The organism is Clostridium grantii DSM 8605 (assembly GCF_900129965.1).
Classification (GTDB): domain Bacteria; phylum Bacillota; class Clostridia; order Clostridiales; family Clostridiaceae; genus Clostridium_AF; species Clostridium_AF grantii.
This window is the reverse complement of sequence record NZ_FQXM01000006.1, coordinates 1-115,343: the sequence shown is the minus strand read 5'-3', so window position 1 is coordinate 115,343 and position 115,343 is coordinate 1. Positions and strand designations below refer to the sequence as shown.

Sequence of the window (115,343 nt, the reverse complement as noted above, 5' to 3'; positions counted from 1 at the left end):
TTTCTTGAACAAAGTAGTAAATTGGCTACTATTAGAAAAACCACATTCTTGAGCGATGCTTGCCATGGATAAATCAGTGTTAAGAATTAGATTTTTTGAATGTTCAATCTTTTTTTCAATAATATAATTTATGGGAGAAAGTCCAGTTTTATCTTTAAATATGTGCCTGAAACGATGGTAGCTATAACCAGAAATTTGAGAAAGAACTTCCATGTTGATTTTTTGATTGTAGTTTTCATCTATAAAGTTAATTATAGAATTCATTTTATCTAGTTTATGATTGTTTGAATTTTCAACTCTTTTAATTTCAATTAAGAGTTCGTTTAAAACTAGTTCAATTTTCTTTTTATAAAAATAATCTTTATTAATTAATTCGACTTTTATTTTTTCTAAGTATTTTAATATGTTTTTTGTTGCATTATCAAAAAAAACACCGTTTTTTAATTCAATAGATGAAGAGTTGTAAGTAAAGCCAATATATAAAATCTTAGTATCTTCTATGGTTGTTTGATCATGAGTTGCACTAGGTAAAATCAAGGCAAAAGACCCTGGAACAAATGAATGAGTTAAAGAATCTATTTTCGTAGTTCCAGCACCCTTTATATAGTAAACTAGCTCATAGCAGTTATGTTTATGTAAGGGATAGTAAGAAGAGGAAGAGTGACAACCATAATTTATATAAGCTATGTTGTAATTCATTTAAAACACCACCTTTTAATAGAATTAAATTTTAGCCAAAAAAACAATTTTCGATATAAATAAAAATATTAAAACTCATTTAATATTATACAAAATTAATTCTAAATGTGCTATAAACAAAATGATTATTTTCACAGTAAAATTAGAATGAAAGATTCTTGAATTAATACAAATATATTAATAGCCAAATAGTATAAAAAATAGGCCAAATAACTATATAAAAATAGTTGAAATAATTATAAATTCAATAGGTAGAGGTATCCCAGTTCAACTATTAATTTATACATGCCCCAAAACTCATAAAAGCCTGAGATTTTGGAACAAGTATAAATTGAGTTTCACAGTGGGATCCCTATAGATATTTAATTAAAAACTTATTTAACAAGTGTTTTTGGAGGAAGTTTTATGGGTATTAAAAGTGTTATTAACAAAGTTTATTTTAAGGAAGAGGAATTAAAACAAAGAGACTATGAAAAAAGTAGAAAACTTTTTATAGCAGAAAGTTCAGCAGCGGTAGGAATATTTTCTTTGACCAGTGGAGCTTTTCTTTCAGGGTTTGTAAAATATTTGGGTGGTTCTGATGAGATTAATGGAATAATAGGGGCTATACCGGCTATGGCGGGGGTAATTCAAATTCTATCTTCTCTTGTATTTGAGAAATTAAGGCATAGAAAATTTTTAGTTGCTATTTTGTGTTTTTTATATAGATTTACCCTTGGAATGATGTTTTTTGTGCCTTTTTTTATAAAAGGACAAACACATAGAATTATTGCTGTAGCTACATTATATTTAATTGCTTATTGTTTAGCAGCTTTTATAACACCAGCTGCATCAACATGGATTACAGATTTGGTTCCTATGAAAATGCGAGGAAAATATTTTGCTACAAAAGATAGTATATCATTAGCAGTTTCTACCCTTATAGTACTAATAATAGGAAGAGTTATGGACTTTTATAGGGGAATAAATAGTGAATATAGTGGATTTTTAGTATTAGCAATTATAGTAATAATACTTTCATTTATTAACTTTTACTTTTTAAGTTCAGTAAAAGAACCTATTGGCAACAGACAAAAGGTAGAAATAAATTTAAAAGATATTGTTAGCATGGTAGGAAGTAACAAAAGATTTAGAAAGATGATTGGTTTATCATCTCTTTGGAACTTGGCATTGCAAATTGGAGGACCTTATTTTGCAGTGTATATGGTTACGGGATTGGAATTAAGCTATAGTTATATAAATATAATAGGGGTTATTGCAGCGGTTTTTAGAGTTTTGGTAATGAAATATTGGGGTAAACTTGCAGACAAGTATTCCTGGTTCTTTTCTACCAAATTTTCTATTGGTTTATTAGGAATAGTACATTTTCTATGGGTTTTCGTTGATAAAGGTACATATCCAGTGCTTGTTCCTTTGTTAAGCATTTTGTCAGCTTTAGCTTGGTCTGGTATTAATATTTCATTATTTAACATACAATTTTTATATGCACCTGAAAAAGGGCGTACAGCATATTTGGGTGTGAGCGCTGCAATTGGTGGAATTATAGGATTTTTAAGTACTTTACTAGGATCATTTATATTGAGAGGCCTTAAGAATTTTAAATTTACACTAGGTTCAGTAGTTGTAGGAAATATGCAAATAGTATTAAGTTTATCAGGGGTTTTATTAATAATTACAGCAGTATATATTCATTTTATAATGGAAAAAACTTATTATAAAAAAGTATAGCTGCTTACTAGTTTACAAAATTCATTAATAATTCCATGTTTTTAATTATGATTTTTTTAGTACCAATAACTTCAATTATGTATTCGCTTTGAAAGGCACTTAATTTTCGGCTTAGAGTTTCACGAGTTAAACTTATATAGTTAGCCATATCTTCGCGACTTATAGGTAGTGAAATTTCTATGCCGAATTTTGTTTCTACACCATAATTTTCACTTAAATTTATTAAAAGAGCAGCTAGTCTAGTGTCTGCATTTTTTGTGGTAATTGTTTGTACCAATGATTCAAGAGTAGAAATTCTATCGTGAGCATATTCTAAAACTTTCATAATAATACTTGGGTTTTCATGAATTAATTTATCAAAGTCATTTTTATCAATAATGCAAAGATTAACTTTTTCTAAAGCAACTCCATTAAATTTAAAAATTCCTTTCTTTAATAGATTTAAATCACCAAGAAAGTCCCCTTCATTAAGCAAATATAGAATTTGTTCTTTACCTTCCTTTGTGTATGTGAAAATTTTCATTGTTCCACTATTTAAAATATATAACTTATCAGATACATCTCCTAAAGAAAAAATTTGGTCCCCCTTTTCATAGGATTTTCTTGTTATTAAACTTGTAACTTGATTTAATTGATCATCTGGTAAAGCTGAAAAAATAGTAACTTTACTAGCACAATTTTTGCCTGAGCAAGTAGCACAATTATGAGAACAACAGGTTTCGTTAGACATAATAACCTCCATTAAATAAGTTCATCTTTTACATTTATTATACAACAATTTGATTTAAATCACATTATTATATCAAAAGTCAGGGTAGAATAAATACATAGAGCAAGAGAGATTATAAGGAGGAAAAAAATATGGGATTTAAAATTAATGAAAAAGTTACTTGGGTAGGCAAAATTGACTGGGAGCTTAGAAAATTTCATGGAGATGAATATTCAACTCATAGAGGATCTTCATATAATTCTTATTTAGTAAAGGATAAAAAGATAGCTTTGATTGATACTGTTTGGCAACCATTTTCAAAAGAATTTGTAGCTAACTTGAAAAAAGAGGTTAATTTAAAGGATATAGATTATATAATTGCTAATCATGGAGAGATTGACCATAGTGGTGGTTTACCAGAACTTATGAAAGAGATTCCTAATACTCCAATATATTGTACAAAAAATGCTGTTAAATCTTTAAAGGGTCAATATCATCAAGATTGGAATTTTGTTGAAGTTAAAACAGGGGATACTTTAGATTTAGGAGAAAACAAGTTAGTATTCATTGAAGCGAAAATGCTACACTGGCCAGATAGTATGTTTACTTATATGACAGGAGAAAATATATTATTTAGTAATGATGCTTTTGGACAACATTATGCATCAGAGTTAATGTATAATGATAAAGTTGATAATTCGGAACTTATGCAAGAAGCAATTAAATATTATGGTAATATACTTACACCATTTAGTCCATTAGTGGTTAAGAAAATAGAAGAAATTTTAAGTTTTAATTTGCCGGTAGATATGATTTGTCCAAGTCATGGAATTATTTGGAGAGAAAAGCCTTTACAGATTGTAAATAAATATATGGAATGGGGTAAAAATTATAAAGAAAATCAAATTACAATTATTTATGATAGTATGTGGAACAATACAAGAAGAATGGCAGAATCAATTGCTGAAGGTATAAAAGAAGCGGATAAAGATGTAACTATAAAGATATTTAATTCTGCGAAAGCTGATAAGAATGATATTCTTGGGGAAGTATTTAAATCAAAAGCTATACTTGTAGGTTCATCTACTATTAATAAAGGGGTTCTTTTTTCTACAGCGGGACTTCTTGAAATGATAAAAGGATTAGAATTTAAAGAAAAGAAAGCAGTAGCTTTTGGAAGTTATGGATGGAGTGGAGAATCAATAAAATTCATCACTAAAGAATTGAATAGTGCTGGTCTAGAAGTTATAAATGATGGAATTAAAGTGTTGTGGAGTCCAGATGATACAGAAATAGAAAGATGCAAAGAGTATGGAAAAAAATTAGTAGAATTAATATTAGTAGAATTAATATAAGAAGTATTTGAAGAAAATAATAAATAGAATATAAGTAGTGAAGGTAAGGTGTATATGCTTTACCTTCAATTTTTTTGCTTTTTTTATCATTAAAAATTTACGTTGAATTTCACTTAGGAATAATGAGTTGAAAATTATGGATAGTGATATTTTGGAGTATAATTTAATGCAATAAAAGAAAAACTAAAATATAAGAGTTGACTTAACCTTAATTATCATCACAATAAAAACTTTAGTAAAAAAATAATAAAAATTTACTGATTTAGTTTTGAATGCAACACTATAAAATTATAAAATCAATTATATGTGAAAAATACTTGTAGAATATCATAGTTATTAGGCGATTAACATGTTAATATACACATATAAAGATAAAAAAACAGTAGATATAATAAAAAAAATAAAAAAACAGTAAAAATTTTATTGAAAAACTATTGCTTTTTTACTAAAAAGCTGATATTATTAACTCATAGGTTGTCAACGATTACACAACCACATTAGGGGGGAAACTATGAAAAGAAAATTTATCAAATCAACTATTGCAATGATGTTAGCTACTGGAATGTTAATACTTGTTGGATGTAGCGGAAACGATGGAAGTAACACTTCAAACTCAGGAAACGAAACAAGTGGAGAGAAAGTAAAATTAAGTTTTGCTGTTAACTTTACTCAAACAGAAGTTACTTACAAAAATCTTGAAGAAATCGTTGCCAATTTTGAAAATGAAAATCCAAATATTGATATTGAATTAGCAAATCTTCCAGATTATGAAGCAACAATGAAAACTAAAATGGCTGCAAACGATTTACCAGACCTTTGGACAACACACGGATGGTCAGTAGCTAGATATAGTGAATATTTACTACCACTTACTGATCAACCATGGGTAAGCAAAATAGATTCTTTAATTAAACCAGTAATTACAAATGGTGACGGAGATATATTCGTTCTACCAATGGATTATGATGTAGCTGGTGTAGCATTCAACAAAACTGTATTAGATGAAGCAGGAGTTGATCCATTTGCCATCAAAACTTGGGATGATTTTAAAGCAGCATGCGAAAAAGTAAAAGCGGCTGGAAAAACACCTCTTTATGTTGGAGGAGCAAAGGATGACTGGACAGTTGGAAACTTCTTTGACTGGGTTGCACCATCATTCTTAATTACAAATGAAGCTAAGAACTACAGAGCTGAATTGAAAGATGGTTCATTTGATTGGAACAACTACAAACCAGCAGCTCAATTATTTGCTGATTTATTAGATGCAGGATATGTTAACAAAAACGTAGCTGAAGGTACTTGGCCAGAAGTTGGGGAGCAATTAGCTAAAGGTGAAGCAGCATTTGCTTTCTTTGGTAACTATGTTATAGGCGAAGCACAAAAGTTTAATGCAGAAGGTGATTACGGATTTATTCCAGTTCCAGCAGCATCAGCAGATGACGAACCTACTGTTATCACTGGAGAAAGAACAACTGTAGGAGTATGGAAAGATAGCAAACACCAAGCAGAAGCTTTAAAATTTGTTGAATACTTAGCTCAATCAGAAAACATTAACAAAGTAGCTACAGGAAACTTAGCGCCTACTGGATTATCAGGAGAAGGATACTCAAGTGATACTGGAAACTTAGCACCATACTTCGAAAATGCTACTAAGTTCAGAGGATTTGGATACTTTGACCGTGAATACCTTCCAAACGGAATGTGGGATTCATTATGTAAAACAGGAACAGGTATTATTTCAAAAACAATGACTATGGATGATGTAGTAAGTAAATTAAAAGAAGATTATGACAGACTGCGTACACAATAATTCGGGAGTAATTTAGGTAAACAAATAGAAGCAGGATATTTTATATCCTGCTTTATTTAAACAAGGGGTGATATTTTGAAGAAATCAATGAAGTGGACAAATCTTATGTATATTCCAGCAATATTATTGTTTATAGTTTTTGTTGTTTATCCTTTTGTTAGTGGAGTAAGAATTGCTTTTACTAACTGGAATGGATATTCTCAAAGTTTTAAATATATTGGATTCGCAAACTTTAAAACAATGTTTGCTGATAAAAATGTATGGACTGCTTTTGGTAATACATTGATCTATGGTGTAGGAAGTACTTTCTTCCAACAGTTATTGGGCTTAACTTATGCACTATTACTTAATAATTATTTTAAAGGTAGAGGATTTGCTAGAACAGTAGTATATCTACCAGTTTTAATTTCAGCAGTAATCATGGGTTACATGTGGTATTTCTTATTGAGATATGACAATGGTGCATTAAATGATGTTTTAAAACTATTTGGAATGGAGCCAAAATTGTGGTTATCAGTTCCAAGTACAGCTATCGCAACTATGGTAGGTATAAACTCATTACAATTTGTGGGTATTTCAATGGTAATTTATCTTGCAGGACTTCAAGGAATACCAACTATGTATTATGAAGCAGCAGATATAGACTGTGCGGGAACATGGGCTAAATTTAAAAATATTACGCTTCCGCTTTTATATCCTTCAATAGTAACAAGTGTTACTTTAAACTTAATTGGTGGACTTAAATTATTTGATGTAATCAAAGCATTAACAGGCGGTGGACCAGGATATACAACTCATTCATTATCAACATTGATACATTCAACTTATTTCTTAACTCAATCAGCTGGATATGCATCAGCAATTGGATTGTTGTTATTTGTATCTATCTTGGCATCCACATTGGTAATTCAAATAATCTTTAATAGAAAGGAAGTGGAATATTAATGAAGAAAAAAACGACTTGGAAAACTATTGTTGCTACACTAGTAGCACTATTTCATATAATACCAATATATATCACTTTAGTAGCATCAGTAAAAGAGCAATCAGATTTTTCATCATATTGGATATTCCCCAAAAAACTTTTCTTTGAAAACTACAGTATTGCTTTAAATAGTGGGGGTATGTTATTAGCATTTAGAAATACAATAATTATTACATTAATATCAGTAGTTTTAATAGTATTTGTAGGAGCTATGGCATCATATCCACTTTCAAGAAATAATACTAAAATAAATGTTTTTATAATGACATTCGTTCTAGCAATTATGATGGTACCGCCACTTAGTTTGTTAGTACCGTTATATAGCTTTATGGCAAAACTTAAGGGAATAAGTACTTTCTGGGGAATAATTGTTGTTCATGTAACATTCCAATTGCCTTTAAGTATATTTCTTTACACTAACTTTATAAAAACTATACCATTAGCATTAGATGAAGCAGCAACAATTGATGGATGTAGTAATTTTAGTATCTTCTATAGAATTATATTACCATTGCTAAAACCTATTACTGCTACAGTAATTATTTTAACAGGTGTAAATATATGGAATGATTATCAGTTTTCACTTTATTTCTTACAAAATCCAAATATGAAGGTAGTTACATTAGCAATATCTTCTTTCTTCGCAATGACAGGAACAAACTTAAATGCAGCAGCAGCATCAGCAATAATGGGAATTTTACCTATTTCCATATTATATATTGCTCTACAAAAATACTTTGTTAAAGGTATGGTTGATAGTGCAGTTAAATAGGGTGATTAAATGAAATTTACTCAAAGAGAAGTATTTGAAAATAAATTTTTAGAATACGGAGAAACAACTTTTTATATAATGGTTTTAAGCTGTTTGGTAATAGTATCAGCAGTGCCTATAATTACAATAGGTGCTGCTTTAACAGCAGCTTATGCAACTTTTGACAGAATAGAAAAAAGAGATGGAAGTATTTCTTTAAAAGAATTGATTTCAGTGTTTTTTAAGACTTTTGTGAAAAAATTTTTACCAGCTACAGGAGCTACTATATGGATTATAGGTATAGGCGCTTTCATAAGAATATTGAGTAGAAATGTTAATGGTAATATTTTCATACTTGCTTTATTGATTTTCATAGCTATAGAAGGCGCTATTTTCTTTCAAACTATATTTTATGTTATAGCTAAAGGTGAATATTCATATTTACAAGCAATAAAAAAAGCATTATATATTGCAAATTTTAAAATTAGTAAAAGTATATTATTAATAATGATTTTCTCAATAATAGTAGTTATTGTTGCATATAAAGCTTGGATGATAATCTTAGGTGTAGGATTACATGTATTTATAAACAATAAAGTATTATCTAAAATAGCATAAAAGATATATTAATAAAATGATTAAAGATAGGGATCAATAATGACATTTAAACAGTAGGGGAGAGTAAGTACAATGGCTATTACTTTTAATGAAAGAACTAAAGAGTTTCATTTGTTTAACAATGAAATAAGCTATATTATAAATATTTTGAAAAACAATCAATTGGGAAATCTTTACTTCGGGAAAAAGTTAAATGAAAGAGATTCCTTTGAACATTTTTTACAAACTGAGGCAAGAGCTTTGACTTCCTGTGTTTTTGAAAAAGATGGAGCATTTTCTTTAGATATAATAAAACAAGAATATCCTTCATATGGAACTAGTGATTACAGAAATCCAGCTTATCAAGTAAAACAAGTTAATGGAAGTTCAATAACAAATTTTGAATATAAAGATCATAGTATATATAAAGGGAAAAATAAATTACAAGGGTTACCTGCAACATATGTTGAGGCAGAAGACGAAGGGACAACACTTGAGATACATTTAGAAGATGGGGTTATTAACACTGAATTAGTATTATACTACACAATTTTTGAAAAATACGCAGCAATTGCAAGAAGTGCTCGCTTTATAAATAAGGGTAAAGAAAAAATTCAATTAACAACAGCTATGAGTATGTCTTTAGATTTACCGGATGATGATTATGAAATGATTCATTTAGCAGGGGCATGGAGTAGAGAAAGACATGTTAAAAATAGAAAATTAGAAACTGGAATTCAATCAGTTTATAGTGCTAGAGGAGCAAGTTCTGCTAATCATAATCCTTTTATAGCATTAAAAAGACCAAATACAGATGAGTTCAAAGGAGAAGTTATAGGCTTTAGTTTGGTGTATAGCGGTAATTTCCTTGCTCAGGTGGAAGTTGATTATTTAGCAACATCTAGAGTAACTTTAGGAATTAATCCATCAGGATTCACATGGAATCTTGAAGAAAATGAAGAATTCCAAACACCAGAAGCTGTTATGGTATATTCTGACAATGGATTAAATAAAATGAGTCAAGTTTATCATGAACTTTACAGAACTAGACTTGCAAGAGGATATTGGAGAGATAAAGTGAGACCTGTTTTGGTGAATAACTGGGAAGCTACTTACTTTGATTTTGATGAAGATAAAATTTTAGCTATTGCAAAAGCCGCTAAAGAGATTGGAATTGAAATGTTTGTTTTAGATGATGGATGGTTTGGTAAAAGAAATGACGATACAACTTCTTTGGGGGATTGGTTTGTTGATAAAAGAAAATTGCCTAATGGAATTACTTCTTTAGCTAAAAAAATTGAAGAATTAGATTTAAAATTTGGTCTTTGGTTTGAACCAGAGATGGTTAATAAAATAAGTGAATTGTATGAAAATCATCCTGATTGGGTAATTTCAACACCTAATAGAAAAGATTCACATGGAAGAAACCAATTTGTACTAGATTTTTCAAGAAAAGAAGTAGTGGATTATATCTATGTTATGATGGAAAAGATTTTATTGGATGCTCCTATTTCATATATTAAATGGGATATGAATAGAAATATAACAGAAGCATTTTCTTCAGCTTTAAGTGCTGATAAACAAGAAGAAATAATGCACAGATATATTTTAGGGGTTTATGATTTATATGAAAGACTTACATCAAAGTTCCCAGAGGTTTTATTTGAATCTTGTGCAAGTGGTGGGGGAAGATTTGACCCAGGTATGTTGTATTATGCACCTCAAGCTTGGACATCAGATGATACTGATGCAGTAGAAAGATTGAAAATACAATATGGAACATCATTTGTTTATCCAATTAGTTCTATAGGATCTCATGTTTCAGCAGTTCCTAATCATCAAGTTTTAAGAGAAACAGGAATTGATATGAGAGCAGACGTAGCTTATTTTGGAACCTTTGGATATGAACTTGATTTAAATAAGCTCTCCGATGAAGAAAAGGAAATAGTAAAAAAACAAGTTACATTCTTTAAGGAAAATAGAGAATTAATACAAAAGGGAGAATTTTATAGAATAGTTAGTCCTTTTGAAAATGATGGAAATGTGACAGCTTGGGCAGTAGTGTCCAAAGATAAGAAAGAAGCTATAGCTGCATATTATAAAGTTTTAAATGAACCAAATCCTAAGAGATTAACTTTAAAACTTACTGGATTAGAAAGTAACACTAAATATTCAGTTAACGGAAGTGACGACTATTATTGGGGAGATGAATTAATGAATTTTGGTATCCCTGTAGGTAAATTGTTCACTGGTTCACTTGATGATGCTCATGGAAAAATTGTTAAAGATTTTTATTCAAATATTTTCAAAATAAAAGCTATATAATAGTAGTTATTTTATAAAAGTATTTTAGTGGAACTTCTAGCTTGAAAATCAACATTATAAATTGATTTAGCTTTTAGTTCCACATATACTTTAATGATAATGATTTAAATATTTCATTTATTGATAAATATATCATTTTTAGTAATTTTAAATATGTGATATAATTATCAATGAATGAAAAAATATATATAAAAGTAGTTAATAAATGATGGGTTGGGGATAAAATGGCAACTATAAAAGATATATCAAAAAAAGCAGGTGTATCAATAGCCACTGTTTCTAGGGTTTTAAATTATGATGACAGTTTAAATGTATTAGAAAGCACAAAAAAAAGGATATTCAAAATAGCAGAAGAATTAGATTATGTAACATTGAGACAAAGAAAAACAAAAAAAAGTTCTTATGCTATTGGAATTGCTCATTTTTTTTCAGAAGAAGAAGAATTAGGAGATCCATATTTTTTATCTATTAGATATGCAATTGAAAAAAGATGTCTAGATGAAAACATAAAGTTTGTAAAAATAAGTAGGGCTGATCATTTTAGTAAGGAAGAGGAATTAGATGGAATTATAACTATCGGAAGATTTGATAATTCAGATATGGAAAATTTCATGAAAAACTCAAGTACTATAGTGACAGTGGATTCCTCTCCTAATGAAATTTTATTTGACTCTGTGGTTGTAGATTTTAAAAGAGCAGTTACTAGTTCTTTGGATTATCTTAGCTCCCTTGGACATGAAAAAATTGGGTTTATAGGTGGAGAAGAATTTATAAATTCTGGAAAAGAAAAAACAGTTAATTATCGTGAACTTACCTATAGAGAATATTTTGAGAAAAAAAATATATTAAATGAAGATTTTATTAGTTTGGGAAGTTATAGTTATGCTGATGGATATAGGTTAATGAAACAAGCATTAGAAAAAAAACAGGTGCCAACTGCATTTTTTATTTCCAGCGATCCTATGGCTATAGGAGCTTATAAGGCTATAATGGAAAAAAACTTAAAAGTACCGGATGATATTAGTGTTATTGGTTTTGATGATATAATAACCGCTGAATATTTGGTTCCAGCTCTTACTACCACTAGAGTTTATACTGAATTTATGGGTGAAACTGCAGTGGAGCTAATTTTAGAAAAGCTAAGGAACAATAGAGAAATACATAAAAAAGTAGTTATTCCTACTGAATTAATAATAAGAGATAGCTGCAAAAAAATAAATAATTCAATTAAATAAAAAATAAAAGCTACGAAATATTCGTAGTTTTTATTTTTTGTATTATAATAATTTTATAGAAATTAAAAATCATATATATAGATATAGTAATTATGAAAAATATAAATTTGATGATATAATGAAAGGTACAATAGGTTAGTTATTAAGGAGAAAATATATGATAGAATTTAAAAATATTAATATGAAATTCAATGAAAAGCAAATTTTTAGTGATTTTAATTTAAAAATTAATAATAAAGAAAAAGTATTGTTAAATGCTCCTTCAGGAAAAGGTAAATCTACTTTATTTAAATTTATTTTAGGGATAGTTCAACCAGATGAGGGACAAGTATTTTTAAATGGTAAAGTTATTGATAAAAAAAATATAAATGAAGTAAGAGAGCAAATATCATATGTAAGTCAAGGCATAGAGTTTAGGAATGAAGTGATTTTACAACTTATTGAAGAAATTTTTTCTTTTAATGGTAATAAAGATAAAAAGTTAAACTATGAAAAATTAAAAGAGTTAATGGCATTTTTAAATCTAGAAGAAGAAATTTTAAGTAAAGAATTTGAACAACTTTCGGGGGGGGAAAAACAAAGAATTGGAATAATAATTGCTTTGTTATTAGATAAAGAAATTTTATTACTAGATGAAGCAACTTCAGCTTTAGATAAAGAATTAAAGGAAAAAGTTGTTGAATTTATAGCTCAAAGTGATAAAACCATTGTTGTTATATCTCATGATGATGTATGGAAAAATAATAATAAATTTAAATTAGTAAGGTGGTAAGATAATGGGTACTAAGGATATAGGATACGGTTCCTTATTGATGTTGTTAATATTAGTTGTGCCTATAATGGCAATAAATTGGAAGATGAAATTAAAGATAAATAAAAGTTTGACATATTCTATAGTTAGAATGTTAATACAATTGTCTTTAGTGGGGATTTATCTACAATACATATTCACATTAAATAATTCTTTTTTGAATATAGCTTATTTAATAGTTATGATAGTTGTAGCATCTGTTTCTACTATTAATTCTTCAAAGTTAAAATTAAAAAAATTCTTTTTTCCTATATTTTTTTCCATTTTAATTCCTCAAGTAATTATACTTTTATACTTTAATTGTTTTATTGTAAGATTGGACAATGTTTTTGATGCAAAATATATGATTCCTATTGGGGGAATGATATTGGGAAATTGTTTGAGTGGCAATATAGTTGGGCTGAATTCTTTTTATTATAATATTAAAAACAATGAAAACCAGTATATATACTCTATTACTTTAGGAGCCACAAAAGTTCAAGCATTGATACCTTATTTTAGAGAGGCTATACTAGGGGCAATTAATCCAACTATAGCTTCTATGGCCACAATAGGCTTAGTATCATTACCAGGAATGATGACAGGGCAAATTCTTGGAGGTTCAGTGCCATTAGTAGCAATAAAATATCAAATTGCCATTATGCTAGCTATATTTATTGCTAAATATTTTAGTACAATGTTGTCTATCATTTTTTCAGTAAAAAAATCTTTTAATGATTTTAATATGCTGCAAAAAAATGTATTTTTATAAGGTGAGATAGAGGAGAAGAAGTATGGATAAGTCAAGCATTATTTACAAATTAGTAGTTTTTCCTACGGAAGCATTATGTGTATTAGTAATATATTTATTATTGGCTAAAAGAAAAGTAAAAAATTATAAAGATATCATTAGAATAATAGTTTATGTTATCATGAGTTCTCTATTTGCTATTTGGATTAGGGAAGAAGTTACTTTTGGATATCATACTATATTTATAGTGGTTTTTTCTTCAATGTTGACATCTATACTTTATACATCAAAATTATGGGTTGCTTTTATAAGTAATATAATTTCCACTATTTATCTTTTGGCTTTTGAGTTAATTATACTAATAATTGCAACAAAGGTTTTAGGTATTAATATGCTTGATAAAACAATAATGGAGAAAAGTGGAGTAACTGTTTTTATTATTATCAGGGGTATGGAGTTTATTGGATTAGGAATTATATTTAAATTAAGACATAAATTAAAAGGTTTTGCCTCAATTGACGTAGAGGATAATACTTTAGTGTATAATGCGTTAGGAGTTTTTTTTATAGCTATTTTAATTTTGAATTTGCAAACAAAGAGTGCTAAATATGGAGAAATATATGGTACAAATATGCTTATATATGTTGTATTTGTAGGCTTTATCTTAATCAATATATTGGATTATAGGAAAAAAATAGAGCTTATGAATATTAAGAATAAATATGAGGTTAGAGAAGATTATATAGAAAATCTTCAAACTGTAGTGGATATAGTAAGAAAGGAAAAGCATGATTTTGCCAATATTATAAACACCGTTTATGCTCAAAGTGTTCTTAATAAAGAGGATTCAATAGAAAAAATAAGAACATATCTTAAAAGCACTATAAATTCATTGGATAAAATAAATATTTTTTATGATACAGGTAATACTTATGTAGATGGATTATTGGCAGTTAAAAGCAATAATATTTCAAAAAATAACATTCATTTAGATGTTGATTTTGAGATTTCTTTAGAGTTTTTAGAGTTTAGTGATAATGATTTTATAGCGGTATTGAGTAATATTTTAGATAATGGAATGAATGCTTTAAATGAAATTGAAACAGAAGATACAAAAGTTATTTCATTATATAGTTATGAAGAAGAGGGAAATTATTATTTGGCTATTTCCAATAATGGACCTGCAATACCAAAGGAAAAAATTAATAAAATATTTGAAAAAGGATATTCTAGTAGAAAATATAATAAGGATGATCATGGTTATGGATTGTTCATTGTGAAGAATTTAATTCTTAAAAATGGAGGAGATATAACTGTAACTAGTGATAAAGAGAGTACTGAATTTTTGTTGAAACTAAAGTTGAGTAAAAATTATAAAGAGAATTATAATGAATATGCATATATTCCTTTAAATATATTAAAAGAAGGATCTTTTGAAAAATAAAAATGCAAACAAATGGTAGAATGTTTTTATACTATAAAATTAAATATTAGTTATTTTAAATAGAGTTCAGTTAATTTTAAGCTGAATTCTTTTATTTTTAATTGAAATGATATAAAATAGAAAATGAATAATTATACGTTGATGAGCTATCAGTTATATGGAGTAACAAACTAAATTTAGTGGGGTGTTATTAATGAAATATTCAATGGGGTATGGGAAAAAAATAGTGGATTTTAATATTGAAGAAAATAAAGTTCTGAACATATTAAAACCTAATGAAGTTAAAATTGACCTTAGGGGAGAAGAAGAAGTTAAAAGAGCAATAGAAAATCCTATAAATTCAAAAAGATTAAAAGATATAGTGAATAAAGGAGAAAAAGTAGTTATAATAACAAGTGATATAACAAGGCCAATGCCATCTAAAAAAGTTTTACCATCTATTATTGAAGAACTTAATATGGGTGGGGCATTAGATAAAGATATAAGTATTATATTTGCATTGGGCAGTCACAGACCTCACACAAAAGAAGAAAAAATATATTTGGTTGGAAATGAAATCTATGATAGAATTAGATGTGTTGATAGTGATGGAGAAGATTTTATTCACTTAGGAACTACAAAAAATGGAACACCTGTGGATATTTTTAGAGAAGTTGTGGAAGCAGATAGAGTGATTTGTCTTGGAAATATTGAATATCATTATTTTGCAGGGTATAGTGGGGGAGCTAAGGCTATTATGCCTGGAGTTTCAACAAAGGCCGCAATTAGTGCCAATCATTCTAGAATGGTTGAAGAAAAAGCTAGATGTGGTAATTTGATTACTAATCCTGTACGTATAGATATTGAAGCTGTTACAGAATTTATTAATATAGATTTTATTCTTAATGTGGTTTTAAGTGAAAAAAAAGAGATTATAAAAGCTGTAGCAGGGCATCATGTGGATGCGCATAGAGAAGGTTGCAAATTTTTAGATAGTTTTTATAAAATAAAAATAAAAGAAAAAGCGGATGTAGTTATAACTACACCTGGAGGTTATCCTAAGGATTTAAATTTATATCAAGCGCAAAAGGCCCTTGATAATGCAAAACATGCTGTAAAAGATAAGGGTATAATCATTTTTTTAGCATCTTGTAGTGAAGGATTAGGTTCTCAAATTTTTGAAGAATGGTTAGTAAGTGCTGAAAAATCAGAAGATTTAATTGATAGGATAAAGAAGGATTTTAAACTTGGGGGACATAAAGCTGCGGCTATTGCGGTTGTTCTTCAAAAGTGCAAAATATTTTTAGTATCTGATATGAAGAAGGATTTTGTAGAAAGTATATTCATGGAACCATATAATGATGTTCAAGAAGCTATTGATAAGGCTTTAAAGGAACAAGGAAACAATGCTAAAGTTATTTTAATGCCTTATGGGGGTTCAACACTACCAGAAGTATAAAAATTTCATATATAAAACTATAAATCGTGTAGAAAAGGAGTAAAAATATGTATCCATTAAAGTTTGAAAATTATTATGTAGAAAAAGTTTGGGGTGGAAGAGATTTAGAAAAATTCAGATATAATCTTCCAGAGGGACAAATCGGTGAGAGTTGGGATGTGGCATGCCATAAAAATGGTATGAGTATAGTTGAAAATGGGGAATTAAAGGGAAAGTCACTTCAAAATTTAATTGATATGTATGGTGAAGAATTATTAGGAAAAAAGATTTCAAAAGATTGGTTCCCTTTATTAATAAAGTTTTTAAACACTAGTGATAAATTGTCTGTTCAAGTTCATCCAGATGATGAATATGGAAAAAGAGTTGAAAATGATATGGGTAAAACAGAAGTTTGGCATGTTGTGGATGCTAATGAAGGTGCTACTTTAATAGTTGGACTTAAAGAAAAATGTACAAAAGAAGAATTAAGAAAAGCAGTTGAAGAAGGAAAAACAGAAGATTACATGAATGTTGTAAAAGTTAAAAAAGGAGACACCTATTTTATTAAAAGTGGATTGATTCATACTATAGGAGCTGGTATTGTAATTGCAGAAATACAACAGAATAGTGATACTACTTATAGATTCTATGATTACAATAGAGGAAGAGAAATCCATGTTGAAAAAGCTTTAGATGTTATTGATTTAGGATTAAAAGGCGAAAAGTCTGAAGGGCTTACTATTAAAAGAGATGGATATTCTAAAACTTATTTATGTTTGTGTAACGAGTTTTCATTAGAAATGTATGATATTAATAACGCTTGTGTTGAAGAAGCAGATGAAGATAGATTTTATATTTTTACTTGTGTTGAAGGTAACGGTATAATCACATCTAATTGGGGTGTGGAAGAAATTAATATGGGAGATAGCATTATGATTCCTGCTACTCTTGGGCAATACCAATTAAAAGGAAATATGAAATTGCTTAAGAGCTATGTTCCAGACGTTAAAAAATTAGAAAATGAAATTTTATCAGAAGTAAGACAATAATAGAACAGTTTACAGTAAAGGAAAGCTTTCGCTTAAGCGAAAGCTTTTTATTTGATTAAAGAGGTATAGGCTGCTAGGGTTGATTGAGCAGTTTTTTTCCAAGTATATTCATTGCTTTTAATAAATCCATTAAATATCATTTTTTCTCTTAGGTCTACATCCATCATTACCCTTTCAATTGCAAGGGACAATTCATCTATGTTATAAGGATCTATATAATAAGCTGAATCTCCTAAAATTTCAGGAATGGAGGTTACGTTGGAAGCTATGATAGGTGCTCCACATGACATTGCCTCCAAAGGGGGGAGTCCAAAACCTTCATAAAAAGAAGGGTATAAAAATATTTTACATCCATTATAAAATATTGGCATATCTTCTACGGGAATAAATCCTGTAAAAATAACTTTATTAGCTATACCTAATTCTTCAGCTCTTTTTTTATAAATTTCATAGGATTTACCCTTTCTTCCAACGATAACAAGCTTTAAATTACAAGAAGCTTTATTGATATAAGTACTAAAAGAGTTGATTAGTCCAAGGATATTTTTACGAGGACTAAAACCACCCACATACAATAAATAATCATAATCAATTGAGTATTTCTTTTTTAAGACTTTTTTGCAGAATTCTTTGCATAAAGGCTTATATATTTCTTCATTAGCTAGATGAGTAACAAAAATTTTATCTCTTGGGTAGTTAAATTCTTTGATAATATCCTCTTTAGAAAAATTAGAAACGGTTATAATTCCATCTATATTATTAAGAATGTTATTTATTTCTATATTAAAAATATTAAGATAGCAATCACTTACTGTACTAGGCATTCTACGGGGGATGATATCATGTAGAGTAATTATATTTTTGAATTTACTATTCAAAGGAATGCCTATACCATTTTGCGGGGTATGCAGAATATCTAAGCTACTATCTATTGGGTGAAGTGGGTTGTTTACATTCTCCCAAAAAATATTATTAGTACAGTTATTTATATAGTTTATATTTAATTTTTCATCTACAGGATAATTATATTCATAGTTAAAAGGAGCATAAAGCATATATTCATTTTCTTTACTGAAGTTTAGTAAAGAATAAATAAGCTCATAAGTATAGGTTCCTATGCCTGTACCTCTATACCAATAAGCCGCACGACCATCTAATCCAATTCTCATTTTTTTTCCCTTCATAAAAATAACTATACTCCATTATATTAGAATAGTGATTAAATTGTTAATACACAACGACATACTTTGTAGTAAAACTTTATATTTGTGTGGAGCGCAATATTTTATGATTTAGTATTTTTATGAGACTTTAATGTAATATGTTTTCCTAAAGTAGGTATTCTAAAAAAAGAATTAAATACATATAGTTTTATATGGAGGTGGTTATATTGATGAGGGAATTTGAAATAGAAAGACAGTTTGATATCCATATTGAAAGTATGAAACCTAAAAAAGGAGTTTACTTTTTAAAAACAAATAAAGGGAATAGATGCTTGAAGAGAATTAATTATGGAGTCCAAAAATTATATTTTGTATACGGGGCAAAGGAACATTTGCTAAGTAATGGATTCGAAAATATCGACAAGTATGATTTGAATACAGAAGAGGAACCTTATGCGGTAGTTAATGAAGATATATACACTCTTTCTCAGTGGATTGAAGGAAGAGAATGTGATTTTCATAATGATGAGGATTTGATTGTAGCTACAGAAAATTTAGCTCTTATGAGTATTGCAAGTAAAGGCTATGAACCACCAGAGAACAGTAAACTAAAAACAGATTTAGGAAGATGGCCACATTTAATGGAAAAAAGAGTAAGTTCCTTAGACAAAATGAAAAGTATGTGTAGAAAAAGGCATAGAAAGACAGATTTTGATTTTGAATACATGAAGAGCATGGAGTTTTATAAAAAAATTGGAATAAGATCAATGGATATATTGAATAGTTCAAACTATATGGAATTATGTCAATTAACTGAAGAGGAAAAGAGTTTTTGTCATCACGATTATACTTATCACAACTTAATTATAGGTGATGATAATAATCTTAATGTTATAGATTTTGATTATTGCAAAAGAGAGCTTAGAGTGTACGATTTATCAAATTATTTAATTAAGGTTTTAAAACGTAGGGACTGGGATATTAAATATTGTAATTTAGTTATAGATACTTATAATAAGATAAATCCATTAAAAGAAGAGGAATATAGAGTTTTATTCGCATTTCTTTTATTCCCACAAAGATATTGGAGATTAGCAAACAGGTATTATTATAATGAAATAAGTTGGGGAACTGCTGCCCTGCACAAAAAACTAAAATCATTAAATGATGAGCAAGAATTATTTAATAAATTCATTGAAGAATTTAAAAAAACTTATAATCAAAATGAATAAAATATAAAACCATGTAAGTGAGGCTTGCATGGTTTTATATATGAAAGGTTTTCTTGTAATTATATTGAAGTTATTGTAAAATTATAAAGAGTAATTACAAAAAATAAAGTAAGGGGGTAGGGCAATAGCCTGGCAAGACTATGGAGTATAATAAAGAAAAAATTAAGAGCATTGGGGAAATTAAAAGAACAGCACGTCAATCATTAAGCGGAAGATGGGGTATGGCAATTTTAGTGTGTTTTATTTTTACTATTATAACCTCAGGAATTTCAGTTGTTGTAAGTATAACTAGCATTGGAGATACAATCTCCTCGTTTAATTATTTACAAACACAGGATGTTGTAGGAATGAACACAAGCAATGGGCAAGTAGTATCAAATTTAAGTTCCTTAGTTAATTTTATAATAGGAGGTCCATTATTATTTGGTTTATCTACTTTCTTTTTAAATTTAATTAGGAATAATAATAGTAAAATTGAAGATTTATTTAGTGGATTTGCAAAGTTTGGGAAAACATTTTTGTTGAATTTATTGATTTTCATATTTTCAATACTTTGGGCATTTGCAGTATTTGTGCCAACATTAATAATTATAGGTATTATATCCGTACCAGCTATAATGAATTTATCTAAACAAAATTTTACAGGGAATGAATTGCAAGATTTTGAAAGTATTTTACCTATCATTGTAGGGAGTATAGCAATTGGGGTTGTTATTTTTATTATAGCATCAATCATATATGGAATTATAGTATATAAATATGAACTTGCTTTTTATATTTCAATTGATAATGAAGATTATGATGCTATGGAATGTATTTCTCAGAGTAAGAAAATGATGAAAGGTTTTAAAATAAAACTGTTTTTATTATATTTAAGCTTTATAGGATGGAGCATATTAAGCTTAATGACCATTTGCATAGGATTCCTTTGGTTAACGCCATATATTCATACATCTAAAGTTGCTTTTTATGAAAATTTAAAAGAAGCTTATTATGGAGATGAAATGGAAAACAATGAATTGGTAATAGAATAATTTTAATTTTGTTAAGAAAATAAAAGTAAAAACTAAATAGTTATTGATAGAAAAGAACACTTTTGATTAATAAAGGTGTTCTTTTTTATAACACATTAATGAATAATAATGGGGAATAGTTGAACTTGAATACCTATAAAATGAAGTAATCTGTAACCTATAGCATATATTAATCATAGTATATAGTATGACTTTTTAGGAGATGGTTTATTGGACATAGGAGATGTAGTTGTAAGAAAATCTTATGGAAAAGATATAACATTTAAAATTATAGATATAAAAATAATTGAAAATAAAACTATTTACGTTTTAAAAGGACTCAACTTAAGAATTATTGCAGATTCTCCTGAAATGGATTTAGAACTTGCAACGAGAGATTGTGTGAAAAAGAATGATGAAGTTTTTGATAAAGAGATAAATAAAAATATAAAGAAAATACTTATGAGTAGAGGGGAAGAAAATAGTCACCCAAAGCTAATGGTCAGGAGTAATAAAAATATAAAAGTTGAGAATAGTTTATTGTTTGGAAGACCGGGGAAAATACTTCATATAGATGGAGATGCAGAATATTTAGATGTTTGTTTAAAAACCTATCTACAATTAAACTTAGAGGTTGTAGGTAAAGTTATTAATGAAAAAAAACAACCAGAGCAGGTTTTGCAATTAGTTAAGGAACATAGACCGGATATTGTGGTTTTAACAGGTCATGATTCTATAGTAAAAAAAGCAAGAGATTATATGGATATTGATAACTATACGAATTCTAAGTACTTCGTACAATCAGTTTCTATATTGAGAGGTTATGTTACCGGATATGATGACTTGGTGATTTTTGCAGGGGCTTGTCAATCTTGTTATGAAGCTATATTGGATGCAGGGGCTAATTTTGCAAGTTCGCCTAACCGGGTTTTGATTCATTGCTTAGATCCAGTTTTTTTAACTGAAAAAATTGCTTATACAAATGTTGAAAAAGTAATTTCAGTTAAAGAAGTTATAAAAGATACCATAACAGGAATAGATGGAATTGGTGGCTTACAAACTAGAGGTAAATATAGAGAAGGTTATCCAAAATCAAAGTTCGCTTAATAAATATTCTAGTAAAATAAACTAATAAAAAGTGAATAAAAATAAGGCTATTGACAATAATAAATAGTATAAGGTGATTTTCAAAGTAAATCTTTACATTTGAGAGAAAAGCGCTGATTTATTGGAAAAAGTTCATAAAAAATTAATATTGACAAAACAGATAAATTAGTGATAAAATATTTAGTTTGCTTGACATCTTTGTTTATTTATAGTATAATAGATGATGTAGAGAGAGGGTGTTTTATTTGAAGAAGGGAAATGTCTTAGTTTCAATTAAAAACGAGATAGATAATCATATTGGCGAAGAAGTTACATTAAGAGCTAATAACGGCAGAAGAAAGGTAATAGTAAGTAACGGAGTTATTGAAAAAACTTATCCAAGTATATTTGTTGTAAGATTAGGAAGCGACACCCAAAGGACAGTGACATATAGTTATTCAGATATTTTAACAAAAACAGTTCAAATAGAATTTGCTGGTTAAAAGTAGTGCTGAATTTTTAGTATTACTTTTTATATTTTAATTTTAAAGAAAAATTAAAACTAAAGGCCCAAGGATTAAAACTTGGGCCTTTAGTTTTTTTTGCGTGATAAAGTCACCAATACTGTACACTGTCAATTGTCAACTTTTTTTAAAACTGTTACATTCTATTAAAAACTCTCAACTATCTTGTGTTGTCTTTTACATTTAGGAAGTATTAACTCTATAAAATTTTCCTGAAAATATTATTAAAAAAATAAGCATAATTCAATACATACATATATATATATTAGATAGTAGGTATTATAGGGAGGTTAAAGAATATGGCTATGGACTTAATTAAAGAAAATATACAATGTGAGTATAAGTTAGGCACTGATATTCAAAATTCAGTAGTTAAAGAGGAATATGTTATTCCAGATACTGAACCGGATGTTTATAAAATACTATCTTTAGATGCTAAACCTTATATTTCAAGTAAAGAAATTGTGCAAGGAAAGGTTCATATACAAGGAACTATGAAATATAATGTTATGTATATGGCTAAAGTAGATGATAAATATCAGATTTGTAGTGTTTTATATTCAAGTGGTTTTTCTAGCTATTCCAATATTGATGGCACTGAAGGTGGTATGGAGTGCAAATGCTATTGCACAGTAGAACATATAGAGTGCAAAGTTATAAATGAAAGAAAAATAGGAATAGATGGAGTTTTGATGGTAAAAGCTACAGTTTACAATAACTCAGAATTTGAAATAGTAAATAGTATAGATGATAATGAAGATATTCAGATATTAAAAAAATCTATATCTATGGATAAGGTTGTAGTAAATTTAGAAGAAGAATTGGTATCCAAGTGTACTATGCAGATATCATTAGATAATCCTGAAATAGGGAGAATTTTAAAGTGTGAAGTTTGTGTTCACAAAAAAGAAGTTAAATTATATGATGACAAAATTGAAATAGAGTGTTTTGCTTTGTTTAAAATTTTATACAGATCAGTAGGTCAAGGAGAAGTTTGTTATATTCAAGAAGAAGTTTTAATAACAAAAGAAGTTTCTTGTGATGGAGTAGATTCTTTTATGGACTCAAGAAGTGAGTTTATGGTTGAAGGCACAGAATATGATATAAAAGAAGATGATTTAGGTGAATATAGAATAGTTGATGTAGAATCCCTTATCAAAGCAGCAATTAGAATAACAACCAAAAATGATATAGAAACTATTGAAGATGCATATTCACCAAATAAAATACTTAAAATGGAAAAGAAAAATTATGATTTAAACATTGCGCTTTCACATAAATATACAGAGGCTATTGTAAAAGAGAATTTAGAAGTGGATTTAAAAAATGGAAAACCGTTGAAGGTTCTTATGACTACAGGAGAAGTATGTGTAACTGATAAGAGAATTGTTGAAGGGCGAGTTATAATTGAAGGATTAGTATGGACTCATGCGGTATATAGTAGTGAATCTGATACGGGGAATGTAGAAGTTGTTTCAGAAGAAATTCCTTTTTCCACAGCCATAGATGTGCCGGGAGCTAAAATTAATATGCATTGCAGTGCTAATGTTACGTTAGAAACTATGGAAGCTATGGTTGAAGCTAGTACCATTGGAGTAAAAGCACTTGTTTTAGCTGATATATGTGTATATTATTCAGAGTCAAAGGAATTTATAGTAGACATTGAAGAAATAGAAGGGGAGCCTGTAAATAAAAAAGCAAGTCTTACAATTTATGTGGTTCAACCTGGGGACAGTTTATGGAAAGTTGCTAAAAAATATTATACAACTATAGAGTCTTTAGCTAAGGTTAATGAGCTTGAAGAAGACAGTGGATTGAATATAGGGGATAAATTGATTATTCCTGGTAGAGCAATAATTTAAATTTGTATTATGAAATAAGCCTTTCTCTTGAGGAGAAAAGCTTATTTTCGTGTTATAATATAAATGAAAATGTTATTGCCTTAAGGAGGATAAAATGAAAGTTAAAGCCTACGCGAAGATAAATTTAACCTTAGATATTACAGGGAAAAGAAAAGATGGATATCATTTGTTAAGAATGATCATGCAGAATGTTGATGTGTATGATGAGATAGAGATAGAAAAAATACAAAGTGGAATTATTATTGAAGCAGATAAGAATTATATACCTACAGATGAAAGAAATCTTGCTTATAAGGCAGCGGAAATTTTTATGAATGAGTTTAATATAAGTGAGGGTGTTAAGATTAAAATAACAAAGAATATACCGGTAGCAGCTGGTATGGCAGGCGGGAGCACAGATGCTGCTGCTGTGTTGAAAGCTATGAAAGATTTATTTGAAATTAATGTATCAGAAAGTAAATTGATGGAAGTAGGTTTGAAATTAGGAGCAGATATTCCTTTTTGCATAAAGGGGGGCACGGCTCTTTGTGAAGGCATTGGGGAAATTATAACACCACTAAAACCTTTTAAGGGTCATATGTTGGTTATTGTAAAACCTAATTTTGGATTATCAACAAAGGATGTATACAAAGATATAGATGTACAAAAAATATTTAAACATCCTAAAACTGAGGAAGTTATTCAAGCTATAGAAGGAAATAATGTTGCTTTTGTAAGTGAAAATTTAATGAATGTATTAGAAAATGTATCTTTGAAAAAACATAAGATATTAAGAGAAATTAAAAATAATATGCTAAATCAAGGAGCTTTAGGGGCACTTATGACTGGTAGTGGACCAACCATCTTTGGAATTTTTGAAGATGAGAGTAAAGCTGAAAAAACATATGAATATTTTAAAAGTAGATATGACCAAGTATATTTGAGTAAAACTATATAATATGTTTGAGTAAAAAATATATAAAAATAAAATTGAGAATGATAAACCGTAGGATTTAAATCTTGCGGTTTTTTTATGTATAAATTATTTTGTTCAGCTAAAAATAAAATGTGATAGGAGGGTTTATATGAAAGTATTAGATTCATTTGGAATATATTTTATTTTTATGATGATTATTCAAGGAGTTATTGTTGGATTTTATGATTCTACAAAATTTAAGAAATTAAATTTGGAAAGAGACTTTAAAATAGCTAGATTTATTGGAATAGGGGCTATAGTCGTATCTTTAATTTTATTCTCAATAAAAAGTATTTTAACATAAAAAGGGTGTGATAATTTGAAAGAATGGGTTAAGAAAGAAATATCAAAAGAAGTAGATAATAATATTAGTTATTTGAAAGAGATTTTAAAAGATAATTCAGATATTGTTTTTAGAGAATTTTATATGGGTAAATGGAAGGCAGCTTTTGTTTATATTGATGGAATGGGAGATAAATTATTACTTGATCAATTTGTTATGATTCCTTTAATGAAAAATGCGGATGAATTAAAGGATGCAGAGGAAATGAAGGATAAAATATTAACCATTTCAGATTTGAGAGAGGTGGAGGATTTTTCAAAGGGTGTTGATGCAATGTTATCAGGTGATACATTGATGATGCTAGAGGGAATAAACAAAGCTTATGTTATAGCTACTAGATTTTGGCCGGCAAGAGGGGTGTCAGAACCTTCAGGAGAAACTGTAGTTAGAGGGTCAAGGGAAGGTTTTACTGAAACTATAAGATTTAATACTGCCCTTGTAAGAAGAAGAATCAGAGACACTAGGTTGAAGGTGGTACCTAGTTCACTAGGAGTTCGTTCTAAAACTGATGTGGTGGTAATGTACATGTCTGATTTAGTTAATAATCAGGTTCTTGAGGAACTCAATAAAAGGCTTCAAAAAATTAATATAGATGCTGTGCTAGATAGTGGATATATTCAACAATTTATAGAAGATGATATATATTCCCCTTTTCCTCAAGTTCAAAGTACTGAAAGACCTGATGTGGTAGCAGCAGCTATTTATGAAGGAAGAACAGCTATTTTAGTAGATAATTCTCCTTTTGTTTTAATTGTTCCTGCAACATTAAATAATATTATTCAGTCTCCTGATGATTATAATCAAAGATGGATGCACGCATCCTTTGTACGAATAACAAGAGTATTTGCTCTTTTTATTTCTTTGATTTTACCCTGTCTTTATATAGCAGTTACTTCTTTTCATACAGGAATTATCCCTACTAAATTGGCTTATTCAATAGCTGCTTCAAGAGAAGGGGTTCCATTTCCGGCATTTGTTGAAGTGCTTATTATGGAAGTGAGTATGGCTTTATTGCTTGAAGCTATTGTTAGGCTACCAAGGCCTATTGGAGCTACGATAGGAATAGTAGGCGGGCTTATTGTAGGCCAGGCGGCTGTTACAGCGGGAATTGTAAGTCCTATAATGATTATAATAGTTGCAAGTACAGCTATTACTGAATTTGTGGCTTCTAGTTATGAAATTACTTCTGCTATAAGAATGGTTAGATTTGGACTTATAATAGCAGCGTCAATAATTGGACTTTATGGCATTGTTTTAGGGATTATACTTTTAACGTGTCACCTTATTAAACTAAAAAGTTTTGGAATTCCTTATTTGGCTCCAGCAGTGAATCCAAATCTTGAGGACCAAAAGGATTATTTAATAAGAATGCCATTGAAATTCTTTAAGAAAAGACCTATTTATATGAATTCAAGAGATAAAATAAGGCAGAAATAATTAGTGGGGGCATTAAAATGGACCATAAAAATAATATTAGCAAATTCGATTTATTTGCCACTGTAGTGGTTACAGTAGTGGGGACAGGAATATTCTCTTTACCATCAAATTTAGCCGAAATTTTAGGCAGTGAAGGATGGATAATGGTTTGGGCGATTGGAGTTTTAGTTGCTTTTTTTGTGTATATACAATGCAAGGTTATAAAAGTTAATAATTTTGATAGGATTGATATAATACTAGAGAATAATTTTGGTAAGTTTCTTGGGAAAATAATATGCTTATTAATTGTTATAGCAGGATGTTTTATTATTTCACTTGAACTGAGAACTTTTACCGAAGTACTGAGGATGTATTTACTTGAAAAAACACCTACAGAACTAATAATGGTATTAATGATATTGACAGGGGTTGTACTTATTAGAGGAGAACTAGAGGGTGTTGTTATGTTTAATGAAATAGCTTTCTATTTGATGTTTGTTCCGGTTATTATAGTTATTCCTTTTGTATTAAATGGAGCAGATATAACTAATATTTTTCCAGTTTTAACTCACAAACCTATGGAATATATTAAGGCTATAAATGGTGAGTTCTTTAGTTTTGCGGGATTCTTTATTATATATATGATTCATCCCTTCTTAAAGGAGAAAAAACAAATAACAAAGGTAGCTTTAAAAAGTATTATTTTTATCACCTTATTCTACAGTATTATCGTTATGGTATCCTTAGCGGTTTTCCCAGAAGAATACAACAAAAATCTTTTGTGGCCAACGATATCAATGGTTTCTATCGTTAATATCCCAGGGGCTTTTATAGAAGGGTGGGAAGGTGTGGCTATGATATTTTGGATTTTCTTTTATTTTACTACTTTTATAAATGTATTTTATTTTAATTCGGAAATTATAAAAAATACATTTAATTTAGGAACTGTAAAGATTTCATCATTAATTATTATGCCTATAATTTATATTTTAGCTATGTATCCTGATAATATAACTGAGTTATTTTATATTGAAAGAAGCATTATGGCATATATTTACATACTTGTTATTGGTATGATGCCGTTAAGTCTTTTATTCATTAATTTTATTAAGAAAGGAAGGAAAAGAGATGAAACTAACTAAAATAATTTCTTTAGCATTCATACCTCTTTTTCTTGGAGGGTGCTGGGATAAAGTAGAAATAGATAGAAAAAGTTTTATCTCTACTATTGCCATTGATGTATCTGAAAATATAGGTAAGGAAGAGGAGCTAAAAAAAATAAATCCATCAGATGAATTTCAATCCAAAGGAGTTAATAAACTTAAAATAACTTTTGGATTTCCAGACATTAGTGAATTGGGTGTTAATAAGGGAAGTTCGGCTAAAGAAAAATTTATAACTACAGAATGCTATTCCATGCAGAATGGAATTGTAAATATGGCATCTAGAACAAGTAGATCCATTTATACCTCCCATACAAAATTATTGATTATTAGTAGTGATTTATTGCATTATCCAGAAACTTTTAAAGAGGTTATGGATTACTTTCAGAGAAATCCCAATATAAACAAAAAAATGAAGGTGGTAGTGGCTAATGGAGAAAGTAAAAATTATGTTTCCTATGAACCTTTGATGGAAAAAAATATTGAAAGTTATATTAATGGATTAACAGAGAATAGCAATAGAAATGCTAGTATTTTACCTATGACATTAAATGAGTTATTAATACTTCTGAATCAAAATGGAAATGCCATTATTCCAAGTATAGATTATGATAAATTGGAGGATCAAGTGTTTTTATCTGGATTAGCTATGATTAAAGATTTTGAAATGGTGGGAAGTTTAGATCCTATTGAAACATCAGGCCTAGCTATTTTAAGAGGAAAAATGAAGGGTGGAAATAAAGTTGTTTTTATTGATGGTAATCCTGTGGATTTTGAAATTGACGGAATAAATAGGAAAGTGAGTATAGTAGAAATAAATGATGATTCATTTAAAGCAAAAATAAATATAGTTTTAGAAGGACAATTGAAAAATTTTCAAATGGGCAAAAGTGTAATTGAAAAAGGAACAATAAAACAAATAGAGGGAAATTTTAATAGCTCAATCGAAAAAGAATGTGAAAAAATAGCTAGAATAACTCAAGAAAATTTTTCTATAGACCCTATTGGTATTAGAGAGATGATAAAAAAATATCATCCAAAGGAATGGAAAAAAATTGAGAAAAATTGGGATGAAGTTTATAAAAATTCAATTATAGATATTTCTGTTGCAACTAATATTAGAAGATATGGAATAATAAAATAGCAGAATTAAAAAACTGCTATTTTTGTTTTTTAAATATTTTAGTATAAAATAAAATAGTTTGTCCATAATCTAAATATAAGAGGGAATATAAAAAAATATTTTGATTTGGAGGAGAATTAGTTGAAAAAAATATGCACATTGTGTTTTTTTGGAATAATTATAGGATTTATATATTTGAATTTTAATCAACAGAGTACAAATTCAATTGAAAGTATATCAAATAAAATTATTAGGTTTCATGTTATAGCAAATAGCGATACTACAACAGATCAAGCTTTGAAATTAAAGGTAAGGAATGCTGTACTGGAATTTGCAGAGCCTAAATTAAGAAACTCAAAATCTATTGAAGAATCAAGAAAAATATTAAAGGAAAATGATGAGGAAATAAAAAAAATAAGCGAAAATATTATTAAAGAAAATGGGTATCAGTACAGCGTTATAACAACATTGGATAATGAGAATTTTCCAGTGAAAACCTACGGGAATATTACTCTACCAGAAGGGAAATATGAGGCTTATAGAATTGTCATAGGCACAGGAGAAGGTCATAATTGGTGGTGTGTTATGTTCCCACCTTTATGTTTTACAGATATTACAAAGGGGGAAGTGGCTTATGAAGAAACTGAGGAGAAGATGAAAGAATATTTAACTGATGAAGAATATAATATAGTTGATAATGAAACAGGTTTAAATAATAATAGTATAGAAACTACTAAAATAAACGGTGAAGAAGTAGTTATAAAGTTTAAAGTAGTTGAAATTTTTCAAGAGGTAAAAGAAAAAGTTGGAGAATTAATAAATAAAACAATGGATAAAATTTTTAGTGATAAATAATGCATAATATAGATTTCTTTGTAGATATTAATAGTATATGTATACGGGGAGGTTTCTATTATGAAGGTTACAAAAAAAAGAATAATGTATACTATTGCGGTGGCTTTTATAGTTGTATTTTCAACTACTTTTTCTATATTAATGACATTGGAGAGAATGGATTATAGAAATTATTTACAGGCTCAGTATAGTAAAAATATGTATCAGTTGATAGATTCGGTAAACAATATAAAAGTTGATTTAAGCAAATCGGCTATTGTGGGCTCAAGAGAACAAAGTATAGTGGTATTTCAAGATATTTTTAGGTTTGCATCTATTGCCAATGATAAAATTCATTCAATTCCTGTGGATCAAGAGTATATAGAGGACACTAGTAAATTTTTATCTCAAGTTGGAGATTTTTCTTATAGTTTATCTAAGGTAGCTTCTGAAGGTAAAGATTTGAGTGAAGAGGATTATAAAAATATAGAAACATTAAAAGGCGAAGCAGATTATTTATTAATACAATTAAATGAAGTTCAAGCAGAAATAAATTCAGGAAAAGTTAAATGGGGGGAAATTAGAAAAAAAGCAAGTGTTGCATTGGCAAAGGATGATAAAAATTCTATTTCAGATAAATTTAAAAGCATTCAGAAACAAGTGGCTCAGTATCCAGCATTAATTTATGATGGACCTTTTTCGGATAATATTATGGATATTAAACCTAAAATTTTAAAAGAAGAAAAAATAGACGTGAAAAAAGCTAAAGAAATTGTGACTCAATTTTTTGGGGAAGATAAAATTGAAGATTTGAAAGAAATATCAGGGGACGGGACTACTAAAATACCAGCTTATAGATTCGAAGTTTCTTTAAAAGATGATGAGCAAAAGATTGCTCTTGAAGTAAGCCAAAATGGTGGGAAAATAGTGTATTTACTATTGAATAAATCAGTAGAAAAAGCTAAAAAAAATATTGAAGAGGCAACCAAAATTGGAGGAGAATTTTTAGAAGGAATAGGATATAAAAACATGAAAGCTACATATGCTTTGAATTATAATAACATTGCGGTTATAAGCTATGTATATTATCAAAATAATGTGGCCATTTATCCAGATCAAATAAAACTAAAGGTGGCTATGGATGATGGAAGAATTGTAGGCATTGAAGCTGAGAAGTATTTGATTAGTCATGAGAGAGAAAGAAAGATTGAAGATGTGCTTGTATCGGAAAATGATGCTAGAGAAAGAGTGGGTAAAAGATTAAATGTTGATTCAGTCAAATTAGCTTTAGTTCCTACAGAGATAAATAAAGAAGTACTTTGTTATGAGTTTAGTGGGAATTATAATGAAGAAAATTTTATTGTTTATATAAATGCTATAACAGGATATGAACAAAAAATCTTACAGATAATTAATACGCCTAATGGACAATTAACTATATAAAGGCATGAGATTTTCTCGTGTCTTTATTTTTTTTATTCACTTATTTATTCACTTGGTATATAATTTGAAGTGAGTTAATTTTGGTGTAAAGATAACTTTGTTTTAAATAAAAATATATTCAGGTATGTTGGTACATTAAGAATTAAGTTTACTTGGGTTGTGTATAATAATAAAAGATTATGATTAAGCGAGGGAATGTTTATGAAAAAAAAAGTGGCAGTATTATTTGGAGGACAATCTACAGAACACGAGGTGTCTAGAGTTTCGGCTACATCAGTATTGAGAAATATTGACCTTAGAAAGTATGAAGTATATCCTATAGGAATAACTAAAGATGGAGTGTGGATTGAATATAAAGGGAATTATGATAATATAGAAAATGGTGCATGGGAAAAGGATGAGTTTTACAAAGTGCCAGAAGGACAAAAAATACTTTTTAATAAAGAAGTGGATGTTGTTTTACCTATTTTACATGGATTGTATGGAGAAGATGGAACTATACAAGGATTATGTAAATTATTACAAATACCTTGTGGAGGACCTGGAGTTTTATCTTCGGCATTATGTATGGACAAGGTTTATACAAAGTATGTATTAGAGAATTTTGGCATAAAACAAGCGGATTATGTAGTTGTAGAAAAATTTATTTTTGAAAAAGATAAAGAAGAAATAATAAATAGAATTGAAAATAAATTAGGGTACGATGTATTTATTAAACCTTCTAATAGTGGCTCATCTGTGGGAATTAGTAAAGCTCATAATAGAGAAGAACTTATAAAAGGATTAGAAGAAGCCTTGAAATTTGATAGAAAAGTGCTTGTAGAAGAAGCTATAAATGCTAGAGAAGTAGAAGTTGCTGTTCTTGGAAATGATGAACCTATAGCTGCAGTACCTGGTGAAATAATACCGGCTAATGAATTCTATGATTTTGAAGCTAAATACACTAATGCAGAATCTAAGTTGCTGATACCAGCAGGGATAGATGAACTTGCTTTGGAAAGTATAAAATCTGAAGCTATAAAAATATATAGAATTTTAGATTGCGCAGGGATGGCAAGAGTTGATTTTCTTTTAGATAAAGTAACAGGAGAGTTTTACTTAAATGAAATAAATACTTTGCCTGGATTCACTAAAATTAGTATGTATCCTAAAATGTGGCAAGCTTCTGGTAAGAAATATTCAGATTTAATTGATGATTTAATTGAACTGGCAATAGAAAGAAATAATAATTAAGCAAAGAATATTTTAGATATTCTCATGCAAAAGAGAAGGGAAGAAAATTATGGCAAGAGCTTTGGCATTATTATCTGGAGGATTAGATAGCATTTTAGCGGCTAAGCTAATTAAAGAACAAGGAATAGAAGTTATAGGAATTTGTTTTAAATCTTATTTTTTTAATGAAGATAACGCTATAAGAATGGTAAAACAAATAGATATTCCACTTGAAGTAGTGGATTTTTCAAAAGAGCATATGAAAATGGTGAAGAGTCCTAAAAATGGGTATGGCAAAAATATGAACCCATGTATTGATTGTCATGCAATGATGATGAGATATGCAGGAGATTTATTAGAAAAATTTAATGGTGATTTTATAATTACTGGGGAAGTTTTAAATCAAAGACCTATGTCTCAGAATAAATCTAGTCTTGATAAAGTATTAAAGGAATCGGGCATATCATCAAAAATATTGAGGCCTTTATGCGCTAAGTTGCTACCAGAAACGGAAATGGAGAAAAGTGGACTTGTAAATAGAGACAAACTCATGGATATTTCGGGTAGAAACAGGAAAATACAAATGGAACTTGCAAAAGAATGGAATATAGTAGATTATCCATCACCAGCTGGTGGCTGCAAGCTTACAGAACCGAATTATTCAAATAGATTGAGAGATTTACTGGAATACAATAGAAATCCTGAAGAAAGAGAATTAGAGTTATTAAAATTTGGTAGACATTTTAGATTATCACCAAATTGTAAAATCATTTCTACAAGAACTGCAGATGAAGCAGATAATATAAAGAAAAATATAAGCGAAGTAGATATTGTGTTTTTAGTAAAAGAGTTTAAAGGTTCAATGGTATGTATAGTAGGTAATCCTAATGATGAGGAGCTTGAATTTGCAGCTAAAGTTGCAGGAAGATACTCTAAAGGAAAAGATGAAGAATGCTTAAAGGTTATGTATGGTTATTATAAGAAACCATTCACTAAACATCTACAAGTTTCTAAACTTGAAGAGAAAGATTTAAATAAATTTATGGTAAAATGATAAGCTTATAGATGTATAATCATTAATAGCAATCATTTGATAGAGAGGTTAAATATTTATTATGAAGAAAGATGCGGTTATTAAAGTATTTAGTTGCCAAACAGACAATGAAGATGAAGCTATAGAAATTGTAACTAAAGGAGAATTTTACAAGAAAGATGATAGTTTTTTTGCTGTATACGAAGAAACTAAAATTTCTGGTATGGAGGGAACTACTACTATTTTAAAGGTTAAAGGGGATGAATTTTCTTTAATTAGAAAAGGAACAACCAATACTAAGATGAAATTTATAGATAAAGATGAAAGTATATCTTTATATAATACACCTTACGGAACTTTAGAACTAATTATATGCACTAATAAACTTGATATTCAAGTAAATGAAGATGGCGGAGAAGTTTCAATTGATTATGATTTGATTGTGGATGGACAAAAAACTTCAAAAACAAAGTTGAAAGTGAATATAACAGCTAAAAACTAAATAAAGGTATCCCAGTTCAACTATTAACTTATACATGCCTCAAAACTCCCAAAAACCGGAGATTTTGAAACAAGTATAAATTAAGTTTCGCAGTGGGATCCCTATAAAAGAATTAATTAAAACATAAATGTGTAAAAACATTTATGTTTTTGTTTATAAAAATAAATTAAAGGTAATACTTTTATTGAGGTGATTGCTTTGTTTATAAAGGAAAATTATGAAACTATTATAAAAGTTATATGTGACATAAAAGGAATAAAAAGAAAAGAAATAATCAAGATTCTAGAAGATAGAGAATATAGATATTTGTTATTTTTGGTTTTGTATAAATACAATTGTAGCGAAATAAAGGGGTTATCAAGAGATTTTATAAGAATAGATAAAAGAAAACTAAGGTATAACATAAAAAAAGGAGAAGAACGATTATTAGTAAACAGAAATTTCAGACAGATGTATTTTGAAGTAGAAAAGAAAGTGAAAAAATTAATATAAAATAAATATAAAAAAAACTAGATTTTATGTATTTAATATGATATGATAAGTGATATGTTTATTGAGACAATAAAACACCCATTATATAGGGTACTTTCTATTTTAACAGGGAAACTATACCCTGTCAAGGGTTTTTTATAAAAAAAGGAGGAAGAAATTTGAGCACAAAATACGTATTTGTAACAGGTGGAGTTGTATCATCTTTAGGTAAGGGAATAACAGCAGCTTCTTTAGGAAGATTACTGAAAAATAGAGGATTAAAAGTATCAATTCAAAAATTTGATCCATATCTAAATGTTGATCCAGGAACTATGAGTCCATATCAGCACGGAGAGGTTTTTGTAACAGATGATGGAGCAGAAACGGATTTGGATTTAGGTCATTATGAAAGATTTATAGATGAGAATTTAGGTAAGTTTAGTAATGTGACTACAGGTAAAATATACTGGTCAGTTTTATCTAAAGAAAGAAGAGGCGATTATTTAGGTGCAACAGTTCAAGTTATCCCTCATATAACTAATGAATTAAAGGATAGAGTATATAGAGTAGCAAAAGAGAAAGATGTAGATGTTGTTATAACAGAAATAGGTGGAACAACAGGTGATATAGAATCACTACCTTTCTTAGAAGCTATAAGACAAATCAAATATGATGTAGGAAGAGAAAATGTTTGTTTTATCCACGTTACATTGGTTCCATATTTGAAAAAAGCAGGAGAATTAAAAACAAAACCTACACAACATTCAGTTAAAGAGTTAAGAGGCATTGGTATTCAACCAGATATTATTGTTTGTAGAAGTGAACAACCATTACCAGCTTCAGTTAAAAAGAAAATAGGACTTTTCTGTAACGTAGATGAAGAAGCTGTAATACAAAATCTTGATGCAAGAAATTTATATGATGTACCTTTGATGATGCATGAAGAAGGATTAGACACATATGTATGTGAAAAATTAAAATTAAAATGCAATGAAATAGATAATTCAGAGTGGATTCAATTAGTAGAAAAAGTTAATAATTTATCTAAATCTACAACAATAGCATTAGTTGGTAAGTATGTTGAGTTACATGATGCATATCTTTCAGTTGTGGAAGCTTTAAGTCATGGCGGATATGCTAATGATGCAGATGTAAAAATTAAATGGATAAATGCTGAAGAAGTAAATAAAGAAAATTATGAAGAATTACTACAAGATGTTGATGGAATTTTAGTTCCAGGAGGTTTTGGGGATAGAGGACTTGAAGGAAAAGTTTTAGCAGTAAGATACGCTAGAGAAAATAAAGTTCCTTTCTTTGGAATTTGCCTTGGAATGCAATGTGCTGTTATAGAGTATGCTAGAACAGTATTGAATTTCACAGATGCAAATAGTTCAGAAATAAATCCAGAAACTAAGTACCCAGTAATTGATTTAATGCCTGATCAAAAGGATGTAGATGAAAAAGGTGGTACTATGAGATTAGGATTATATCCTTGTAAGTTGAAAAAAGGTTCTAATGCAGCAGCAGCTTATAAAGAAGAAATTATTTATGAAAGACATAGACATAGATATGAATATAACAATGAATATAGAACTCAAATAATAAATGCTGGTTTAGAAATAACAGGAGTTAGCCCTGATGATAGATTAGTTGAAATTGTTGAAGTTAAGGATCACCCATGGTTTGTTGCAACACAATTCCATCCAGAATTCAAATCAAGACCAAATAGACCTCATCCTTTATTTAGAGATTTTATTGAGGCAGCATTAAAAGAAACTAAATAGAATTAATTTTGATAAACTTTCGTAGAAATCCTATGAAAGTTTATCTTTTTATAGTATGATTATAAAGTGAAATTAATTTAATATCTTAAATTTCTAAAAGAAACATATCATTTCAGTTTTTTCTAAATGAAATCATATAAACCTAATATTCTTTATTAATTCTTGAAAAATTCCTTAAATTAAAAAATTAAATATAAAGATGTTGTGGTTACTTGAACATTCACACAAAATTTTGGAGGTGCAAAAAATAAATGAATGAAAACCTTGATGGTAAGACCGTCAGTGAGTTAAGAGATATTGCAAAGAAACTTGAAATAAAAAATATTTCTAAACTAAAGAAATCAGAATTAATAGATATAATAAAAAGTAAAGAAAGTTTTTCTATTGAAAAAGATGGGAAAGTTTTAACAGAAAAAATTAAAGTAAAAGATAGCAAAGAAAATATAGTAAATGAATTAAATCAAGAAAAAAAACAAGAAACAGTAATAAGTGAAACTTCAAATAAGGAAAATAAGAATTCATTTAATAATAGAAATGATAGAAGTGATAAATCCTCAGGTAAAAATCTAAAAGAAATAATAGATTACTCTGTAGTAGCTAAAGGTGTACTAGAGATAAATGAAAGTAACAATTTTGGATTTTTAAGAGGGGAAAACTATTTAACTACACCAGATGATATTTATGTTTCTCCTTCTCAAATAAGAAAGTTTAATTTGAAAACGGGTGACCAAGTTACTGGAAAAGTTAGAATTCCTAAAGAAGGAGAAAAATTTAAAGCTCTTTTATATGTTGAAAAAGTTAATGGTGAGATGCCACAAAAGGCTATTGGAAGACCTAGATTTGAGAGTTTGACACCTATTTTCCCGACGGAAAGATTAAAATTAGAAACCAGCAAAGATAAGTTATCTACAAGGCTTATGGATATTATGAGTCCTATTGGTAAAGGGCAAAGAGGATTGATTGTAGCTCCTCCTAAAGCAGGTAAAACCACAATTCTTAAGGAAATAGCTAATAGTATAATTTTAAATAATCCAGAAATAAAATTAATAGTATTACTTATTGATGAAAGACCAGAGGAAGTTACAGATATGCAAAGGTCTATTCAAGGGGAGGTTATATATTCTACTTTTGATGAAGAACCTATTCATCATACAAAAGTGTCTTCTATGGTGCTTGAAAGAGCTAAAAGAATGGTAGAACAAGGGCAAGATGTAGTTGTTTTATTAGATAGTATCACAAGATTATCAAGAGCTTATAATTTGACTATTAATCCTACAGGAAGAACTCTTTCAGGTGGTTTGGATCCAGGAGCTTTGATAATGCCTAAGAAATTCTTTGGTGCTGCTAGAAATATAGAAGAGGGTGGAAGTCTTACTATACTAGCTACTGCGCTTGTTGATACGGGAAGTCGTATGGATGATATGATATTTGAAGAATTTAAAGGTACTGGTAATATGGAAGTTCATTTAGATAGAAAACTAGAGGAAAGAAGAATATTCCCAGCAATTGATATTTATAAATCAGGAACAAGAAAAGAAGATTTATTATTGAATGAAGAAGAAAAAGAAGCGGCAATAGCAATGAGAAGACATATGTATAAAGTGGGTAATTCTGGAGAAATATTAGAAAAATTAATTTCAGTGTTATCTAAAACAGAGGATAATAGTGAGTTTTTATCAATAATAAACAAACAAAAATGGGAAAGATAATATCTTTCCCATTTCTAATTATTTTTCGTCCATTTTTAAATTGAATTTTTTCATGAACTTCTCTACTCTTCCACCTGTATCTAACATCTTTTGCTTTCCAGTATAGAAAGGATGACAGTTAGAACAAACTTCAACTTTTAATTCTTTTTTAGTAGAACCAGTTTGAAAAGAATTACCACATACACAATGAACCATTGCATCGTGATTGTATTCTGGATGTAAACCTTCTTTCATTTCATTCACCTCACTTGTAAGTTTTGGGTGGTTATAGCAATAAAAATACTGTCGCTGAACTTGGTTTATTAACTATAGCTCAACTTACTTTTATTGTAGAACCTTAGTGAAACTGAATAATTCAAATACACTTACAACTTCGTAGATTATATCATATTTGAATGCTTTAAGTCAATATTTTAATTGAAAGCTTTTATATGTATTTTAATTAAAAGCTTTTATATGTATCAAAATTCTGATACAATATATTTGTTGAATTTTTTTTGGAGGTATATTTATATGTATGGACCTAAAGATCATGGTTGGATTGAAGTTGTAGTGGGACCCATGTATAGTGGGAAATCTGAAGAATTAATTAGAAGAACAAAAAGAGCAAAGATAGCTAGACAAAAGGTTCAGGTTTTTAAACCGGAGATTGATAATAGATTTTCTAAAAATGACGTAGTTTCACATAGCGGAGACAAAACGTGTGCTATAGCTGTTAAAAGTAGTAAGGAACTTTTTGAAAGCGTTCATAAAGATACTGATGTTATTGGTGTTGATGAAGTTCAATTTTTTGATGAAGGAATTGTAGAGGTTATAATAAAATTAGCTGACTCTAACAAAAGAGTTATATGTGCAGGCCTTGATATGGATTTTAAAGGAGAACCTTTTGGACCTATATCTAAAATATTAGCGGTTGCAGAATTTGTGGATAAAATAGGGGCCATATGTATGGTTTGTGGAAATCCTGCCACAAGAACTCAAAGGCTGATAAATGGGAGACCAGCAAGATATTCTGATCCAATTGTTTTAATAGGAGCAACAGAATCGTATGAAGCAAGATGTAGAAAGTGTCATATTATACCTAGAGAAGAGGAATAAAATATGAAAAAACAAGCTAACGTGGGTGGTCAAGCGGTAATTGAAGGGGTTATGATGAGAGGTAGCAAAGGACTAGCTACAGCTATTAGAAAACCTAATAATGAGATAGAAGTTCAATTTGAAGATAAAAAGCCTTTAACGAAGAAAAATAAAGTATTTTCCTTACCTATTATAAGAGGGTTTATATCTTTATTAGATTCTTTAATTATAGGGATTAAATCTTTAAACTACTCGGCTTCTTTTTTTGAAGAAGAGGGAGAGCTTTCAAAATTTGATAAATGGTTTGAAGGTATTTTTAAAGACAAAACTAATGATATAATAATGGGATTTTCATTAATATTATCTTTAGGTTTTTCCGTGTTGTTGTTTTTTTTATTGCCTACTTATACAGCTAGTGCATTTAAATTTTTAAATGTTCAAAATACTTTAGTATTGAATATAATAGAGGGTATAATAAGAGTGGGTATATTTATCTTATATATTTATTTGATTTCTAAGATGGAAGACATTAAAAGAGTTTTTCAATACCATGGTGCAGAGCATAAAACTATTTTTTGCTATGAAAATGGAGAAGAATTAACTCCGGAAAACGCTATGAAATATAAAAGATTTCACCCTAGATGTGGAACTAATTTTATGTTTTTGGTGATGATAGTTAGTATAATTGTTTTTTCTTTAACAGGATGGAATTCAGTAATTGAAAGAACTATATATAGAATTGTTTTATTACCTGTTATTTCAGGACTTACCTATGAAATTATAAGATGGATGGGTAAAAGTGACAGTAAATTATCTAAAATTCTAGCTTATCCAGGGCTAAGTTTGCAAAAACTAACAACTAGAGAGCCGGATCTTTCACAACTTGAAGTAGCTATTAAAGCATTAAAAGTTGCAGAAGGACTAGAAATAGTTTTCCAAGAAGATGAGGGAACAATAGAAATGTTGTAGTTTTTCATAGGTAAGAAACTTATAAAGGTTTTAAACTTAAGGAAAACATAGGAGTGGTAATATTGAAAATAAGTCAGTTGATTATAGAAAGTAATGAAATTTTGAAAAATTCTAACATAGATAGCTATAAATTAGATAGTCAACTTATTTTATCTAAAGTAATTAATAAGGATAAACTTTTTATCTTGATTAATAGAGAGTGGGAAGTAGAAGATAAACTAGTTGATGAATTTTTTTCTTTGATTAACAAAAGAAAGAATAAAATGCCTGTAAAATATATTTTAAATGAATGTGAATTTATGGGGTTGGATTTTTGGGTTGAGGAAGGGGTGCTTATTCCTAGACCAGATACAGAGATTTTAGTTGAAAAAGCTATTGAAGAAATAAAAGAGAATAAGTTTAAAAAGATTTGTGATGTTTGCTGTGGTAGTGGGGCTATTGGATTATCTATAGCAAAATTATTAAATGATTTGGAGATAACACTATTTGACATAAGTGAAAAAGCTATTGAAGTAACAAAGAAAAATATGCACAAATTTGATTTAGAAAATAAAGCTGAAGTATATTATAGTGATTTACTAAAAGAAGCTAAAATAAATAATATGAAATTTGATATGATTTTATCAAATCCTCCTTATATAAGAAAATCTATTATTCCAACATTAATGGAAGATGTAAAAGATTATGAACCTATGATGGCATTAGATGGTGGGGAAGATGGCCTAGATTTTTATCATAGAATTACTTTAGATAGTAAGGAAATTCTTAATGAAAATGGAATGATTATTTATGAAATTGGCCATGATCAAAAAGAAGATGTTATGAATATTTTAGTGGAAAATGGATTTTGCCAAGTTGAAGGTATAAAAGATTTAGCGGGAAATGATAGAGTTGTGTTGGGTAGGTTAAAAGAGCCTTAGCTATTTAACATAATCATTTTAAAGCTAAAAGGAAAAAAAACAATATAGATATGGAGTGATTTTAATGTTAGATAAATTAGAGTTTGTAGAAAATAAATATGATGAGTTATCTATGAAAATAAGTGATCCGTCAGTTATGGCCAATCAAACTGAGTGGAGAAAATTGTGTAAAGAGCATGCTGGATTAGAGATAGTGGTAAATAAATATAGAGAATACAAAGAAGCAAGTGAAGAATTAGAAACAAATAAAGAAATGTTAAAAGAAGAATCAGACAGAGAATTAAGAGAAATGATTCAAGATGAAATTAAAGAACTTGAAGCAAAAACTGTTGACATTGAAGAAGAAATGAAAATACTTATGCTACCAAAAGACCCTAACGACGATAAAAACGTATTTATCGAAATAAGAGGTGGAGCAGGTGGAGATGAGGCAGCTTTATTTGCAGCTACTTTATTTAGAATGTACAACAGATATGCAGAACGTCATGGATGGAAATCAGAATTTATCAGTTCTAATGAAACAGATATTGGTGGATTTAAGGAAGTTGTATTTATGTTAAGAGGAGATGCAGCTTACAGTAAATTTAAGTTTGAAAGTGGAGTTCATAGAGTACAAAGGGTTCCAGATACAGAATCAAGTGGTAGAATTCATACTTCTACGGTTACAGTTGCTGTTCTTCCAGAAGTGGATGATGTTGAAATCAATGTAGATCCTAATGATGTAAGAATAGATGTATTTAGAGCATCTGGTAACGGTGGACAGTGTGTAAACACAACTGACTCTGCTGTTAGAATTACTCATATTCCATCCGGTATAGTTGTATCATGTCAGGATGAAAAATCACAGCTTAAAAATAAAGAAAAAGGTATGAGAGTTTTAAAGGCTAGATTATTTGAAGCGGCTGAAAGAGAAAGATCTGCAGGAATAGCAGCTGATAGAAAGAGTCAAGTTGGATCTGGAGATAGAAGTGAAAGAATAAGAACTTATAATTTCCCACAAGGAAGAGTTACAGAGCATAGAATAGGTCTTACATTATATAAATTGGATTCATTTATTGATGGAGATATGGATGAAGTTTTAGAAGCTCTTATTTCTACAGAACAAGCAGAGAAAATGAAAGATTTAGGAAACTAAAAAATATATATAAAAAGGAGAACTTTATTTAAAAGTTCTCCTTTTTATATTATAGGAAAAGATTATGAAGGTAGGTCATAATTGAGTTAAAAAGCGAAGAAACTATTTGTAGGGGTGGGTTTCCATGCCCGCCCGCTGTAGTCTCCCAATTAAATTACAATTACAGAAAAATCATAATAAAAATATTATACTACCTTCTGTATTTTGTATTTTTTATCAATATTATATATGTAATTTATAGGCATAGCGGGGCGGCGTGGAAACCGCCCCCCTACGAGTTAGTTCATCTTTTTTCTCTGAGTTGAAACTTCAATATATATTGCTATTCTCTTCTAATTAAATTGCATAACTAATATTATAAACTAAGATGAAAATTATATAGTATTATTTATGAAATGAGTGAAGGAGTTGCAGGTTAATATGGAAGTAGTGTTTTGGGCTAGTATGATTTCCGCACTAGGGACTTTAATAGGAGGAATAGTAGGTATTTTGATTTCAAAGCCTTCTAAAATAATGGTGTCTAAGTTAAATGGTTTTGCCGCAGGGGTTATGGTGGAAGTTGTTTTCATAGAAATTATACCTTCGGCTTTAGAAAAAATAGCTTTAAATATAGTGATAGTGTATTCTTTTTTTGGACTTATAGTTATGATATTATTGAGTAATTTGTATGAAGAAAGAAAAAAAGAGAAAGACTTGTTTCTAAAAATGGCATTATTTACGACTTTGGGGATTATGGTACATAATTTTCCGGAAGGAATTATAATGGGGGTTGGATTTGCATTTAGTACTGGGCTAGGGGCCAAAATGAGTTTGATAATAGCTGCACATGATGTACCCGAGGGATTAGTGGTAGCGGCTTCTTTGAAAAGTTGTAGAATTAATACATATAAAATAATAGCATTATTAATTTTGGTAGCAGTTCCTACTGTATTAGGAACTTTTATAGGCATACAGATGGGTTTTATTTCAGAGATATATTTAGGAATATTATTATCTATTGTATCGGGTATAATGCTATATATAACGTTTTTTGAATTAATGAAATCAAGTATAGTTTTAAGTGATTATTATGTAACATTTAAAAGTATTGCTTGTGGAATAATATTAGGACTTGTAATTAATATATTCTTATAATAAAATACAAAGTAATGGTATAATATGTGGAGATGTGAGTAATGAAAACGAAAATTGTAAAAATAGAAAATGAAAATTTACTGGATAAAGCATTGATTGAAGCAGCAACTATATTGAAAGATGGTGGTTTAGTTGTATTTCCAACTGAAACAGTATATGGGCTTGGGGCAAATGCTTTAAATAGCAAAGCGGTTCAAAGTATATTTGAAGCAAAGGGAAGACCTCAGGACAATCCTTTAATAATTCATGTAGCTAATAAAAATATTGATTTTTTGGTTAGTGAAATTACTTCTTTTGCCAAGAAATTGATGGATAAATTTTGGCCAGGACCACTTACTTTGATTATGAAGAAATCTGATATAGTGCCCAACGTTACTAGTGCTGGACTTGAAACAGTTGGAATTAGAATGCCTTCAAATTTGATAGCTAGACAATTGATAGAAAGTGCAGGAGTGCCTATTGCAGCGCCTTCAGCAAATTTATCAGGGAAACCTAGTCCTACAACATTAGAAAGTTGTGTAGAGGATTTAAAAGGTAGGGTTGATTTTATTATTGGAGGAGAAATGTCTAAGGTTGGATTAGAGTCAACCATAGTAGATTGTACTGTTGATCCGCCATGCGTTTTAAGACCAGGTGGAATTACTCTTGAAATGCTAAAAACTGTTGATGAAAGAGTATATATAGATTCTGCTATTTTAAATAATATGAATCAAAATGAAAAACCTAGAGCGCCGGGTATGAAATATAGACATTATGCACCAAATGTGCCAATGAAGATAATTTCGGGTGATTTAGATAATATTGTTGAATATATAAATAAAATGTGCCAGGAATATAGAAATAATAGTATTAAAGTGGGTATAATAGCAACAGAAGAAACTAAAAATAGCTATAGCTATGGAATTATAAAATCCCTTGGAACAAGAAAAGATTTAAATACTGTTAGTTATAATCTTTTTAATACATTAAGAAGTTTTAATAATGAGGATGTTGACTTAATATTAGGGGAAAGTTTTCTCGAAGAAGGAATTGGAATTGCTATAATGAATAGGCTAAAAAAAGCAGCAGGATATGATATAATTAAAGTGTAATTAACATTTGAAAAAAATAAATATAAATGAGATAATTAAGAAAAGTTGTATAAGGTAATAAAGTTCATGGGGGAAGGTGTGCTAAATGCAACTGTTATTTGTGTGTACAGGAAATACATGTAGAAGTGTTATGGCTGAAGCTATATTTAAAGAACTATCAAAAGAAAAGGGTTTAAATGCAAAAGCTATATCTGCAGGAATATCACCCATACCTGGTAGTTTAGCTACAAAGAATGCATCAAATTTAATATTGAGGAGATTCAATTTAGATTTCAGCGAAAGGGAAGCAGTAAAGCTTAAAGATGAACATTTGGATAATAGTTTTTTGATTTTGACAATGACAGAATATATTGCAGAAATATTAAAAAACAAATATCCTCATATTGAAAAAAAGGTTTTTACAATTAAAGAATTTTTAGGTGAAAAGGGTGATATTATAGACCCTTTTGGCGAAAATATAGTTGTTTATGAGGAAACATTTGATATACTTTTAGAAAAAATAGATAAAATAATAGATAAAATTGCTTATATTAGTTAATTAAATCTATAAAGGGAGGTACAAAAAATGAAAGTAGCATTAGGAAGCGACCATGGTGGTTATAGTTTGAAGGTTGAGATTATTAAACATTTAGAAAGCAAAAATATTGAGTTCAAAGATTTTGGGACTTACACAGAGGAATCTTGTGATTATCCGGATTATGCAGAAAAGGTTGCTGTAGAAGTATCAAATAAAAATTATGATTTTGGTATTCTTATTTGTGGAACAGGAATTGGAATTAGTATATCTGCTAATAAAGTACCAGGAATAAGGGCGGCTCTTTGTCATGATACATTTAGTGCTCATGCTACTAGAGAGCATAATGATGCAAATATTCTTGCAATGGGTGAGAGAGTTGTTGGTCCTGGTCTTGCTATAGACATAGTAGATACATTTTTAAATTCCCAATTTGAAGGGGATAGACATGCACGAAGAGTTAATAAAATTACAGAAATAGAAAAAAAATATTGCAAATAATGACTTATAGGTTATTAAATAAATAATAGGAGGTATTATCATGAGTAAAGTTACACAAATAGCACATCCACTTATACTACATAAACTTGCGTTTATAAGAAGCGTTGAAACAGGGTCAAAGGACTTTAGAGAATTAGTAGAAGAGGTTGCAATGCTAATGGCTTATGAAGTAACAAGAGAATTACCATTAGAAGAAGTTGAAATTGAAACGCCTATATGCAAAACAAAATGTAAAATGCTTGCAGGTAAAAAATTAGCTATAGTTCCTATATTAAGAGCAGGTTTAGGAATGGTAGATGGAGTATTGAAATTAATTCCAGCTGCTAAAGTTGGTCATATTGGTATGTATAGAGATGAAGAAACTTTAAAACCTGTAGAATATTTCTGCAAATTGCCACAAGACATTGATGAAAGAGATATTATAGTTACAGATCCAATGCTTGCAACTGGTGGATCTGCAATAGATGCTATTGATGCTCTTAAGAAAAGAGGCGCTAAGAATATCAGATTAATGTGTTTGATTTCTTCTCCAGAAGGAATTAAAGCTGTTATGAATGCACATCCTGATGTTGATATATACGTAGCAGATATTGATGAGAAGTTAAATGAGCATGGATATATTGTTCCTGGTTTAGGTGATGCAGGAGATAGATTATACGGCACTAAATAATAAATTCGTAAGAATTTGAAAGATAATACAATAAAGATGATTTTAAAAATCTCAGTATAAATTCAAAATTATACTGAGATTTCTTTTGTTAAGATTTAGTTAAATATTTTTATTTAGCATAAAATTTTTGCTGAAAATTAAATAGATTATATTTAAAAGCTTTAATTTGTTGATATTTTCGTTTATAATAATTGTAATTTGCAAGGGGAGGCGAGCAGTGATGGAAAGAAGAGATAAGCATAATTACTATTTAGATATTGCGGAAACGGTGCTTGGAAGAGGAACTTGTTTAAGAAGAAATTATGGTTCTATAATAGTAAAAAATGATGAAATAATTTCAACAGGATATACGGGAGCACCGAGAGGTAGAAAAAATTGTTCTGATATGGGAGTTTGTCGTAGACAGGAACTAAACATTCCAAGAGGAACTCACTATGAATTATGTCGTTCTGTACATTCAGAAGCTAATGCTATAATAAGTGCATCTAGAAAAGATATGATAAATTCAACTTTATATCTTGTAGGGAAAGATGCAACAACAGATGATTTTGTTGAAAATTCCAATTCATGTACTTTATGTAAAAGAATGATAATAAATTCGGGTATTGAAAAAGTTGTAATTAGAGATACAAAAAATGAATATAGAGTTATAAATGTTGAACAATGGATAGATAACGATGATTCGTTATTTGATGATGTAGGTTATTAAAAAAGCAAGTTTTTTTATAAAACTTGCTTTTTTTTTCTAAATAATTAAATTTTAGAAAGGTAAGAAAGTATATTTTGATTTATAAAATCCTGCATAATTTTAATTTTAAAAACAGATTTTAAATAAAAATTGATATGCTAAGAGGGGTTATATAAGCAATAATACAGTAAAAATAACTGTTTCTAAACAAACGTTTACAAAAAGTGATTTTATATATTTTCTAAAATATTTTTTGAATAATGGAGTAAATGGAATTATAAGCTATTAATATTTAGATACGATAGTAAAAAGTGATAAAAAACAATTAAATTAATTAAATATCATAATAAATGATAATTTATCAAGATTAAACAATTTTTATTATTTCAATAATTAATATATAATTATGAATGTTATCAATTCGCATATATACTTGTATGTAACTTGCTTAAAAATCACAGTGGTTTCTAAACTTTAGTTTAAAAAATATTTAATGTAAAAAGGGAGAGTATATGCATAATGACAAAGATGTAGTATATATGTGTAAGATTTTAGTAAAGTATGATTTGGTCATTTCACTTATTGTAGTGTTACTTTTATATTTTACATATCCGGAATATATATTTCCAGTATTAATTGGAATTTTTGTTGCTTGCATAAATTTTGGCGTTAATACTTTAATAACCACCAAAGTATTAAAATCAAACAAATTTAAAAATGTACCCGTAATTATTTTAAGTTATTATTCTAGAATTATTATAATTGTAGGTATAGCAGTATTAATTTATCTTTCAAAAACAAATTATTTATTTGCTTTTTGTTCAGGATTCTTATTACATTTTATTTCTATTATTTTATATCCATTTTTAAATAAATGTGATTAAGACAAGGAAGTGATTTTATGGAGGAAATTGTACCAGTTTTTACTTTGTTTAATGGTAAGTTGGGTTTTACAGAAGGAATCATTGTTCAATGGGCAATTATTATTTTGTTTTTTATTTTTTCTAAAATATTTGTGAGAAACTTAAAAGAAAACCCAGACAAAAGACAAAGTGTTTTAGAAATTATAGTTGAATATATTAATAATTTAGTTAAGGATAATATGGGGGAAAAAAGGAAAGGATTTGCTCCTTTTATAGGTGCTTTAGCAGCCTTTATATTGTTAATGAATTTATCGGGAATGGTAGGAATAGCACCGCCTACAAGAGATTTAAGCATTACTTTATCTTTAGGAGCAGTTGTGTTTATTGTAATACAAGCATACACAATTAAAGAGCATGGAATAAAGGAATATTTTGTGGGATATACTAAACCAGTTGCGGTAATATTACCAATAAACATAATGGAACGTATAATGCTACCTATTTCACTTAGCCTAAGACTTTTTGGAAACATTGCAGCAGCCACAATTATTATAGAATTGATATATGATTCTTTAGGTAATATAGGATGGATTGCTCAAATTGGAATACCAATCCCGTTTCATTTTTATTTCGATATATTTGATGGGGCTATACAAATGCTTATATTTATTATGCTGACTATGATTAATATAAAAATTATAGCAGAACACTAATAAAAGTAACAATCATCTTAAAAAAATGAATTACAATAAAAAATAGGAGGTTTTAAAAATGGATTTTACAGCAGGTTTAATAGCTATTGGAGCAGGCATAGCAGCACTATCTTGTATTGGTGGAGGTATTGGAACAGGTAATGCAACAGCTAAGGCAGTTGAAAGTGTATCAAGGCAGCCAGAATCAACAAATGATATAATAAAAGTATTAGTTATAGGGGGAGCTTTATCTGAGGCTACTGCAATTTATGGATTTTTAATAGGTATTTTATTAGTTTTAAAAGTTGTTATTTAAAATATTTATTGTTAATAAAAATGTTTATTTATAGAAAAATAGGAGCAAAGGAGGCTTTGCGATGATTGATTATCGGACAACTATAATGGCAATCATTAACTTTTTGATTTTTCTTTATGTTTACAAATATTTCTTTCATGAAAAAGTAAATAAGATTCTTCTTGAAAGAAGTAATAAGATAGATAAGGATATAAATGAAGCGAAAAAAAATAAAGTTAAGTCTGATGAGATCCTTGCAGAAAACAAGAAACTATTAGTTAAGTCAAAGAAAGAAAGTAAACTAATAGTTGAAGAGTATAAGACCAAGGCTCAAAAGGTATATGAAGATATTGTTATGGATGCCAAAGTAGAATCTAAAAAGATAATTGAAAGAGCGAACTTGGAAATAGAAAGAGAAAAAGTAAAATTAGAAGAAGAAATAAAAAATAAATCTATTGATTTAGCTATTACACTATCTACCAAGGTTTTAGAGAAATCCATTGATGAAGAAGAACATAGAAGGCTTATTGATGATTTTATTTCTAAGGTAGGTATTTAGTTATGTATGAACATCTTGATCGACGTTATGCGTTAGCTTTATATGAAGTAGCTGAAGAAGAAGGTAGATTAGAAGAATTTCTTGAAGATTTAAAAGCTTTAATTGCTCTTACAAAAAACAACAAAGAATTTATGGAAATAATAAAACATCCTCAGATTCCTACTGAACGGAAAATTAATATTATTAAGAATATTTTTAATGATAAAATTCATCCTAAATTATTAAATTTTATTATTGTTTTACTAAAAAAAGATAGAATACTATTTTTAGAAGAAAAGTATAGAGAAATGGTTAAAATCTATTTAGAGCGACATAGTACAATTGTTGCACATGTTAAAACAGCAATAAAGTTAAATGATTCTGAAAGAGATACTCTTATAAATAAATTGGAAGAAAAGTATGATAAAATCGTTCTTTTAAAAGAAGAAGTGGATGAAAGTCTTATAGGCGGAGTTTTCCTTAGAATAGGTGACGATGTAATAGATAGCAGTATTAAAACCAGGTTTGCAGAAATTAGACAACTGGTTGGAGGACTTTATTAAAAGAAAGAAGGTGTTCTCGTGAATATCAATCCAGAAGAAATCACATCCATTATTAAACGTGAAATTGAAGGATATAAGAATAAAATGGGAACAGTAGATTCAGGAACTATTATTCAGATAGGGGATGGAGTAGCAAGAGTATATGGATTAGAAGACTGCATGGAAGGTGAACTGTTAGAATTTCCAAGTGGTGTCTATGGTATTGCGCTTAACCTTGAACATGATAATGTAGCATGTGTTCTACTGGGTTCTGAGAAGGGTATTAGAGAAGGAGACGTAGTAAAAAGTACTGGTAAAATTGTTGAGGTACCTGTTGGAGAAGAATTAATCGGAAGAGTAGTTAATTCTCTAGGAAAAGAAATTGATGGTAAAGGGCCTATAAAAACAAAACAAACTAGACCAGTAGAAGGTCACGCACCTGGAGTTATTGATAGAAAATCTGTAGATGAACCGTTACAAACGGGGATAAAAGCTATAGATTCTATGATACCCATTGGTAAAGGACAAAGAGAGTTAATTATTGGAGATAGGCAAACAGGTAAAACAGCTATTGCTTTAGACACAATATTAAATCAAAAGGGCAAAAATGTTATTTGTATATATGTAGCTATAGGTCAAAAACAATCTACAGTAGCTCAACTTGTAAATACTATGAAGGAACAAGGAGCATTAGACTACACTATAGTTGTGTGTTCTACAGCTTCAGAATCAGCTCCATTACAGTATTTGGCACCTTTTGCTGGATGCAGTATGGCAGAGTATTTTATGGAAGAGGGAAAAGATGTTTTAATAGTTTATGATGACTTAACAAAACACGCTGTATCCTATAGAACTATGTCACTATTACTTCGTAGACCGCCAGGAAGAGAAGCTTATCCAGGAGATGTTTTCTACTTACATTCAAGATTACTTGAAAGAGCTGCAAAGTTATCAGATGAATTAGGTGGAGGATCAATTACTGCTTTACCTATTATTGAAACTTTGGCAGGCGATGTAACAGCATATATACCTACAAATGTTATTTCAATAACAGATGGACAAATATTCTTAGAAAGTGAGCTTTTTAATGCAGGTCAAAGACCGGCAGTAAATGCAGGAATATCAGTATCTCGTGTAGGTGGTAAAGCACAAATAAAAGCTATGAAACAAGTTACGGGAACATTAAGGCTTGAATTAGCACAGTATAGAGAATTAGCTGCTTTTGCACAATTGGGATCAGATTTAGATAGTGTAGCAAAAAATCGACTTGAAAAAGGAAAAAGATTAGTGGAGATTTTAAAACAAAATTCATCTAGTCCTATGAAAGTAGAAAAACAGGTTATGATTCTTTATGCAGGTGTTAATAACTATTTGAGTGATATAAAAGTATCTGACATACGTCAATTTGAAGAAGATTTCTTTGATTTCATGGATACACATCACAGAGATATTGCTAAATCAATTATAGAAAAACAATCTTTAACAGAAGACATAAAATTAAATTTAAATAAAGCTATTGAAGAGTTTAAGAATATTTTCTTGGCTACAGAATAGATGATTGCATCTGGAGGTGAAACATGTCAGAAACGAGTTTGGTTTCATTAAAGAGGCGTATAAAATCAATAAAAAATACTCAAAAAATCACTAGAGCCATGGGATTAGTTGCAAGTTCTAAACTTAGAAAAGTATCATCAAAATTACTTGTAAATAATCAATTTTATAGAAGTTTTAGTCATACTATTGATCAAATAATAACTTATGGTTCACATATTGATAATAAATACTTTGAGTGCTCTAATTGCAAAAAAAAATTATATATTGTCTTCAGTTCTGATTTAGGCCTTTGTGGATCGTTTAATGCTAGTGTATTTGATAAATTAGTGAAAGAAATTGGTGGCAACAAAGAAAATTGTCAAATAATAACTATAGGCCAAAAAGCTAGAGGTATGTTGAGAAAAACAGGACTAGCCAGTGTGGCGGAGTTTGTAGATATTTCCGATGTACCTGAAGAAGAAGATGCAGATGTTATTGCTACAAAAATTTTCGAAATTTTTGATGAAGGCGAATTTGGTGAGGTTTATTGCATATACACAAAATACTTTACACCTGTCAAGCAGGAGGTTTTGTTGAAGAAACTTTTACCGATAGAAAAGGAAAAAGAACCAAAAGAGGCTATAAAAACTACATTTGAATTTGAACCAGAAGAAAAAGAATTCCTCACTAATATTTCACATTTTTACATAAAACAGTGTATCTATAATTTCTTCTTAAATAGTCGTGCCAGTGAGCAAGGGGCTAGAATGTCAGCAATGGATGCAGCAAATAAAAATGGGAATGATATTATTGATAAACTTCAGTTGAAATATAATAGAATAAGACAAAGTGCAATCACTGAAGCTATAGCTGAAATTGTTGGTGGTGCGGAAGCTCAGAAATAGGAGGTGCAGATCTTGGTTGAAAATTACGGTAAGGTTGTTCAAGTTATTGGGCCTGTTATCGATATAAGATTTGATTCTGATAATTTGCCAGATATACTTAATGAAATAAAAATCGACATGGGAGATAGAATACTTGTAACTGAAGTAGAACAACATGTTGGTGATGATATTGTAAGAACTATAGCTATGGAAGCTACAGAGGGTTTAAAAAGAGGTATGAAAGCGTTAGATACTGGAATGCCGATTTCAGTTCCTGTAGGGGAAGAAACATTGGGAAGGTTATTTAATGTACTTGGAAATACAATAGATAAAGAACCAGAATTGAAAGTGGATAAATTTTATCCTATTCATAGACCGGCTCCTTCTTTTGTAGATCAAGCGGTGCAGCCAGCAATGTTTGAAACTGGAATTAAAGTTATAGATCTTGTTGCGCCTTATAAAAAAGGTGGTAAAATTGGTCTTTTTGGAGGAGCAGGGGTAGGTAAAACAGTACTTATCCAAGAATTAATAAATAATATAGCTAATGAGCAAGGCGGATTATCTGTCTTCACAGGTGTTGGAGAAAGATCAAGAGAAGGAAATGACCTTTATTATGAAATGAAAGAATCTGGAGTAATAGATAAAACAGCTTTAGTTTTTGGTCAAATGAATGAACCGCCAGGAGCAAGAATGAGAGTTGCTTTAACTGGATTAACTATGGCTGAATATTTTAGGGATAATGGGCAAGATGTATTGCTATTTATTGATAACATATTCAGGTTTACTCAAGCAGGTTCAGAAGTATCAGCTATATTGGGAAGAATACCTTCAGCAGTAGGATATCAGCCTACTTTAGCAACTGAAATGGGAGCATTGCAGGAGAGAATTACTTCAACAACTACAGGTTCTATAACTTCTGTTCAAGCAGTATATGTTCCAGCAGATGATTTGACAGACCCAGCTCCGGCAGCAACATTTTCTCATCTAGATGCTACTACAGTATTATCTAGAAGTATCACTGAATTGGGTATTTACCCTGCAGTAGATCCTTTAGAGTCTTCATCTACTATGTTGGATGAAAAAATTGTTGGAGAAGAACATTATAAAGTTGCTATGAATGTAAAACACATTTTGGAGAGATATAAAGAATTGCAAGATATAATTGCTATTCTTGGAGTTGATGAGCTTTCAGATGAAGATAAAACTATTGTTTCAAGAGCAAGAAAAGTACAAAGATTTTTATCTCAACCATTTAAAGTAGCAGAGCAATTTACTGGAATGACAGGTAAATTTGTACCAATCGCTGAAACCGTGAGAGGTTTTAAAGAAATACTTCAAGGAAAACATGATAGTGTTCCTGAATCTGCTTTTTTATTTGTGGGTTCAATTGATGAAGTATTAGAAAAAGCAAAGGAACTATAAGTAGGTGAAAAATGGATAAGTTATTTGAATTAAAGATAATTACACCTTTTAGTGAGTTTTACTTTGGAAAAGCTAGCAGCTTAAATACTGAGACATATAAGGGCAGAATAGGAATACTGAAAAATAGAGTTCCTTTAATAGCTGAACTGAAACCAACTATAACAGAATTTATCCAAGAAGATGGGAAAAGAATAAGATTTTTTTCTTCAGAGGGAATACTTAAAGTCGTAAATGACAAAGTATATATGTATTGTACTTCTTGTGAAAATAAGGATGATATAGATTTAAAACAAGCCAAAGAATCAAAATTACAGGCTGAGGAGCAATTGAAAAACTTAAAAGAAAATGAAAATATAAGTTTAATAAAATTAGCTCTAGAGAAAAATATAAAAAGAATAGAATTAGTAGAAGGTAAGCATGAATAACTTTAAGTTATTCATGCTTTTTTTATTATTAGCACATTTTATCCTTTAAATCAATATATTAATAATATGAATAATAGATAAATAAAGGAGTATAGTAAATAGATTTTTTGTCCATAATTTACAAGTGTAGGGGGTGAAAAATCGTGGATGGAAAAAAAATCGCTATAATATGTCTTACTATAATAATTATTATAACAAATGTAAAAACTTCATATGCTTTAAGAAACAATGATTTGATAAAGGATATTATAGAGGAGAGCCAAGCAGAATTATTAGAAACAGGAGTAGATATAATATTTGAAAGTAAAAATTCAAATATAAAAAATTCTGAATTAATTGATATTGTTTCAAATATAATAGAAAGTGAAGATTTTAATTGGTTTGATGAGGATGAAGGTATAAAGTTTTCATTTAATAATGGTGAGGGCTACATAAATAAGGATATTTATAAAAATAATTATAGATACCATATTTCATTAATCAAAAAAGGAATTGAATATAATAGTTATGATATAAAAGAAAAATTTTATAATATGACAAAGCAATTTGAAATAAAAAATTTGGAAGTTTTAATTTATGCAAAAGCTAAATTAAGTGAGAAAACAGATTTAAAGATTCGCAATGATGAAATCATTAATGTATTAAAAGGTTATGGGGCAGAAGATTTTAAAACAGTAGAAATAAATAATGGGTTTAGTACTACCACTAATACACACAGATATAGTGGTAAAAATATTAATAGAAGGTCGTTTGATTTAAATTTTGCTGTGTGTAAATATTCATCGGGAAACTATTTGATAATAGGAACTCCAGAAATAACAAAATCTTATTAAGCAATCTAAGAATGGAGGATAAACATGGAGAAGTTTATAATAAGAGGTGGCAATGAACTGAGTGGAGAAGTTGAAATAAGTTCAGCAAAAAATGCTGTTCTTCCATTAATATCAGCATGTATTTTAAGTTCAGATAAATGCATACTTGAGAATGCCCCTTTTTTACAGGATGTATTTGTATTGAATGATGTTCTTAGGAGCATTAATTCATCAATTGAGATTAAAGATAATAATATGGTTATTGACACATCGAGGATTAATAATACTGAGCCAGATGGTGAATTAGTTAGAAAAATGAGGGCATCATTCCTAACAATGGGACCAATGATGGCTAGATATGGTAAATTTAAAATTTCCTTGCCAGGGGGATGTAATATAGGTACTAGACCTATTGATCTTCATTTAAAAGGTTTTAGTGCATTAGGTGCAGATATAAGGATTGGCCATGGTTATGTGGAAGCAAGAGCAAAAAAATTAATTGGAAATAAAATTTATCTGGATTTTCCTTCAGTAGGTGCAACTGAAAATATAATGATGGCTGCAGTACTAGCAGAAGGAGAAACAGTGTTAGAAAATGCTGCTGGAGAGCCAGAAATTCAAGACTTAGCTAGGTTTTTAAATAAAATGGGTGCATATATAATTGGTGCAGGAACAGATACAATAAAAATTGTAGGGGTAAAAGAATTAAAGGGAATCAAACATAGACCTATTCCGGATAGAATAGAAGCAGGTACATTCATGACTGCAGCTGCAATTACCAGAAGTAAAATTAAGGTTAATGGAATTATTGATTCGCATTTAAAACCTGTAATAGCAAAATTAACTGAAATGGGATGCATTATTGAAAAAGACCAAAATAGTTTAGTGATAGATGGAAGGAATTCATTGAAAGCAGTGGATATAAAAACTCTTCCTTATCCAGGGTTTCCAACAGATATGCAGGCTCAAATAATGGCGTTAATGTGCACAGTTAAAGGTACTAGCATTTTCACAGAAACTATATTTGAAAATCGTTTTATGCATGTTTCAGAGCTTAAAAGAATGGGTGCAAATATAAAGATAGATGGAAGATGTGCTGTTATTGAAGGCGTTGAAAATTTGATGGGATGTAGAGTTAATGCAACAGATTTAAGAGCAGGTGCAGCAATGATTTTAGCTGCTTTAGCAGCAGAGGGAGTAAGTGAAATTAGAGATATATTCCATATAGATAGAGGATATTATCATATTGAAAGAAAATTAATGAAATTAGGGGCTAATATCGAAAGAATAAAAAAAATGGAAGATTAAAATATTATATAAATTAAAAGCATGATACTGTCGTGCTTTTTTTGCATATATTAATTTTTTTGGAGTACATATTTAATAGTGAATAAATTTAGATGAATGGATGTGCTACTTATGAAAAGATTATTTTTAGGTGTTTTTATATTTTTATTTTTTATATTTGGTATGGCAAGGATAATGGTAGGTTGTGATCAAAACACAATTAAAGCTGATACAAATTTTAACTTAAAAAAAGAAGAAATCAATGAAAAAACAGAGGAAATTGTATATAAAATAAACCAATCAGCTAATGAAATTACAGTTGGGTTGTTTATTACAAAGAAAAATAAAATTCAAGAAATAGGTTTGGAAGATTACGTGGTAGGTGTAGTGGCAGCTGAGATGCCGGCAAGTTTTGAAATGGAAGCACTTAAAGCACAAGCAGTAGCAGCTAGAACTTATGCTGTTGCTCATTTAGAACAATTTGGAGGTAACAGCAGTAAGGGAGCAAAAGGAGGTAATTTGACAGATACTACAGATTGCCAGGTTTACATAACTAAGGATGATAGATATAATTCTTGGCCAGCCAGTAGTTGTGATGAATATTGGGAAAAGATAAAAGAAGCAGTTCAATCGACTTCTGGACAAGTATTAACATATGAAGGAAGTTTAGTATCATGCCCTTATTACTTTTCAACAAGCAGTGGAAACACAGAAAATGCAAAAGATGTTTTTAATACTAATGAATCTTATTTAAAAAGTGTTCCCAGCGAAGGAGAAGAAAATTCACCTAAATTTAAAACTACAGTTTCCTTTGGAGTGAATTCCATAGCAAATACCATTAATGCTAATTATGAAGATGCTAAAGTTTCTGGGAGTAAATTAAAAAAACAAGTAAAGATAATTAAAAGAAGTGAAGCGGGAACTGTAAAAGAAATTCAACTTGGAGAAAGAATAGCTACAGGAGCAGAAGTGAGAAAAATATTTAGTTTAACATCTTCTAATTTTGATATAGATATAGATTCTAATTCGGTTACTTTTACTTGCTATGGATACGGTCATGGAGTAGGTATGAGCCAATTTGGTGCAAATGCTAGGGCTAAAGAGGGCAAAGATTATATTGATATATTGAAACATTATTATACTGGGGTTGAAATAGGAGTAGTTGAACAATAGAGAAAAAAGACGAATTAACTCGTAGGGGGCGGTTTCCACGCCGCCCCGCTATGCCTATAAATTACATATATAATAATTACATATATAATATTGATAAAAAATACAAAATACAGAAAGTAGTATAATATTTTCATTACGATTTTACTGTAATTGTAATTTAATTGGGAAACTACAGCGGGCGGGCATGGAAACCCGCCCCTACAAATAGTTTCTTCGCTTTTTAACTCTATTGTATAATATAAAAAACTAAAGCAACGCTTAATTAGCGACTTTAGTTTTTTTGTTGTGTCGAAATTTATAGAAATATAAGGAAATATTTTTTTCATATATATGTATTTTTTTGTGACTACCGGACAAACTACAAAACAGGAGGTGTTTTAAATGGAAAATAAAGATAATAATAAAAAGAAAGGTAATATTTTCAAAAATGAGACGTTTTATTTATCCTTGTTTGTATGCTTGTGTATAGCAGCAACAATTGCAGCAGTAACTACAAGTAAAAATTTCACTGCTGATAATAAAAAAGCTGCAACAGAAAAATCAGAGGTGGCGGAGCTACAAGAACAAAAAATTGAAGAAAGAACAGCAGATGCTAGCGAAGATGAATTTTATAACAATGCATTACAAGCAAAAGAAGATGAGTCAGTTTTAGTTATTGAGGATGATGATAAAAAAGAATCATCACAAAGCAATTCAAATGAGCAAACAGCATTAGCTACTGCACCGGTTGCAAATACAAGTTCTAAAACTTTTGTTAACCCTGCTGAGGGAGAATTAGTAAGACCTTATTCTGAAGCGCCAGTTTTTTGGAATACTACAGAATCAAGTAGACCTAACTTTGGTATTGATATAGTAGGAAAGTTAGGAGAAGAAGTTGTAGCAGCAATGGATGGAGAAGTTAAAGAGGTATCAACCAGCACTGAAGATGGTGCTAAAGTTGTTATTTACCATGCTCAATCAGGATTAAGAACTGTTTATGCTAACTTAGGGACTGATATAAATATTAAAGTTGGAGATAGTGTTAAACAAGGAGATAAAATAGGTACAATAGGAGCTACAACTGTAAGAGCTGCTTATGAAGAGTATGGAAATGAATTTTTACATTTTGAAGTTTTAAAGGGAGAAAGTGATTTATCACAATATTCAAGTGTGGATCCTTTGAAATATGTAAAATATTAAAAAATCAGCCAATCCCCAATACTATATATTGGGGATTGGTTACATACTAGGTATTGAAATATATTAAAAAGCATACAAATTAATATAGATAGTTAAGGAGGAAGTCTTTTGAAAGATTACATTGAAGAAAGAGTTTTAGAAGTAGCTAATTATATAATAGAATCAAAAGCTACAATAAGAAAAACAGCAAAAGTTTTTGGAGTAAGTAAAAGTACTATACACAAAGATATGACAGAAAGATTACCTAAAATTAATCCTCAAATAGCAAAAGAGGCCAAGATAGTATTAGATTTAAATAAATCAGAGAGACATATTAGAGGCGGAAAAGCCACAAAAATGAAATATAAAATAATTGAAGGGTAAATAAGTTCAAAAAAATACAAATTTTTTAATAAGGTTATAGAAATTAAGCTGATATATGTATATAATATTAATTGTGGGTATTTATAATACTAATGAGCAGGAGTGAGAAATAATGTTTTGGAATGCAAAATCTGATGTTGGAATTGATTTAGGAACAGCTACAGTATTAGTATATGTAAAAGGCAAAGGCGTAGTTCTTAAAGAACCTTCTGTAATTGCAATTAATAAGGATACAAATGAAGTTTTAGCAGTAGGTGAAGAAGCAAGAAAAATGATTGGTCGAACACCGGGTAATATTGTATCTATCCGTCCTTTAAGAGATGGTGTAATTTCTGATTACGATGTTACTGAAAAAATGTTAAAGCATTTTATAAAAAAAGCTTTAAAAGAAAAAAGAAGCAAGGCATCTAGAATTATTATATGTGTACCATGCCAAGCTACAGGAGTTGAGCAAAGGGCTGTTAAAGATGCTGCTATGACTTGTGGTGCAAAAAAAGTAACATTGATAGAAGAACCAATTGCGGCTGCTATTGGAGCAGGACTAGATATAACAAAAGCAAGTGGTAAGATGATAATTGATATTGGTGGTGGAACCACTGATATAGCCGTTATATCTTTGGGCGGAATGGTTGTTAGAAGCTCTATTAAAATTGCTGGAGATAAATTCGATGAAGCTATCATTAGGTATGTAAGAAGAAAACATAAATTAATGATAGGTGAAAGATCAGCAGAAGATTTAAAGATAAACATAGGTACTGCATTTAAAAGAGAAGTTGATCTTACCATGGATGTAAGAGGAAGAGATTTAATAACAGGATTACCTAAAAATGTAACCATAACTTCGGAAGAACTTAGAGAAGGACTTAGTGAAGCTGTTAATGCAATTGCTGAAAGTACACATGCAGTCTTAGAAAGAACACCGCCAGAATTAGCTGCAGATATTGCAGATAATGGAATATATATGACTGGTGGAGGTGCTTTGCTATATGGGCTAGACAAGCTTATAGAAAGTGTTACTAAAGTTCCAGTATATGTGGCAGAAAATCCTATTTCATGTGTTGCACTTGGCACCGGAGAATCTCTTAATTATATTGATGAAATAAATGGTCTTTATAATAGCGATATAAACTTTTTAGAATAAAAAAAGATGTCTCAGAGTAGAGGCATCTTTTAATTTTTTGATCTTTTTATAATTTAAGATTTTTGAAGAAAATCATCCTTGGGGAAAAATCCCTACAGCTTTTTATTCTCTAAATTATAAAGATAATAAGAGTGTATAATAGCATCTTTTATAACTTTAGACATTTCTACAATTAAATTTAATCTTATATTTCTATTTGTGAAGAGTTCATTATTTTCGCTAGAGTCTACGATTCCTATAATTGAACTATCACCTACGTTAGGGAGTGATTTTCCTACACCTTTGCCAGGATGAATAGGATAATCTCTAGCTTGTATCTCACCTATATTTTTTGAATCACCTAAACAAGCATCTATAGCTATTATTTTGGAATTGGGATTATTTTTTTTTATAGCTTTTAAATTAAAATCTAGGTTTAAAGCGTGTATTGGAGAATTTACAGTTCCAAAAACTTCTAGAGGAAAATTTTCATGAGTAAGCATTGATCCAACTACAGGACCTAAACAGTCGCCAATACATCTATCTGTACCTATGCAGATTATAATTGAATTAGAATCTATATAATCTTTTAGAAAATAAGCAACTTTATAATAAGAAAGATTTTCATTATAATGAACTTTTAATTTATTCAAAAGAGTCACCCCCTGTAAATGTATATGAAGTAAATTCAAATTTTATTAAAAAATGGTATATTTTTTTTAAAATAAGGACAGAGTAATATATGGAGGTGCTTAATGAAAAGAGAAAATATTTATACATCTATTTTTGTAATTAGTAGTTTTATAGCTATTCTAGCTATGCTTTTTGGCATATCAAATAGTGGAAACTATGAAAAAAACAATATTGAAAAATCTATATCTATGGATATAAAAGAAAAAATAGATAATGATAATTTGATTGAAGAATCAAATCAAATTAACTTTAAAACTAATGATAAAGAAGAAAAAAATAGTTTTGATGAAAGCAATCAAACTAATGATAATAATAAAGATAATTTAATAGAAAAAAATACAGATAATACGAATATTCAAAATGAAGAAAAAAAAGTTGATGAAACAAAAGAAGAAATAAATAAATATGATAGTTCTAAAACTGAGATAGTTGAAGATGTTAGTGTTTTTAAAGTTTCTTCATCTGAAATTTTTAGCAGCCTAACATTATCTGATAAAGAAAAATTATTAGTAGTTGGGAGTAAACTTTCGCCTATTGACTATGCTTGCATGAAAGAATATTTATACATGGATGACAGAGATGAGGGAGCAAAAAAAGCTATTTTATTACTGAAAAGCAGGTTATCAAATGAAGATTATGCAAAAGTTAAAGAAATTATGGATGATTATATAAACATTAAAGCTATAGAAGAAGATGATTTTTAAAAAATATTTTAAATGCGAAAATAGAAGTAAATAGGAGATTTTTAGCTTAAATTAGATTTAATCTTATCAAATAGCCTTAAATGGAGTTTGGAATAAATCGAATATCTTGATATACTTTAATTCGTCGGCAAGAGAAATGCCGGTAAAACTTAATTAGCTGGCATGGCTCAACTGGTAGAGCAACTGACTTGTAATCAGTAGGTTCCGGGTTCAAGTCCTGGTGCCAGCACCAACATGGAGGAGTTCCCGAGTGGCCAAAGGGGGCAGACTGTAAATCTGTTACGTTAGTTTCGATGGTTCGAATCCATCTTCCTCCACCATTAATGAATGGGCGCATAGCTCAGCTGGGAGAGCACCTGCCTTACAAGCAGGGGGTCACAGGTTCGAACCCTGTTGTGCCCACCATTCATATGAAATGTTGGAATTGGTTTGAAAAGTTTAAAAATTATATATGGAGGAGTTCCCGAGTGGCCAAAGGGGGCAGACTGTAAATCTGTTACGTTAGTTTCGATGGTTCGAATCCATCTTCCTCCACCAATAAAAAAACATCAATCTAGAATTGATGCTTTTTTATTTTTTTGCATTAGAAGTTTAGAAATAGCTGAGATAAATTTACGGTGTACTTGAATAATTTAAATGAAATTAAAATAAACCATAAAAACTAAAATAAATGTATAAAAAGCATTGACACAATAAAACCACTATGTTACTATAACGGTGGTTTGAAAATAATAAAAAACTTAATAATACTTATCAAGAGAGGTGGAGGGAATGGCCCAAAGAAACCCAGCAACCAGTACAGTGTGTACCAAGGTGCTAAATCCTGCAGGAAACTGCAAGATAAGTTTTTATTTCAACATAAAAACCTCTTCGATAAATATTGAAGAGGTATAATTTTTTTTGGGAGGAGTAAAAAAATGAAAAAATTATTTACATCAGAATCAGTTACAGAGGGACATCCAGATAAAATTTGTGATCAAATTTCAGATTCAATATTAGACGCTATTATGGAACAAGATCCAAATGGTAGAGTTGCATGTGAAACAGCAGTTACAACAGGAATGGTATTAGTTATGGGAGAAATAACAACTAATTGTTATGTTGATATTCCTAAAGTGGTAAGAAATACAATTAAAGAAATTGGATATACAAGAGCTAAATACGGATTTGACGCTGATACGTGTGCAGTTTTAACTTCAATAGATGAGCAATCTGTAGATATAGCTATGGGTGTTGATAATGCTTTAGAATTTAAAGAAGGACAAAAAGCAGATATTGAGTCAGTAGGAGCTGGAGACCAAGGAATGATGTTTGGTTATGCTACTAATGAAACTGAGGAATACATGCCACTTCCAATAAGTTTAGCACAAAAACTATCAAGAAAATTAACTGAAGTTAGAAAAAATGGCACATTACCATATTTAAGACCAGATGGAAAAACACAAGTAACTGTTGAGTATGAAGATAACAAACCAGTAAGAGTTGATGCTATTGTTATATCTACACAACATGATCCAGATGCTACACAAGAACAAATTAGAGAAGATTTAATTAAAGAAGTTGTAGAATCTTCTATTCAAGCAGAATGGTTAGATGAAAACACTAAATATTACATTAATCCAACTGGTAGATTTGTAATTGGTGGACCACAAGGCGATTCAGGATTAACAGGAAGAAAAATTATTGTAGATACTTATGGTGGAATGGGAAGACACGGTGGTGGAGCTTTCTCAGGAAAAGATTGCACAAAAGTTGATAGATCAGCAGCTTATGCAGCTAGATGGGTAGCTAAAAACTTAGTTGCAGCAGGAGTTGCAGATAAATTAGAAGTTGAATTAGCTTATGCAATAGGTGTAGCAGAGCCAGTGTCAATTACAGTTGAAACTTTTGGAACATCAAAATTAAATGAAGCAGAAATAACAGAAGTTGTTAAGAAGGTTTTTGATTTAAGACCAGGTGCTATAATAGAAAACTTAAATTTAAGAAGACCAATTTACAAGCAAACAGCTGCATATGGACATTTCGGTAGAAATGATTTGAATCTTCCATGGGAAGAGTTGAATAAAGTAGAAGAAATTAAAAAGTATCTATAATTAAAAAAGGTATATCTTATTTAAATAAGATATACCTTTTTGATTAATAACTAAAGTTTATGTTAAAAATAATATATATATATATTATTTATTTAGGAAGTTATATTTATAATAACATGTAATTTGAAAAAAAAGGTTAAAAATAAATTATAAAATGGTATAATTAAGAAATATACTAAGTATAGATGTATACTTGTTATTATAAAGTAAGGAATTTTGTAAAAACTGTTTAGAGGAGAGTTTATGTCAGAAATTTTAGGTGTAGTATCCGATATTATATTTCAGAATGAAAGCAATGGTTATATTATAGCCAAAATAAAAGATGATGATGATATTCATACAATAACTGGGTTTATTCCTTATATACAAGAAGGTATAAATTTAAAGTTAACAGGGGAATGGTTTATTCATCCTAAGTTTGGACAACAATTTAAAGTTCAGTCCTGTGAGGAAGTAGTTCCAAACTCTATAGATGGGATAAAAAAATATTTATCTTCAGGAGTAATATCAGGTATTGGACCTGTTACTGCAAAAAAAATCGTTGATTTTTTCGGAGAGAAAACTTTAGAAATTTTAGATAATAATATAGAAAGATTAACTGAAATTGATGGCATAGGAGAGAAAAAAGCTGAAAAAATAGCAGAGTCATATTTGAATGGAAGAGAAATTCAAAATGTAATGATTTTTTTTCAAACCTATGGATTAACACCCTCTCAATGTGTTAAAGTGCACCATAAATATGGTAAGGATGCTATTGGTATTGTTAAAGAAAATCCTTATATGCTAGTTGAAGATATAAAAGGTATAGGATTTAAAACTGCAGATAAAATTGCTCAAAGTATTGGAATAGAAATTAATTCTTCTTATAGAATACAAAGTGGAATTATTTTTGTTTTAAATCAATTTTGTGCTATGGGGAATACCTATTTACCTTTGGAAAAATTAATGAATGAATGCGAAAAGATTTTATTGGTATCAGTAGAAGATATATATTCTAATATTAATGAATGTGTTTTAAATAATAAGATAAAAATTGAAGATATTGATGAAGTGCCCTGTGTATTTACTTTGCAATTTTATTATTATGAGCTTGGAGTAACAGTGAAGATTTTAACTTTAGCAACAGATGAATACAAGGATGTTCAAATAAATATTGAGGAAGAAATAAAAGAGTTTGAGAGTAATAATAAAATAACTTTTGCACCAATTCAAAAGGAAGCTATAACGGGTGCATTCCAAAATGGAATAGAGATAATTACTGGAGGACCAGGAACAGGAAAAACTACAATAATTAAATGCATAACAGAAATGTTTGAAAATGCTAGTATGACAGTGTTTATGGCTGCACCAACAGGACGGGCAGCTAAACGTATGACGGAAGCAACAGGTAGGGAATCTAAAACAATTCATAGATTGTTAGAATTTGGATTTAACGAGGAAGAAGATTATAATTTTCAACGAGGAGAAGAATCACCATTACAATGTGATGTTTTAATTGTGGATGAAGCATCCATGATTGATATAATGCTTATGAATTCTTTACTAAAAGCTATCCCTAAAGGAACAAGACTTATTATTGTGGGAGATGCTGACCAATTACCTTCAGTAGGACCAGGAAATGTGCTTAGTGATTTGATAAATAGCCAATGTGTTAAAGTAGTAAGACTTAAAGAAATATTTAGGCAAGCAGAAGAAAGCATGATAGTTGTAAATGCACACAAAATTAATAATGGCGAAATGCCAGTTTTGAATAAAAAAGATACGGATTTTTATTTTATAAATGAAGATAATTCAAATTTTATAATGGATTTGATAATAGAGTTGATGAATGAAAGATTACCTAAATTTAACAATAAATGGGATAAAATAAAACATATTGAAATTTTATCTCCAATGAAAAAAGGAATTTTAGGTATAGAAAATTTAAATGAAAATCTCCAAAAAGTTTTAAATCCTAAGTCAGAAAATAAAGAAGAGATAGAAATAAGTAAAGGTGTATTTAGGGTTGGCGATAAAGTTATGCAGACAAAGAATAATTACACACTCAAATGGAAGAGTGGAGATGGAGAAGAAGGTACTGGGGTTTTTAATGGAGATATTGGATATATAGAAAATATTTATAAAGATAAAATAGTAGTGTGGTTTGATGATGATAGAAAGATAGAATATGAAAAAATCTATTTTGATGAGTTAGAACTAGCTTATGCTATGACTATACATAAAAGTCAAGGAAGTGAATTTCCAGTGGTTATTATGCCTATGTTTATGGGACCACCACTATTAATGAATAAAAATTTGCTTTATACTGGTATAACTAGAGCTAAAAAAATGGTAGTACTTGTAGGCAATGTTAAAGCTTTAAACTTTATGATAAGTAATACTAAAAGTTATGATAGGTATTCAGCTTTGAAATGGAGAATACTAAGTACATTAGACAAAAATATCATATCATAAAATTATGGAATAGGTGGGATTGATATGAATTCTTTATTGATTAGTAAGGAAAAGAAAAAATTAAGTGATGAATTAATTCGGTGGAGTAAAGGAAGGGAAAGACTTTTAAATATTACAACCATTCCTTATAATTCTTCGGAAATTTTATACAAAGTTATTTTAGAAAATTGTAGTAATGGTATTAAAACTCTTTATATAACAGAAGAAGAAGAGGATAATGTGGAAGTAATTAATCTTATAAAAAAGAACAGTACATTTAGGGACTATATAAATATAAAAGAAGATTACAATACTCAGCAATATGAATTAGTAGTTGCAAAATGTGATGATTTAGACCACATACAAGATAAATTTGAAATTATTGTTTACAATGGAATAAGTAATGTGGTTAATCTTTCTTATGAAGAGATTATAAGAAGTATGGGAAGGTTACTAAGTTTTGGAGGAAAAATAATTTCTTATAATTTTGAATGTATTTTTAGCGGGAATAAGGAAATAATTATACCTATAAGAGACAATGGGTGCCCATTAGTGGAACCGATGCTTATAAAAACTAAGATTGATTTGAATAAGGATCTTCCTTATGTAGCTTATGAACATTTAAAATGGTCATTAGAAAATAAGAAAAAAGTTATTATTTATGTTCCAGATAAAGAAAGAGTGAATAAGGTTTATTCTTATTTAGAAAAATACTGTAGAAATATTTCGAAGGAGGTATATTATTTTACAGAATATAATAAAGATAAAGATGAATTAAAAAAGTTTTTAAATAGAAAAAGTTCTATAATAGTCACAAATGATTATTGTCACAATAGATTAGATATAGAGAATGCAAATATAATGGTATTTTTTGCAGACAATAATTGCTTTAATTATAAAAAACTTATTTACATATCTGGTAAAGTTGGAAGAAAAGAGAAAAATAATTTAGGAGAAGTTATTTTTTTAGCAAAAGAAGAAAATTTAGAAATTGAAAAATCAAAAAATATAATAAGGAATTTTAATAAGGAAGCATGGGAAAAAAAATTTTTCGTAGCGCAAAATTTATTTTAGAATGTGTTTTAGATGTTATTTATGCAAAAGATGATATTTGTCCAGGATGTGATGAAAGCATTATAGATAATCAACAGTTATGTTCTAATTGTATTAGTAAAATTAAAGTTTGTAATGAAATAATGCTATTAGAGAAGGAAATTGAAAAAACTATATGTTATACCTTTTCGTACTATTCTGGAATAATAAAAAAACTTATACTAAATTTGAAATATAAAAGTGATTTTAAATCGGGAAATATATTAGCAGAATTACTACATAACTACGTAGTAAAAAATAATCTACAATTTGATTGTATAACATTTGTTCCTTCATCTAAAAAGGCATTAAAAAAACGAGGATATAATCAAAGTGAATTTTTGGCAAAGAAAATAGGGGCAAGGTGTAATGTAAAAACTATAAAAACTATGTATAAGATTTGCGAAACCAAAGATCAAATAGGATTAAACAAAGAACAAAGATGGGAAAATTTAAAGAATTCCTTTAGAATAAGGAATAATATTGATTTGACAGGTAAAATAATACTTTTGGTGGATGATGTTATTACTACAGGAGCCACTAGCTTTTTATGCTGTGAACAATTGATACAAAGTAATGCTAAGCAAGTTATTGTATTATCTGTAGCAAAGGGTAGAATTTAACTTTTTCTATGCGAAATTCTCCCACCTCTTAGGTGGTGAGATGAATAGCATATTAATGTAAATAGTTCGACACTATTTACATTAATTATATTTGTAAAATTATTATTGATTTGTTACTATAATGTTATAGGTTTTCAAATTACCGTAGGTACTACGGAAAGGGTTCGCCTTAAAAACCCATAGCCTTGGAAACTGATAAGTCGTAAAATAATTTCCTACTTGTAGGTTGACTAGGATTAAAGGAAGCTCCCATTTCTAAAATGGTGAGTAGTTCACAACCGTTATTACTATTATAACATAGTTTTTACAAAATAGCTTGTTTGAAGAAATGGCGAAAAAAGGAGAATGAATAAGCTTTATTAGATAAGAATAGATTAATTTGTGAAAACATTTAATAAATTCAGAAAAATGGCATTTGTCTTTATATTATATATGTAATACAATAGTAGTATAACAAAAATACTTAAATATAAAACATATTTATATTTTCTTAGATAGAGAGGGGCTGACTTTATGAAGATTATAGTTAGTGGAAAAAATATTGCGGTAACAGAAGGTTTAAGAGATGCAGTTGAATCAAAATTATCAAAATTGGAAAAATACTTCGTACCTGATGTGGAGGTTCATGCCACTTTAAGTGTACAAAAAAGTAGGCATATTATTGAAGTCACTATACCTTTCAATGGAGTTATTTTAAGAGGCGAAGAGTCAAACGAAGATATGTATGTTGGTTTAGATTTGGTTACAGAAAAATTAATTAGACAAATTAGAAAACAAAAAACTAAGTTAGAAAGAAGAATCCATTCAGGAGATTCTCTTAGATATCAAGTACTTAATGATTATGTGAAAGAAGAAGAAGAAAAAGAAGGTAAAATTGTTAAAACTAAAAGATTTGCAATGAAACCTATGACAGATGAAGAGGCTATGCTACAGATAGAAATGTTAGGACATAATTTCTTTGTTTATAAAAATGGAGATACAAACGAAGTTAATGTTTTATATAAAAGAAAAGATGGCAACTATGGTTTAATAGAGCCAGAATTTTAGGATAAAGGAGGATTTTCCTCCTTTATTTTTTTATAAAAATTAATAATAAATTAACTATATGCTTTGTGAAAAACATATATATAAGTGGTAATAAATACAATTTTAATTGATGGGTTTAATATGTGGTGGTATAATGATAAAGTCATAGTTAAAATGACCATATAGAATAAAAATAGCGAGGTAAATAAAATGGGATTATTTGAAAAAGTTTTTGGATCTTATAGTGAAAGGGAATTAAAGAAGTTAACATCAAACTTAGATAAAATAGATTCATTTGAAGAAGGGTTAAAAAAACTTTCTAATGAAGAATTGAAACTGAAGACAGAAGAATTTAAAAACAGAATAAATAATGAAGAAACTTTAGATGATTTATTACCAGAAGCTTTTGCAGTAGTAAGAGAAGCTTCAGTTAGAGTTCTTGGATTAAGACATTTTAGAGAACAATTAATGGGTGGTATTGTACTTCATCAAGGAAGAATATCAGAAATGAAGACAGGAGAAGGTAAAACTTTAGTTGCAACATTACCAGCTTATCTTAATGCTTTGTCGGGAAATGGAGTACATATTGTTACAGTAAATGATTATCTTGCAAAAAGAGACTCAGAGGAAATGGGAAGCGTATATGAGTTTTTAGGCTTAAAAACAGGGGTTATAGTGCATGGATTAACAAATATTGAAAGAAGAGAAGCTTACAATTGTGATATAACTTATGGAACAAATAATGAATTTGGGTTTGATTATCTTAGAGACAATATGGTGGTTTATAAAAGAGATAAAGTTCAAAGAGTTTTAAATTATTGTATCGTTGACGAAGTTGACTCCATTTTAATAGATGAAGCTAGAACACCTTTGATTATATCTGGAGAAGGAGATAAATCAACTGATTTTTATAAGGTAGCAGATTTTTTTGCTAAGTCTTTAAAATCAGAAGATTATACAGTAGATGAAAAAAGTAATTCTGTTATTTTAACAGAAGAAGGACTAAAGAAAGCAGAAAAATATTATCATTTAGAAAACTATGCTGATGCAGAAAATATGCAAATTCAACATCATACAGTTCAAGCTTTAAAAGGTAACTATACTATGAAAAAAGATATAGATTACATGGTAAAAGATGATGAGGTTATTATTGTAGATGAGTTTACAGGAAGACTTATGGAAGGAAGACGTTATAGCGATGGACTACACCAAGCTATTGAAGCTAAGGAAAATGTAAAAATTCAAAAGGAATCTAAAACTTTAGCAACTATTACATTCCAAAATTATTTTAGAATGTATGATAAATTATCAGGTATGACTGGTACAGCACAAACAGAAGAAAATGAATTTAGAGAAATCTATGGATTAGATGTTATTGTTATACCTACTCATGAACCTATAGCAAGACAAGATACTCCAGATTTAGTTTATAAAACACAGGTTGGTAAATTTAAAGCTATAGTAAATGATATTGCTGAAACTTATAAAACAGGTCAACCAATGCTTGTAGGTACTGTAAGTATTGAAACTTCTGAATTGTTATCAGCTTTACTTAAGAAAAAAGGAATACCTCATAAAGTATTAAATGCTAAATACCATGAGATGGAAGCTGAAATAATTTCACATGCAGGAGAAAAAGGTGGAGTAACCATTGCTACAAATATGGCAGGACGTGGAACTGACATAAAGCTTGGTGAAGGAGTAGTAGAAGTAGGTGGATTAAAGGTAATAGGTACTGAAAGACATGAATCTAGACGTATTGATAATCAGCTTAGAGGTCGTTCCGGTCGTCAAGGAGATCCGGGATTTTCAAGATTTTATGTTTCACTTGAAGATGATTTGATGAGAATATTTGCATCAGAAAGATTCCAAAGTATCGTTGAGAAACTTGGATTAGATGATGATGATGTTATTGAAAGCAAAATGGTTACTAGTGCAATAGAAAGTGCTCAAAAGAAAGTTGAAGGAAATAACTTTGATATAAGAAAAAATGTACTTCAATATGATGATGTTATGAATCAACAAAGAGAAGTTATATATGGTCAAAGAGCAGAAGTATTAGAAGGGGAAGATTTAAAAGCACAATTAGAAAAAATGATGGAAGAAGTTATATATAATGCTGTAAATACTCATATGAACTCAGATAAAGATGATATGAATGAAGATATTCAAAAATTATTAGCTTATTTAGAAGAAATTTATCTTCCTAAAAATATAATAACTATTGAAGAAATTAAATCAATGAACATTGAGGAAGTTAAAGCTAAATTAATAAGTTTAGCTAGAGATCTTTATGATGCAAAAGAAGCACAAATTAGTTCTGAACAAATGAGAGAAATTGAAAGAGTTATTTTATTAAGAGTAGTTGATACAAAATGGATGGCACATATTGACGATATGGATCATTTAAGAAGAGGGATAGGTCTTAGAGCTTATAGACAACAGGACCCAGTTCAAGCTTATCAATTTGAAGGTAGCCAAATGTTTGATGCTATGATTCATGGAATCGAAGTAGATACAATTAAGTATTTATTCCATGTTCATATTCAAAAGGCACCTGAAAGAGAACAAGTAGCTAAAGAAACTACTACTAATAAAACAGATGATTCTTTGAAAAAAGAACCTAAAACAAGAAAAGATAAAAAAGTAGGAAGAAATGAACCGTGCCCATGTGGTAGTGGTAAAAAATATAAAAATTGTCATGGATTAAATGAATAATTTGTTTTGAAAGGTGTGAAGTAAATGATTCAGCTTGATGAATGGGTAAATGCTATTCAACAGCTAAAAGAAGAACTTGATGAAGTGAGGGTTTCACTTTGACATAGCAGGAACCAAATTGAAAATTGATGAGCTAGAGAATAGTATGCAAGATTCAGAGTTTTGGACTGATATAAATAAAGCTCAAAAAATTTCACAAGAAACAAAAATGTTAAAAGACAAATTAGATAAATATAATTTTGTGAAAGAAAAGATAGAGGATACAGAAGTTCTTATAGAAATGAGTTTAGAGGAAGAGGATTTATCTTCTTTATCAGAGATTAAAAATGATGCTAAACTTTTAAAAGATATAATAGAGAACTTTAAGCTTCGAATTCTTTTATCAGGAGAATATGATAAAAATAATGCTATAATGACGTTACATGCTGGAGCAGGTGGTACAGATGCTCAGGATTGGACTCAAATGATGCTGAGAATGTATACTAGATGGGCAGAAAGCAAAGGTTTTAGTTTAGAAACTTTGGATTATTTAGCTGGTGATGAGGCTGGAGTTAAGAGTGCTTCAATTAAAGTATCTGGAGAATATGCTTATGGATATTTAAAAGCTGAGAAGGGGATTCATAGATTGGTAAGAATATCTCCCTTTAATGCAAATGGTAAAAGGCAAACATCTTTTGCATCACTAGAAGTGTTGCCAGAGCTTACTGAAGAACAGGATATAGAAATTAAATCTGATGATTTGAAAATTGATACTTTTAGAGCTAGTGGAGCTGGGGGTCAACATGTAAATAAAACAGAATCAGCCATTAGAATAACTCATTTGCCAACAGGCATAGTGGTTCAGTGCCAAAATGAGAGAAGTCAATTTTCTAATAAAGATACTGCTATGGCAATGCTAAAAGCTAAATTAGTTGAAATTAAAGAGCGTGAACATAAAGAAAGAATTGAAGATTTGACTGGAGATTTAAAGGATAATGGCTGGGGAAGTCAAATTAGATCTTATGTTTTCCATCCTTATAATATGGTGAAAGACCATAGAACGGGGGCAGAAACAGGTAATGTAGATGCCGTTATGGATGGCGATGTAGATATGTTTATGACTGAATTTCTTAAAAATGAAGCTAAATAAGTAAAAATAGAGCTGAAGAACAGCTCTATTTTTTTGATATTAAATTTTTAATAAATATGATTAAAATAATTAGTATACATACAGATATTATTTGTTTATAGTACATTAATAAAGGATTACCTCCAAAAGCATTTTTTATAATTTGTTTGGAAGCAACTAAATAGCACCTATCTATATTATCTATGTCTATATTATCAATAGTATCGTTTGGAGTATGAATCCTAGAAATATCATCGTCACAGAAGGTAATAGCATCTATATTATTAGTTCTAAAAGCTTTGTGGTCTGAGGAATCCTGGAAAAGATATTTAAATTGAATATCTTCGCTATGGCAGGTTGCAGAAATAGAACGCATAAATGATGTATCTTCATTATCATTTACTCCCCCCATAATAGTTAAAGGAACTGCATTATTTGATCCAATCATATCAAAATTGAAAACTTTACTATTTTGAATTTCATTTTTATATTTAGAGACAAATTCTTCAGAACCTACACAACCAAATTCCTCAGCATTAAAAGCCACAAATAAAATATCTCTATCAGGTGTTCCTAGAGATTTTAAATATTTTATTAACTCAAGCATAAATGCTGTACCAGATGCATTATCCAATGCTCCGTTATATATAGTGTTATTTAAATCAGTCCCCAAATGGTCAAAGTGTGCACTTATTATTATAGGGTGCTTATCAGGATTTTTGCCTTCGATAAGCCCCATCACATTTGAAATAGTAGTTTCAGAAGTTTTATAAGGAACAAAGCCATTGATATAATAACCTTTAGCGACATACTCTTTTATCTTGTTTAATATAGAATCCTCAACAATAATACACATGCTCCAAGGACAATCTTTTAAAAATGAACTTCTGAATTTTAAACCTTGTTCCTTTGAAGAGTAAATTAGAAATAAATCATCTCCGTCGTTTGCCTGAAGTATATTCTCCTGCATGTAAACCTGAGAATTTTTTGAAAAAGTAAATTTATTATTTTTAAAATTCATCATATCTTCTTTAAAATCTTTTCCATAAGCAAATTCTTCTATTTTATTCCCTTTTCCATCTGAAACAAACAAATAAGGCTGTCCATTGATTTTTTCTGGAAAACTGGTAGTAAATGAATCTGTATACTCCTCCATAAAGGGTTTTAAATCATTTTCAAGAAATTTTAATTTTATGTATTCTTCAATTTCGCGGTTTTCTAAAGTGCCTGTCAATCTTCCTTTAAAATAATCAGAAGACATGTATTTAATATTTTCATATGTATCATAAGAACTAAAGTCATGAATAGATGTACTGATGTTAAAACTAAATACTAACATTAACGAAGCAAGGCAAGTAATTATTTGTTCTAGTAGTTTTTTCATATAAAGCTCCTTATTAAGTTTTAATATATTTTATGCAAGTGAACATAAACATTATGATGAATTAATGGACTTTTTATATTTTATGGTATAAAATAATGTGAGTTAATTATTTATGTAAGGATGTGGTAATGTGAGTATTATTGTAACTAAATTAGTTAAGGAATTTGGTATTTCAAAGAAACAGGTAGATGATGTTCTGCAACTTCTTGATGAAGGAAATACAGTTCCTTTTATCGCTAGATATAGAAAAGAAAAAACAGGTGGATTAGATGATGAAATTCTAAGAAATCTTTATGAAAGACTTACTTATTTAAGAAATCTTGAAGATAGAAAAAGTGATGTTATAAGATTGATAGATGAGCAAGAAAAGTTAACAGAAGAATTAAAAATTTCAATAGAAAAATCAGAAACATTAACTGAAGTTGAGGATTTATATAGACCATACAAAGCTAAAAAAAGAACTAAAGCAACTATAGCAGAGGAAAAAGGATTAAAACAACTTGCAGAGGTTATTTATTCTGGAGAATTCAAAGGAAATATTGAGGGATTTTCAGCAGAATTCATTAATGAAGAAAAAGATGTTAATTCAGTTGAAGATGCAATTAAAGGTGCTAAAGATATAATTGCAGAAATGATTTCTGATGAAGCAGAATATAGAAAATGGATAAGAGATTTTGTAAGAAAAAATGGGATTTTAAAATCTATAGGTAGCAGTAAAGAAAGCAACCCTTATGAAATGTATTATAATTATGAAGAACCAGTTATGAAAATCCCTGCGCATAGAATTCTTGCTATCAATAGAGGAGAAAAAGAAAAAATATTATCAGTTAAAATTGAAGGGGATATGGAAAAAATACTTCAATATGTAACTAGAAATTCTTTGAAGAATAATAGTATTACAGATATATACATAGAAGAAAGTGCATCAGATTCTTTAAAAAGACTTATTTATCCTTCTATTGAAAGAGAAATAAGATCAGAATTAACAGATAAAGGTGAACAAGGTGCTATCGATATTTTTAAGGCCAATTTAAAGGCTTTATTGATGCAACCACCTATAAAGGGTAAGGTTGTATTAGGATATGATCCTGGCTTTAGAACAGGCTGTAAAATAGGTGTGTTAGATCAAACAGGTAAACTTTTAGATATTTCTACGGTATACGCAACAGCTCCACAAAATGATGTAGAAGGTTCAATAAAAAAATTAAAAGCATTAATTTATAAATATGGAGTTGAAGTAATTTCATTAGGTAATGGAACTGCTAGTAGGGAATCAGAAGAAGTTATTGCGAGATTGATTAAAGAAGTTAAAATTGAGAAGGGAATAGATTTATCATATGTTATTGTATCTGAGGCGGGAGCTTCTGTTTATTCAGCTTCAAAGCTTGCCTCCAAAGAATACCCTGATATTGATGTTTCTATAAGAGGAGCAATTTCTATTGCCAGAAGATTACAAGACCCATTAGCTGAGCTTGTTAAAATTGATCCTAAATCTATAGGGGTAGGACAATACCAACATGATGTTACTCAGAAAAAATTAGATGAATCGTTAAAAGGTGTAGTTGAGGATGCTGTAAATAGTGTGGGAGTAGATTTAAATATTGCAACTCCAGCGCTTTTATCATATATTTCAGGTGTTTCTTCTTCTATAGCAGAAAATATTGTGGCATTTAGAGAAGAAAATGGTTTATTTACAAGTAGAAAGCAATTATCAAAGGTTAAAAGACTTGGACCAAAAGCTTTTGAGCAATGTGCTGGTTTCTTAAAAGTATCAGAAAGTAAAGATATACTAGATAATACATCAGTTCATCCAGAATCCTATAAAGCGGCTAAAGCTCTTTTAAAAACCTTAAATTATTCGGAGTCTCAAATAGGAAAAGAAGAAATAAATTCTATAGATAAAATGGCAGAATTATATGGGTTACAAAAACTTGCGGATTCTTTAGAGATAGGAATTCCTACTTTGAAAGATATTATAAAAGAATTAAAAAAACCAGGAAGAGACCCAAGAGAAGAACTTCCGAAGCCTATATTAAAGCAAGGAATAATTGAAATAGATCAATTAAAGCCTGGCATGATACTAACAGGAACTGTAAGAAATGTTGCGGATTTTGGTGCTTTTGTAGATATAGGAGTGCATCAAGATGGATTAGTACACATAAGTCAACTTTCTAATTCTTTTGTAAAACATCCTTTAGATGTAGTTAGTGTGGGCGATGTGGTTAATGTTGAAATAATAGAAGTAGATGAGAAAAGAAAGAGAATATCTATGTCAATGAAAAATATAAAATAATGTCTTGATTAATATAGACAACATTGATATAATAAGTTCATAAAAGAATAATGTATCTTCAGGGCAGGGTGTAATTCCCGACCGGCGGTTATAGTCCGCGAACCGAAAGGTTGATTTGGTGAAATTCCAAAACCGACAGTAAAGTCTGGATGGGAGAGGGTATTAGTATAAATTTGTCAATACGTCCTGATGCTTTTGCTCAGGACTTTTTTGTTGTTTATACTATAATATCTCAACTAATCTTGAAGAATCAAAATTAGGAGGGTTTTATTATGAAAAATATCAAATTAAACAGAATGGTTAAAATTTCACTACTATCAGTTATGGCATTTTTATTAATGTTCTTAGAGATTCCACTACCTTTTTTTCCGGAATTTTTAAAAATTGATATAAGTGATTTACCAGCATTATTAGGAGCTTTTGCAATGGGTCCTATTGCTGGAGTTATTATTGAATTATTAAAAAATATTCTGCATATAGTTCTAAAAGGAACTTCATCAGTTTTTGTGGGAGAACTTGCAAACTTTTTAGTGGGATCAATTTTTGTACTAGTGTCAGGATATATTTATAAAATAAAGAAAACTAAAAAAACAGCAGTTGTTAGTTTGGCAGTAGGCGTAGTAGCATTTTCTATAGGAGCAACACTATTAAATTATTTTGTGTTTTTGCCATTATATGCAATAGCCTTTAAAATGCCTGTAGAAGCTTTTGTAGGAATGGGAACAGCTGTTAACTCTAATATCAATAATTTGTTTGACTTTGTAGTATTGTCAATCTTGCCTTTTAATTTATTAAAAGGGATAGTTGTTTCAGCAGTAACAATTCCAGTATATAAATCTGTATCAGCTTATCTTCAAAGTGAAGAATTAACTGCAAATGAAAAGAAAAATGCATATAGATAGTAAAAAAAACTGTAGCTTTTTAGCTACAGTTTTTTTTCCACATAATAATTGCATCTTCACCGTTTTCGTAATAATTTTTTCTGATGGATTCTTCTTCAAAACCAAATTTTTTATACAAATTACGAGCAGCTAGATTGCTTTTTCTAACTTCTAAGGTAATACCATCAATTTTTTCTTTATAGCATAATCTTAGAGTTGCTTTTAATAATTTTGAAGCAAGTCCTTGTTTTCTATAATCAGGATTAATGGCAATATTAGTAATATGAGCTTCATCAATAATAAGCCATATACCAATGTAACCTACTAATTTACCATTAAGTTTTACTCCAAGATAATGAGAAAATTTATTTGTTATTTCACTTATAAAAGATTCTTTGCTCCATGGATGTTCAAAGCTATTACTATTAATATAAAGTAAATCATTTACATGAGAAGCATTAAGTTTGCATACTTCAATTTGAAGCATTTTTTTTCATCTCCATTTTATTATCATATTCTCTTTCAGCTTGAGATTTTCTAAGATAAATAGGAGCTACAGCAAATATATCATCTTGCTCACCCTTTAATAATTTTTTTATACCTAACTCGCCTAAGGAAGAGGCTTTGGTAGAATTTAAATGACTTGGGGCGAAATAAGTATCATTAAAACTATTATATAGTTTCTCTTTAAATTTCGGTACTGCATCTCCAATAAAAGTAACTCTAGTTTCTTTTTTTAAATTTATAAGTTCTATAAGTTCATCTATATGAATAGCCATATAATCAGTTAATTTTATTAATTCTTCTCCTTTATATTGGTATAAAGCAGTATAAACATTATCTCTCAAAGCATCTAAAATAGGGCAAATTATTCCATTGCTATAAGCCATATTGTAAGCTAAAGCATCAAGTGAGGAAACAGCTATTACAGGCTTATTTAAAGGCTGAGCAAGACCTTTTATAGTTGCCATACCTATCCTAAGTCCAGTAAAAGAACCTGGCCCTTTAGATACCACAAAACCGTCTATATCATTTATATTTAAACCTAGATTGGTAAGTAAAGTATCAATTTGGCTCATCAAAATGATTGAATGCTGTTTTTTATCGTTATAAATTATTTCTCCTAAAAGTTTATGATCTTCAACTATAGCACAAGTAGCAGAGGTAGTTGAAGAATCTACACTTATAACTTTCATATATTTAACTCCTTTATATATTTAAATCTATCACTAGTCCATTGAATCTTGATTTTTCTAAAATTTTCTCCTAATTCGGGTAATTTATCAATGTAAATTATTACCTTATCTTCTGGTAAAAGTTCTTCAATATAATTTGACCATTCTATAACAGAAACAGCATCACTGAAAATATATTCATCAAAACCAATAGCAGCAATTTCATCAGGGTCATTTACTCTATAAACATCAAAGTGGTATAAAGTTAAACGTCCGCTATATTCATTAACTATTGTGAAAGTAGGACTAGTAATATGTTCATCAATAGCAAGACCTTTAGCAATACCTTTAGTTATATGAGTTTTGCCGGTACCTAAATCACCAATCAAACAAAAAACATCCCCAGCATTAGATAATTGTCCTAATTGATAGCCCACATTAAAAGTTTTTTCCACATTATCTACTATAAATTCCATTGTATCAACTCCAAATGATTTATTAATTCATTGTTATTTTATCCTAAAATCATTAAAAAGAAAAGGAATACCTTTATTATTTAAAAATAGCTTAGGATAAAAGTTGAGAAACACCACCATATTGACATAAACAATCATTGATGTTTGAAGCAGAATCTTCGTTGGTTAAAACAATTAAATAATCTGAAGCATACATTATAGTATTCCCTTTAGGAATAATTTCAGAGTCACCTCTTTTTATTGCAGCTATAAGACAGTTTGAAGGCCATTCTATTTCTGAAATCATTTTATTTTCAAGTTTTGACTCTAGGCAAACAGGTATTTCAAGTATTACTTTATGCTTAGATTCACCATGAAAAATATCTTTACTTGAGGGTATAAGTCGTTCAAATAATGATTCATAAATTGGTTTTGAATTTAATAGTTCTGTTATTGTATAAGCTATAATTGAAACAAGGGCTATAGATAATAAATGACTAAAGGAACCAGTCATCTCAGTTAATAAAATAATACCTGTAATAGGAGCTTTGACTATAGCTGTAAAATATCCAGCCATGGCAATAATTATAAGATTAGGGATATAAGTTTGATTAAAGCCTAAGTACTTAACTAGGAGGGACCCATATATTATCCCAATAAGAGACCCAATAACTAACAGGGGAAGAAATATACCTCCAGGGGAAGTTGATCCATAACAAATTAAAGTAAATATATATTTAACAATAACAAGTTGAAAAAGGAAAATTAGTGAGAAAGAATTTGAGTTTAGAACTGAGTCAATTAATACGTGACCACCACCTAAAACTTCAGGTATAAAAAAACCTAATACTCCAGCTAATAAAAAAGGAATTACGGGCCAATATTTTTTCTTGATTAGTTTTTGTTTTGCATATAAATCTTGTGTTTTTAACAATCCTTTATTAAAAAATATACCTGTTATACCAACGATAATGCCTAAAACTATTAAATAAGGGTAACTTGTTAGTGGAATAGCATCTTTGATATTCACATGAAATATCGGTTCCATTCCAAAAAAATTACCAGCTACAAAACTAGAAGTTATTGAAGCAGCTAAAGTGGTAGTTAAAACTATAGGAGAAAAATTTTTATGTACTTCCTCTAGGGCAAAAATAACTCCAGCTAAAGGTGCATTAAAAGATGCTGCAAGTCCTGCACTAGCACCAGCAGTAATTAAGAAATTTATTTTTATTTTTGGTCTTTTTGTTACTTCACAATAACCATCAGCTAAAACAGCACCCATTTGAATAGAGGGGCCCTCTCTTCCCACAGATAAACCACCAGCTAAACAAACAATACCACCTACAAATTTAAAAATAAGAACTTTAAGCCAATTTAATTTTAATTTTCTTAGAAGAACCCCCTCAACTTGAGGAATGCCACTACCAGAAATCATAGGCTCTTTTTCTACCAAATAACCTATGAATATCCCCATCAAAGCCAAAAAAATGAACCAAACTGGTATAAGGAAAGGTTGATGCTTAAGATAAAGGTAAACATTTGAAGAAAAATTAAAAGCTTTTTCTGCAAATACACGATATAAAACAATTAATAGTCCTGTTAATGAACCAACTAGCATTCCTTGAAAAATAATTTTAATTTTGAATGTATTCCATTTTGATAAAATATCACTTGTATAATTTTCACTAGACATTGCTAAGACCCCTTATAATTTAATAATGGTTATATTAATAATAGTAACACTACATATTAGTATAACAAAGAACTTAGAAGATTTAAGCAAAAATAGATAATTAAGAATATTTAGACAAATAGTATTTATTGTGTTAAAACAAATATGAATACAAAAAATAATAAATTAAATTATTTTAAAAAAACTACTTGCTTAGTAATAAAATATATGATACAATTAACTACGTTGCAAAGGGGTATGGCTCAATTGGTAGAGTAGTGGTCTCCAAAACCATTGGTTCCGGGTTCAAGTCCTGGTGCCCCTGCCAGAATCAAAGTCAGTAATCATTAAGATTACTGACTTTTTTACTATGCAAATATAGTTTTTCCATTTTTAGTGGTATGGAAATTAATAAAGTGTTATAATTTCATAATAACTAAGTTGTTGAAATGGGGGAAACTTATATTATGTTTAAGGATAAAATAATGAAAAATGAAATAATAAGAGACTGGATAGTTCCAATATCTATAGCTATAATAATTGGATTATTATTTAGTAAATTTGTAGCATTTAGGGCAGTAGTCCCTACACCTTCAATGGAACCCACAATAAAAGTAGGAGATAGCATAATTGCTACTAAAGTTTATAATAAGGGAAATCTTAAAAGAGGAGATATTTTGGTTTTTTATTCTCATGAATTAAATGCTACTCTTACAAAAAGACTTATAGGCCTTCCGGGGGATACTGTAGAAGTTAAAGAAATGGGACAAGTTTTTATTAATGGGGTAAAATTAGAAGAACCCTACGTAGTAAATAGTGATGATTTAATGGTTAATTTTCAAGTGCCAGAGGATAAATATTTATTTATGGGAGATAATAGACAAGTATCTTTTGATAGTAGAAGATGGACAGAACCATATATAGATGCTAAAGATATAAAAGGAAAGGCTCGATTTGTATTATATCCTTTTAAAAGATTTGGAAAATTTGTTGTGGGTGAAGAAGCTTTACAACATTAAAATTAGGTAAATAAATTATGGTTATTAAGATAGCCAATTAAAATAGGATGAGGAGTAATAGTGATGAAAAAGAAAAATTATTTTTTAATAATGATATCAATGATTTTAGTATTTATGGTAGGATGTACTGATAAAACTTCTAATAATTCAACTGTAAATAATAATGACAATTCTAGTGAAACACCATTAGAATTCAATGGACCTAAACCTATAGTAACGATAATATTAAATGATGATTCTCAAATGACATTGGAGTTATATCCTGAAATAGCACCAAATACAGTAAATAATTTTATATCACTTATTAATAAAAAATATTATGATGGAATTATTTTTCATAGAGTTATCGAAGGTTTTATGATTCAAGGTGGAGATCCTACAGGGACAGGTACAGGCGGACCAGGGTATTCTATAGATGGTGAGTTTTCTTCTAATAAATTTCAAAATGATCTAAAACATACTAGAGGAGTTATTTCTATGGCTAGAAGTGGGGATCCTAATTCAGCAGGGTCACAGTTTTTTATTATGCATGAAGATTATCCATCTTTAGATGGTGAGTATGCTGCCTTTGGTAAACTTATTGAAGGTTTTGAGGTGCTTGACAGGATTGCAACTGTAGAAAAAGATTCAAAGGATAAGCCAATAGAAGATATAGTTATGAAAACTATATCTGTTGATTTGAATGGATATGAATGGAAAGAACCAGATATTAATTAAGAGAATTACTGATAATACTTTTGAAATTTACACTTGAGTTAAAAAGCGAAGAAACTATTTGTAGGGGCGGGTTTCCATGCCCGCCCGCTGTAGTTTCCCAATTAAATTACAATTACAGTAAAATCGTAATGAAAATATTATACTACTTTCTGTATTTTGTATTTTTTATCAATATTATATATGTAATTATTATATATGTAATTTATAGGCATAGCGGGGCGGCGTGGAAACCGCCCCCTACGAGTTAGTTCATATTTTTTCTCAGTGCTGAAGTAACTACACATTTATATTGAGAAAATATGCTTTTAATAATATAATAAGGGTAAGAAATTTTTTTGCCGAACAAGACAAACGTTTGCGCAAATATCATTTAAAATTAGGAGGAAAAGAAAATGTGTATAAAAGCATTTATATTTGATTTAGATGGAGTAATAACGGATACTGCAGAGTATCATTTTTTAGCTTGGGAGAAAACAGCTAAAATTTTAGATATTCCTTTTGATAGAGCTTTTAATGAAAATTTAAAAGGTGTAAGTAGGATGGAGTCATTAGAAAAAATATTAGTTAATGGAAATAAACAAAATGATTTAACCTATGAGGAAAAGTTAAAGCTAGCTTATGATAAAAATCAGTATTATGTGGAGCTTATTGAACAAATTACAGAGAAAGATTTGTTACCAGGGATAGAAGATTTACTAAAAGAGTTAAAGCAAAAGAAAATAAAAATTGGACTAGCTTCAGCTAGTAAAAATGCTATAACAGTTATTCAAGGATTGAAAGTAGGCAAGTATTTTGATTTTATTGCTGATGCAGCAATCTGTAAAAACAGTAAGCCAGCTCCAGATATATTTTTAATGGCGGCTGAGGGATTAGGTTTGGAAGCTAAATATTGTGTAGGGGTAGAAGATGCGGAGGCTGGAATAGAAGCTATAAAAGCAGCTAAAATGTTTTCAGTTGGCGTTGGGGAACCGATATCCATGAGAAAAGCTGACATGATTGTGGCGAATACTAAGGAACTGAGTTTGAAAAAAATTATAGAAAATTATAAACTAGGTTAGTAGTTTATAAAATATTTAAATTATTAAATAGGTAAAGAAGAGTTTGTAATACTCTTCTTTACCTATTGCTATCTTATGCTACTTTCCAAATGCTTTAGTAAATAATCTTTTTCTATAATCTTTAAATTTATTTATATTGTGATTTTCTTTATACATTCCTATTAGTATAAAAGTAATTCCTACTCCCACACATAAACCTTCAATAAAATCTGGAAACATATCAAACTGATTTGAAAGCAACCAAAGTCCATTTAAAAATATTCCTAAGCCAATATAATTATTTGATTTTTTCATCTTTATTACCTCCACATAAAATATTTATAAAACAATATTACCTAGAATTTTTTCCTGTAGTAAAATTTTAAAAAGCCTTTTACAAATGATATAAAAATTAAGACTGAAGACAGTGTTATAAAAACCACTTCATTAAAAAATCCGGAAGTGACAGTTGCAATTGCGATAACAACTAAGCTAAAGTTGAAACCTACTCCACCAATTTTATCTTGAATAAGTTTTCTTCTCTCATCATTCTCTTCTACAAAAAGTTTTCTTAATTCACTCTCTTGTTTTAATGATTTCTTATATTTTGCAATGTTAATGAGTAATATAAGTTGGACACCTATAAAAATACCTACCTGAAATCCATGAATAATATTTGCAATAGGTTCTTTCTCACTAGAAGAGCTACTAGTAAAAAACGTTAATATAATAAAAATAACAGCCAAACAGTTAAATGATGCCATAAGATACAATCTTCTTTTTAATGTGCTTTTAAAATTTTCCATTTTTATAATTCCTCCACTTCTGAAAAGTCAAAGACTTCTTCAATTGATAAACCAAACAATTTTGAAATTTTGTATGCAAGGGTTAATGAGGCAGTGTATTTTTCACATTCTAAGGAAGTGATTGTTTGCCTAGTTACCCCAACCGATAATGCTAATTCTTCCTGGGACATTTTATTTTTCTTTCGTAATTCTTGGATACGAGTTTTCAAGTAATTCTCCTCCTTGCAATGTCTACTTTGCAATTTAAGTATAGTACACTTTGCAAAGAGTGTCAAGTTTACTTTGCAAATATCTGAAAATGAAAGGGGATTTATATTTGCCAAATACAAATAGAAAAAAATTGAAAATATGATATAATTTAAAATGAGGTTAGTTCAAGAATTTTAGGAGTGATATATATGAAATATATACAGGAAGTGTTGTTTCAGTTATTTTAGGCTTAGATAAAAAGAAATCAATGGTATGTTGTATAGTTGGATCTCTTTTTTCAGGTACTATTATTAGTTTTCTAGCAATATATTTTCCGGAATTGCTTAAATTATTATAATTATTATGGAGGAGTGGTAAAATGGGAATTATAAGCGGTTTAATGGGTAATGCAAGCGAGGTAGACATCAAGAAAATACAAGATGAATTTGAACCAATATTAGCAGATATAGAAAAAGTTGAAAAAGCTTACAGGTTAGTCAGAGATTTATTTGTATTTACAAACAAGAGATTAATTTTAGTAGATAAACAAGGTGCAACAGGCAAAAAAACGGAGTATCACTCAATACCTTATAAAAGTATTACACACTTTAGTGTGGAATCAACGGGGCATTTTGATTTAGATGCAGAGCTAAAAATATGGATTTCAAGTACAAGTATGCCTATAGATAAGCAATTCAAAAATGATAAAAGCATTTACGAAATACAGAAAACTTTGGCACATTATATGTTTAAATAAATATAAACTTTATATGAAAAGGTAAGGTGACTTTAAGATGATAAATAAAAGAATTGATATTTGGGGTAGTGATAACTATAAGGGTAGTGGAGAAGATGGTTTTTTCCCTACATTAGATACCTATATTTTGGATGGAGAAAAGAAAAGACCAGCTGTTTTAATATGTGCAGGGGGAGGATATGGATTCACATCTGAAAGAGAAAAAGAACCTATTGCTATGAAGTTTAATTCTGCTGGATTTCATGCTTTTATTTTGAATTACAGTGTGGCTCCAAGAAAACATCCACAGCCTTTATTGGATACTTCAAGAGCTATGTGTATAATAAGAGAAAATGCGGATCAGTGGAAGATTGATTCTGAAAAGATTGCTGTTTGTGGATTTTCAGCGGGAGGACATTTAGCAGCTAGTTTAGGTGTGCATTTTGAAAAGAATTATTTGTTTGATACGCCACTTATAAAAAAAGAATTGAATAAACCTAATGCACTTATTTTAGCTTATCCAGTTATAACATCTGGAGAGTTTGCACATAGAGGGTCCTTTGATAATTTATTAGGATTAGAAGCAAGTGAAGAGATTTTAGAAGAAATGTCTTTAGAAAAACAAGTTAATGATAAAGTTCCACCAACTTTTATTTGGCATACCTTTGAAGATACAGCAGTACCAGTTGAAAATACATTGTTGTTTGCAAGGGAATTGAGAAAAAATAATGTACCCTTTGAACTTCATATTTATCCAGAAGGGGGCCATGGATTATCCCTTGCCATAGAAGAAACAGCAAATGATGATACCCAAGTTATACCTCATGTGGCAACTTGGATAGAACTTTGTACTCAGTGGCTTGAAAATTTAATGAAATAATGAGTAAATCAAATTAAAAAACCTTATGAAAATTTTTTCGTGAGGTTTTTAATTTTGGTAGATGATGATAAAATATATAGTGTAGAATGGAAAAGTGGAATAAACATTTTTTTTCAACGTTGTAATTATACAAAATGTCATAGGAGATGTAATAATGAGCTTATTAGAAAAAACACTTTCAGAAATAAAACCATTAGATAAAGAGGCCATTGAAAAAGCGTGGGAAAGATTAGATAATTTAACTAAACCTATAGGAAGTTTAGGGAGATTAGAAGAAGTTGCAGCTCAAATGGCTGGGATAACGGGAAAAGTACATAATAGTATAAATAAAAAGAACATAGTAATTATGTGTGCCGATAATGGGGTTATTGAAGAAGGGTATAGCTCAAATCCTCAGAATATAACAGAGATAGTTACCAATAATTTCACAAAAGATATTACTGGGGTTTATGTTCTTGCTGAAATGGTGAATTCAGGTATGACCATTATAGATATTGGGGTAAATGCTGATTTTAACAATAAAAAAATAATAAATAAAAAGATTGCTTATGGAACAAAAAACATGGCTAAAGAGTCAGCTATGACTAAAGAACAATTAATACAAGCCATTGAAGTTGGTATTGACACAATAGACAAGCTTGCAATAGAAAAAGTGGATTTGCTTGGAACGGGAGAAATGGGGGTAGGAAACACAACAACTTCAGCTGCAATACTAACAGTTTTATCTGGACTTAGCATTGAACTTACGGTGGGTAAGGGCTCAGGTCTTACAGAAGAACAGTTTAAGCAAAAGAAGAAGGTTATTGAAAAATCCATAGAAATTAATTCACCTATTAAAGAAGATATACTGGATGTTATGAGTAAGGTTGGTGGATTCGATATTGCAGGACTTTGTGGATGCTTTCTAGGAGCGGCTAAAAACAGAATTCCTATAGTTATTGATGGATTTATAGCTTCAACCGCAGCTTTATGTGCTTATAGATTATGTAAGTATACTAGGGATTTTATGATTCCATCACATTTATCAAAGGAACCTGGGGCAAGATATATAATGGAAGAATTAAACTTGGAACCTTATTTGAATCTAGAAATGAGACTGGGAGAAGGTTCAGGATGTCCGTTGGCATTTAACGTGGTAGAAGCTGCGCTTACGGTTATAAATAAAATGGGTACTTTTGAGCAAGCTTCATTAGATAAAAATGATTATGTGGATATAAGGGAAGATGAATTATGTAATGAAGAAAATCATAGTGGAAACTCTAAAGAGTTGTTTTTTGATAAACCTGAAAACGCTATTTCCAATGTTAATATAAAAGTATATAAGTCTGAAAGATTACTTGAACTATATGAAGGAGATAAGCTTATTAGAAGATTCAAAATTGCATTAGGAACTAATGCTATTGGGGATAAAGAAAAAGAGGGGGATAAAAAAACACCAGAAGGAGAGTATTATATTTGTACTAGAAATTATAAAAGTAAGTATACTTTAAGTTTGGGAATTAGTTATCCTAATATAAAAGATGCGCAAAATGGATTGAATGAGAAATTAATAGATAAATCTACATTTAATGATATTTCCCAGGCAATAAACAACAAAAAAAGACCTCCTTGGAACACCACACTTGGAGGAGAAATAATGATCCATGGTGGAGGAAACAGTAAAGATTGGACATGGGGATGTATTGCTCTTAGTGATGAAGATATCAGAATAATATGGGATTATGTGCCTAATGGAACATCAATAAGCATTTATCATTAACTATAAGAATTTACTAAGGTATTTATAGGAGGGTTTTAAAATGCATAAATATGATATTATAGTCATCGGAGGCGGTTCAGCTGGAATGGCTGCGGCTATAAAAGCTAAGGAAATTGGAAATAAATCAGTGCTTATTGTAGAAAGAGAAGATCAACTTGGGGGAACTTTAAATCAATGTATTCATAGTGGCTTTGGAGTTGAAATATTTGGTGAAGAATTAACAGGTCCAGAATATGTTGATAGATTTATTAAAAAAGTTAAGGAAATGAATATAGAATATAGATTAAATACTACTATTTTAGAACTTAGTAGTAACAAGATTGTGACTTTAGTTAGCCCACAAGATGGAGTTACAGAAGTTAAAGCAAAGGCGATTATTTTAGCTATGGGATGTAGGGAAAGACCAAGAGGAGTTTTAAATATTTCAGGAAGTCGATGTGCTGGAATTTATTCGGCAGGAACTGCACAAAGATTTATGAATTTAGATGGATATCTACCAGGAAAAAAAGTTGTTATTTTTGGATCAGGAAATATAGCACTTAGAGTTGCTAGAAGAATGACTTTAGAAAGCGCAGAAGTTAAAGCAGTTATAGAAGAATTACCAGAGCCTAAAGGAGATAAAAAGAATGTTATTGGGTGCTTAGAAAACTTTGAGATTCCTTTATTTAATTCCTATACTATTACTGAAATCAAAGGAGAACAAAGAGTAGAAGGAGTTATTATCTCTAAAGTTGATGAAAATTTAAAAGTTATAGAAGATAGTGAAAAATTTATAGAATGTGATACTATAGTACTCTCCGTTGCATTAACACCTGAAAATAAGTTATGTAAAAATTCAAAGATAAACTTATCAAGTGAAAATAGAGCCCCGGAAGTGAATGATAATTTGGAGACAAATATAGAAGGAATATTTGCTTGTGGTAATTTGATTTATTACCATAACTCGGTTAGTGAGATAAGCATGGAAGGATATAAGGCAGCAGAAAATGCAGTAGAGTATATAAAAAAACTATTCTAGTTAAGTGTATTAGAATAGTTTTTTTAAGCAAGTTCGGCATATAAGAGTTTGTCCTTTATTGGCACTAACTATTTCTGAATCTGAAACGAATTTACCACATATTTCACAAAGTTTTCCACAGGAATCCTTTTGTATTTTCTTTTTTTTATTTAGAATTGTGGATTTTTTATTGGATGGTAGAGAATATTCTATTGGATCAATTTCTTTTTCCATATTAAATATTTGGTATTTAATATCATATAAACTTTCAGCAAAAAGTTCTAATTCAAACCGAGGATTTTCGTTATCATAAAATTCTTCAATGACAAGCTTTCTTATTTGCGCATCATTAATAATTATTCCGCTTTTTTCAATGCCGTCAAAAATACTTTTAGGGATGTTGGTGGTATCGGGATGTCTTTTTTTGCTTTTATAATAAACTTTTAAAATAGCAATTAGTGACTCTGTAAATTGTATGTTGGGATTTTGAAGTCTAGCTTGATAAGCTATTTCTTCTTCATATAAAGCGTATCTATCGTGGTATTTTCCAGAAGCGTAGGGAAGAATACTTCTACCACTACTGTTTGAAAGTTTAAAATTTGATTTAGATATAGGGGAACCATTTATAATTATTTTTACATATTTTTGATTCATAAAATATTCCTTTCTAACATTTTTAATAGTGGATAGTGAGGAGTGAATAGTGAGAAGATTATAAAGAATTGGTGTTTATATAAGCAAAATAGTTTTTTAATCTTTTCAAAAAGAATTATAGCATAATCAAGGAGAAATGCATAATCCATTGAAAAAGCTTAATAGTTAAAGTATAATTTACTTAGTTTAAAGAGTGAAAGGAAGTAATTATGGATAAAGGATTAAAAATAGATGAAAAAGTTGTAATATTAGCCATTGAGTCTAGTTGTGATGAAACAGCGGCGGCTGTGGTGATTAATGGAAGAGAAGTTTTATCAAATGTGATATCATCTCAAATTGATACACATAAAAAATTTGGTGGAGTTGTACCCGAAGTGGCTTCAAGAATGCATATTGAGGCAGTAAGTGCAGTAGTGCAGGAAGCTCTTGATGAAGCAGGAATTTCTTTTGAAGATATAGATGCAGTAGGAGTCACTTATGGTCCAGGATTAGTAGGAGCACTTTTGGTTGGAGTACAATATGCTAAAGGACTCGCTTATTCTTTAGGAAAACCTTTAGTAGGAGTAAATCATATTGAAGGGCACATAAGTGCTAATTTTATTCAACATAAGGAATTGAAACCTCCTTTTGTATGTTTAGTAGTATCTGGAGGCCATACTTTTATTGTACATATGAAAGATTATGGTGAATATGAAGTTATGGGTCAAACAAGAGATGATGCTGCAGGAGAAGCTTTTGATAAAGTAGCTAGAACTATTGGACTTGGATATCCAGGGGGACCTAAAATAGATAAATTATCTAAAGAAGGAAATCCAGAAGCAATCAAATTTCCAAGAGCTACATTTCATGAAAAGGATTGTTTGGATTTTTCTTTTAGTGGAATTAAATCTGCAGTTTTAAATTATATAAATAAAATGAATATGAAAAATGAAGAAATAAATAAAGCGGATGTAGCGGCATCTTTCCAAAAAGCTGTTATAGATGTATTGGTTCAAAATGCTATGGAGGCTTGTAAAATAAAGAAAGTAGATAAAATAGCTATAGCTGGTGGAGTTGCATCTAATTCTTCTTTAAGAGAAGCGATGATAAAAGCAGGTAAAAATAATAATGTAGAGGTTTTATTTCCAGAACCTAAATTATGTACTGATAATGCCGCGATGATTGGAAGTTCAGCTTATTATGAATTTAAGAAAGGTAAAATAGCGAATTTAGAATTAAATGCTATTCCTAACTTGAAATTGGTATAGGAAAACTTATTATAATCACAAATGTTAATAAAATGTGAACATAAAATGCAAATCTTAACATCATGAAAAGGTTAAATATTAACAAAACAAAGGAATAACAAGGAAATTAGATTAAATAGAACTTAAAAGGGAAAAATAAGGAAAATATAGCAATATAAATGTTTACATTAAAAAATACATTTGATAATTTCAAATGTATTTTTTAATATATTAAATATATGTTAATAAGAACCATTTTGTTAAGAAATAATAATATTGACTATTAGTCATAAAGGGTTATAATAATAAATGTGGAGTATGACTATTGGTCATATTTTAAAAAGGAGAGGTACATTTAAATGCCAAAGAGTACAAGTAAACCAAGCAAAACAAGTGAAAATAAGAAAAACAAAAGAGATAATTTATTTGAAGCAGCAGATCAATTATTTTCAACAAAGGGAATAAATGACACAGTGATAGACGATATAGTAAAGAAAGCTGGGGTTGCAAAGGGAACTTTTTATTTATACTTTAAAAATAAATATGATATTATTGAAAGATTAACTGTTAGAAAAAGCATGAGAATACTAAAGAACTCTATGGAAAAACTGGATAAGTATTTAGAAGAAAATCCTATTGAATTTTCAGAACAAATTCTTATGTACATTGATTTTATTATTGAGGAACTTAGAAAAGATAAGAAAACATTAAAACTTATTTATAAAAATTTATCATGGGGATTTTTTAAAAAAGTAATATCTGAAAAAGATGTAGAACACAGTGAAGAAGTGAAAAAAATCCTTGATACATTTATTGATTACTTGGATAGTTACGGAATTGAAGAAAAAGAAGCTATAATTACTTTGTTTATGATAATTGAGCTTACAGGGTCTATTTGTTATAGTTCTATTATTTTAAATGAACCTTATGGTATTGATGATATGAAACCATATTTATTTAAAAGTATAAAAAGAATACTTAAAGGTGATAGTTAAAAAATTATATAAAGTAAATAAAAAATTAAAGGAGTGCGTTTTATGAAAAGTGGATGTATGTCAAAGAAAGTGGCAAGTTTAGTTTTAGTGGCTACTATTCTTGCCCCAAATGTTGTTTATGCAGATGAATTAATTCAAAAGGATGAAACAGTTTTTGTGGTTTTAAAGAAAAATGGGGAAGTTAAATCTCAAATTATTAGTGATTGGATTCATAGTGATAAAAGTAATGTAGAAATTTCAGATAAAAGTATACTTACAAATATAAAAAATGTAAAAGGTAATGAAGAACCTGTTAAACAGGCTGAAAAATTAGTTTGGAAAAGTGATAAAAATGATATTTATTATCAAGGCACTACGGATAAAGAACTACCAATACAAACTAATATAACTTATTCTCTAGATGGAAAAGAAATTAGTGGTGAGGAAATCATTGGTAAATCAGGAGAGGTAAAAATAAAAATAGAATTAGTTAATTTGGATAAACATCAAGTTGATATAAATGGTGAAACAAAAGAAATGTATACCCCTTTCACTACTGCAACAGTTGTTAATTTGCCACAAGATAAGTTCACTAATATAAAATTAGATGGTGGTCAAATGTTATCAGATGGGAATAATCAAGTTATTTCATTTGTTGCTTTTCCAGGATTAAAGCAAAGTCTAAGTTTGGATGGAATAATAGATGACTTAGATCTTGATATAAGTCTTCAAGATTCAATGGAAATATCAGCTCATGTAGATAATTTTGAAATGGGACCTATTTATATAACAGCTGCACCAAATTTAATAGAATCTGAAGAATTCAAAAAAGCTACAACTTTAGATGAACTAAGAGATGGTATAAATGAGATAACTGATGCTAGTAGTAAATTAGCAGAGGGAGCACTTAAGTTAGCAGATGGGGGAAATACTTTTTATACAAAAATGGGTGAATTTAATGAAGGAATTAACAGTTTAGCTAGTTCAGTAACACCTCTAGCAGAAGGAATTAATTCTTTGGCAGCTGGAGCAGAATCAGCTGATGCTGGAGCAAGCGATTTAGTGACAGGTACAAAACAATTATCAGATGGAGTTAATCAATTTGGTGTGGGTGCTGTAGCTTTTGCATCAGGAAGTAATGATTTTTCAACAAATGCAACTAAAATTTCTGAAGGAGCTATACAATTAACTGACTCATATGAAAAATTAGCTGATGGAGCTATAGCAGCAGGAACAGGAACAAAAAGTATTAGTGATGGATTAAGCCAATTATCAGAAGGTACAAAAAAAGCATATGAAGGTAGTGCAAAACTTAGTGAAACAAGCAAGGCACTATCAAATAATATTCAAGGTATAAGTGCAGAACTAAAAGGTATACCTACAGAAGGGTTAAGTGAAGATCAGATAAATAAATTAAATGATTGTATAGCAAAAATACAAGCAACAGAAGCTATTTCAAAAGGAATTTGGGATGGTAACGCTGATTTAAGTGGAAATTTAAAAGCAATATCAGATAGTACAGGCACTTTATCAGCAGGAGCAGTTCAAGTGAATGCTGGAATAAATCAGCTTGCAGAAGGTGGAAAAGCCGTAAAACCTTATGCAGACACTTTAAATGAAGGTTCAAAACAATTGCAAGCAGGTGCTATAAAATTAAATGATGCTTCAGTTGAATTAAAAACAGCATCTGAACAAATAGTAAGTGGTTCAAAAGCATTAATAGATGGGTCAATTGCACTATCAACTGGATTAAATAAATTAGTAAAAGAAGGAACTACCCCTTTAAAACTAAAACTGCCCGAATTAGTAAGTGGAGTAGCTCAAATTAAAGATGGTTCAAACCAATTATACGATGCTTCAGAAGAATTGGCAAATGGTTCAAAAGAACTTTCAGATAATATGACAAAATTTAACGAAGAAGGAATAAAAGAAATAGATGAAAAAGCTTCTCCAAAACTAGATGATATTCAAGAGGTAATAGATAGAAAAGACAAACTTGTTGAAATATCAGATGATTATGGAACATTTGCAGGTCTTTCAAGTGACATGGATGGAAAAGTTAAATTTGTTATGAAAACTGAAGATCTTAAGGCTGTAAAGGAAGTTGTACAATTAAAAGTAGAATCAACTGAAAAAGATGAAGAGAATGGGTTCTTTAGTTGGATAAAAAATATTTTTAACAAAGATAATGATGAAAAATCTAACTAGGAGGCGATTGTAATGCATAAATTTGGAAAATTTATATCAAAGAATAGAGTGGGGGTTTTAATAGTTGCAGTTATACTTCTATTTCCTGCACTTTACGGATTTATTAAAACACCAGTAAATTATGATATTTTAAGCTATCTACCACAAAACTTAGATTCTATGAAAGGTCAAAATATCATTGATAAAGAGTTTAATGATGCAGCAACAGCCATGTTAATAATTGAAAACATGGAAGCACAAGATATTGTGAAAATAAAAGAAAAGATTGCGGCAGTAGACGGAGTTGATAAAGTTATATGGACAGATGATGCTTTAGATATTTCTATACCTAAAGAAATGATTCCAGATACTGTTAAAAATATTTTATATAAAGAAAACTCAACTATGGTAATTGTGAAATTTACAGAAACAGCTTCCTCAGAAAGAACAATGAATGCCATAGGGGAAATTAGAAAAGATTTAAATAAACAATGCTTTTTAAGTGGTATTGCTGCTATAGTAAAAGATACAAAGGATTTAGCAGATAAAGAAACTCCTATTTATGTAGTAATTGCAGTTGTTTTATCTATTATAGTTTTATCCTTAACAAATAAATCAGTATTAATACCATTTATATTTCTTGTTTCCACAGGCTTTGCCATATTATATAACTTTGGAACTAACATGTTTTTAGGACAAATATCTTATATAACAAAGGCTTTGGCCGCCATACTGCAACTAGGAGTAACAATGGATTATTCTATCTTTTTAATGCATAGGTATGATGAAGAAAGAGGTAAATTTGACCATAAAGTAGATGCTATGGCAGTGGCAATAGAAAAAACAGTTGTAGCAATAGCAGGAAGTTCGCTTACAACTATTGCAGGTTTTCTAGCTTTATGTGTAATGGAATTGACATTAGGAAAAGATATAGGTTTAGTTATGGCAAAAGGAGTGCTAATTGGTTTAATAAGTACGGTTACAATACTGCCAGCTTTAATATTGATTTTTGATAAACCTATACACAGATTTAGTCACAAAACGATTCTTCCATCTTTTGAAAAAACCTCAAAAGTGGTTACAAATAAATATGTGGTTTTTATAGTAATATTTTTAGTAGCATTTATACCGGCTATTTATGGTAATAATCATACAAAAGTGTACTATACTTTAGACGAATCATTACCAAAGGATTTACCTTCTATAGTAGCTACTAATAAATTAAAAGATGATTATAATATGACAACTACTCATTTTATCGTTATAAAGGATAATATAGAACCTTACAAAGTAAAGGAAATGGTAGATAAAATTTCAGACTTAGATGGCATAAATAATGCTGTTTCTTATGGATCATTAATTGGACCAGAGATACCAGAAGAGTTTATTCCAGATGATATTAAAGAAATATTTAAAAAAGGTGGATATCAGCTAGTTATAGCTAATTCAGAATATAAAGCTGCTAGAGATGAAGAAAATCAACAAGTGGATCAAGTTATAAAAATAGTTAAAAGCTATGATTCAACAGGGTATGTAGCAGGTGAAGGGCCTTTAACAAAGGATTTAGTTGAAATAGCGGGTACAGATTTTAAGAAAGTTAGTATTGCCTCTATTATTGCTATATTTTTTATTTTGGTAGTTGTTTTTCAATCTATTTCTATACCGATTATTTTGGTTTTGTCAATTGAACTTGCAATATTTATTAATATGGGTATACCATTCTATACAGGTTCTGTTATACCTTTTATAGCATCCATTGTAATAGGATGTATACAACTAGGAGCAACAGTTGACTACGCTATCTTATTAACAAATAGATTTAGAGAAGAAATCAGAGAAGGTAAAGATAGTAGAGAAGCTGCACAGATTTCAGTTAAGGAAAGTGCAAAATCAATAGTAACTAGTGCATTAACATTCTTTGCTGCAACAGCTGGAGTAGGATTTATTTCAGATATGGATATAGTAAAAGTACTTTGTTCAATGCTTGCAAGAGGTGCAATTATTAGCATGATAGTAATAGTGTTTATACTTCCATCAATACTACTTGCTAGTGAAAAAATAATTTCTGTTACATCTTTCCATTGGAAAGAAAAACCTCAATTAAGGAAAAAATTACTTTCAGCAAAAAATGAATCATAAAATGAAACACAATTTAAAAAAGCAATTAGCCCCGAAATTTGGGGCTTTTTATTTTATTCTGAAGGATAAACCACATTAATAGCATTTGGTTTAATTTCAAATTCAATATGTTTAGCTTGCACTAATTCTCCATCTATATTTAGATTTAGTTCTTTTTCAGATTTTATAATTGCTTTTCTTGATTTGAAAAAACTAACCTCTTTTATTTCTCCATGTTTTCCTTTGATTAACTTAGGAAATAAAGTTAAGATTTTGAAAATACTAAGGTCTTCAACTAAGCACACATCAAAGTATCCATCACATAATTTTGCTTGAGGTGCAACTAGCATACCACCTCCATAAAATTTTCCATTACATAATGCCATTAAAGTTATTTTGGTATATATTTTATTATCATCTAATATAATTTCTAAATTTTTATTCTTATGAGAGAAAACTGTAAGAAAAATGGAAAAAAGATAGGAAAGTTTACTTGGAATAAAGGGTAATTTTTTAAATTTCATGGCATTTCTTACCACATCAGCATCAAAGCCGATGGAAGAGATATTTATAAAATACCTAGCATTTACAATAGCAACATCAGTTTTTTTGCTTGTACCAGAAATGGTGTCAATAAGTATATTTTCCAAATTAAATTCATTTTTTCTACTTATAGATTTTATAAAATCATTACCAGAACCAGTAGGGATTATTGCTAATTGACTATTGGTATTAACCATTCCATTCAATACTTCATTTAAAGTACCATCCCCACCTACGGAATAGATAGTATAATCTTTTTGTGAACTATATTTTTTTGCTATGAGGGTTGCATCACCCGGAGATTTTGTTATTTCGATGATATACTGATCTTTCATATTTTTAAATATCTTTTCTATTAAAGGAATAATTTCTAGAGATTTACCTTTGCCAGCATTGGGATTAATTATAAATAGATGGTTCATATATTGACTCCCTTCATGTTTTAGCTTGAGTGTATAAGCATATAAGTAATTATACTAAAAAACATGCAACTAATGAAAGGAAAAATAATAAAATAATAGTGAATGAATTTAAAAGGGTGGTTATAATTGAAAACTTTAAAACTTGGTTCAAGGGGAACCGACGTAAAAAAATTGCAAGCAGTTTTGAATAAGATAGGATATGATGCTGGAAAAGTAGATGGTGTATTTGGTGAAAAAACAGAAAATGCGGTGATGATGCTACAAAGGAACTTTGGTTTAGAGAGTGATGGAATTGTAGGAGGCAAAACTTGGACAATTCTAGAAACTTACTATAGAGGATACGATAATTATAGGATCAGATATGGGGATACTTTATACAAAATTTCTAAAGCCTATTATAGTAATGTAGATGCCATAATGGGTGTTAATCCAGGATTAAATCCTTTTAATTTAAGGGTTGGAATGGAAATAAAAGTACCGTATTTAATACCGATAGTAGATACAAATGTTGACTATACTTATGACATTTTAGAAATGGATCTTGAAGGGTTAAAAGCCGTATATCCATTTTTAGAAGTTACTACGGAAGGAAAAAGTGTTTTAGGTAGAAATCTATATACAATTAAACTAGGAAAAGGACCTAATAAAGTTTTCTACAATGGAGCTCATCATGCTTTGGAGTGGATAACAACACCATTATTAATGAAGTTTATAGAAGAATTTGCAGGTGCTTATGCTATGGAGCAAAATATTGCGGGGTATGACCCAGAAACTATCTGGAATACAAATACTATTTATATTATGCCTATGGTAAATCCAGATGGGGTGGATTTGGTTTTAAATGGTCTAAAAAAAGATAATCCTTATTACAATGATTTGATTAAATGGAATCATGGGAGTATAGATTTCTCAAGAAGATGGAGTGCCAATAATAGAGGGGTAGACTTAAATCATAACTATGATGCCTCATGGCAAGAATCAAAGGATTCAGAAATTTATTATGGAGTAGAGGGGCCAGGACCAAGAAGATATTCAGGACCATCCCCAGTTTCAGAGCCTGAAGCAAAAGCGGTGGTGGCTTTTACAGAAAAGATTTTACCGGAATTAGTACTAGCATATCATAGTCAAGGAAGAGTAATATACTGGAATTATAATAATATGGCCACAGATAGGATGAAGAAAATAGGAGAAGAATTAGCTAAAACGGCAGGATATTTTCTTGCAGAAACTTACGGAAGTGCTTCTTATGCAGGATACAAAGATTGGGTAATAAAGAAATTTATGAAACCAGGATATACTGTGGAAGTTGGATTAGGAATAAACCCATTGCCAATAAGTCAGTTTGATAGAATATATAAAGAAAATTTGGGATTGCTTTTGAAAGGAATAGATATTAATATGAAGATTTGATATATATATAATGATTGTGCCACAAAAGGTATTATAGTTAAACTTCAACCACAATATATAGTAGCAGAATGTTTTATCTGTGATAGTTATAGTTATGAGAACGATAGAATAAAATCTATAACTCACAATGGATTTAGCTATAACTTTTCCTATGATTCTCTAGGTAATAATACAGAAGTAAAAGTAGGTTCTCAAAGCTTAACACAAAATGTTTTTCAAGCAAGAACCAGTATTCTTCAAAAATCAATTTATGGAAATAAAGATACAAAAGAATATATCTATGATGCTAGTGATAGAGTAGTTGCAGAAAAATATGATGGGGTAGAAAAATATAAGTACCAATATGATGGCGAAGGAAATCTTGGGTATCATGAAGATATAGAGACAAACCATACGTAAACTTAATTTATACTTGTACAAAATCTCCATGCTTGTAGGAGTTTTGGACACGTATAAATTTATAGTTGAAGTGGTTTGTCTATAGTTAATGGAATTAATTATAGATATATTTATGACCTTTCTGGAAGACTTGGAAAAGTTGAAGAATCAGATGGAAATAGTGTAAAATATCAATATGATCTAGATAATAATATTAGCAATGTCACAGAGAAAATTCATGGAACAACACACTCAACAAGCTATACATACGATAAAGACAGCAAATTAAAAAACATAGCTTATTCTGGAAATAACATTGGATTTAATTATGATGTTCTTGGAAGACTTAATACAAAAACAATAAACACAGGAAATTCAAGATTTATAACAGATTATGATTACGAAGTAGGGAAAGAAGTTAATACAACAACTACAAGAGTAGGTAAAATCAATAATAATGGAAATGAAATCTTATATGCTTATGACGCTAATGGCAATATTTCCAACATAAAGCAATTCAGTGAAGATAACTTAGTTCAAAATAATAACTTTGTTTTTGGAACATCAAATTGGACAGGCATAGATTCTATTAAGACTGATGCAATATACGGAAATGTAGCAAATAAAAAAGTTACAAATTCACAATTATATATTGCTCAACAAGTATATAATATACAGCCTGGAACTTATAAAATGGCTACTAAAATAAAATCAGATAATTATAGTGATTTATCTGGAGTTGGTTTTGTATTTTACTATACAGATGGAACATATAGTGATTATACATGGACAGCAAACACAATAACAGATTTAGGGAATGAATACAAACTTTATGAAAAAAACAGCGAGTTCAAATACTTCAAAAACTATATCAAGAGTTGAAATTAGGATATGTAGTCAAGCAAATAAAACACTAGATGTAACAGTAGCCCATGTAAATTTCCAGGAAAGCACTAGTGCTAATAAATTAAAAAATATAGACTATGAGTATAATGAATTAAATGAATTAAAAAGAGAAAACAATCAAGTATTAAACAAAACCATAGTCTACACTTATGATGTAGGTGGAAATCTAACAAGCAAAAAAAGAATATCCTTATACAACAGGAACACTAGGAACCCCAACTAAAACCTATAGCTACACCTATGGGGATGATAACTGGAAAGTTAAACTAACAAGCTATGATGGAAATGATATAACCTATGATGAAATAGGGAACCCACTAACTTACAATGGATGGATCTTTGATTGGGAACAAGGCAGACAATTAAAATCCATGAATGGAAATGGATACTCCATAAGCTATAAATATAATGCATCATGCATCAGAACGGGGAAAACAGTTAATGGAGTTACAACAAATTATCATATTGAAGGTGATAAAGTAACTTACCAAACTAGTGATTCAGATAAAATTCATTATACTTATGATAGCAATGGTAAATTAGTGAGCATGAACTTAAATGGAACAGAATACTACTACATTAGAAATGCCCAAGGAGATATCACTGGATTATTTGATAAGGTTGGGACAACTGTAGTACAATATAACTATGATAGTTGGGGTAAATTGATTTCCATTAGTGGAAGTTTAGCCAGTAGTGTTGGAGTAAAGAATCCTTGTTATACGTCAAATTATTTTGGTTGAATTTATGCAAAATAGCATAATGGATTTTGAATATAGTATTTTTGATGTAAATAACAAATACAATAAAGAAGATTTAATAAGGAATAAAAATATAACCTCTGCAATATTTTTGCTAGACCAGAAAATAGATGCTGAAGAATTTATTGAGCGAATTAAAGATATAGCATTATTCTTTGCTAACCTGACAGATAAAGATAGGATGGTGCTAAAACATTGGATAGGGAATACTGCTGAGCCAGAGTTAGCTGAGGCAGCCAAAAAAATATTAGATACAAATAAAGAGGAGGTAGAAAAGATGGTTGCAAACAATGCCTTTCTGCTTAAGGAAATGAAGGAAGAAGCTAAAAAAGAAGGAATTAAAGAGAAGGCTATTGAAATAGCAAAAAATCTACTTGATGTTTTAGATGATGAAACGATAGCAGTGAAAACAGATTTATCGATAGAAGAGATAAAAGAACTTAGGAAAAATAATAATTAAGAATAACTGTAATATTAATTATAGACCTAGACATATTTGAAATAAATTATGGCTAGGTCTTATTTTACATAGAATTATGGGATTCTAACTGGAAAGATAAACTAACAACCTACGATGAAAAAGCAATAGCTTATGATGAAATAGGCAGCAAAACAAAATTGTCAATAAAATTGTGATTTTGTTTACAATTTTGTTTTGCTTCATTATTCCACATTTAAGCCACTTCTCTATTAATTTGTATTATTCTATCCTTAATTATTGGTATGCCTAACGGCCTTTTACTACCATCTTTCTTAGGTATATATACTCTTTTTACCGGTTTAGGTTGGTATTTATTTTCTTTAAATTCTTCTGTTATTTCTTTCAAGAACTTTTCTTCTCCATAAGCTTTAATATCTTGTATGCTTATTTCATCTATACCTCCCACACCATTGTTTCTTTTGACTTGTTCCCATGCTTTCTCTAGAATCTTGTCATACAGTGCATGAAACTTTCTTTTCTTACTACCTTTGGCACTTATATATGGTGCATTTCAAGTTCTTACCATCTTCCATGTTCTTCGCCTTAAAGGGCAAGGCTCGACTTCCTCTTTTAAACCTTACGATACGGCAGGATTCATTTTATATTACAACCTATACTTTTGCTCGCATTCTTCCGAACACTTTGTCACCACACTTTAAACATATAATCTCTTATATGCATAGTGGATAGCTAAAAGGCTCCTTGACGATTACCTTTACTGGACTTTCGCCAGCTAGTATAGTCCAGCTTAGCTGGACGTGCCTCTTAGGGGTTTTTGGATTAATTTGGAAATGGAGTAGACAAATTAATCCTTGCTTGTTCTTGTGAATAATACCACCCTTATGACTTGATACTATCCTCATAAAGAATTTCTGGGTCGATATCAGCTTCATTGCTCCACTCTATGCTGTCAAAACTAACTCTAACTGTTTTAAACATATCTTCATTTTTTAAATCTCTAAATATGCCTTTACTTAGATATGGTTTCATATCAAATATTCTTTTTTCTCCATTTTCAAAAGTTAAAAGTAAAGTGTATTCTTGTAATGGTTTTACATCTACTACTGCTAGATACATAGCTCATCAACTCCTTATTTCAATGGATCTATTTTAAATGGTAATTCGCTATTCATTGCTAATGTCCAATCTGCTAGTAACTCTTCTTTTCTTAACTCTGCCCAAGCCAAAACCAGTTTTAGTTGTTTTTTAGGAAGATTCCCTTCTATTACTTCACATGTATTTATATCTATTAAAGCTTTATATTCCTGATAATATGCATGAAAATGTGGTGGATTATGCTCTTTAGGAGCACAAAACATCCTTATTATTATTCCATAAAACATACTTATAGTTGGCATTTTATCACCCTTTTTATCAATTTAATTTTTTTGTATTACATTAGTATTTCTTTTATATCTAAATTTTAGCATTATAAAAGCAAAGTTTCAAATAGAATTTCTCTTCAGAAATATCTTTATTAAAGAAAGTCATCCACCTTTGAAGTTTATCTTCTTTTAAATTCTTTTGTTCTAATTTATAAAATTTAGGCAACTATAGAAACATACTCTTTTTTTATTTTGAATTCCAGTTTTTTTTGTGCAAAAATAAAACACCAGAGTTTGCTGTTTTATTAGTTACTTTGTTTGTTTTATTTATATAAATCTATTTTTTCAATTATTATTCATTGTTTAATTAATGTTAACAAAAAATTGTTTACCCTTAGGGGTCTTTGGATTAATTTGGAAATGGAGTGGACAAATTAATCCTTGCTTCAATCAACAGTTGATTATAGAATGCCATTAAGATTATTCTTTTATATAAGTGAAATATTAAGAGAGTATGCAAAAAATGATGCTCAAAAAGCATATGTATAGAAACATAAAAATACCTGCAGTAATTCCAATAGTTCTTTATAACGGAAAGAAAGTATGGGATGTACCACAAAGATTTAAAGATATAGTAAGTGGTAGCGAATTATTTGGAAATAGTATAATAGATTTTGAATATAGTATTTTTGATGTAAATAACAAATACAATAAAGAAGATTTAATAAGGAATTAAAGAAAAGGCTATTGAAATAGCAAAAAATCTACTTGATGTTTTAGATGATGAAACGATAGCAGTCAAAACAGGCTTATCGTTAGAAGAGATAAAAGAACTTAGGAAAAATAATAATTAAGAATAACTGTAATATTAATTATAGCCCTAGACATATTTGAAATAAATTATGGCTAGGGCTTATTTTACATAGAATTATGGAAATTCTAACTGGAAAGATAAACTAACAACCTACGATGAAAAATCAATAACTTATGATTAAGTCTGTTTTAAGTTAAATTTACTAAAATTCTCCAAAACCAATTTCGCAATCAGGCAAAGCTGTTCTTAATTCTTCTACATCTTCATCATTTATAGGGTTTTCCCATAAATCTAATTTTTCTAAAGTAGTTAGTTCTTTTAATATTGTAATATTACTTATTTCATTAGCAGATAAATAAGCTTCTTTTAGATTAGTTAATTCTTTTAATTCAGATATTTCACTAATTTTATTTCCTGATAAATCAATTAAATATAAGTTAGCTAATTCTTTTAGTGATGGAAGCTCATTAATTGAATTTCCCCATAACGCTAGCTTCTCTAAATTAGTTAAGTTGCTTAATGCTTCAATATCTGTAATTTGATTTCCACCTAATACAAGTTCTTTTAAGTTAGTTAAGCCCTCTAATACTGATAGATCAGTAATTTGATTTTCAGCTAAATCAATATTATTTAGTTGTACTAATTCTTTTATTGGCGTTATATCAGTAATTTCATTTTTGGGTAAAATCAACATTTCTAAATTAGTTGATTTACTTAATGGAGTTATATCACTTATTTTATTATCAAATGCAAAAATTTCTTTTAAATTTGTTAATTCACTTAATCCAGATAAATCAGTAATTTGATTAATTGATAAATCAAGAATTTCTAACTTAGCCAATGATTCTAGGGGCATTATATTAGTAATTTGATTTTTATATAAAAATAACTTTTCTAAATTAACTAATTTATTTAATGTTGTTATATCAGTTATTTTATTATCACCTAGCTCAAGCATTTTTAAATTAGTCATTTCTTCTAATGATGTTATATCACTGATATCATTACCACATATACTTAGGTTTTCTAAATTAGTTAAGTTTTTAAGTGAACTTAAATCATTAATTTTATTTTTTCCATCGGTAGATATATCTTCGTAATTGGATAAATCCAATAGTTTCAAATTAGTTAAGGTTTTTAATGGTTCTATATTAGTAATCTTATTATTCATCAAGAAAAGTTTTTCTAAATTTATTAATTTTTCTAATGGTGATATATCTTTAATTAAATTCCCAATTAAAACCACTTTATTTAAAGAAGTCAAATTTTCCAAAGGAGATATATTACTGATTTTATTATTATCTAAGTAAATGCTATTCAAATTAACTAAATCTTTTAGTGGTAATATATTGTCAATATTATTTACGGCTAAACCAAGTTCTTTAAGATTAATTAATCCCTTTAACGGTGTTATATCTTCTATTTTATTAGTATCTAAAAATAGTGTCTCTAAATTAGTAAGGCCTTTTAATGAAGATATATCACATATGTTATTTACATCCAAATCAATAATAGTTAAATTTTTTAAACCCTTTAATGGGGTTATATCAGTTATTTCATTTTGCCATAAAGTAAGTTCTGTCAAATTGATTAATCCTTTTAATGCTGATATATCACTAACTTTATTTTCTCTTAAATTAAGTTTGTTTAATCCAGTTAAATTTTCAATACCTGATAAATCCTTAATTTCAGCGCCTTCTACAGATAATTCAATTATTCCTTCAACATCACTTTTATGTAAATCCCCTGTAGATTTATTTATAATTTTTCTTACTTCTGCTTCCAAATTAGCATCTTTAAAGGTAACAATATCTGATATATTATCGTCACTTGTTGAAGATCCTGTTCCAGTATCAGTTCCTATTTGAGTTTCTGTTTCAGTCTTTGAATTTGCAGCCTTTTCATCCCAGGATCCATTAATTCCTACTCTAAATCCATCTGGAGTTACAGTATTAAAAGCCATACTTCCATCACTATTTAAGTAATACCATTTTCCGCCATCTTCAACCCAAGCATTTGATTTCATTTCACCACTTAAGTCTAAATAATACCAAATACCTGCAGTATTAATCCAATCTTTACTCTTCATAGCTCCATTTGAAGCTAAGTAATACCATTTTCCTTCTGTTTTAATCCAATCATTACTTTTCATAGCTCCGGATGAATCTAGATAATACCAATAATTTCCTGTTTTAACCCATTCATTACTTTTCATTACTCCAGTAGAGTCAATATAGTACCATTGTTTTGATGCATCTTGTATCCATATATTCTTTTGGATTACTCCATTGTCATAAAATTCCCATATTTGTCCATTTTTGTTCCACCCATTTCTTACATCTGCTTTTGCAATACAAGTAAAAGAATTACTAGATACAATTAAAACACTTAAAATTAATGAAACCAATTTTTTTTTACACATCCTTATTCACTCCTTTTATATTTTCCTCCATCCTAGAAAATAAATGGGACTATAAAAATTATTATCCATAGAGGAGGAGAATTACCTGGTTTGTATCAAGAAAAAGCTTAAAAGGGTCAAAAAAAATTATATACATAATTTTCTAATTTTAAATTAAATAAGTTTTTTTAGATTAATTAAACAAAGATTTTATTGATATAAATTTACCATATTTGAGTTAATTTTTCAATATAAAATTGAAGTATTTTCTAATGTTAAAACAGTATCTAGAAAAATTTACATATTACTATTAATAGAAAGATAGTATAGAAATACAAATGAAATTTTTAATATAAATTTAAATATTATAAGATTACTTGAAAAAATTATAGATAAATCTTATAATAAGATGTATAAAGACATTAATCGACAAACTTTTTAAGCTTAAAATAAAAATGATTAAACTAAATAATTATTTAGTTTAATTATTTTTTTTAATATTTTTGAATTGGATATCACAGGGGGCTTGAATAAATGATAAAAAAGAAAATACAAGATAAAGATGTTTCACTGAGGTTAATTTTTAGTACAACTTTTTTTGGATTATTGATAATGACTATTTTGGGTGTTGGATATATTGTATTTTCAAATTGGATGGCCTCTGTTAATGAAACTATCATTGAAATGGCTGAGGATAAAAATAAAGATATAGTGTCTATGGTTAATAATTATTTACTTGTTCCGGAGCGTATAAACGAAAATAATTATAAATTGATTGAAAATAAAATTGTAGATATAAATAACGAAAGAGAACGCGAAATGTTTTTTGTAGGAGTTTTGATGAGCAATAACAGTGAACCATTATATAGTTTCAGTTATGGAACGGAAAGTGGTGAATACTATGGAGCTCGACGTAACGAAAATTATGACATAGAGATTATGAAAAACAATGCAGATACTGAAGGACATTCTTGGTATTATAAAGTTACAAATAAAATGACTTCTGGGGACATAGCCGTCAAGGCAGGGAAGTTTGACGCAAGAACAAGAGAGTGGTACAAAGCTGCTAAGGAATCAGGAAAGTTTATATTTTCGCCAATATACAAACATTTTATTATGAATGATCTTACTATTTCAGCAGCTATTCCTGTTTACGATAATGAGGGAGAAGTTAATGGTGTACTAGGAGCACATATAATTTTATCAAGAATAGATGATTTTTTGAAAGATATTACAGGAGATATAAATGCTTTAGCCATAATTATTGATAAAAATACTGGTGAATTAGTGGCAAATTCTTTTGATTTAAATAATTTTGAAATTCTTAAGGATGGAAACATTAAAAGAAAAAATATAATTGAGATACATAATAAGGCATTGATAGAAGCTTATAATAATTATTCTATAAACAATAAAGACAGTTATCAAGTTGTTAGTGAAGGAGAAAACTTTTATACTAGAACTACTGAGTATAGTAAAAATGGATTAGAATGGTTGATTATTACAGCAGTACCACAGAATATTTTTATGGCAGCAATTTATAGAAACATGAAATCAACTTTCATATTCACTATTTTAGTTATTATAATTACTTTAGTTGTATTGTTAAAAATCACCAATAGATACCTAAAACCTATGACTAACTTAAAAACTGTTACAGAAAAATTTGCTCAAGGTGATTTAAGTCAAAGAGTTGTTATAGCAACAAAAGACGAAGTGGGAGACATATCTAATTCTTTTAATAAAATGGCGGATATCATTAGCATATTAGTGAATGACCTTGAGAAAAAAGTAGAGGAAAGAACCGTTGAACTAGAATATACTAATACCGCCCTTAAAGAAAATTCGGAAAGATTAAGAATTACATTGAATTCTGTAGGAGAGGGATTTATATCCACAGATAAGTTTGGAAAAATTGTAATGATGAATAATGTAGCTGAAAGTCTTACAGGATGGTTGGAAAAGGAAGCTATTGGCAAAACGTTTGAGGAAATATTTAACATCATTAATGAAAATACAAGAGAAAAATGCGATAGTCCAGTAATAAAAGTATTAAATACTGGAGATACAAGTGAAATTGAGAATGATACTATTTTAATTTCCAAAGAAGGTAGAGAAATATACATAGAAGATAGTGCAGCACCTATAAAAGATGAAAATGGAAATATATTTGGTGGTGTTATAATTTTCAGAGATGCTACTGAAAAAAGAGAAAAACAAACAAGAATCAAATATTTAAGTTACCATGACTCTTTAACCGGTTTATATAATCGTAGATTTTATGAAGAAGAGCTACAGAGATTGGACATAGAAAGAAATCTGCCTATATCATTAGTTATGGTAGACCTTAATGGTTTGAAATTAACCAATGATGCTTTTGGTCATAAAACTGGTGATGAGATTATAAAGAAAACGGCAAATATAATTAAAAAGGTATGTCGGGCTGATGAAATTATTGCTAGAATAGGTGGAGATGAATTAATTATTTTGTTACCTAAAACTGATTCAAAAGATGCAGAGAATATTATTCAAAGAATTGATGATTATATTAAAGCTGAAAAATATGATAAAGTAATATTTTCAGCATCTATGGGATATGCAGTTAAAACTGATATGTCGCAAAATATGGATAAAGTATTTAAAGAAGCAGAGGATTTTATGTATCGTCGTAAGCTTTCTGAAAGTTCAAGTATAAGAAGTAAGAATATTGACTTGATTATGAATTCTTTATTTGAGAAAAGCAATAGAGAGATGCTTCATTCAATTAGAGTTAGTAATCTTTGTGAATCAATAGCAAAAAATCTGAATTTTACAAAAGATAGCATTAATCAGATAAGAATTGCAGGATTGATGCACGATATAGGTAAAATAGGTATAGAGGACTCTATACTCAATAAAAAGTCTAGATTAAATGATGAAGAATGGAATGCCATAAAAAGACATCCTGAAATTGGTTACCGAATACTTAGTTCTGCAAATGAATTTTCAGAGATAGCAGATTTTATTCTAGCACACCATGAAAAATTTGATGGGACAGGTTATCCTAAAAAGCTTAAAGGGAAAAATATTCCTATTGAAGCAAGAATAATTTCAATTGCAGATGCTTATGATGCTATGATATCAGAAAGAACATACAAAAATGAGCTTAGTGTAGATCAGGCTATTTTAGAAATTAAAAGAAGTTCAGGAACTCAATTTGATACAAGTATAGCTAAAATTTTTGTAGAAAAGGTATTGGGTAAAAAGTGGGATTAAAATAGTATTCTTAATGATATAACTTTATAATAGTAAAAATTATTAAAATAGGAGATGACAATGGCTAATATAAAAAGTAAAGAAAGATCTGTGCATAAAAAACGAAATAGATTAATAAGTGATTCTATAATAGCTTATTTATTTTCAGCTTTTATACCCATACTAGGGATAGTAGAATTTAAGTATATGTATATGATTCAATTGGCAATTATTACATTTATAATTTGTTTTATTCAAGTTACCATGTTTAAAATAAAGATTTTGAATAAGGGTATAAAGGGAGAAAAACAGATTTATAAAATTTTAAAGAAACTTTCAAATGAGTACAATATATATAATGACATAACTTTATGGGATGGGCATAAAGGAGCTCAAATTGATCATCTTATTTTATCGCCTTATGGGATCTTAAATATTGAAACTAAAAATATGACAGGAGAAATTATAGGGGATGAAGATGAGGATACTTGGGTTCAAAAAAAGTTTAGTAAAAGCGGCAGTGAGTATTCAAATAAATTCAAAAATCCATGTATTCAGGGAAAAGAACATGAAAGAGTATTAAAAAATTTCTTGAAAAATAATGGTATTAAAGAAGAGACTCCTATTAAATCTATAATAGTATTTAATGAAAATGTGGGGGGAACTTTAAAAGTTACGACTAGAAGTATAAAAGTTCTAAAATCAACAGAGCTATTCAGCTATATTAATGAAGGACTGGGGAAAACTAAAGCTTTAAATAATGAAACTGTGGATAAAATTTCAGAAATTTTTGATAAAAGAATTGAAGGAAGAAAATAAAGAAGCAAGGAAAGCCTTGCTTCTTTTTTTACTCAACAGAATTTAATGTATCTAAAATTGTTTTTTCCATTACTTCTATGTTTTTATCAGCAGCAGCATCTGAGTCAGCTTTTGTGTAAATGTAGATTTTTATCTTTGGCTCAGTACCAGAAGGTCGTACTGCATACCAACTACCATCTTCTAAATAATACTTCAAAACATTTGAAGAAGGAATATCTTTATAGCCTTTTGAGTAATCTATAGCTTCAGCTAATTTTTTAGCGCCAATTAGTGTTGGATACTCTTCTCTATAAGTTTCCATCATTCTACTTATTCTATTTTGACCTTCCACACCTTCAAGCACTAAAGAAATTTGTTTTTCTTTGTAGTAGCCAAGTTTTTGGAAGATTTCTTCTCTTACTTGTAAAAGAGTTTTTCCTTGTGCTTTGTAGTAAGCAGCCGCTTCACACAATAACATTGAAGAACTAACACCATCTTTATCTCTTACTTCTGTTCCAGTAGTATAACCAATACTTTCTTCATATCCGAAAATATAGTTGTAGCCATTCTCTTTAAGTTCAGGAATTCTTCCACAAATATTTTTGAAACCTGTTAAAGCTTCAAAAGTTTCAACACCATATTCAGTAGCAATTGCTTTTCCTAAATCTCCAGTTACAATTGATTTAACTATAGCAGGCTTTTCAGGAAGTTTTCCTAGAGCATTTAAACCTTCTACAATATAGTTAATTAAAATAGCGCCAGTTTGATTTCCGTTAAATGATACATACTCACCATTTTCATCTCTTACTTCAATAGCAAGTCTATCGCAATCTGGGTCAGTAGCTATAAGTAGTTCAGCACCAATTTCCTTACCTAGATTTTCAGCATATTTGAAAGCTTTAGTATCTTCAGGATTAGGGTAGCCTACTGTTGTGAAATCTGGATCTGGATGTTCTTGTTCTGGAACAACAGCTATATTAGTAAAGCCTCTCTCTTTTAAAACTCTTTGAACAGGAATGCTTCCAGTACCGTTTAATGGAGTATAAATAATTTTTATATTTTTATCAATACCTTCATCTCTTATAGAAAGATTTTTTACCATATTAATATATTTATCATCCATTTCCTTACCAAGCATAGTTAATAAACCTTTAGCCTTAGCTTCTTCTTCATCCATTTTCTTAACAGATTCAAAACTTTCAACTAAAGAGATTTTTTCAGTCATAGCGTCAGCAATTTCAGAAAGAACTTGTGCGCCATCTTCCCAATAAACTTTATAACCATTGTAATCCTTTGGATTATGGCTTGCAGTGATAATAATACCACTAGCAGTATTAAGTTGTCTTATTGCATAAGAAAGTTCAGGTGTAGGTCTTAAAGATTCAAATAAATAAGCTTTGATACCATTGCCAGCTAAAACAAGAGCAGCAAGTTTAGAAAAATCATCAGAGAAATGTCTGCAATCATAAGCAATTGCTACACCTCTTTCCATATATTCAGGGCCTCTTTCTACTATATAATCAGCGATACCTTGAGTTACTTTTGCTATGTTATATGAATTCATTCTATTAGTACCTGCACCTAATTTACCTCTTAAACCAGCAGTACCAAATTCTAAGGATTTATAAAATCTATCTTCTATTTCGGATTCATTACCTTCTAAGGCTTTAAGTTCTTCTCTAGTTTTTTCATCAAAGAATTCATTGTTTAACCATTGTTCGTAAAGTTTTCTGTATTCCATAAATTCCACTCCTTTTTTAGTATGTTCTGTACATATATAGACATATCACTTCAACTATAAATTTATTCAAGTCCAAAACTCATAAAAACCTGAGATTTTTGACATGAATAAATTAAGTTTACGTAAGTATGTCTATAGTATACCAGTAATTTATCTTTTATGAAAAGGAAAAAAGTCATTTTCTTCGTAAGTATAAAATAAACAAAGTATTAGAATATAAATTATTGCAATAGTAGTTCAAAAGAATGTATAATAACTAAGGGCTAGTGGAATAAATTTTATGAAATTAGGATGGAGAGCATATGATTAAATGGATTGTTTATTGTTTAGGATATATTTTTTGGGGTATAGGAGCATCTGTTATACTTAATACACATATAGGTGCTGGGGCTTGGGATGCTTTGTTTTCCAATTTATCAATGGTTTTTGGTATGTCTATAGGAACATGGATGATTATAATAACTTCTATAATTACCTTAGTTAGCTCATATTTATTAAAGAAAATATATTATCAGCCAGTTATTATTGGGTTTTTTATGGGGTTTATTTTAAATGCCTTTAATTATATATTTAGCCCTTTGCTTGTAGATGCGAATATATATATTAATATTTTATCTTTTGGAATAGGGCTTTACATTATGAGTTTTGGTGTAGCTGTTCAAATTTACACAAAAGGTATTTTACCACCGGTTGATTTTTTTGTGATTACTTTAAAAGACACACAGAATTTAAACTATATATTTACAAAAATTGTTACAGAAATAGGTGCAATTGCTGTAGCTTTAGTTGTTGGGTATCTTGGGGGAATAGGCACAGGACAAATCAATGCAGGAACAATTGCTATTGCTATAGTAATTGCTCCATTAATTAACTTTAATCAGAAGATAGTAACTAGGATGTTAGGTGGCGTTGGTACCTTTGGAACTAAGGCTCCATTGATTGAAGAAAAAAAACTTGTAATTTAGCAAAAATAAAGGTTTTATTACTTATTTAAAAAAAAGATATGCTCAATGATAAATTGAATATATCTTTTTTATTTATTTAATGGAAATTTAAACTTTCAAATATATAATTAATATAATGAACTATTTGACAGTTCACAGGGTAAATATTATAATCGATATAGTAATATGGAGTGGTATGTAATAAATTCTTTTTTTTAAATATTAATGATAAGAATAATAATATAAATTGTTTTGGAAAACAAGGGAGGCTAATTGATGGAAAACGTATTAATAAGAAAGTTATATAGAGAAACAGATGAATTATTAGGAAAAGATATCGAAATTTCTGGATGGATAAAAACATTAAGAGCATCAAATAAATTTGGATTTATTGAAATTAATGATGGAAGTTTTTTTAAGAGTATTCAGGTAGTATTTGAAGAGAGTATAGAGAATTTTAAAGAAATATCAAAATTACCAATAAGCTCAAGTGTTCAAATCAAAGGTAAGTTTGTTAAAACGGATGGAGCAAAGCAACCTTTTGAAATTCAAGCTACAGATATTATATTAATAGGAAAATCTGATGCATCTTACCCTCTTCAAAAGAAAAGACATTCATTAGAATATTTAAGAGAAATCGCTCATTTGAGACCAAGAAGTAATACTTTCTCAGCTGTATTTAGAGTTAGATCTATAGCAGCTTATGCTATACATAAATTTTTCCAAGAGCAAGACTTCGTTTATGTAAACACTCCAATAATTACTGGTAGTGATTGCGAAGGTGCAGGAGAAATGTTTAGAGTTACTACTATGGATTTAAATAATCTTCCTAAAAATGATGAAGGAAAGATTGATGTAAAAGAAGATTTCTTTGGAAAAGAAACAAATCTTACTGTTAGTGGACAGTTAAATGCAGAAATTTTTGCTTTATCTCATAGAAATGTTTATACTTTTGGACCAACATTTAGAGCAGAAAATTCAAATACACCAAGACATGCAGCAGAATTTTGGATGATAGAGCCTGAAATGGCTTTTGCAGAATTAAAAGATTATCTTGATAATGCAGAAGCTATGATTAAGTTTGTAATTAATTATGTTATGGAACATGCACCAGAAGAAATGGAGTTTTTTAATCAATTTGTTGATAAGGGATTATTCCAAAGACTAAACAATGTATTAAACTCTGACTTTGGAAGAGTGACTTATACTGAAGCAGTTGAAATATTAGAAAAATCAGGAGAAAAATTCGAATACCCAGTTAAATGGGGAGTAGACCTTCAAACTGAACATGAAAGATATTTAACTGAAAAAGTTTATGGAAAACCTGTATTTGTAACAGATTATCCAAAGGAAATCAAAGCTTTCTATATGAGAATGAATGAGGATGGAAAAACAGTTGCTGCCTCAGACCTTTTAGTTCCAGGTGTAGGAGAACTTATTGGGGGAAGTCAAAGGGAAGAAAGATTAGACGTTCTTGAAAGAAAAATTCAAGAAAACGGATTAAATAAAGAAGATTATTGGTGGTACTTAGAACTTAGAAAATTTGGAGAAACTAAACATGCAGGATATGGTCTTGGATTTGAAAGACTTATTATGTATTTAACAGGTATGAGCAATATCAGAGATGTTATACCTTTCCCAAGAACACCAGGAAATTCAGAATTCTAATAAAATATTTTGAGGTGAAATAAAATATGTATAAATTTAATTACAATGATAAAGAATATGAATTAAAAAAAGAAAAATGTCAGGATTTTTTTAATGATGAAGAAAAACCAGTAATAGGATTTGAAGTAGAAGAAGTTTTAGAAGTTCTTAAATCAGGAGAAAATGTTAAATTTGATTTAGAATACTATAAAGAAGCTTGTGAAGCTTGCTATGATGGGCAAAGACAAAAAAGTTATAAATTTTTAGAATACTTTTTTTACGTATTCACTAAAGATGCTAACTATGTAACAAGCAGTATATCTAATGAATACAAGGATACCTCTTATAATAAATTATTAAAAGAGAAAAAAGTAGATAATAGCTATATAGTAAAGGTCATAGTATGTGAAAATTGCGGAGAATTTACAGTTGAAGTTGAAGAGTGTGAAATCTAGTGATTTCTAAAAATTAAAAAAACCATAAGCTTGTAATTAAGCTTATGGTTTTTTACTATACATTAAGGGCAACCATTTTCTCAAAAAGTTCAGGATGTTTTTTCTTTAGGTTGATAATTTTAAAGTTATTATCTATAAAAGTTTGTTTTGTAAAACCTGTTGCTAGGAGTTTATTATCTAGTTCTCTAATAATATTATAATTAAAAATTATTTTTGCACCGCTTAACTGGTTAATCCAAGTTTCAATTATAAGCTCATCCTCATACTTAGCACCTTCCATATGTTTGCAACCAGTTTCAAGTACAGGCATCATAATATTTTCTTTTTCTATATCACTGTAGCTCATTCCACATTTCTTAGTAAATTCTGTTCTTCCAACTTCAAACCAAATATAGTAATTTGAATGATGAACTATACCCATTTGATCTGTTTCAGCATAACGAACTTTTATTTTTGTTTTATTAATATACACGTATTTCCGTTGCCAAAACCTTATAAAACTCTATAAAGCTTGTTTAATTCCCTATTCACCGTGTCCAATTTCACCTGAGCTACTTTTGTTTGCTATAACACTCCAAGGGCTTAAATTCCCATACAACGCATGGTACACATTAGCAGTATCTTTTAAGTGATTAGCCTACTAATTTATATCTTGAAAGATTAATACTTGCATTATAATCTCTATCTATAACACAACCGCATTTTTCACAGATATATGTCCTTTCTGATAATGAAAGATTTGCTTTTATATGTCCACACTCACTACAAGTCTTTGATGATGGATACCATGTATCAGCTTCGATAAACTCAATTCCATTGAACTCACATTTATATTGAATTTGTCTTTTAAACTCATATAAGCATTGTTGTGCAATAGCTTTTGATAAATGCTTATTTTTCATCATTCCTTTAATGTTAAGTGTTTCCATAACAACTCTTGATGGCTTGGTTTTCACTATCATGTTCGTTGCTTGGTGACTATGATTACTTCTTATATTTGCTAATCTTCTATGAAGTAATTTAATCTGCTTTTCGATTTTTATAATATTACTTGTTTTGACAAACTTACTCCCTTCTTTATTTTTTAGGTATTT

At 29.2% G+C, this 115,343-nt stretch carries 110 protein-coding genes, 5 tRNA genes, 2 pseudogenes and 2 riboswitches (1 of these 119 running past the window's edge); of the genes and pseudogenes, 95 read left to right on the top strand and 22 right to left on the bottom strand.

Features of this window, described 5'->3' with window-relative positions; genetic code table 11:
• On the bottom strand, positions 1 to 699 hold the 5' portion of the coding sequence (locus BUB83_RS06815; RefSeq protein WP_073337699.1) for an AraC family transcriptional regulator. The gene continues 48 nt to the left of window position 1, outside the view; only the first 699 of its 747 coding nucleotides appear in the window; its start codon is at positions 697 to 699; its stop codon lies off the left edge, out of view.
• Positions 700 to 1,104: 405 nt separating this feature from the next.
• On the opposite strand from BUB83_RS06815, the gene BUB83_RS06810 reads away from it, so the two are divergent.
• Positions 1,105 to 2,427, top strand: a complete 1,323-nt coding sequence (locus tag BUB83_RS06810; RefSeq protein ID WP_073337698.1) for an MFS transporter — start codon at positions 1,105 to 1,107, stop codon at positions 2,425 to 2,427.
• 7 nt (positions 2,428 to 2,434) lie between these two features.
• On the opposite strand, the gene BUB83_RS06805 is transcribed toward BUB83_RS06810, so the two are convergent.
• On the bottom strand, positions 2,435 to 3,157 hold the full coding sequence (locus BUB83_RS06805) for a Crp/Fnr family transcriptional regulator (RefSeq protein ID WP_073337697.1): 723 nt from the start codon (positions 3,155 to 3,157) through the stop codon (positions 2,435 to 2,437).
• 131 nt (positions 3,158 to 3,288) lie between these two features.
• Between BUB83_RS06805 and BUB83_RS06800 the strand changes: the two genes are divergently transcribed.
• From BUB83_RS06800 to BUB83_RS06745, 12 genes are all read left to right on the top strand, one after another.
• Positions 3,289 to 4,491, top strand: coding sequence for an anaerobic nitric oxide reductase flavorubredoxin (locus BUB83_RS06800; protein WP_073337696.1), 1,203 nt, complete (start codon positions 3,289 to 3,291; stop codon positions 4,489 to 4,491).
• A 511-nt stretch (positions 4,492 to 5,002) separates the two neighbouring features.
• The gene (locus BUB83_RS06795) at positions 5,003 to 6,301 is read left to right on the top strand and encodes an ABC transporter substrate-binding protein (protein ID WP_073337695.1); all 1,299 of its coding nucleotides are present in this window, start codon (positions 5,003 to 5,005) and stop codon (positions 6,299 to 6,301) included.
• 75 nt (positions 6,302 to 6,376) lie between these two features.
• Positions 6,377 to 7,246, top strand: a complete 870-nt coding sequence (locus BUB83_RS06790) for a carbohydrate ABC transporter permease (RefSeq protein WP_084133438.1) — start codon at positions 6,377 to 6,379, stop codon at positions 7,244 to 7,246.
• The gene (locus BUB83_RS06785) at positions 7,246 to 8,058 is read left to right on the top strand and encodes a carbohydrate ABC transporter permease (protein WP_073337694.1); all 813 of its coding nucleotides are present in this window, start codon (positions 7,246 to 7,248) and stop codon (positions 8,056 to 8,058) included. Before BUB83_RS06790 ends, BUB83_RS06785 begins: the two co-directional genes overlap by 1 nt.
• 9 nt (positions 8,059 to 8,067) lie before the next feature.
• Positions 8,068 to 8,655 (top strand): DUF624 domain-containing protein, encoded by a 588-nt coding sequence (locus BUB83_RS06780; protein ID WP_073337693.1) that lies wholly within the window; start codon positions 8,068 to 8,070, stop codon positions 8,653 to 8,655.
• A gap of 72 nt (positions 8,656 to 8,727) precedes the next feature.
• Positions 8,728 to 10,959, top strand: coding sequence for an alpha-galactosidase (locus BUB83_RS06775; protein WP_073337692.1), 2,232 nt, complete (start codon positions 8,728 to 8,730; stop codon positions 10,957 to 10,959).
• Positions 10,960 to 11,183: 224 nt separating this feature from the next.
• Positions 11,184 to 12,194 (top strand): LacI family DNA-binding transcriptional regulator, encoded by a 1,011-nt coding sequence (locus BUB83_RS06770; protein ID WP_073337691.1) that lies wholly within the window; start codon positions 11,184 to 11,186, stop codon positions 12,192 to 12,194.
• A gap of 157 nt (positions 12,195 to 12,351) precedes the next feature.
• Entirely contained in the window at positions 12,352 to 12,966 is a 615-nt protein-coding gene (locus tag BUB83_RS06765) for an ABC transporter ATP-binding protein (RefSeq protein WP_073337690.1), read from the top strand.
• 4 nt (positions 12,967 to 12,970) lie between these two features.
• Positions 12,971 to 13,756, top strand: coding sequence for an ABC transporter permease (locus tag BUB83_RS06760; protein WP_073337689.1), 786 nt, complete (start codon positions 12,971 to 12,973; stop codon positions 13,754 to 13,756).
• A gap of 22 nt (positions 13,757 to 13,778) precedes the next feature.
• On the top strand, positions 13,779 to 15,179 hold the full coding sequence (locus BUB83_RS06755; protein WP_073337688.1) for a sensor histidine kinase: 1,401 nt from the start codon (positions 13,779 to 13,781) through the stop codon (positions 15,177 to 15,179).
• 193 nt (positions 15,180 to 15,372) lie between these two features.
• Positions 15,373 to 16,617 carry a nickel-dependent malate racemase, LarAH6 family gene (larAH6, locus tag BUB83_RS06750; protein ID WP_073337687.1) on the top strand — a complete coding sequence of 415 codons (1,245 nt, stop codon included), beginning with the start codon at positions 15,373 to 15,375 and terminating at the stop codon, positions 16,615 to 16,617.
• A gap of 47 nt (positions 16,618 to 16,664) precedes the next feature.
• A complete protein-coding gene (locus BUB83_RS06745) occupies positions 16,665 to 17,645 on the top strand; it encodes a type I phosphomannose isomerase catalytic subunit (protein ID WP_073337686.1) in 981 nt (326 codons plus the stop codon).
• A gap of 47 nt (positions 17,646 to 17,692) precedes the next feature.
• Here BUB83_RS06745 and BUB83_RS06740 read toward each other — a convergent pair whose 3' ends face one another.
• Positions 17,693 to 18,814, bottom strand: a complete 1,122-nt coding sequence (locus BUB83_RS06740; RefSeq protein WP_073337829.1) for a glycosyltransferase family 4 protein — start codon at positions 18,812 to 18,814, stop codon at positions 17,693 to 17,695.
• 221 nt (positions 18,815 to 19,035) lie between these two features.
• Between BUB83_RS06740 and BUB83_RS06735 the strand changes: the two genes are divergently transcribed.
• The 18 genes from BUB83_RS06735 to rho all read left to right on the top strand — a co-directional run bounded on the left by BUB83_RS06735 (position 19,036) and on the right by rho (position 38,513).
• Entirely contained in the window at positions 19,036 to 20,040 is a 1,005-nt protein-coding gene (locus tag BUB83_RS06735; protein ID WP_073337685.1) for a CotS family spore coat protein, read from the top strand.
• A 140-nt stretch (positions 20,041 to 20,180) separates the two neighbouring features.
• Positions 20,181 to 21,074 carry a DUF975 family protein gene (locus tag BUB83_RS06730; RefSeq protein WP_073337684.1) on the top strand — a complete coding sequence of 298 codons (894 nt, stop codon included), beginning with the start codon at positions 20,181 to 20,183 and terminating at the stop codon, positions 21,072 to 21,074.
• 210 nt (positions 21,075 to 21,284) lie between these two features.
• The gene (gene yabG, locus BUB83_RS06725; RefSeq protein ID WP_073337683.1) at positions 21,285 to 22,160 is read left to right on the top strand and encodes a sporulation peptidase YabG; all 876 of its coding nucleotides are present in this window, start codon (positions 21,285 to 21,287) and stop codon (positions 22,158 to 22,160) included.
• Between the two features lie 245 nt (positions 22,161 to 22,405).
• Positions 22,406 to 22,642 (top strand): Veg family protein, encoded by a 237-nt coding sequence (locus tag BUB83_RS06720; protein ID WP_073337682.1) that lies wholly within the window; start codon positions 22,406 to 22,408, stop codon positions 22,640 to 22,642.
• A 320-nt stretch (positions 22,643 to 22,962) separates the two neighbouring features.
• Positions 22,963 to 24,525, top strand: coding sequence for a DUF3794 and LysM peptidoglycan-binding domain-containing protein (locus BUB83_RS06715; protein ID WP_073337681.1), 1,563 nt, complete (start codon positions 22,963 to 22,965; stop codon positions 24,523 to 24,525).
• Between the two features lie 94 nt (positions 24,526 to 24,619).
• Positions 24,620 to 25,462, top strand: a complete 843-nt coding sequence (ispE, locus tag BUB83_RS06710; RefSeq protein ID WP_073337680.1) for a 4-(cytidine 5'-diphospho)-2-C-methyl-D-erythritol kinase — start codon at positions 24,620 to 24,622, stop codon at positions 25,460 to 25,462.
• Between the two features lie 127 nt (positions 25,463 to 25,589).
• Positions 25,590 to 25,784 (top strand): CLC_0170 family protein, encoded by a 195-nt coding sequence (locus BUB83_RS06705; RefSeq protein WP_073337679.1) that lies wholly within the window; start codon positions 25,590 to 25,592, stop codon positions 25,782 to 25,784.
• A 15-nt stretch (positions 25,785 to 25,799) separates the two neighbouring features.
• On the top strand, positions 25,800 to 27,260 hold the full coding sequence (locus BUB83_RS06700; RefSeq protein ID WP_073337678.1) for a spore germination protein: 1,461 nt from the start codon (positions 25,800 to 25,802) through the stop codon (positions 27,258 to 27,260).
• Between the two features lie 17 nt (positions 27,261 to 27,277).
• On the top strand, positions 27,278 to 28,381 hold the full coding sequence (locus BUB83_RS06695; protein ID WP_073337677.1) for a GerAB/ArcD/ProY family transporter: 1,104 nt from the start codon (positions 27,278 to 27,280) through the stop codon (positions 28,379 to 28,381).
• Complete coding sequence (locus tag BUB83_RS06690; RefSeq protein ID WP_073337676.1) at positions 28,368 to 29,546, top strand: Ger(x)C family spore germination protein; 1,179 nt, start codon at positions 28,368 to 28,370, stop codon at positions 29,544 to 29,546. Before BUB83_RS06695 ends, BUB83_RS06690 begins: the two co-directional genes overlap by 14 nt.
• 120 nt (positions 29,547 to 29,666) lie before the next feature.
• Complete coding sequence (spoIIR, locus tag BUB83_RS06685; RefSeq protein ID WP_073337675.1) at positions 29,667 to 30,380, top strand: stage II sporulation protein R; 714 nt, start codon at positions 29,667 to 29,669, stop codon at positions 30,378 to 30,380.
• 60 nt (positions 30,381 to 30,440) lie between these two features.
• A complete protein-coding gene (ypeB, locus tag BUB83_RS06680; RefSeq protein WP_073337674.1) occupies positions 30,441 to 31,802 on the top strand; it encodes a germination protein YpeB in 1,362 nt (453 codons plus the stop codon).
• A 201-nt stretch (positions 31,803 to 32,003) separates the two neighbouring features.
• Positions 32,004 to 33,035 (top strand): D-alanine--D-alanine ligase family protein, encoded by a 1,032-nt coding sequence (locus BUB83_RS06675; RefSeq protein ID WP_073337673.1) that lies wholly within the window; start codon positions 32,004 to 32,006, stop codon positions 33,033 to 33,035.
• Between the two features lie 49 nt (positions 33,036 to 33,084).
• Complete coding sequence (locus BUB83_RS06670) at positions 33,085 to 34,068, top strand: DUF814 domain-containing protein (RefSeq protein WP_073337672.1); 984 nt, start codon at positions 33,085 to 33,087, stop codon at positions 34,066 to 34,068.
• Between the two features lie 61 nt (positions 34,069 to 34,129).
• Positions 34,130 to 34,549 carry a YwiB family protein gene (locus BUB83_RS06665; RefSeq protein ID WP_073337671.1) on the top strand — a complete coding sequence of 140 codons (420 nt, stop codon included), beginning with the start codon at positions 34,130 to 34,132 and terminating at the stop codon, positions 34,547 to 34,549.
• 198 nt (positions 34,550 to 34,747) lie between these two features.
• Positions 34,748 to 35,041 (top strand): ribose-5-phosphate isomerase, encoded by a 294-nt coding sequence (locus BUB83_RS06660; protein WP_242950642.1) that lies wholly within the window; start codon positions 34,748 to 34,750, stop codon positions 35,039 to 35,041.
• A gap of 158 nt (positions 35,042 to 35,199) precedes the next feature.
• Positions 35,200 to 36,804 (top strand): CTP synthase, encoded by a 1,605-nt coding sequence (locus tag BUB83_RS06655; protein ID WP_073337670.1) that lies wholly within the window; start codon positions 35,200 to 35,202, stop codon positions 36,802 to 36,804.
• 251 nt (positions 36,805 to 37,055) lie between these two features.
• The gene (gene rho, locus BUB83_RS06650; protein ID WP_073337669.1) at positions 37,056 to 38,513 is read left to right on the top strand and encodes a transcription termination factor Rho; all 1,458 of its coding nucleotides are present in this window, start codon (positions 37,056 to 37,058) and stop codon (positions 38,511 to 38,513) included.
• 18 nt (positions 38,514 to 38,531) lie between these two features.
• Here rho and rpmE read toward each other — a convergent pair whose 3' ends face one another.
• Entirely contained in the window at positions 38,532 to 38,747 is a 216-nt protein-coding gene (rpmE, locus tag BUB83_RS06645) for a 50S ribosomal protein L31 (RefSeq protein WP_073337668.1), read from the bottom strand.
• A 279-nt stretch (positions 38,748 to 39,026) separates the two neighbouring features.
• Here rpmE and BUB83_RS06640 point away from each other — a divergent pair, with 279 nt between their 5' ends.
• The 25 genes from BUB83_RS06640 (at position 39,027) to mreB (ending at position 60,361) form a co-directional block, all read left to right on the top strand.
• The gene (locus BUB83_RS06640) at positions 39,027 to 39,611 is read left to right on the top strand and encodes a thymidine kinase (RefSeq protein ID WP_073337667.1); all 585 of its coding nucleotides are present in this window, start codon (positions 39,027 to 39,029) and stop codon (positions 39,609 to 39,611) included.
• A 3-nt stretch (positions 39,612 to 39,614) separates the two neighbouring features.
• Positions 39,615 to 40,559 carry a DUF1385 domain-containing protein gene (locus BUB83_RS06635; protein WP_073337666.1) on the top strand — a complete coding sequence of 315 codons (945 nt, stop codon included), beginning with the start codon at positions 39,615 to 39,617 and terminating at the stop codon, positions 40,557 to 40,559.
• 62 nt (positions 40,560 to 40,621) lie between these two features.
• Positions 40,622 to 41,479 carry a peptide chain release factor N(5)-glutamine methyltransferase gene (gene prmC, locus BUB83_RS06630; RefSeq protein WP_073337665.1) on the top strand — a complete coding sequence of 286 codons (858 nt, stop codon included), beginning with the start codon at positions 40,622 to 40,624 and terminating at the stop codon, positions 41,477 to 41,479.
• A 64-nt stretch (positions 41,480 to 41,543) separates the two neighbouring features.
• Entirely contained in the window at positions 41,544 to 42,614 is a 1,071-nt protein-coding gene (gene prfA, locus BUB83_RS06625) for a peptide chain release factor 1 (RefSeq protein WP_073337664.1), read from the top strand.
• A 420-nt stretch (positions 42,615 to 43,034) separates the two neighbouring features.
• The gene (locus BUB83_RS06620; RefSeq protein WP_073337663.1) at positions 43,035 to 43,748 is read left to right on the top strand and encodes a ZIP family metal transporter; all 714 of its coding nucleotides are present in this window, start codon (positions 43,035 to 43,037) and stop codon (positions 43,746 to 43,748) included.
• 41 nt (positions 43,749 to 43,789) lie between these two features.
• Positions 43,790 to 44,839, top strand: a complete 1,050-nt coding sequence (locus BUB83_RS06615; RefSeq protein WP_073337662.1) for an L-threonylcarbamoyladenylate synthase — start codon at positions 43,790 to 43,792, stop codon at positions 44,837 to 44,839.
• Positions 44,840 to 44,924: 85 nt separating this feature from the next.
• The gene (locus BUB83_RS06610) at positions 44,925 to 45,377 is read left to right on the top strand and encodes a low molecular weight protein arginine phosphatase (RefSeq protein WP_073337661.1); all 453 of its coding nucleotides are present in this window, start codon (positions 44,925 to 44,927) and stop codon (positions 45,375 to 45,377) included.
• A 27-nt stretch (positions 45,378 to 45,404) separates the two neighbouring features.
• Entirely contained in the window at positions 45,405 to 45,854 is a 450-nt protein-coding gene (gene rpiB / locus BUB83_RS06605; RefSeq protein ID WP_073337660.1) for a ribose 5-phosphate isomerase B, read from the top strand.
• 40 nt (positions 45,855 to 45,894) lie between these two features.
• On the top strand, positions 45,895 to 46,524 hold the full coding sequence (upp, locus tag BUB83_RS06600; RefSeq protein WP_073337659.1) for a uracil phosphoribosyltransferase: 630 nt from the start codon (positions 45,895 to 45,897) through the stop codon (positions 46,522 to 46,524).
• A gap of 220 nt (positions 46,525 to 46,744) precedes the next feature.
• Positions 46,745 to 47,233, top strand: a complete 489-nt coding sequence (locus tag BUB83_RS06595) for a deoxycytidylate deaminase (protein WP_073337658.1) — start codon at positions 46,745 to 46,747, stop codon at positions 47,231 to 47,233.
• A gap of 491 nt (positions 47,234 to 47,724) precedes the next feature.
• Positions 47,725 to 48,096: an ATP synthase subunit I gene (locus tag BUB83_RS06590; RefSeq protein ID WP_073337657.1), complete on the top strand. Its 372-nt coding sequence runs from the start codon at positions 47,725 to 47,727 to the stop codon at positions 48,094 to 48,096.
• 17 nt (positions 48,097 to 48,113) lie between these two features.
• Entirely contained in the window at positions 48,114 to 48,788 is a 675-nt protein-coding gene (locus tag BUB83_RS06585; RefSeq protein WP_073337656.1) for a F0F1 ATP synthase subunit A, read from the top strand.
• 58 nt (positions 48,789 to 48,846) lie between these two features.
• Positions 48,847 to 49,083, top strand: coding sequence for an ATP synthase F0 subunit C (atpE, locus tag BUB83_RS06580; protein ID WP_073337655.1), 237 nt, complete (start codon positions 48,847 to 48,849; stop codon positions 49,081 to 49,083).
• Between the two features lie 61 nt (positions 49,084 to 49,144).
• The gene (locus BUB83_RS06575) at positions 49,145 to 49,621 is read left to right on the top strand and encodes a F0F1 ATP synthase subunit B (RefSeq protein WP_073337654.1); all 477 of its coding nucleotides are present in this window, start codon (positions 49,145 to 49,147) and stop codon (positions 49,619 to 49,621) included.
• A 2-nt stretch (positions 49,622 to 49,623) separates the two neighbouring features.
• Positions 49,624 to 50,163, top strand: coding sequence for a F0F1 ATP synthase subunit delta (locus BUB83_RS06570; RefSeq protein WP_073337653.1), 540 nt, complete (start codon positions 49,624 to 49,626; stop codon positions 50,161 to 50,163).
• 18 nt (positions 50,164 to 50,181) lie between these two features.
• Entirely contained in the window at positions 50,182 to 51,696 is a 1,515-nt protein-coding gene (atpA, locus tag BUB83_RS06565) for a F0F1 ATP synthase subunit alpha (RefSeq protein ID WP_073337652.1), read from the top strand.
• 23 nt (positions 51,697 to 51,719) lie between these two features.
• Positions 51,720 to 52,580, top strand: a complete 861-nt coding sequence (gene atpG, locus BUB83_RS06560) for an ATP synthase F1 subunit gamma (RefSeq protein ID WP_073337651.1) — start codon at positions 51,720 to 51,722, stop codon at positions 52,578 to 52,580.
• Positions 52,581 to 52,592: 12 nt separating this feature from the next.
• Positions 52,593 to 53,981 carry a F0F1 ATP synthase subunit beta gene (gene atpD, locus BUB83_RS06555; protein WP_073337650.1) on the top strand — a complete coding sequence of 463 codons (1,389 nt, stop codon included), beginning with the start codon at positions 52,593 to 52,595 and terminating at the stop codon, positions 53,979 to 53,981.
• 11 nt (positions 53,982 to 53,992) lie between these two features.
• Positions 53,993 to 54,406, top strand: a complete 414-nt coding sequence (gene atpC / locus BUB83_RS06550) for an ATP synthase F1 subunit epsilon (RefSeq protein WP_073337649.1) — start codon at positions 53,993 to 53,995, stop codon at positions 54,404 to 54,406.
• Positions 54,407 to 54,549: 143 nt separating this feature from the next.
• Positions 54,550 to 55,239, top strand: a complete 690-nt coding sequence (locus tag BUB83_RS06545) for a hypothetical protein (RefSeq protein ID WP_073337648.1) — start codon at positions 54,550 to 54,552, stop codon at positions 55,237 to 55,239.
• A gap of 24 nt (positions 55,240 to 55,263) precedes the next feature.
• Entirely contained in the window at positions 55,264 to 56,526 is a 1,263-nt protein-coding gene (gene murA, locus BUB83_RS06540) for a UDP-N-acetylglucosamine 1-carboxyvinyltransferase (RefSeq protein ID WP_073337647.1), read from the top strand.
• A gap of 111 nt (positions 56,527 to 56,637) precedes the next feature.
• A complete protein-coding gene (gene spoIID, locus BUB83_RS06535; RefSeq protein ID WP_073337646.1) occupies positions 56,638 to 57,678 on the top strand; it encodes a stage II sporulation protein D in 1,041 nt (346 codons plus the stop codon).
• Between the two features lie 381 nt (positions 57,679 to 58,059).
• Positions 58,060 to 58,857 carry a peptidoglycan DD-metalloendopeptidase family protein gene (locus BUB83_RS06530; RefSeq protein ID WP_073337645.1) on the top strand — a complete coding sequence of 266 codons (798 nt, stop codon included), beginning with the start codon at positions 58,060 to 58,062 and terminating at the stop codon, positions 58,855 to 58,857.
• A gap of 108 nt (positions 58,858 to 58,965) precedes the next feature.
• On the top strand, positions 58,966 to 59,220 hold the full coding sequence (gene spoIIID / locus BUB83_RS06525; RefSeq protein ID WP_073337644.1) for a sporulation transcriptional regulator SpoIIID: 255 nt from the start codon (positions 58,966 to 58,968) through the stop codon (positions 59,218 to 59,220).
• Positions 59,221 to 59,332: 112 nt separating this feature from the next.
• Positions 59,333 to 60,361, top strand: a complete 1,029-nt coding sequence (gene mreB, locus BUB83_RS06520; protein ID WP_073337643.1) for a rod shape-determining protein — start codon at positions 59,333 to 59,335, stop codon at positions 60,359 to 60,361.
• A 92-nt stretch (positions 60,362 to 60,453) separates the two neighbouring features.
• Here the strand turns inward: mreB and yyaC are convergent, their stop codons facing one another.
• Entirely contained in the window at positions 60,454 to 60,993 is a 540-nt protein-coding gene (yyaC, locus tag BUB83_RS06515) for a spore protease YyaC (protein ID WP_073337642.1), read from the bottom strand.
• A 102-nt stretch (positions 60,994 to 61,095) separates the two neighbouring features.
• On the opposite strand from yyaC, the gene BUB83_RS06510 reads away from it, so the two are divergent.
• The 12 genes from BUB83_RS06510 (at position 61,096) to prfB (ending at position 72,851) form a co-directional block, all read left to right on the top strand.
• Positions 61,096 to 61,737, top strand: a complete 642-nt coding sequence (locus BUB83_RS06510; protein ID WP_073337641.1) for a hypothetical protein — start codon at positions 61,096 to 61,098, stop codon at positions 61,735 to 61,737.
• Positions 61,738 to 61,893: 156 nt separating this feature from the next.
• Positions 61,894 to 61,969, top strand: a tRNA-Thr gene (locus BUB83_RS06505).
• Positions 61,970 to 61,973: 4 nt separating this feature from the next.
• Positions 61,974 to 62,057, top strand: a tRNA-Tyr gene (locus tag BUB83_RS06500).
• 9 nt (positions 62,058 to 62,066) lie between these two features.
• Positions 62,067 to 62,142: transfer RNA gene (locus tag BUB83_RS06495), tRNA-Val, on the top strand.
• Positions 62,143 to 62,190: 48 nt separating this feature from the next.
• A tRNA-Tyr gene (locus BUB83_RS06490) sits at positions 62,191 to 62,274 on the top strand.
• A 210-nt stretch (positions 62,275 to 62,484) separates the two neighbouring features.
• A riboswitch (SAM riboswitch) is annotated at positions 62,485 to 62,584 on the top strand.
• Positions 62,585 to 62,654: 70 nt separating this feature from the next.
• Positions 62,655 to 63,830: a methionine adenosyltransferase gene (metK, locus tag BUB83_RS06485; protein WP_073337640.1), complete on the top strand. Its 1,176-nt coding sequence runs from the start codon at positions 62,655 to 62,657 to the stop codon at positions 63,828 to 63,830.
• A 243-nt stretch (positions 63,831 to 64,073) separates the two neighbouring features.
• Positions 64,074 to 66,284 carry an SF1B family DNA helicase RecD2 gene (gene recD2 / locus BUB83_RS06480; protein ID WP_073337639.1) on the top strand — a complete coding sequence of 737 codons (2,211 nt, stop codon included), beginning with the start codon at positions 64,074 to 64,076 and terminating at the stop codon, positions 66,282 to 66,284.
• A gap of 24 nt (positions 66,285 to 66,308) precedes the next feature.
• Positions 66,309 to 67,337: a helicase-related protein gene (locus BUB83_RS06475; RefSeq protein ID WP_073337638.1), complete on the top strand. Its 1,029-nt coding sequence runs from the start codon at positions 66,309 to 66,311 to the stop codon at positions 67,335 to 67,337.
• Positions 67,298 to 67,978: a ComF family protein gene (locus BUB83_RS06470; RefSeq protein WP_073337637.1), complete on the top strand. Its 681-nt coding sequence runs from the start codon at positions 67,298 to 67,300 to the stop codon at positions 67,976 to 67,978. The genes BUB83_RS06475 and BUB83_RS06470 overlap by 40 nt, the downstream gene beginning before the upstream one ends.
• Before the next feature lie 513 nt (positions 67,979 to 68,491).
• Complete coding sequence (hpf, locus tag BUB83_RS06465; RefSeq protein ID WP_073337636.1) at positions 68,492 to 69,025, top strand: ribosome hibernation-promoting factor, HPF/YfiA family; 534 nt, start codon at positions 68,492 to 68,494, stop codon at positions 69,023 to 69,025.
• Between the two features lie 189 nt (positions 69,026 to 69,214).
• Positions 69,215 to 71,722 (top strand): preprotein translocase subunit SecA, encoded by a 2,508-nt coding sequence (gene secA, locus BUB83_RS06460; RefSeq protein WP_073337635.1) that lies wholly within the window; start codon positions 69,215 to 69,217, stop codon positions 71,720 to 71,722.
• Positions 71,723 to 71,746: 24 nt separating this feature from the next.
• Positions 71,747 to 72,851, top strand: a protein-coding gene (gene prfB, locus BUB83_RS06455) for a peptide chain release factor 2 (protein ID WP_341465343.1) whose coding sequence is annotated in 2 segments (ribosomal slippage) — positions 71,747 to 71,821 and positions 71,823 to 72,851 — 1,104 coding nt in all. Because the reading frame shifts where the segments join, the coding sequence is not laid out codon by codon here.
• A 25-nt stretch (positions 72,852 to 72,876) separates the two neighbouring features.
• On the opposite strand, the gene BUB83_RS06450 is transcribed toward prfB, so the two are convergent.
• Complete coding sequence (locus BUB83_RS06450; protein WP_073337633.1) at positions 72,877 to 74,214, bottom strand: M28 family metallopeptidase; 1,338 nt, start codon at positions 74,212 to 74,214, stop codon at positions 72,877 to 72,879.
• Positions 74,215 to 74,344: 130 nt separating this feature from the next.
• Here BUB83_RS06450 and BUB83_RS06445 point away from each other — a divergent pair, with 130 nt between their 5' ends.
• Positions 74,345 to 76,507, top strand: a complete 2,163-nt coding sequence (locus tag BUB83_RS06445; protein WP_073337632.1) for a Tex family protein — start codon at positions 74,345 to 74,347, stop codon at positions 76,505 to 76,507.
• A 50-nt stretch (positions 76,508 to 76,557) separates the two neighbouring features.
• Positions 76,558 to 76,672: riboswitch (FMN riboswitch) on the top strand.
• 107 nt (positions 76,673 to 76,779) lie between these two features.
• On the top strand, positions 76,780 to 77,409 hold the full coding sequence (locus BUB83_RS06440; RefSeq protein ID WP_073337631.1) for an ECF transporter S component: 630 nt from the start codon (positions 76,780 to 76,782) through the stop codon (positions 77,407 to 77,409).
• A gap of 19 nt (positions 77,410 to 77,428) precedes the next feature.
• Here BUB83_RS06440 and rimI read toward each other — a convergent pair whose 3' ends face one another.
• The 4 genes from rimI to BUB83_RS06420 all read right to left on the bottom strand — a co-directional run bounded on the left by rimI (position 77,429) and on the right by BUB83_RS06420 (position 80,711).
• Positions 77,429 to 77,875, bottom strand: coding sequence for a ribosomal protein S18-alanine N-acetyltransferase (gene rimI, locus BUB83_RS06435; RefSeq protein ID WP_073337630.1), 447 nt, complete (start codon positions 77,873 to 77,875; stop codon positions 77,429 to 77,431).
• Complete coding sequence (gene tsaB / locus BUB83_RS06430) at positions 77,862 to 78,584, bottom strand: tRNA (adenosine(37)-N6)-threonylcarbamoyltransferase complex dimerization subunit type 1 TsaB (RefSeq protein ID WP_073337629.1); 723 nt, start codon at positions 78,582 to 78,584, stop codon at positions 77,862 to 77,864. The genes rimI and tsaB overlap by 14 nt, the downstream gene beginning before the upstream one ends.
• Positions 78,581 to 79,039 (bottom strand): tRNA (adenosine(37)-N6)-threonylcarbamoyltransferase complex ATPase subunit type 1 TsaE, encoded by a 459-nt coding sequence (tsaE, locus tag BUB83_RS06425; RefSeq protein ID WP_073337628.1) that lies wholly within the window; start codon positions 79,037 to 79,039, stop codon positions 78,581 to 78,583. Before tsaE ends, tsaB begins: the two co-directional genes overlap by 4 nt.
• Before the next feature lie 91 nt (positions 79,040 to 79,130).
• Positions 79,131 to 80,711, bottom strand: a complete 1,581-nt coding sequence (locus BUB83_RS06420; RefSeq protein ID WP_073337627.1) for a ClC family H(+)/Cl(-) exchange transporter — start codon at positions 80,709 to 80,711, stop codon at positions 79,131 to 79,133.
• Positions 80,712 to 80,942: 231 nt separating this feature from the next.
• Between BUB83_RS06420 and BUB83_RS06415 the strand changes: the two genes are divergently transcribed.
• The 4 genes from BUB83_RS06415 (at position 80,943) to pgmB (ending at position 83,484) form a co-directional block, all read left to right on the top strand.
• Positions 80,943 to 81,018 (top strand) — tRNA-Trp (locus BUB83_RS06415).
• Between the two features lie 139 nt (positions 81,019 to 81,157).
• Positions 81,158 to 81,709 carry a signal peptidase I gene (lepB, locus tag BUB83_RS06410; RefSeq protein ID WP_242950640.1) on the top strand — a complete coding sequence of 184 codons (552 nt, stop codon included), beginning with the start codon at positions 81,158 to 81,160 and terminating at the stop codon, positions 81,707 to 81,709.
• Between the two features lie 63 nt (positions 81,710 to 81,772).
• The gene (locus BUB83_RS06405) at positions 81,773 to 82,426 is read left to right on the top strand and encodes a peptidylprolyl isomerase (protein ID WP_073337625.1); all 654 of its coding nucleotides are present in this window, start codon (positions 81,773 to 81,775) and stop codon (positions 82,424 to 82,426) included.
• 392 nt (positions 82,427 to 82,818) lie between these two features.
• A complete protein-coding gene (gene pgmB / locus BUB83_RS06400) occupies positions 82,819 to 83,484 on the top strand; it encodes a beta-phosphoglucomutase (protein ID WP_073337624.1) in 666 nt (221 codons plus the stop codon).
• Between the two features lie 78 nt (positions 83,485 to 83,562).
• Here the strand turns inward: pgmB and BUB83_RS06395 are convergent, their stop codons facing one another.
• Genes BUB83_RS06395 through BUB83_RS06385 form a run of 3 tightly spaced genes read right to left on the bottom strand, consistent with a single transcriptional unit; the run spans position 83,563 to position 84,478 of the window.
• Positions 83,563 to 83,778, bottom strand: a complete 216-nt coding sequence (locus BUB83_RS06395) for a hypothetical protein (protein ID WP_073337623.1) — start codon at positions 83,776 to 83,778, stop codon at positions 83,563 to 83,565.
• A 41-nt stretch (positions 83,779 to 83,819) separates the two neighbouring features.
• Entirely contained in the window at positions 83,820 to 84,269 is a 450-nt protein-coding gene (locus BUB83_RS06390; protein WP_073337622.1) for a hypothetical protein, read from the bottom strand.
• Positions 84,270 to 84,271: 2 nt separating this feature from the next.
• Positions 84,272 to 84,478 carry a helix-turn-helix transcriptional regulator gene (locus BUB83_RS06385; protein ID WP_073337621.1) on the bottom strand — a complete coding sequence of 69 codons (207 nt, stop codon included), beginning with the start codon at positions 84,476 to 84,478 and terminating at the stop codon, positions 84,272 to 84,274.
• Positions 84,479 to 84,837: 359 nt separating this feature from the next.
• Here BUB83_RS06385 and BUB83_RS06380 point away from each other — a divergent pair, with 359 nt between their 5' ends.
• The 5 genes and pseudogenes from BUB83_RS06380 to BUB83_RS06365 all read left to right on the top strand — a co-directional run bounded on the left by BUB83_RS06380 (position 84,838) and on the right by BUB83_RS06365 (position 88,851).
• A complete protein-coding gene (locus BUB83_RS06380; RefSeq protein WP_073337620.1) occupies positions 84,838 to 85,215 on the top strand; it encodes a PH domain-containing protein in 378 nt (125 codons plus the stop codon).
• A 37-nt stretch (positions 85,216 to 85,252) separates the two neighbouring features.
• Complete coding sequence (locus tag BUB83_RS06375; RefSeq protein WP_073337619.1) at positions 85,253 to 86,074, top strand: alpha/beta hydrolase; 822 nt, start codon at positions 85,253 to 85,255, stop codon at positions 86,072 to 86,074.
• A 154-nt stretch (positions 86,075 to 86,228) separates the two neighbouring features.
• Positions 86,229 to 87,296, top strand: a pseudogene (gene cobT, locus BUB83_RS06370) (nicotinate-nucleotide--dimethylbenzimidazole phosphoribosyltransferase); the annotation flags it as partial.
• Entirely contained in the window at positions 87,282 to 87,833 is a 552-nt protein-coding gene (locus BUB83_RS22420) for a L,D-transpeptidase family protein (protein ID WP_242950646.1), read from the top strand. The pseudogene cobT and the gene BUB83_RS22420, both read left to right, overlap by 15 nt.
• 40 nt (positions 87,834 to 87,873) lie before the next feature.
• Positions 87,874 to 88,851, top strand: a complete 978-nt coding sequence (locus BUB83_RS06365) for an NAD(P)/FAD-dependent oxidoreductase (protein ID WP_073337617.1) — start codon at positions 87,874 to 87,876, stop codon at positions 88,849 to 88,851.
• 9 nt (positions 88,852 to 88,860) lie between these two features.
• Here the strand turns inward: BUB83_RS06365 and BUB83_RS06360 are convergent, their stop codons facing one another.
• Complete coding sequence (locus BUB83_RS06360; RefSeq protein WP_073337616.1) at positions 88,861 to 89,484, bottom strand: RusA family crossover junction endodeoxyribonuclease; 624 nt, start codon at positions 89,482 to 89,484, stop codon at positions 88,861 to 88,863.
• Between the two features lie 209 nt (positions 89,485 to 89,693).
• On the opposite strand from BUB83_RS06360, the gene tsaD reads away from it, so the two are divergent.
• The 4 genes from tsaD (at position 89,694) to BUB83_RS06340 (ending at position 96,010) form a co-directional block, all read left to right on the top strand.
• Positions 89,694 to 90,731, top strand: a complete 1,038-nt coding sequence (tsaD, locus tag BUB83_RS06355) for a tRNA (adenosine(37)-N6)-threonylcarbamoyltransferase complex transferase subunit TsaD (RefSeq protein WP_423231138.1) — start codon at positions 89,694 to 89,696, stop codon at positions 90,729 to 90,731.
• 338 nt (positions 90,732 to 91,069) lie between these two features.
• A complete protein-coding gene (locus BUB83_RS06350; protein ID WP_073337615.1) occupies positions 91,070 to 91,705 on the top strand; it encodes a TetR/AcrR family transcriptional regulator in 636 nt (211 codons plus the stop codon).
• A gap of 42 nt (positions 91,706 to 91,747) precedes the next feature.
• Positions 91,748 to 93,892, top strand: a complete 2,145-nt coding sequence (locus BUB83_RS06345) for a hypothetical protein (protein WP_073337614.1) — start codon at positions 91,748 to 91,750, stop codon at positions 93,890 to 93,892.
• A gap of 12 nt (positions 93,893 to 93,904) precedes the next feature.
• A complete protein-coding gene (locus BUB83_RS06340; RefSeq protein WP_073337613.1) occupies positions 93,905 to 96,010 on the top strand; it encodes an efflux RND transporter permease subunit in 2,106 nt (701 codons plus the stop codon).
• Between the two features lie 53 nt (positions 96,011 to 96,063).
• Here BUB83_RS06340 and BUB83_RS06335 read toward each other — a convergent pair whose 3' ends face one another.
• Positions 96,064 to 96,954 carry a diacylglycerol/lipid kinase family protein gene (locus tag BUB83_RS06335; RefSeq protein ID WP_073337612.1) on the bottom strand — a complete coding sequence of 297 codons (891 nt, stop codon included), beginning with the start codon at positions 96,952 to 96,954 and terminating at the stop codon, positions 96,064 to 96,066.
• Positions 96,955 to 97,080: 126 nt separating this feature from the next.
• Between BUB83_RS06335 and BUB83_RS06330 the strand changes: the two genes are divergently transcribed.
• The 5 genes from BUB83_RS06330 to BUB83_RS06305 all read left to right on the top strand — a co-directional run bounded on the left by BUB83_RS06330 (position 97,081) and on the right by BUB83_RS06305 (position 100,869).
• Positions 97,081 to 98,364 (top strand): M14 family metallopeptidase, encoded by a 1,284-nt coding sequence (locus BUB83_RS06330; protein ID WP_073337611.1) that lies wholly within the window; start codon positions 97,081 to 97,083, stop codon positions 98,362 to 98,364.
• Between the two features lie 474 nt (positions 98,365 to 98,838).
• Complete coding sequence (locus BUB83_RS06320) at positions 98,839 to 99,624, top strand: hypothetical protein (protein WP_073337610.1); 786 nt, start codon at positions 98,839 to 98,841, stop codon at positions 99,622 to 99,624.
• The gene (locus BUB83_RS06315) at positions 99,575 to 99,871 is read left to right on the top strand and encodes a hypothetical protein (protein ID WP_073337609.1); all 297 of its coding nucleotides are present in this window, start codon (positions 99,575 to 99,577) and stop codon (positions 99,869 to 99,871) included. The genes BUB83_RS06320 and BUB83_RS06315 overlap by 50 nt, the downstream gene beginning before the upstream one ends.
• 148 nt (positions 99,872 to 100,019) lie before the next feature.
• Positions 100,020 to 100,391, top strand: a complete 372-nt coding sequence (locus tag BUB83_RS06310) for a hypothetical protein (protein WP_242950639.1) — start codon at positions 100,020 to 100,022, stop codon at positions 100,389 to 100,391.
• A gap of 4 nt (positions 100,392 to 100,395) precedes the next feature.
• Positions 100,396 to 100,869 (top strand): hypothetical protein, encoded by a 474-nt coding sequence (locus BUB83_RS06305; RefSeq protein ID WP_159434054.1) that lies wholly within the window; start codon positions 100,396 to 100,398, stop codon positions 100,867 to 100,869.
• 214 nt (positions 100,870 to 101,083) lie between these two features.
• Here the strand turns inward: BUB83_RS06305 and BUB83_RS06300 are convergent, their stop codons facing one another.
• From BUB83_RS06300 to BUB83_RS06290, 3 genes are all read right to left on the bottom strand, one after another.
• On the bottom strand, positions 101,084 to 101,296 hold the full coding sequence (locus BUB83_RS06300; protein ID WP_073337607.1) for a hypothetical protein: 213 nt from the start codon (positions 101,294 to 101,296) through the stop codon (positions 101,084 to 101,086).
• A 434-nt stretch (positions 101,297 to 101,730) separates the two neighbouring features.
• Complete coding sequence (locus BUB83_RS06295) at positions 101,731 to 101,967, bottom strand: DUF2442 domain-containing protein (RefSeq protein WP_073337606.1); 237 nt, start codon at positions 101,965 to 101,967, stop codon at positions 101,731 to 101,733.
• Between the two features lie 14 nt (positions 101,968 to 101,981).
• Complete coding sequence (locus BUB83_RS06290; RefSeq protein WP_073337605.1) at positions 101,982 to 102,248, bottom strand: DUF4160 domain-containing protein; 267 nt, start codon at positions 102,246 to 102,248, stop codon at positions 101,982 to 101,984.
• A 481-nt stretch (positions 102,249 to 102,729) separates the two neighbouring features.
• Here BUB83_RS06290 and BUB83_RS06285 point away from each other — a divergent pair, with 481 nt between their 5' ends.
• On the top strand, positions 102,730 to 102,951 hold the full coding sequence (locus BUB83_RS06285) for an Rpn family recombination-promoting nuclease/putative transposase (RefSeq protein WP_084133435.1): 222 nt from the start codon (positions 102,730 to 102,732) through the stop codon (positions 102,949 to 102,951).
• Positions 102,944 to 103,069: pseudogene (locus BUB83_RS23050) on the top strand (Rpn family recombination-promoting nuclease/putative transposase); the annotation flags it as partial. The gene BUB83_RS06285 and the pseudogene BUB83_RS23050, both read left to right, overlap by 8 nt.
• 162 nt (positions 103,070 to 103,231) lie before the next feature.
• On the opposite strand, the gene BUB83_RS06280 reads toward BUB83_RS23050, so the two are convergent.
• A complete protein-coding gene (locus BUB83_RS06280; RefSeq protein WP_073337603.1) occupies positions 103,232 to 105,451 on the bottom strand; it encodes a leucine-rich repeat domain-containing protein in 2,220 nt (739 codons plus the stop codon).
• A 513-nt stretch (positions 105,452 to 105,964) separates the two neighbouring features.
• On the opposite strand from BUB83_RS06280, the gene BUB83_RS06275 reads away from it, so the two are divergent.
• The gene (locus BUB83_RS06275) at positions 105,965 to 108,685 is read left to right on the top strand and encodes an HD domain-containing phosphohydrolase (RefSeq protein ID WP_084133434.1); all 2,721 of its coding nucleotides are present in this window, start codon (positions 105,965 to 105,967) and stop codon (positions 108,683 to 108,685) included.
• 60 nt (positions 108,686 to 108,745) lie between these two features.
• Entirely contained in the window at positions 108,746 to 109,483 is a 738-nt protein-coding gene (locus BUB83_RS06270; RefSeq protein WP_073337602.1) for a nuclease-related domain-containing protein, read from the top strand.
• 28 nt (positions 109,484 to 109,511) lie between these two features.
• On the opposite strand, the gene BUB83_RS06265 is transcribed toward BUB83_RS06270, so the two are convergent.
• Positions 109,512 to 111,203 carry a phospho-sugar mutase gene (locus BUB83_RS06265; RefSeq protein WP_073337601.1) on the bottom strand — a complete coding sequence of 564 codons (1,692 nt, stop codon included), beginning with the start codon at positions 111,201 to 111,203 and terminating at the stop codon, positions 109,512 to 109,514.
• 302 nt (positions 111,204 to 111,505) lie between these two features.
• Between BUB83_RS06265 and BUB83_RS06260 the strand changes: the two genes are divergently transcribed.
• The 3 genes from BUB83_RS06260 to BUB83_RS06250 all read left to right on the top strand — a co-directional run bounded on the left by BUB83_RS06260 (position 111,506) and on the right by BUB83_RS06250 (position 114,249).
• A complete protein-coding gene (locus BUB83_RS06260; RefSeq protein WP_073337600.1) occupies positions 111,506 to 112,168 on the top strand; it encodes a DUF6198 family protein in 663 nt (220 codons plus the stop codon).
• A gap of 255 nt (positions 112,169 to 112,423) precedes the next feature.
• Positions 112,424 to 113,815 carry an asparagine--tRNA ligase gene (gene asnS / locus BUB83_RS06255; RefSeq protein ID WP_073337599.1) on the top strand — a complete coding sequence of 464 codons (1,392 nt, stop codon included), beginning with the start codon at positions 112,424 to 112,426 and terminating at the stop codon, positions 113,813 to 113,815.
• A gap of 26 nt (positions 113,816 to 113,841) precedes the next feature.
• On the top strand, positions 113,842 to 114,249 hold the full coding sequence (locus BUB83_RS06250; protein WP_073337598.1) for a DUF3785 family protein: 408 nt from the start codon (positions 113,842 to 113,844) through the stop codon (positions 114,247 to 114,249).
• A 55-nt stretch (positions 114,250 to 114,304) separates the two neighbouring features.
• Here BUB83_RS06250 and BUB83_RS06245 read toward each other — a convergent pair whose 3' ends face one another.
• Complete coding sequence (locus BUB83_RS06245; RefSeq protein WP_073337597.1) at positions 114,305 to 114,721, bottom strand: acyl-CoA thioesterase; 417 nt, start codon at positions 114,719 to 114,721, stop codon at positions 114,305 to 114,307.
• A 160-nt stretch (positions 114,722 to 114,881) separates the two neighbouring features.
• A partial coding sequence (locus BUB83_RS06240; protein ID WP_143160486.1) for an RNA-guided endonuclease InsQ/TnpB family protein occupies positions 114,882 to 115,343 on the bottom strand: 462 nt, incomplete at its 5' end.

Bases quoted from the DNA above. Each gene is read 5' to 3' on its own strand.
- BUB83_RS06810 (WP_073337698.1), top strand. From the start codon at position 1,105: ATGGGTATTAAAAGTGTTATTAACAAAGTTTATTTTAAGGAAGAGGAA.
- BUB83_RS06805 (WP_073337697.1), bottom strand. From the start codon at position 3,157: ATGTCTAACGAAACCTGTTGTTCTCATAATTGTGCTACTTGCTCAGGC.
- BUB83_RS06800 (WP_073337696.1), top strand. From the start codon at position 3,289: ATGGGATTTAAAATTAATGAAAAAGTTACTTGGGTAGGCAAAATTGAC.
- BUB83_RS06795 (WP_073337695.1), top strand. From the start codon at position 5,003: ATGAAAAGAAAATTTATCAAATCAACTATTGCAATGATGTTAGCTACT.
- BUB83_RS06785 (WP_073337694.1), top strand. From the start codon at position 7,246: ATGAAGAAAAAAACGACTTGGAAAACTATTGTTGCTACACTAGTAGCA.
- BUB83_RS06780 (WP_073337693.1), top strand. From the start codon at position 8,068: ATGAAATTTACTCAAAGAGAAGTATTTGAAAATAAATTTTTAGAATAC.
- BUB83_RS06775 (WP_073337692.1), top strand. From the start codon at position 8,728: ATGGCTATTACTTTTAATGAAAGAACTAAAGAGTTTCATTTGTTTAAC.
- BUB83_RS06770 (WP_073337691.1), top strand. From the start codon at position 11,184: ATGGCAACTATAAAAGATATATCAAAAAAAGCAGGTGTATCAATAGCC.
- BUB83_RS06765 (WP_073337690.1), top strand. From the start codon at position 12,352: ATGATAGAATTTAAAAATATTAATATGAAATTCAATGAAAAGCAAATT.
- BUB83_RS06760 (WP_073337689.1), top strand. From the start codon at position 12,971: ATGGGTACTAAGGATATAGGATACGGTTCCTTATTGATGTTGTTAATA.
- BUB83_RS06755 (WP_073337688.1), top strand. From the start codon at position 13,779: ATGGATAAGTCAAGCATTATTTACAAATTAGTAGTTTTTCCTACGGAA.
- larAH6 (WP_073337687.1), top strand. From the start codon at position 15,373: ATGAAATATTCAATGGGGTATGGGAAAAAAATAGTGGATTTTAATATT.
- BUB83_RS06745 (WP_073337686.1), top strand. From the start codon at position 16,665: ATGTATCCATTAAAGTTTGAAAATTATTATGTAGAAAAAGTTTGGGGT.
- BUB83_RS06740 (WP_073337829.1), bottom strand. From the start codon at position 18,814: ATGAGAATTGGATTAGATGGTCGTGCGGCTTATTGGTATAGAGGTACA.
- BUB83_RS06730 (WP_073337684.1), top strand. From the start codon at position 20,181: ATGGAGTATAATAAAGAAAAAATTAAGAGCATTGGGGAAATTAAAAGA.
- BUB83_RS06715 (WP_073337681.1), top strand. From the start codon at position 22,963: ATGGCTATGGACTTAATTAAAGAAAATATACAATGTGAGTATAAGTTA.
- ispE (WP_073337680.1), top strand. From the start codon at position 24,620: ATGAAAGTTAAAGCCTACGCGAAGATAAATTTAACCTTAGATATTACA.
- BUB83_RS06705 (WP_073337679.1), top strand. From the start codon at position 25,590: ATGAAAGTATTAGATTCATTTGGAATATATTTTATTTTTATGATGATT.
- BUB83_RS06695 (WP_073337677.1), top strand. From the start codon at position 27,278: ATGGACCATAAAAATAATATTAGCAAATTCGATTTATTTGCCACTGTA.
- BUB83_RS06690 (WP_073337676.1), top strand. From the start codon at position 28,368: ATGAAACTAACTAAAATAATTTCTTTAGCATTCATACCTCTTTTTCTT.
- ypeB (WP_073337674.1), top strand. From the start codon at position 30,441: ATGAAGGTTACAAAAAAAAGAATAATGTATACTATTGCGGTGGCTTTT.
- BUB83_RS06675 (WP_073337673.1), top strand. From the start codon at position 32,004: ATGAAAAAAAAAGTGGCAGTATTATTTGGAGGACAATCTACAGAACAC.
- BUB83_RS06670 (WP_073337672.1), top strand. From the start codon at position 33,085: ATGGCAAGAGCTTTGGCATTATTATCTGGAGGATTAGATAGCATTTTA.
- BUB83_RS06665 (WP_073337671.1), top strand. From the start codon at position 34,130: ATGAAGAAAGATGCGGTTATTAAAGTATTTAGTTGCCAAACAGACAAT.
- rho (WP_073337669.1), top strand. From the start codon at position 37,056: ATGAATGAAAACCTTGATGGTAAGACCGTCAGTGAGTTAAGAGATATT.
- rpmE (WP_073337668.1), bottom strand. From the start codon at position 38,747: ATGAAAGAAGGTTTACATCCAGAATACAATCACGATGCAATGGTTCAT.
- BUB83_RS06640 (WP_073337667.1), top strand. From the start codon at position 39,027: ATGTATGGACCTAAAGATCATGGTTGGATTGAAGTTGTAGTGGGACCC.
- BUB83_RS06635 (WP_073337666.1), top strand. From the start codon at position 39,615: ATGAAAAAACAAGCTAACGTGGGTGGTCAAGCGGTAATTGAAGGGGTT.
- prfA (WP_073337664.1), top strand. From the start codon at position 41,544: ATGTTAGATAAATTAGAGTTTGTAGAAAATAAATATGATGAGTTATCT.
- BUB83_RS06620 (WP_073337663.1), top strand. From the start codon at position 43,035: ATGGAAGTAGTGTTTTGGGCTAGTATGATTTCCGCACTAGGGACTTTA.
- BUB83_RS06615 (WP_073337662.1), top strand. From the start codon at position 43,790: ATGAAAACGAAAATTGTAAAAATAGAAAATGAAAATTTACTGGATAAA.
- BUB83_RS06610 (WP_073337661.1), top strand. From the start codon at position 44,925: ATGCAACTGTTATTTGTGTGTACAGGAAATACATGTAGAAGTGTTATG.
- rpiB (WP_073337660.1), top strand. From the start codon at position 45,405: ATGAAAGTAGCATTAGGAAGCGACCATGGTGGTTATAGTTTGAAGGTT.
- upp (WP_073337659.1), top strand. From the start codon at position 45,895: ATGAGTAAAGTTACACAAATAGCACATCCACTTATACTACATAAACTT.
- BUB83_RS06595 (WP_073337658.1), top strand. From the start codon at position 46,745: ATGGAAAGAAGAGATAAGCATAATTACTATTTAGATATTGCGGAAACG.
- BUB83_RS06590 (WP_073337657.1), top strand. From the start codon at position 47,725: ATGCATAATGACAAAGATGTAGTATATATGTGTAAGATTTTAGTAAAG.
- BUB83_RS06585 (WP_073337656.1), top strand. From the start codon at position 48,114: ATGGAGGAAATTGTACCAGTTTTTACTTTGTTTAATGGTAAGTTGGGT.
- atpE (WP_073337655.1), top strand. From the start codon at position 48,847: ATGGATTTTACAGCAGGTTTAATAGCTATTGGAGCAGGCATAGCAGCA.
- BUB83_RS06575 (WP_073337654.1), top strand. From the start codon at position 49,145: ATGATTGATTATCGGACAACTATAATGGCAATCATTAACTTTTTGATT.
- BUB83_RS06570 (WP_073337653.1), top strand. From the start codon at position 49,624: ATGTATGAACATCTTGATCGACGTTATGCGTTAGCTTTATATGAAGTA.
- atpG (WP_073337651.1), top strand. From the start codon at position 51,720: ATGTCAGAAACGAGTTTGGTTTCATTAAAGAGGCGTATAAAATCAATA.
- atpC (WP_073337649.1), top strand. From the start codon at position 53,993: ATGGATAAGTTATTTGAATTAAAGATAATTACACCTTTTAGTGAGTTT.
- murA (WP_073337647.1), top strand. From the start codon at position 55,264: ATGGAGAAGTTTATAATAAGAGGTGGCAATGAACTGAGTGGAGAAGTT.
- spoIID (WP_073337646.1), top strand. From the start codon at position 56,638: ATGAAAAGATTATTTTTAGGTGTTTTTATATTTTTATTTTTTATATTT.
- BUB83_RS06530 (WP_073337645.1), top strand. From the start codon at position 58,060: ATGGAAAATAAAGATAATAATAAAAAGAAAGGTAATATTTTCAAAAAT.
- mreB (WP_073337643.1), top strand. From the start codon at position 59,333: ATGTTTTGGAATGCAAAATCTGATGTTGGAATTGATTTAGGAACAGCT.
- BUB83_RS06510 (WP_073337641.1), top strand. From the start codon at position 61,096: ATGAAAAGAGAAAATATTTATACATCTATTTTTGTAATTAGTAGTTTT.
- metK (WP_073337640.1), top strand. From the start codon at position 62,655: ATGAAAAAATTATTTACATCAGAATCAGTTACAGAGGGACATCCAGAT.
- recD2 (WP_073337639.1), top strand. From the start codon at position 64,074: ATGTCAGAAATTTTAGGTGTAGTATCCGATATTATATTTCAGAATGAA.
- BUB83_RS06475 (WP_073337638.1), top strand. From the start codon at position 66,309: ATGAATTCTTTATTGATTAGTAAGGAAAAGAAAAAATTAAGTGATGAA.
- BUB83_RS06470 (WP_073337637.1), top strand. From the start codon at position 67,298: ATGGGAAAAAAAATTTTTCGTAGCGCAAAATTTATTTTAGAATGTGTT.
- hpf (WP_073337636.1), top strand. From the start codon at position 68,492: ATGAAGATTATAGTTAGTGGAAAAAATATTGCGGTAACAGAAGGTTTA.
- secA (WP_073337635.1), top strand. From the start codon at position 69,215: ATGGGATTATTTGAAAAAGTTTTTGGATCTTATAGTGAAAGGGAATTA.
- BUB83_RS06450 (WP_073337633.1), bottom strand. From the start codon at position 74,214: ATGAAAAAACTACTAGAACAAATAATTACTTGCCTTGCTTCGTTAATG.
- BUB83_RS06440 (WP_073337631.1), top strand. From the start codon at position 76,780: ATGAAAAATATCAAATTAAACAGAATGGTTAAAATTTCACTACTATCA.
- rimI (WP_073337630.1), bottom strand. From the start codon at position 77,875: ATGCTTCAAATTGAAGTATGCAAACTTAATGCTTCTCATGTAAATGAT.
- tsaB (WP_073337629.1), bottom strand. From the start codon at position 78,584: ATGAAAGTTATAAGTGTAGATTCTTCAACTACCTCTGCTACTTGTGCT.
- tsaE (WP_073337628.1), bottom strand. From the start codon at position 79,039: ATGGAATTTATAGTAGATAATGTGGAAAAAACTTTTAATGTGGGCTAT.
- BUB83_RS06420 (WP_073337627.1), bottom strand. From the start codon at position 80,711: ATGTCTAGTGAAAATTATACAAGTGATATTTTATCAAAATGGAATACA.
- lepB (WP_242950640.1), top strand. From the start codon at position 81,158: ATGTTTAAGGATAAAATAATGAAAAATGAAATAATAAGAGACTGGATA.
- BUB83_RS06405 (WP_073337625.1), top strand. From the start codon at position 81,773: ATGAAAAAGAAAAATTATTTTTTAATAATGATATCAATGATTTTAGTA.
- pgmB (WP_073337624.1), top strand. From the start codon at position 82,819: ATGTGTATAAAAGCATTTATATTTGATTTAGATGGAGTAATAACGGAT.
- BUB83_RS06395 (WP_073337623.1), bottom strand. From the start codon at position 83,778: ATGAAAAAATCAAATAATTATATTGGCTTAGGAATATTTTTAAATGGA.
- BUB83_RS06390 (WP_073337622.1), bottom strand. From the start codon at position 84,269: ATGGAAAATTTTAAAAGCACATTAAAAAGAAGATTGTATCTTATGGCA.
- BUB83_RS06380 (WP_073337620.1), top strand. From the start codon at position 84,838: ATGGGAATTATAAGCGGTTTAATGGGTAATGCAAGCGAGGTAGACATC.
- BUB83_RS06375 (WP_073337619.1), top strand. From the start codon at position 85,253: ATGATAAATAAAAGAATTGATATTTGGGGTAGTGATAACTATAAGGGT.
- BUB83_RS06365 (WP_073337617.1), top strand. From the start codon at position 87,874: ATGCATAAATATGATATTATAGTCATCGGAGGCGGTTCAGCTGGAATG.
- BUB83_RS06360 (WP_073337616.1), bottom strand. From the start codon at position 89,484: ATGAATCAAAAATATGTAAAAATAATTATAAATGGTTCCCCTATATCT.
- tsaD (WP_423231138.1), top strand. From the start codon at position 89,694: ATGGATAAAGGATTAAAAATAGATGAAAAAGTTGTAATATTAGCCATT.
- BUB83_RS06350 (WP_073337615.1), top strand. From the start codon at position 91,070: ATGCCAAAGAGTACAAGTAAACCAAGCAAAACAAGTGAAAATAAGAAA.
- BUB83_RS06345 (WP_073337614.1), top strand. From the start codon at position 91,748: ATGAAAAGTGGATGTATGTCAAAGAAAGTGGCAAGTTTAGTTTTAGTG.
- BUB83_RS06340 (WP_073337613.1), top strand. From the start codon at position 93,905: ATGCATAAATTTGGAAAATTTATATCAAAGAATAGAGTGGGGGTTTTA.
- BUB83_RS06335 (WP_073337612.1), bottom strand. From the start codon at position 96,954: ATGAACCATCTATTTATAATTAATCCCAATGCTGGCAAAGGTAAATCT.
- BUB83_RS06315 (WP_073337609.1), top strand. From the start codon at position 99,575: ATGAAAAAAACAGCGAGTTCAAATACTTCAAAAACTATATCAAGAGTT.
- BUB83_RS06310 (WP_242950639.1), top strand. From the start codon at position 100,020: ATGAATGGAAATGGATACTCCATAAGCTATAAATATAATGCATCATGC.
- BUB83_RS06305 (WP_159434054.1), top strand. From the start codon at position 100,396: ATGCAAAATAGCATAATGGATTTTGAATATAGTATTTTTGATGTAAAT.
- BUB83_RS06295 (WP_073337606.1), bottom strand. From the start codon at position 101,967: ATGTATCTAGCAGTAGTAGATGTAAAACCATTACAAGAATACACTTTA.
- BUB83_RS06290 (WP_073337605.1), bottom strand. From the start codon at position 102,248: ATGCCAACTATAAGTATGTTTTATGGAATAATAATAAGGATGTTTTGT.
- BUB83_RS06285 (WP_084133435.1), top strand. From the start codon at position 102,730: ATGCAAAAAATGATGCTCAAAAAGCATATGTATAGAAACATAAAAATA.
- BUB83_RS06280 (WP_073337603.1), bottom strand. From the start codon at position 105,451: ATGTGTAAAAAAAAATTGGTTTCATTAATTTTAAGTGTTTTAATTGTA.
- BUB83_RS06275 (WP_084133434.1), top strand. From the start codon at position 105,965: ATGATAAAAAAGAAAATACAAGATAAAGATGTTTCACTGAGGTTAATT.
- BUB83_RS06270 (WP_073337602.1), top strand. From the start codon at position 108,746: ATGGCTAATATAAAAAGTAAAGAAAGATCTGTGCATAAAAAACGAAAT.
- BUB83_RS06265 (WP_073337601.1), bottom strand. From the start codon at position 111,203: ATGGAATACAGAAAACTTTACGAACAATGGTTAAACAATGAATTCTTT.
- BUB83_RS06260 (WP_073337600.1), top strand. From the start codon at position 111,506: ATGATTAAATGGATTGTTTATTGTTTAGGATATATTTTTTGGGGTATA.
- asnS (WP_073337599.1), top strand. From the start codon at position 112,424: ATGGAAAACGTATTAATAAGAAAGTTATATAGAGAAACAGATGAATTA.
- BUB83_RS06250 (WP_073337598.1), top strand. From the start codon at position 113,842: ATGTATAAATTTAATTACAATGATAAAGAATATGAATTAAAAAAAGAA.